This window comes from Mesorhizobium sp. CA5 (genome assembly GCF_020165105.1).
Lineage (GTDB): Bacteria > Pseudomonadota > Alphaproteobacteria > Rhizobiales > Rhizobiaceae > Mesorhizobium.
This window is the reverse complement of sequence record NZ_JAIUHJ010000012.1, coordinates 1-110,954: the sequence shown is the minus strand read 5'-3', so window position 1 is coordinate 110,954 and position 110,954 is coordinate 1. Positions and strand designations below refer to the sequence as shown.

Genomic DNA, 110,954 nt, shown 5'->3' with positions numbered 1-110,954 from the left:
AGGCCCTTCTTCATGCAGTCGTTCGCCGCGTTGAGGTCGACGTCGCCACGCACCGGCAGCGAGCCCTTCTTGAGGTTGAAGGCGACCTGGGTCTTCGGATCGAGCAAGGTCTCGGCGAGCACCGCCTGCGCCTTGGACTTGTCGGCATCTTTCAGCAGCGGGAAGTAGAAGGCGTCGCCGCCGGTGGCGATGACTTCGTTCAGGCCGAGGCCGGGCAGGCAGGTATAGTCCTTGCCGGCCGTCTTGCCGGCAACCTGGAACTCGCCCTGCGCCCAGTCGCCCATGATCTGGCCGGCGGCCTTGCCGGTGATGACCAGATTGGTGGCCTGGTTCCAGTCCTGCACATTGGTGTTCTTGGCCATCTTGCGGGCGTCGTCCGCCGCCTTGAACACCTTGGCGATCTCCGGGCCTGCCGCGAAGGTGGCGTCCTTGTCCTTGTAGACCTTGAGGAACGTGTCGGTGCCCCCGGTCGCGGCCATCAGCACGTCGAAGGCGCCCGAGGCTTGCCAGGCCTGTCCGCCGACCGCGAGCGGAATGATGCCCGCCTTTTCCAGCGCCGGCGCATCCGCCACGAATTCATTCCAGTCCTTCGGCACAGGCAGGCCGGCCTTCTGGAAGGCCTCGTTGGACAGCCACAGCCACTGCCAGGAATGGATATTGACCGGCACGCAATAGATCTTGCCGTCGATGGTGCAACTATCGAGCAGGCTCTTCGGCCGCACGATCTCCGTCCACTTGTCCTTGGTGGCGATATCGGTGAGGTCGCGCATCAGCCCGGCCTGCACCAGTTCCTCCGCCTGGCGGCCGTGGTTGAACTGGGTGGCGCCCATTGGATCGCCCCCGGTGATGCGGCTGATCATGATCGGCCGCGCCGTGCCGCCGGAGCCTGCAATGGCGCCGTCGACCCAGTGGTTGCCCGTCGCGTCGAAAGCCTTGGCAAGCTCGGCCACCGCCGCCGCCTCGCCGCCGGAAGTCCACCAATGGGTGACTTCCAGGTCGGTCGCGGCCGCCGGACCGGCGAAATTGAGCGCAACTGTCGCGGCAAAGGCGGCAGTCAGGAATTTGTATCGCATTTCGGCTCCTCCCAGAATCTGAAACGTTACAGATTTTCGATACGGCAAATGATCCGCCTAGGCAACCCCTCGCCTTGAGGCCGGCCAAGATTTTTTCGCGACGCGAACAAAATCTTTCTCCCGAGGCGGCAATGTCGGTGTCAGATCAGTCGATTGGTGCCAAAAGCAGGCCCGGACCGATATTTCTTTGTGATTCCAGCGACTTTCGGCTCCTCTCCGCATCCGCGATGCCGGCGGCGCGACCTTGCCGGTTGATCACGAAGATTGGCAATCTGTAACGTTTCAGTATATTGAGCCGAGCCGCAAACTGAAGGTCGCGCAAATGTCACCGCCGCACGATTGCCGGTCGGCCCCGCGACTGCTATGCGCCTGACGGGCGGGACGATGGATAGACGGATAACGAAGAAGGGCGACGACGACACGTCGGGCAAGGAACGGCCGACGTTGAAGACGCTTGCCTTCATGACCGGGCTGGGCGTCACGACAGTCTCGCGCGCGCTAAAGGATGCGCCCGAGATCGGCGCCGAGACCAGGCGCCGCGTCCAGCTCGTCGCCAAGCAGATCGGCTATCGCCCGAACCGCGCCGGCGTGCGCTTGAGAACCGGCAAGACCAACGTGATATCGCTTGTGCTGAACACCGAGCACGAGCTCATGAGCTTCGTCTCGGACATCATCTACGGCGTCACCGAGGTGATCGCCGACACGCCCTACCATCTGATCGTCACGCCCTATTCGCGCTCGCAGGATCCGCTGGACCCGGTGCGCTATCTGGTCGAGACGGGCTCGGCCGACGGCGTCATCATCTCGCGCACCCAGCCCAACGATCCACGGGCGCGCTATATGCTGGAGCGCGGCATTCCCTTCGCCACGCATGGTCGCACCGACATGGGGCTGGTGCATCCCTATCACGACTTCGACAATTATGCCTTTGCCGGCGAAGCCGTCCGCTACCTCGCCGGCAGGGGCCGCAACCGGCTTGCCCTGGTGACGCCTCCGGTCGGCCTCACCTATCACGGCCATACGGTCGCCGGCTTTGCCGATGCGCTGAGCGAAGTGGGTGCCAGCGAGGTGCCGTTCAACACCGTCTCCATCGATCAGTCGATCGAGCAGATCAGGATGCGGACCGCGCAATTGATGCGGCGCAAGGACCGTCCGGACGGCTTTGTCAGCAGCGCCGCCGCCGCGACGCTCGCCATCGTGGCCGGCATTGAGGATGCCGGGCTGAAGCTCGGCCGCGACGTCGACGTGGTGTCGAAACAATCGTCGGAATTGCTGCATCTGTTCCGGCGAGAGCTGCTCGTCGTCAACGAGAATTTCCGGCTCGCCGGCTCCGAGCTCGCCCGCGCCGTCCTCGGCTGGATCGGCGGCGCCGATCCAGGCACGCTGCAATCGCTCAGCACGCCGAGCGAGGTTTTGCCCTATCGCGGCTGACTGGCGCGACTTGAGGGGCAGGTCAGGCCGAGTCGAAAATGGTGGCTTCCGAGAACCGGAGCGGAGCGTACTTAAAGTACGTGAGCACCGGAAGCGCAGGAAGCCGCCATTTGCAGGCCGGCCTCACCTGGCCCTAGGCGGCCCCACTCCCCCATGGGCCATGAAACGCCCCCTCTTCCCCGATGCGCTCGAAGCCGTGCGCGCCGAAGAAGTCGCGCTGCGCCTGGATCAGGTTCGAGGTGCCGCGTCCTTGGCGGTAGCTGTCGAAATAGGCGAGCGCCGACGACAGCGCCGGCACCGGCGAGCCGGCCTCGGAGGCGCGCGCCACGATGCGCCTCAGCGACGGATGCGCCTCCTTCATCATGGCGATGAAGGCCGGCGCCATCAGCAGATTGGTGGAAGCGCTGCCTGAGCCGAAGGCCTCGGCCATCGTGTCCAGCATCTGCGAGCGGATGATGCAGCCGGCGCGCCAGATCTTGGCGATGGTCGGCATGGGCAGATTCCAGTTGAATTCCTTGGAGGCGCCGCTCATCACCGCGAAACCTTGCGCGTAAGCCGCGATCTTGCCGGCGAACAATGCCAACTCCAGGTCCTTGAGCAGCGCGCCGCTGTCGCCGGAAATCTTTTCGACGCCGATATTGCCATAGGCCTTTTCCGCCGCCTGCCGCTCATCCTTGATCGAGGACAGCACGCGCGCCGCGACCGCCGCCTCGATCGCCGTCGCCGGAATGCCGAGCTGCTGCGCTTCGATGACCGACCATTTGCCGGTGCCCTTCTGCCCGGCGCGGTCGAGGATGATGTCGGCAACCGGCTTGCCGGTCTTGGGATCGTCGGCGGCGAGAACTTTTGCGGTGATCTCGATCAGGTAGGAATTGAGCCGGCCCTTGTTCCATTCTTCGAAGACCTTGCCGATCTCCTTCGGCGCCATGCCGAGGCCGTCGCGCAAGATGCCGTAGATCTCGGCGATCATCTGCATGTCGGCATATTCGATGCCGTTGTGGATGGTCTTGACGAAATGGCCGGCGCCGTCGGTGCCGAGCCAGGCGGCGCAGGGCTCGCCCTTGAACTTGGCCGAGATCGCCGTCAGCACTTTCTCGACGCGCTTCCAGGACTCCTCAGTGCCGCCGACCATGATCGAGGGGCCGTGCCGCGCGCCCTCCTCGCCGCCCGACACGCCCATGCCGATAAAGGTCAGGCCCGAGCCGGACAGCTCCGAGAAGCGGCGCATCGTGTCGCGGAAATTGGCGTTGCCGGCATCGATCACGATGTCGTTGGCCGACAGCACGCCGCGCAGCGCCGCGATCTGCTCGTCGACCGGCTTGCCGGCCAGCACCATGATGATGATCGGCCGCGGAGGCCGGATCGCGGCGGCGAGCTCCTCCAGGCTGTAGCAGGGAACGACCATGTCCTTCAGCGAACCGGCACTCTCGACAAAGGCGTCGGTGCGCGACGGCGTGCGGTTGAAGACTGCGATGCGGTGCCCGTGCTCGGCGATGTTGAGCGCCAGGTTGGAACCCATCGTGCCAAGGCCGATCAGGCCGATTTCGGCTTTTTCCATCGTTTCTTCCCTGCGTTCGGATGCTTCTTGTAGGCTGCGTCCTGGAGAACGCCTTTCCCAGATGAATGACGGGCCTTGGCGGCGGCGTCAACCGTCTCGCAGAATTGTGTCGAGGTCGGTGAGACCAAGGGTGAAGACTGAGGGCGAAATGGTGAATGGTGAATAGTGAAATGGACAGGCGAACGTCGTCGCGACGCGGAAACGAAAATCGCCTGCTATTCACCATTCACTCTCAATTTCACTCTGCGCGAATATTAATTGGCGCCTCGACCTTCACCACCTCGAAGTCCGAAACGAGGATATCGAGCCGGGCGTTCCAGCGGCCGGGAAGCGGGATAGCGAGATTGTCGATACGCCAGGTGCCGTCGCCGGGTTTTCTCGCCGGCCACTTGATCGGCTCGATGCCGGAATCCGGCTTCGACAGCACCAGCGTCACCGCCTTGGCGTCGAGAGGCCCGAAATCGCCGGTCATGATCATCATCGAAGCGGCGACCTCGCCGGCATGGCCTGGCGTGATGCTGAGATCGGCCATCGCCTTCAGCGCATGGACGTGGATCGACACCGGCTGCGCGGCGGCGATCGCCAGCGCGCGTGGCGGCGGGGTGAAGCGCCAGCCGGCGGCGACGCCGAAAATGGCAAGCACGATGACCACCTCGATGCCGATCGAGCGCGCCATCCGCCGCTGCACCTCGGTGTCGCCGGCCTCGGCGGGCGCGGTCAACGTCCAGCGGTTGATGGCGGCCAACGTGAACAGGAAGAGCAGCAGCGTGAGCTTGAGCAGCAGCAGCCGGCCATAAGCGGTATGGATCAGCGCCGCCGGCTGCTGCACTTGGATGATCGCCAGCACGATGCCGCTGGCGGCAAGGACAGCCACGACCGGCAGGATCGCGCGCGAGAAGCGCCGCAGAAAGACCTTCGCTTCCGCCGGCTGCTGCCGCAGCGCGAGGCCGAGCGGCGCCAGCGCGCCGGCCCAGAAGGCGATCGCGGTGCCGTGCAGGAACACCAGCGGCCGCGTCAGCCATTGCGGTTCGGCGGCGCTGGCGTGACCGCTCGCAGCAAGGGCCGCGCCAACACCGAGCAGTGATACGGACGCCGCCAGCTTGCGCAAGCCCGACGGTCCGGCAAGAGAAAGCAAAGCCAAGCCGAGCGCGATCAGGCCGAGCAGCATCGTCCAGACGAAGCTCGTCTCGAGCGCGGTCTTCCAGACAGCCGGTGTCGCAAACCGGGCGAGCGGCGCGCCGAGCGCATCCAGCCCCTGCAGGCCGAGCGAAAGCGGCGCTCCGACGAGACCGATAAGAAGCGCCGCGATGACGAAGCGTCGGCCGCGGCGCCGGTCCTCGGCGAGCCAGGCAAGTGCGAACGCGCCGCCGATGCCGAGAAAAAGTCCGGCATAGAGAAACAGCTTGCCGAGCCAGATCGCTGCCCGCAGCGTCCAGTCGATGGCCTCACCCGCCACTGGTGCCGCGCTTGGCGCGCCCATAGAAAACAGCGCCGAGCCGCCGACCGGATGACCATCGACCGAAACGACTCGCCAACTCAGCACATGCGTGCCGGATTTGAGCGCTTCGGGATTGTCGATCTCGACGGTCTGGTCCTTGAGGCGGAAGGATGTCAGCGCAAGCTGTGAGCCGTCCGGCCGCACAAGCGTCAGCACCAGCGGCGAGACGGGCTCGCTGAAGGTCAGCGAGAATTTGCCGGGACTTTGCGTCAGCACGGCGCCGTCAGCCGGGTCGGTCGCGACCAGCGCGGCATGCGCCAAAGCGCGGCCGGGCACGACGAGCAGCGCCATCGCCACGAGCATTGCCGCCAGCCAGACAAGCGAGCCGGCAAGCATGCAGTTCATCGAGGAAGGCAGTGCTGCGTTCATGCCGTCATAACTGGAAATGTTGGCGCATCCCGAGGGAGCGCGCCAACAGAGATCATTTCTTCGGCAGCAATTTGATGCCGGGCGCGGGCGTTTCCAAGGCGTCCTCGTCCTGGCCGGCCGCCGGGATCTCGATCCAGCGCTCGGCGGCGTCGCCGCATTCCTGCACCACCGGGAAATAGAGCATCTGGCCGGCCGGCAGATCGGCCGCCAGCGAAGCGCGGAAGACGAATTCGTCATAGAATTCGTCCGGCAGATTGCCGCCGCTCCAGTCGATTTCCTTCACGCCGGTGGTCAAGGTCTCGCCATAGAGCTGGTAGGATTTCTCGTATTTGCCCTTCTTGACCTGCAGCGTCCAGCCGGGCTTGGGCATCGGCTTCACCGCGATGGCGCCTTCGGGTATCTGCACACGCACCGCGGTCGTTGCCTTGCCCTCGCAGCCATGCGGCACGCGCAAGACGGCCTTGTAGGTCGAGCCGACGGCCGCTTCCTGCGTTTCGAGCGTGATGTGGGCGAGCGCGGCATTGGTCCCGAGCGCGCAAAGCGCGCCCGCCGCCAAAACATACTTCTTCATGAATTGTGCCTCGATTTCGAATTGACGGGTTAGTCGGCGTGATCCATGTCCATATCGCCGGTGCCCGTCTCGCCCATGCCTTCGACGGCGAACTCGACGGTGACGCTGCCCGCCTTCTCGAAGGTCAGCGTCGCGGAGAATTTCTCGCCCTGCTTCGGCTGCCGCTTCAAGCCGGTGAACATCAGGTGATAGGCGCCCGGCTTCAGCGCGACCTTGCCGCCGGCCGGGATCTCCAGCCCGCCCTCGACCGGCCGCATGGTCATGACGCCGTCCTTGACGCCCATCTCATGCAGTTCGGCCTTTTCGGAGATGTCGGAGGAGATCGACAGCAGCCGGTCCGGCGCGCTGCCCTTGTTGATCACGGTGAAATAGCCGCCGCCCACCTTGGCGCCCGACGGCGTCGCCCGCGACCAGGGATGCTCGATCTCGAGATCGCCGACCTTGAACTCATGCGCTAGGGCGGCGGGAATGCAGGCCAAGAGAAAGAAAAGGCTGAGCACGGCAAGGCCAACGCGCAGCGGGAGGTGAAACGGCGGCGCGCCGCGAAGGGCGAAGGCTTGCGCTTTGGGAAGAAGATTGGACATCGTTGCTCCATGAGTACGGGATCGCGCCGGAATGCGGCCGCGAACAGTCTGATCTTTGGATGAATAGGCCTGCGGAAAGTTCCGCGGATCAGACCATCGCCGGCGGCGCGCGCGGATTGGCCGGAGAGCGGTCGCGGGCGAAATCCTGGTGCCGGAAGGCCGGAAGCTGGAAGGCGACGGCCTCGAAAAGCTGGGTCCTGGCCAGGGCGACGGCCTCTGGCGGCGGTATATGCGCCGCCGAAACCATGTTGCAGCCGAGCGAGCAGCAGGCCGGCAGATGTTGTTGATGGGGATCGCCGCCGGGGAGTTTTACAGCCCCTTCATGCGTGCAGATGACGTTGCCGAAGGCGTCGACCTGCGAAGGCGCGCCGAAGGCGAAAGCGCCGAGAGAGGACTGAAGCAATAGAAGCAGCGCCGCGACGAACGCGGCCGGCATGCTCCATCGTCTCAGCCGGATATCCAACGCAAAGCCTCTCCCGGAAACGCGTCGACGGTAGCACGGGGAATGCGCGCGGGAAATCGGCAAAACCGCGCTGCGGCAACGCGGCGCGACGCGCTGTTTTTATGCATGTCGTTGTCCCAAAACCGCTGCACGCTTCTGGACGACATGCGTGAGGGTCTGTCGAGATTCAGGTCAGGCCGAGCCGAGAATGGTGGCTTCCGAGAACCGGAGCGGAGCGTACTTAAGGTACGCGAGCACCGGAAGCGCAGGAAGCCGCCCTTCGCAGGCCGGCATCACCTGAATCTCGACAGACCCTAGGCGGGCTGCATCTGCCGCCCTTCGGGAATTGAGGTCAGCAGCGTCTGGCGCGCCGACTTCAGGTGCTTGCGACAGGCGGCGTCCACCTTGCCGGGATCGCGCGATTTCAGCGCCGCGATATAGGCGAGATGCTCCTGGATAGCGACCTCGTTGCGCTGGCGCTCCTCAGCCTTGTTCCACTGATAGTGGTAGTGGAAGATCATAGCGATGACATCGTAGAAGTCGACGATGAAGCGATTGTGCGAGGCGCGGTGGATCAGCCGGTGGAAGCGCTCGTCGAGCTCGGAGAATTCGTTGAAGCGCGTAGCGATCTCGCTGGCGAGCTGGCGATGCTCGAGTTCCAGCCGGTCAAGATCGGCCCATACCGCGCTATCTTCCGGCAGGGCGGCGAAAGCCGCCGCCGAACGCAGCTCGAAAATCTCGCGGATCTCGGTCAGCTCCAGCGCGAAGGCGCGCGTGAAACCCTTCAGCACCCAATGGCTGTTGCGCCGCTTCTCGATCAGGCCGAAGCGCGAGAAGCGGATCAGGAATTCGCGCACGCTGGTAGTGCCGACGCCGATCTCGCGCGCCAGCTCCAGCTCGTTGATCTGCATGCCGGCTTCGGCGCCTCCCGCAAGCAGACGCCGCATGAAAGAGCGCTCGATGATCTCGGCCAGCGAGTCGGTCTCCTCCTCGGGGAAGAAGTCCTCGGACCGCGGCGCCCTGAGCACGGTCTTATTACGCTTGTTCCAGTCGATAAGCCCGGTTTCTTCCATGCGCGCAAGGATGCTGCGCACCGTGGTGCGGCTGACGCCGAGCAGCGTGCCGAGCTCAGGCTCCGACGGCAGGCTCTTGGTCTCGTCGAGCAACCTGAGGCAGCGGTTGAAGGCATCCTTGTAGACATTGTTGCTTTTCGACATGCCCCGTATCCCCCAACGCTTGCGGCGGCCTGCCGGAAACGCGATATGATCGGTGTTCCTAGAGCAGTTCAGCGTTTCTCGGAATCGCCGAACTGCGCTAAATCTTTGTTTCTGCGCAATTCCGGACGGAAAGCCGCTACGCCCTTTTCCTGGAATTGCTCTGGCGCAAGCCTCCGAAAAGCGGAACGCTTTTCGCCGGCTTGCCAAACGGGCGGCGCGGGCGTCCAAAAGACGAGCGCCGACCGAGCGAAAAAACAATTGACGCAAAATTGTTTTTTCCCGATAAAAGACATTACCTTTAAACGGGCGCAAGTCAATCCGCCCGCATTCCCAGGATCACCCAGGACAGCCGCCCGTGAACGTTGCAAACACCATCCTTCTCTCACCCTCCGATAATGTCGCCGTTGCCAACGGGCGCATCGAGATTGGAACGCCATTGCCGGGCGCCGCAACCGCGACTGCCGTGATCGAGCCGGGCCACAAGGTGGCGATCAAGCCGATCCCGGCGGGCGAAGCGGTTGTGAAATACGCGCAGGCGATCGGCCGCGCCACGCAAGACATTGCGCCCGGCGAGCATGTTCATTCGCACAATCTGGTTTTCGAGAGCGGCCGCTTGCCGGTGGTGCCGCCGAGCGAGGCCGAGCACGCCACCGAGGCCGACCGCAAGCGCACCTTCATGGGCTACCGCCGCGCCGATGGGCGCTCCGGCACGCGCAACTTCATCGGCATCATCGCCAGCGTCAATTGCTCGTCGACCGTCTGCCACGCCATTGCGGACGAAGCCAACCGCACACTTCTGCCGAAATATCCCGGCATCGACGGCTTCGTGCCGATCGTGCACGGCCAGGGCTGCGGCATGAGTGCCACCGGCGACGGCATGATGGTTCTGCACCGCACTTTAGCCGGCTATGCGCGCCATCCGAATTTCGGCGGCGTGCTAATGGTGGGCCTGGGCTGCGAGGTCAACCAACTCACGCTTTACGGCCAGAAGGGCGTGGCCGCGGGAAAGCGGCATTTCAACATCCAGGAAGCCGGCGGCTCGCGCAAATCGGTCGAGCGCGCGATGGGCGTTCTGGCCGAGATCGCCGAGGAAGTGGGCCAGCTGCAGCGTGAGCCGATCCCGGTCTCGGAGATCGTTGTCGGGCTGCAATGCGGCGGCTCGGACGGCATGTCCGGCATCACGGCAAATCCGGCATTGGGCGCCGCCGTCGATATCCTGGCAGACTGCGGCGGCATCGGCATCTTGTCGGAGACGACCGAGATCTACGGCGCCGAGCATCTGCTGGCCTACCGCGCCGCCTCGCCCGAGATCGCCGCCAAGCTCGACGGCTTTGTGAAATGGTGGGAGGACCATACCGCCAAGCACGGCGCCTCGATCGACAACAATCCCTCGCCCGGCAACAAGCGCGGCGGCCTGACCACGATCCTCGAGAAATCGCTGGGCGCGGTCGCCAAGGGCGGCCAGACGCCGCTCAACGGCGTCTTCGGCTATGCCGAGAAAGTCTCGGGCAGCGGCCTGGTGTTCATGGACACGCCCGGCTACGATCCGGTTTCGGCCACCGGCCAGGTCGCCGGCGGCGCCAATGTCATCGTCTTCACCACCGGCCGCGGCTCCTGCTTTGGCTGCCGGCCGACGCCGTCGATCAAGGTCGCCACCAATTCGACCATGTATCACCAGATGGAAGAGGACATGGACGTCAATTGCGGGGTTATCGCCTCGGGCGAGAAGACCATCGCCGACATGGGCCGCGAGATCTTCGAGCTGATCATCGAGACGGCGTCCGGCCGCAAGACCAAGAGCGAGGCGTTCGGCTACGGCGACAACGAATTCGTGCCGTGGCACCTCGGCGCGACGCTTTAATCAAAGGCCGTTATCGCGTCGGAAGCGCCCCCCGACAACAGGAGGCGACCTTCACAATCGTGCAGGCTTTTCTATGGAATGAATATTCCACATTGACAGAATTATGAAATTATTGTTCCATGCCGATAAGGAGGAACGGGAGCATCCGAGCACTGCCCAAGGACGAGCCGAACGGACCCTAGCCCGCATCGCGCACGGCAGCAGACATCGCTTGCATCGGTCACAGCAATGCTCTATCAAAAAACGGTATCTGTTTTTTATTGATAAAGTTCTGTTTGGGCCGCGCCTATCCAGATGGAGCTTCCGCAACCTTCACCAGGCGACTTAGGGAGGAACCTAATGAAATTCGTGACCAGCCTTCTCAACCGCCGCGCCTTCGTGGCTTTGGCCGCCGCTTCGATGCTCGCCGGCGCGATGCATTCCGCGCCCGCCTCGGCGGCCGACGTGACCATTCCGATCATCGTCAAGGATACCACATCCTTCTACTGGCAGATCGTTCTGGCCGGCGCCCGCAAGGCCGGCAAGGATCTCGGCGTCAACGTGCCGGAACTCGGCGCCCAGGCCGAAACCGACGTCAACGGCCAGATCTCGATCCTGGAAAACGCCGTCGCCAGCAACCCGGCGGCCGTCGTCATCTCGCCGACCGAGTTCAAGGCACTCGGCAAGCCGATCGACGAGGCTGCCTCCAAGGTCAAGGTCATCGGCATCGACTCCGGCGCCGATTCCAAGGCCTTCACCTCCTTCCTGACCACCGACAACGTGCAGGGCGGCCGCGTCGCCGCTGACGGCCTCGCCGCCGCAATCGGCGCCGCTAACGGCGGCAAGGTGGAAGGCAAGGTCGCGCTGATCACGGCACTTCCCGGCGCCGGCTCGCTCGAGCAGCGCAAGCAAGGCTTCATCGAACAGATCAAGGCCAAGTATCCGGGCCTCGAGCTTGTCGCCGACAAATATGCCGACGGCCAGGCCACCACCGGCCTCAACATCGCGACCGATCTGATCACCGCCAATCCGGACCTCAAGGGCATCTTCGCCTCGAACCTGATCATGGCGCAGGGCGTCGGCCAGGCGATCGCCGAAAACAATCTCGGCGGCAAGGTGGCGCTGATCGGCTTCGACAGCGACGAAAAGCTGATCAAGTTCCTCAATGACGGCGTCATCTCGGGCCTGGTCGTCCAGGATCCGTACCGGATGGGCTATGACGGCATCAAGACCGCCTTGGCCGCCTCGAAGGGCGAGAAGGTCGAGGCCAATGTCGACACCGGCGCGAACCTCGTCACCAAAGACAACATGAAGGATCCCAAGATCGACGCGCTGCTCAACCCGAAGCTCAAGTGAGCAGCATCGCGACAGTTGTTTCCGGGGCCTCGCGCCCCGGAAACATCCATCGGGGCGATTTGGAAATTCGCCGGCCCGATTTAGGCTCCGCCTTCAAGATGCGCGCCAGACGCATCGCTGCGTACCCAATGGTTGAGGCCAATCTGGGAGGATTGTCATGACGTCGACGGCGCAGGAATTGCATCCGGCCCCCACGCTGGAACCGGGCAGGACGATCCTCGAGCTCAACGGCCTGGAAAAGCGCTACCCCGGCACGCATGCGCTGAAACCTGTGCATCTTGCCTTCAAGGCAGGCGAGATCCACGCGATCGTCGGCGAGAACGGCGCCGGCAAGTCGACCCTGATAAAACTCCTGACCGGCGTCATGCCGCGCACCTCCGGCGAGGTGATCTGGGAAGGCAAGCCGACCGCCTTGGCCACGCCGCATGAGGCGATGGCGCTGGGCATCAACGCCGTCCACCAGGAGGTGGTGCTCTGCCGCCATCTCACCGTCGCCGCCAACATGTTCCTCGGCGAGGAGGAGTCACGCTTCGGCCTCCTGCAGCAGCGCGCCATGGTCAAGGACGCGCAGAAGATCATCGACGGGCTGGGCTTCGACTTGCCGGCGCATGTCATGCTCGGCGATCTCACCATCGGGCAGCAGCAGCTGATCGCCGCCGCCCGCGCTACCGTGCGCGGGACAAAATTCCTGATCTTCGACGAGCCGACCGCTTACCTCACCCGCAAGGAGGCCGACCAGCTCTTCAAGCTGATCCGCCGGCTCAAAGGCGAAGGCGTCACCATCATTTATATCAGCCACCGCATGGAGGAAGTGTTCGAGCTCGCCGACCGCGTTTCCGTGCTGCGCGACGGCACTCTGGTCGGCACCCGCAACATCGCCGAGACCGACGAGCCCGAACTGGTCAAGCTGATGATCAACCGCTCGATCGAGCAGATCTACCACAAGGAACATTTCACCCCCGGCGCCACGATTGTCGAGACGAGGAACCTTTCGGGCAAAGGCTTCGAGAATGTCTCGGTGACCGTCTGCGCCGGCGAGATCGTCGGCCTCTACGGCCTGATCGGTGCCGGCCGCAGCGAGTTCGTCACCACGCTTTACGGCCGCCACAGGAAGTCGGCCGGCCAGATTCTCTGGCAAGGCAAGGAGGTCCAGGTCAACTCCGAGCACGATGCGATCCGGCTCGGCATGGCGCTGGCGCCGGAAAGCCGCCGCGACCAGGGTCTGTGCCTCAATTTGCCGGTCGGCATCAACCTCAACCTGCCTATCTACAAGCGCATCTCCAGCAATTTTCTGATCTCCGGCGCCAAGGAGAAGGCCGAGGCCGACCGCCAGATCGCCGACCTGCGCATCAAGACGCCGACGCGCCATGCGCTCGCCTCCAGCCTGTCGGGCGGCAACCAGCAGAAGATCGTCATCGGCAAATGGCTGGCGCATGGCGCCAAGCTGTTCATCTTCGACGAGCCGACGGTGGGCGTCGATGTCGGCACCAAGGCCGAGATCTACCGCCTGTTCTCGACGCTCTTGTCCAAGGGCGCCGGCATCATCCTGATCTCGTCCTATCTGCCGGAAGTCTATGAGCTTGCCGATACGCTGCACGTGTTCCGGCGCGGCAAGCTGGTCGCGACCCATGGTTTCCGGACCGCCAGCCACGAGGATATTTTGGGTCAGGCACTGGCCGAGAAACAAGAAAAGTCGGGAGGACAAAAATGAGCACCGAGGCGATCCCCGCCGAAAAACCCAAGCGCAATTTCAACGCCCTCTTCGGCCTGACGCTGCTTGGCCTTTTGCTCCTGATGTGGATCGTGCTGGCCGTCGCCACGCCGTCCTTCGCCACGACGCTCAACATCACCAACCTTCTGCGTCAGGGATCGCTGATCGCCATCCTCGCCGTCGGCCAGACCTTCGTCATCATCACCGGCGGCATCGATCTGTCGGTCGGCGCGGTGGTCGGCTTCACCACCGTCATTGTCGCGCTTTTGATCAACGCCGGCTGGCCGATCTGGGCCGCGGTGCTGATCACGCTGCTGGTGGGCGTCGCCATCGGCCTCTTCCACGGCTTCGGCATCGTCAAGATGGGCCTGCCGCCCTTCATCATCACCTTGGCCACCATGACCTCGCTGCGCGGCATCGGCCTCCTGATGACGAACGGCAACTCGATCTCGATCAACAGCGACTCGTTCCAGGCTTTCTCGCGCGGCTCGCTCGCGGGCATTCCCTACCTGTTCTGGATGGTGATCCTGGTCGCCATTCCGTCCTACGTCTTCCTGCACCACACGCGCTGGGGCCGCTACCTGTTCTCGGTCGGCTCCAACGCCGAGGCCGCGCGCCTGTCCGGCGTCAACGTGCCGCGAACCATCTTCATGGCCTACATCCTGTCCGGCCTGCTTGCCGCCATCGTCGGCGTGCTCCTGGCCTCGCGCATCGGCATCGGCAACCCGACGCAGGGCGACACTTATGAGCTGCAGGCCATCGCCTCGTCGGTGATCGGCGGCACCTCGCTGTTCGGCGCCATCGGCTCCGTGCACGGTCCGCTGATCGGCTCCTTCATCCTTTCGACGATCAACAACGGCGCCAACCTGCTCAACGTCAACACCTTCTGGCAGCGCGTCATCACCGGCCTGCTGATCATCGTCATCGTCTACTTCGACGGCCTGCGTCGTCGCGGCAAATGACTCCTACGTGAAACTAACGCGCCGGCCCCGCTCGAGCGGCGCCGGCGCTCTTTGCCTGGATTTGCGATATGAAAGCCGTTGTCTGCCGTTCGCCCGGCGAGCTTGTCCTCGAAGACCGCGCCGGGCCCGGCGCACCGCCGCCCGGCTGGGCGCGCGTTGCGGTCAGCCATGTCGGCATCTGCGGAACCGACTACCACATCTTCGAAGGCAAGCACCCGTTTCTGGCCTATCCGCGCATCATGGGCCATGAGGTTGCCGGCACGATCGTCGAGAAGGGCGAAGGCGTCGAGATCAGCGTCGGCGAGCCGGTCGTCATCAATCCCTATCTTTCATGCGGCAAATGCATTGCCTGCCGGCGCGGCAAGCCTAACTGCTGCGTGAAGATCGAGGTGCTGGGCGTCCATCGCGACGGCGCTATGTGCGACGAAATTTTGGTGCCGGCGCAGAACCTCTACCCGACGAACGGCCTGTCGCTGGCCGACGCCGCGGCGGTCGAATTCCTGGCCATCGGCGCGCATGCCGTGCGCCGATCGCTCGGGCTGCCCGGCCAGCGCACGCTGGTCATCGGCGCCGGCCCGATCGGCCTCGGCACGGCGATCTTCGCGCGCATCGCCGGGCTGGATGTCAGCCTGCTCGACATGAGCGCCGAACGTCTCGGATTCGCCGAAAAGCAGCTCGGCTTTGCCCCGCTGGACAGCTCGATGGCGCCGGCTGCCGAGCTGGTCCAACAGGCAACAGCCGGCGAAGGGTTCGACCTCGTGTTCGACGCGACTGGCAACACCCAGTCCGTGCAGTCGGCCTTCGCCCATGTCGCGCATGGCGGCACGCTGGTGCTGGTCAGCGTCGTCAAGGACGACATCACCTTCTCCGACCCCGAATTCCACAAGCGCGAGATGATGCTGATCGGCAGCCGCAACGCACTAAAGGCCGATTTCGACCATGTCGCAGATTCGATCCGCAACGGCGCTGTGCCGTTGAACAAGCTCGTCACCCATCGCACCACGCTCGCCGGAACGCCGCGCGACCTTGCCCGATGGACGCACGAGAAGTCGGGACTGATCAAGGCGGTCATCGAGGTCGGGTGATAACAGGACAGGCGGTGAACTCGGCCCGAATTGACGGAGCGCCGCACAAGTCGACCCCCACTCCGTCTCGGCTTCGCCGAGCCACCTCTCCCCCGATCGACGGGGGAGAGGAAGGGTGCGAGCCTTGCAGCCAACGCTCTTCAACCGGACACACTGCTTCTCCGGTCGCCAGCGTGCTCCTTTCCTCTCCCTCCGGAGGGGGGAGAGGTGGCGCCGCGAAGCGGCGACGGAGTGGGGGAAGGCGCTCCTCAAACGCGAAGCCGCTGACAATTAAGCGGCCGAGCTGAGCTGACATCAGCGTGGGTCGATAAATCACGGGTCTCGTATAAAACCGGCACTCCCTACAACACCGACAACTTCAGCTCCACCCGCTCCGCGGGAAAGCGCGATTCAGCGAATTGGATCGGCTCACCGTCGAGCGTGACGTTGACCGCGACGGTGACCAGCACGATGGCGCCGGGCTGCAGATCGAGTGCTGCAAGATCGTCTGCGTCGGCATGGCGCGCCGACAGCACGGTCGAATGCCTCAGATAATCGTTGATGCCGAAGCGCTTCAGTGAGGCGGTGATCGATCCCGTCTCCGCCATTGCCGCCTCGATGCCGGCGAAGCGCTTGGCATCGAACCAGGTCGTCGCGCGCGACACCGCATGACCGTCGGCCTCGCCGCGCGTCTCCAGGCGGATGACGGCAGCGCCTTTGGCGATGCCCAGCGCCTCGGCGATGCGCCGGCCGGCCGGCTCGGTCGACGACGACAGCAGCGCGATATGCCGCTCGCTCGTCTGCCCCTGCAGCCCGGTCGAGAAGCGCGTGCGCGCGCCGATCGGATAGGACAGCCGCTTGCGCGACAACACGAAGGTGCCGCGTCCCTGCTCGGCCCTCAGTACGCCTTCCTGCACCAGTGCTGCAATGGCGCTGCGCACCGTATGGCGGTTGACGCCGTAGCGCTCGGCCAGCGCGACTTCAGGCGGCAGCGCGGCATTCTCGGCGAAATCGCCATTGGCGATCGCCTGCAGGATCCTGTCGGCGATCTGCCGCCATAGTGATACGCCATTGCGCCTCTCGATGCTGCTTGCCAGCCCGGTCATTTCCCCGCCCCCAACGTCATCACCCTAAACTTTTGCACCCGTTGTCATCCACCCGTCATGGACTCCCGTTACCAAGTGAGTATAATTTGTATAGTTGTCTATATCAATAGACAAATTTCTTTATGCAAGGAGCGATGCCATGCGAGGACAGGAAGCGCGCGAGCAGGCCGGGCGGAAAGCCTTGATGGCGACGCTGGCGCATGCCGCGGCCGATGACATCGCTCGCCTGTGGAACGAGTCGGGCCTGCCCTCCGAGGCCGAGCTTTTGCGCGGTCCTGAAACCGGATTGGTGACGGTGCGCGGGCGGATCGGCGGCGGCGGCGCGCCGTTCAATGTCGGCGAGGCGACGGTCACCCGCGCCACGGTGCGGCTGCCCTCCGGCCAGGTCGGCCACTCCTATGCGCTTGGCCGCGACAAGGGAAAAGCCAAGCTAGCGGCGATCGCCGACGCGCTGTGGCAGGACCCAGCGCACCGCGAAGCGGTCGAGACAAAGCTCGCCGCGCCCTTGCGCGCCGCGCTTGCTGCGGCGCGCGAGACAAAGCGCGTCGAAACGGCGGCCACGAAAGTGGATTTCTTCACCATGGTGCGCGGAGAGGACTGATGGATATCGCCACGCAATCGATCGACGGCGGCTTCGCAGAGCCGGTCTTCAACGCCCAGGCGGTGTTCCGCGCCATCATGGACGCGATGGCCCGCCCCGGCACCGTCCAGCCGCTGCCGCAGCTCGCCCGCCCGCCGGCGCCGCTGTCGGCGACGGCCGGCGCCGTGGCGCTCTCGCTCTGCGACAACGACACGCCGGTCTGGCTCGACCAGCCGCTGCAGGCGGAAGCCGCGGTCAAGGCCTGGCTCGGCTTCCACACCGGCGCGCCCTCGGCAAACACGCCGGCCGACGCACATTTCGCCCTGATCGCCAATCCGAAGGAGATGGCGGCGCTCGATGGTTTTGCGCAAGGCACGCAAGAATATCCCGACCGCTCGACGACGCTGATCCTCTTGGTCGACGATCTTGCCTCGGGCCCATCGCTGCTGCTCGAAGGTCCGGGGATCGAAAAGACGTCGATGATCGCGCCTCCCGGCATGCCGCGCCATTTCGTCGAGCAGTGGAAGCAGAACAACCAGCGTTTCCCGCGCGGCGTCGACATCATCCTGGCGGCGCCCGGCCACCTTGCCTGCCTGCCGCGCACCACCCGCGTCAAATCGATGGAGGCATGACATGTATGTCGCGGTGAAAGGCGGCGAAGCCGCCATTGCCAATGCGCATCGCCTGCTTGCCGACCGCCGCCGCGGCGACCGTTCGGTGCCGGCGCTGCGCCTCGACCAGATTGTCGAGCAGCTGGCGCTCGGCGTCGACCGGGTGATGAGCGAAGGCTCGCTCTATGATCGCGAGCTCGCGGCTCTCGCCGTTGCCCAGGCGCGCGGCGATATGATCGAGGCGATCTTTTTGGTGCGCGCCTATCGCACCACGCTGCCGCGCTTCGGCTACACCAATCCGGTCGACACCGGCGCCATGCAGGTCGAGCGTCGTGTCTCGGCCACCTACAAGGATCTGCCCGGCGGGCAGGTGCTTGGCCCGACCTTCGACTACACCCACCGCCTGCTCGATCCCGGGCTTGCCGCCGGCGCCGAGGTCGAGATGCCGGCGCAGCGTCCGGTCGAGCCGGAGGCCATGCCGCGCGTTTCGGCGATCCTCGCCCATGAAGGCCTGATCGAGTCCGATGGCGAGATGCCGCTTGACCACGTGCCCGGCGACATCACGCGCGAGCCGCTGCAATTCCCGATGGCGCGCGACATCCGCCTGCAGGCGTTGTCGCGCGGCGACGAAGGTTTTCTGCTGGCGCTCGGCTATTCGACGCAGCGCGGCTACGCCCGCAACCATCCCTTTGTCGGCGAGATACGCATCGGCGAGGTCGAGCTGGAGCTGGATGTGCCGGAGCTGCCCTTCGCCGTGCCGCTCGGCTCCGTCCGCGTCACCGAATGCCAGATGGTCAACCAGTTCAAGGGCTCGGCCAAGGCGCCGCCGCAGTTCACGCGCGGCTACGGCCTGGTCTTCGGCCAGAGCGAGCGCAAGGCGATGGCGATGGCGCTGTGCGACAGGGCGCTACGCGCCGGCGAGCTCGGCGAGGATGTCGTCGCCGCCGCGCAGGACGAGGAGTTCGTCATTTCGCATTCCGACAATGTCCAGGCGACCGGCTTCGTCGAGCATCTGAAGCTGCCGCACTATGTCGACTTCCAGGCCGAGCTCGGCCTGGTTCGCGGCATGCGCGCCGAATACGAAGCGCGGGAAAACGAGGACAAGGCCGCCGAGGAGAAGCGCGAGGCGGCGGAATGACTTCAGTGTCCGCTACCGGAATGCCCGCCGCCGTCGAAGCCGCCAGTATAGTCGCCGCCACCGAAGGACTCGCCGTACGGAGGTTCCCTTGGCGCGGGGAGAACCATTTTCCGCAGCGCAAAGGTCGCGAAGCCGGCGAACACCAGCAGCAGCACGCCAAGATGCAACCAACCGGTAGAGTCCATTCGGGCGTCCTTCCGCGTCTTGGGCGCCAATTTCATAGCAGAGAGCGGACGTGATCGCCATGACCGACATCGCCACCTACAACTTCGCCTATCTCGATGAGCAGACCAAGCGGATGATCCGGCGCGCCATCCTGAAGGGCATCGCCATTCCCGGCTATCAGGTGCCCTTTGCCTCGCGCGAGATGCCGATGCCTTATGGCTGGGGCACCGGCGGCGTCCAGGTCACCGCCTCGATCATCGGCCCGGATGACGTGCTGAAAGTCATCGACCAGGGCGCCGACGACACCACCAACGCCGTTTCGATCCGCGCTTTCTTCAGGAAAGTCGCCAATGTCGCTGTCACCACCGACACGGCAACCGCCACCATCATCCAGACCCGGCACCGCATCCCCGAGCATCCGCTGACGGCAGGACAGGTGCTGGTCTTCCAGGTGCCGATCCCAGAGCCGCTGCGCTTCCTCGAGCCGCGCGAGACCGAGACGCGCAAGATGCACGCGCTGGAGGAATACGGCCTCATGCATGTGAAGCTCTATGAGGACATTGCCAGGCACGGCCGCATCGCCACCACCTACGCCTATCCGGTCAAGGTCGAGGGCCGCTACGTGATGGATCCTTCGCCGACGCCGAAATTCGACAATCCGAAGATGCACCGCTCGCCCGCCTTGCAATTGTTCGGCGCCGGCCGCGAGAAACGCATCTATGCGGTGCCGCCCTTCACCGACGTCGTCAGCCTCGACTTCGAGGACCATCCCTTCGAGGTGCAGACCTTCGACCAGCCCTGCGCGCTCTGCGGCGCCGGGAATGTCTATCTCGACGAGGTCATCCTCGACGACCATGGCGGCCACATGTTCGTCTGCTCCGATACCGACCATTGCGAGAAGCGCCGCGCCGACTCTACCTCCCCCTCGTGGGGAGGTCGCGCCGAAGGCGCCGGTGGGGAAAACGGCCAATCTTCTCTTTCTTCAATCCCCACCCCGGCGCTGCGCGCCGATCCTCCCCACAAGGGGGAGGGTAAGGAGGCCGAATGACCGACGAACCGCTGCTCCGCGTCTCGGCGCTGTCCAAATTCTACGGCTCGCGCATCGGCTGCGAGAACGTCACCTTCGACCTCTGGCCGGGCGAGGTTCTGGCGGTGGTCGGCGAATCCGGCTCCGGCAAGACCACGCTGCTCAACTGCCTGTCGACCCGCCTGCTGCCCTCCTCCGGCACGGCCAGCTATCGCATGCGCGACGGCCAATGGCGCGAGCTCTACCGCATGAGCGAGGCCGAGCGCCGCTTCCTGATGCGCACCGACTGGGGCTTCGTCCACCAGAACCCGGCGGACGGGCTGCGCATGACAGTGTCGGCCGGCGCCAATGTCGGCGAGCGGCTGATGGCGGTCGGCGACCGCCACTATGGCAGGATCCGCGCCACCGCCGTCGACTGGCTGTCGCGCGTCGAGATCGACGAGGACCGCATCGACGACGAGCCGCGCGCCTTTTCCGGCGGCATGCGCCAGCGCCTGCAGATCGCCCGCAACCTGGTGACTGGGCCGCGGCTGGTGTTCATGGACGAGCCGACCGGCGGCCTCGACGTCTCGGTGCAGGCGCGCCTGCTCGATCTATTGCGCGGGCTGGTCACCGATCTCGGGCTGGCGGCGATCGTCGTCACCCACGACCTCGCCGTGGCGCGATTGCTGTCGCAACGCATGATGGTGATGAAGGACGGGCGCGTCGTCGAAAGCGGCCTCACCGACCGCGTGCTCGACGATCCGCGCGCGCCTTATACCCAGCTTCTCGTTTCTTCCATCCTGCAGGTGTGATGATGGCCACTCCTCTCGTTGTCTCCGATGTCGCCAAAAGCTTCACCATGCATCTGCGCGACGGCGTCACGCTGCCGGTGGTGGCGGGTGTCTCCTTCTCGATCCGCGCCGGCGAATGCGCCGTGCTCGGCGGCCCGTCCGGCGCCGGAAAAAGCTCGATCCTGAAGATGCTTTACGGCAACTACGCCGTCGATGAAGGTCAGATCATCGTCCAGCATGGCGGCGGGCTGATCGACCTCGCCTCGGCCAGCCCGCGCACCGTGCTTTCCGTGCGCCGCCATACCATCGGCTATGTCAGCCAGTTCCTGCGCACCGTGCCGCGTGTCTCCGCGCTCGACGTCGTCGCCGAGCCGCTGGTCGAGCGCGGCGAGGACAGGGAAAGCGCGCGGACGAGAGCGCGTGCCCTGTTGGCGCAGCTCAACCTGCCGGAACGGCTCTGGGCCTTGCCGCCCGCGACCTTCTCCGGCGGCGAGCAGCAGCGCGTCAACATCGCGCGCGGCTTCATCACCGAGCATCCGATCCTGCTGCTCGACGAGCCGACGGCCTCGCTCGACGCGAAGAACCGCGATGTCGTGGTCGAGCTCATCGCCGCCAAGAAGGCGGCGGGGGTCGCCCTGCTCGGCATTTTCCATGACCTCGACGTGCGCGAGGCTGTCACCGACCGCGTCATCGACGTTACGGCCTTTGCCGCCGGAAAGATCGCCGCATGAAGAAGCTTTCGGAGGCGCCGCTGATCCATCCGACGGCGCAGGTCGAAAACTCGACGCTCGGCCGCTGGACCGAGATCGCCGAGCGCAGCCGCGTCGCCGAATGCGAGCTCGGCGACTATTCCTATATGATGCAGGACTGCGCCGTGTGGTGCGCGACCATCGGCAAGTTCTCCAACATCGCGGCAAGCGTGCGCATCAACGCCACCAACCATCCGACATGGCGTCCGACGCTGCACCACTTCACCTACCGCGCCTCCGATTATTGGGACGACGCCGAGCATGAAAGCGAGTTCTTCGCCGAGCGCCGCGCCAAACGCGTCACGATCGGCCACGACACCTGGCTCGGCCATGGCTCGACCATCCTGCCCGGCGTCACCGTCGGCGATGGCGCGGCCGTCGGCGCGGGCGCCGTGGTGTCGAAGGATGTCGCGCCCTACACAATCGTCGGCGGCGTGCCGGCGAAGCCGATCCGCGAGCGCTTCGACCGCCGCACCGCCGAGCGCTACCAGGCTTTAGCCTGGTGGGACTGGGACCATGCAAGGCTGCGCGCTGCACTCGACGATTTCCGCGAGCTGTCGGCGGAGGCGTTCCTGGAGAAGTATGGCGGCTAGGCGCGGTGAATGGTGAATGGTCAATAGTGAATGCAACGAAGCCCTTCTTTCTCACCACTCACCACTCACCACTCACCACTCACCACTCACCACTCACCACTCACCACTCACCACTCACCACTCACCATTCACACCGTTGACACATGACTCGGACAGGACGCCATCTCCCCAAGGAGATCGCGATGCTCGCCACAGTCAGACCCTCGCTCGCCGGATTTTTCGAAGGCACCAACCCGACGGCGCCGGTGCATCTCGGCACCCGTTACGACAGCTCGGGCAACTTCCTCCCCGAACCCGGCAACACGGTCGTCAGTCACCTCGTCGGCGGCTCGCCTTCGCAAGCCGCGATCATCGAGGTGCGCGAGCGCATCCGCGCCATGCCGGACGCGGACCGCCTCGCCTTCACGCCGGTCTCAAGCCTGCACATGACACTGTTCCAGGGCATCATCGAATACCGGCGCCGGCTCCCCTACTGGCCCTCCGACGTGCCGCTCGACACCAGCATCGACGACATGACCCGCCTCTATCTGCAGCGCCTGGAGGGCTTTGAGGCCTGCCCTCCGTTTCGTATCAAGACCCTCGGCGTTACGCCAAACGGCCTTACGGTTGCCGGTGCTTCCACTGAGGACGAGCGCATCCTGCGCCTGTGGCGCAACGCGCTGTCGGTGCCGTTCGGCTACCGCCATCCGGACCACGACGCTTATGTCTTCCACATCACCTTCGCCTATCAGATCCGCCGTCTAGCCGACGAGCGAGCCGCAGCCTGGCAGGATCTGTTCGATGACTGCCTGTCGTTCCTCGAAGGCGAGGCTCCTGTGATCGAGCTCGAGCCTCCGGCCTTCTGCAGCTTCAAGGACATGAAGCATTTCGAGGAATTGCTGGTGCTTGGTTGAATCTCCAAGCCTGTGGGACGTAACAAAACTGACATCAATCCGACACCCCAGCTTCATCGGCCTGCGCTAGCGAAGGTTAACAGACCTGCAAAAGCGCGACGGACTGGAGTTTTGGTATGTCAGCATCATCGGCCACGCTTGAGATCCGCGGCGTAACCCGACGATTTGGCAAGAACACCGCCGTCAGCGATATCAACATCTCGATCCCGCGCGGCCAGATGGTCGGCATCATCGGCCGTTCCGGCGCCGGTAAGTCGACGCTTTTGCGCATGATCAACCGTCTTATCGATCCGAGCCAAGGATCGATTTTTTTTGAGGGCGCGGAGGTTTCCAGCCTGCAGGGATCGCCGCTGCGGCGCTGGCAGCGCGACTGCGCCATGATCTTTCAGCAGTTCAACCTCGTGCCGCGCCTCGACGTGCTGACCAACGTGCTGCTCGGGCGCCTCAATCATCGCTCGACGGTTTCCAATCTGCTCGGCATGTTCACACGCACCGAATGCGCCGAGGCCGTGGCCGCGCTCGAGCGCCTCGACATCGCCCGCACCGCGCTGCAGCCGGCCGGCACGCTGTCGGGCGGCCAGCAGCAGCGCGTGGCGATCGCCCGCGCCATGATGCAGCAGCCGAAGGTGATTCTGGCAGATGAGCCGATCGCCTCGCTCGACCCGCTCAACGCCAAGGTGGTGATGGATTCGCTGCGCGACATCAATCTGCGCGAAGGCATCACCGTCGTCACCAACCTGCACACGCTGGACACGGCGCGCGCCTATTGCACCCGTATCATCGGCATGGCCGCCGGCAAGGTCGTCTTCGACGGCGCTCCGGAAGATCTCGACCGCGATGCCGTGCGCACGGTCTACGGCGCCGATGCCAGCGGCGCCGAGATCTCGGAAGCCATCACGTCGACCGCCGTGACCATCAAGCCGAAGATCACCGCATCCGCCGGACCGCTCGAACCAGCCTTTCCTGGCTACTGAATCCACCGTCCCGGCCCCAGCCGGTGCGGGCAAATCGTGGACTTCAGCAGAGCAACCCGGATCGCCCGCCAGCGTCAAAGGCAAGACTTGAAAAATCAGAACGCCGCCGGCGCGCAGCCGGAGCAACAGGAGAGAGACAAAATGTTCAGGAAGATGGTTTTTGGGGCGGTTTCGCTGCTCGCCATGGCGGCCAGCGCCGCGCACGCCGCTGACATCAAGGAATTCCGCGTCGGCATCCTCGGCGGTGAGAACGAGACCGACCGCCTGCGCAACTACCAGTGCCTCGCCGATCACCTGAAGTCGGAATTCGGCTTCGAAAAGGTGTCGCTGTTCCCGGCCGCCGACTATGACGGCGTTATCCAGGGCCTGCTCGGCGGCACGCTCGACTTCGCCGAGCTCGGCGCGTCCGGTTACGCCAGCGTCTATCTCAAGGACCCGAAGGCGGTCACGCCGATCCTCACCACCAAGCAGACCGACGGCTCGACCGGCTATTATTCGATCGGCCTGGCGCTGAAGTCTTCCGGCATCACCGACATCAAGTCGGCCAAGGGCAAGAAGCTCGGCTATGCCGATCCGGATTCGACCTCCGGCTATCTGATCCCGCTGACCCAGATTCCGAAGGACACCGGCGCTTCCAACGAAACCTACTTCGCCTCGACCCAGTTCAACGGCGGCCATGAGAACAACGTGCTGGCCGTGCGCGACGGCAAGGTCGACGTGGCGGTGGACGATTCCTCCGGCATCGGCGATTTCAAGAACGGCTACACCTCCGGCACCTTCCACAAGGAAGTCGCCAAGGGCGCCGTCGACCCGAACGACTTCGTCGAAGTGTGGCGCTCGGGCCTGATCCCGAACGGCCCGCTGGTTGTCCGCACCGCGCTCGGCGACGAGATGACCGCCAAGCTCACCGCTTTCTTCACCGCGCTGCCGGCCAAGGACAAGGCCTGCTTCGAAGGCGTCGAGGGTGGTGATTTCACCGGCTACGTCCCGGTGAAGCCTGACTTCTACAGCGTCATCGTCGAAGCCCGCAAAGCCGCCATCGGCGGTTAAAGGCATCAGGAAAAAGGGCGGCGTTCGAAACGCCGCCCTTTTTGCATGTCCCGATCATGACATCAGCGACACTCCATTCCGACGCCACCCGCCAGCAGGCCGATGCCTGGCGGCGCCAGACATCGCTGCGCCGTTTCTACACCGCGCTTGGCGTCGGCCTGCTGCTTGTCGCCATGTGCGCGACCATGTGGTTCGCCGACGAGGCCAATGCCGGCCATTTCTTCGACCGGCTGCCACACATCCTCGATTTCCTGAGCTGGCTGGTCCCGAAGGACTGGAACGATGTCTGGCGCGCCCTGTTCGACATCGCCTCGCCCAACGACAAGGGCACGCAGGAATTCAATTTCCCGCTTGGCCGCGTCTACATCTGGGGCGGCTTCTACATCCCTGAATATTTCGAGCTGATGCTGACCACGGTGAACGTGGCGCTGGTCTCGACCTTCATCGGCTTCGTCTTCGCCGTTCCCTTCTCCTTCATCGCCGCGCGCAACCTGACGCCGAGCCCGGTCCTGCGGCTCATCGTCAAGCGCTTCATGGAATTGCTGCGCGCCTTCCCCGAAATCGTCATTGCCGGCCTGTTCGCAGCCATCGTCTCGATCGGCCCGGTCGCCGCCATCATCGCTATCGGCCTGCATTCGATCGGCGCGTTGGGCAAGCTGTTCTACGAGATCAACGAGAACATCGACATGCGCGCGGAAGAGGGCCTGCGTGCTGTCGGCGCCAACTGGTTCGAACGCGTGCGCTTCGCCGACCTGCCGCAGGTGTTGCCCAATTTCATGTCCTATACGCTGCTCAGGATCGAGATCAACGTGCGCATCTCGACCATCATGGGCGCGGTCGGCGGCGGCGGCATCGGCGAGGAGCTGAAGCTTTCCATTTCACGCGGCTTCGGCGCCAAGACCCTGGCGCTGGTGCTCTTGCTCTTCGTCACCATCTTCCTGGTCGACCAGTTCTCCGCCTGGCTGCGCCGCAAGCTCGTCGGTGAGCAGGCCTTCCTGATGAGCGCTTGAAATGGCCGCCATGACCGCCTCCGAACTGAGCGCCATCGAAGGCCGCCATCCGCAGATATTCCAGCGGCCGGCCTATAAGCGTTTCTGGCCGCTGCTGCTGATCGCCGGCACCGTGCTCTATCTCGCCTATGCCTTGTGGTTCTTCAGCCTGCCGCAGGTGCTGCGCGAATCGCATTGGGAGCGCCTGCCGCTCTTCCTGTCGCAATGGATCAGCTACGACCTGCAGCCGGAATTCCGGCTCGGCCAGCCCGAGATCACGCCGAAATATCCGCGCTTCTCGGCGCTCGGCGAGCATCCTGATCCCGACTGGGTGATCAAGAATCCGGACGGCACCTTCACCGTTCTGATCGACGGCCGGGACAAGTCCGTCACCTTCGACAAGATCAGGGCAACGATCGTCGCCAACGGCCAGACGGTGCCGGTATCGCTCACCGGCGGCAAGCCGGTGGTGACAGGTCCGGTGCCCGACTGGGTGACCGTCCATGACGATGAGATCGTCGCCAAGATGGGCTTTGTCGGCGAGGTGCGCGTCACCGTCGATCGCGTCAAGGTGCGCAAGCGCTTCCTCGGCTGGGCAAATTTCGTCTTCGACACCCGCTCGCCCTTCTTCGGCAAATCGGCCGGCGAGGTCATCTCGCTCATCGCCTCCGGGCCAGAGCTCAAGCCAGGCACCTCGAACCTCGCTTTGGCCGCCGACAACATCTGGAACAACGCGCAGTGGCAGCATGGCGATGTCTGGACGAAGCTCCTGCAGACCATCGTCATGGCCTTCCTCGGCACGCTTCTTGGCGGCATCGTCGCCTTCCCGCTTGCCTTCTTCGCCGCCCGCAACATCACGCCGAGCGGGCTGCTCAGCCAGGTGCTGAAGCGCTTCTTCGATTTCATGCGCTCGGTCGACATGCTGATCTGGGCGCTGTTCTTCACCCGCGCTTTCGGCCCCGGGCCGCTGGCCGGCAGCGCCGCGATCTTCTTCACCGAAATCGGTACGCTCGGCAAAACCTATTCCGAGGCGCTGGAGAACATCGACGACAAGCCGCGCGAGGGCGTGCTTTCGACCGGCGCCAACGGCTTGCTGGTGCAGCGCTACGGCGTGCTGCCGGAAGTGGTGCCGGTCTTCATCAGCCAGACGCTCTACCAGTGGGAATCCAACACCCGCGGCGCCACCATCATCGGCGCCGTCGGCGCCGGCGGCATCGGCCTGAAGCTCTGGGAAGCGATGCGTACCAATTCCAACTGGGCCAACGTCTTCTACATGGTGCTGCTGACGCTGCTCGTCGTCTTCATCTTCGACAACATCTCGAACTTCCTGCGCCGCAGGCTGAGCCGCACGCTGCATGATTACAACCGGCTGCAGGCTGCTCAGGGGTAACCTTGTGGCGCAGAAGCGCAAGCATCGTCTCGCCTGCGCCAAAGGTCGACCCCCACTCCGTCGAGCTTCGCTCGACACCTCTCCCCCGATCGACGGGGTAGAGGAAAGGCGCCAAGCTGTCCGATCCGCGCCTGTCGTCGAAGGCCGAGGCTTTTTCCTCTCCCGGCGCCAACAGGCTTCCTTTCCTCTCCCTCCGGAGGGGGGAGAGGTGGCTCGGCGAAGCCGAGACGAAGTGGGGGAACCACCTGGCAACCGCTGCCACGGCAAATAGAAAATGGATCAGGCGCAGGGCCCCTAAGCCGCCTTCTTCCACCGGTCCCTGATATGCCTGTACCCCTCGCGATAAACCGCCTCCGGGCTTTCCGCGAAATCCCGCCACACCTTGGTCGCCGCAGCCAGATCCTTCAGTGAGCGCCCGAACGATTCGATCGTCAGCCAGTCGTCATAGCCGCTCTTGCGGATGGCGGAGAACGTCTCCTTCCACGGGATGTTGCCGCGCCCCGGCACGCCACGATCATTCTCCGAAATGTGGATATGGACAACGTTCCGGCGATGCTTTGTATAGGCGCCGATCGGGTCGGCCTCCTCTATATTGGCATGGAACGTGTCGTACATCGCCTTGATGTGCGGCCGGTCGATCGCGTCGATGTGTTCGCACAGGTCGGCCATGGTGTTGACGAGATAGCATTCGAAGCGGTTGAGCGCTTCGAGCCCGATGGTCACGCCCTTCTTGCCGGCATAGTCGCCGATCGCGCGTTGCGAGGCGACCGAGCGCTTCTTTTCGGCGATAGTCGGCCCGCTGCCGGAAAAGGCGCCGAGCGTCGAATGCAGCGGGCCGCTGAGCGTGTCCGCGCCGAGCGCGGCGCTGCAGTCGATCGCCCATTTCATGTAGTCGATGCCGGCCTTGCGCGTCGCAGCGTCCGGCGAGATCAGGTTCATCGCCGGATCGCCCATGGCCGAGACCGCGGTGCGCTCCAGGCCGATGCGGTCGAGCATCTCGCCCAACTTCTTGTAGTCGTCGGGCATCCCGACGAAGACGGGTATCTCGACGCCGTCGAAGCCGGTCGCCTTGATGTCTTTCAACAGCGCCTCGTGCTTCCTCGAGACGCTGGTGGTCCACAAGAACATGCACATGCCGATTTTCATCGACATCCCCTCATCATCTTCGGCCGAGGGGTGACGAGATTCAGGTCAGGCCGAGTCGAAAACGACAGATTCCGAGAACCGGAGCGGAGCGTACTTTTCGTACGTGAGCACCGGAAGCGCAGGAAGCCGCCGTTTGCAGGCCGGCCTCACCTGAATATCGTCACCCCTACAGCTTCGTCCACGCCCCGTTCTTCTTCGACGACCTCACGCAAGCCTCGATGAAGGCCATGCCTTCGACGCCGTCGGCGACAGTCGGGAAGACCACATCCTTAGCCGGCTTGCCGCCTTTCCGGCGCGCCGCTCGGATGGCGCGGGCCGCTTCCTGGTAGATGTTGGCAAAACCTTCGAGATAGCCCTCCGGATGGCCCGACGGCACGCGGCTGACGCGCGCGGCCACTGGCATCGCGCCCGCGCCGGCACGCGTCAAAAGCTGCTTCGGCTGGCCGAACGGCGTGTACCAGAGATAGTTCGGGTCTGCCTGCACCCATTCCAGCCCGCCCTTGGTGCCGTAGATGCGCAGCTTCAGCCCGTTCTCGTGGCCGGGCGCCACCTGGCTGGCCCAGATCATGCCCTTGGCCGGATGCTTGTTGCCGACCGGCTTGAAGCGCAGCATCACGTTGACATTGTCGTCGAGCTGGCGCCCCGGCACGAAGGCGTCGAGATCGGCTGAGAGCGTATCGAGCTCAAGTCCCGAGACGAAGCGAGCCAGGTTATAGGCATGCGTGCCGATGTCGCCGAGCGCGCCGCCGGCGCCGGCCTGCTTGGGGTCGGAGCGCCAGGAGGCCTGCTTCTGGCCGGTGGCGGCAAGGTCCTCGGTCAGCCAGTCCTGCGGATATTCCGACTGCACGATGCGGATATCGCCGAGCATGCCCTTGGCCACCATCTCGCGTGCCTGCCGGATCATCGGATAGGCGGTGTAATTATGGGTCAGCACGAACACCTTGCCGGTCTTTTCGACAAGGGCGGCAAGCTTCTTGGCCTCGGCCAGCGAGGTCGCCAGCGGCTTGTCGCAGATGACATGGATGCCCGCCTCTAGGAAGGCTTTCGCCGCCGGCACATGCACGTTGTTCGGCGTCACGATCGCCACCGCCTCGATGCCGTCTGGACGCTTGGCTTCGGCCTTGGCCATCTCGGCATAGGAGCTGTAGCTGCGCGCGGGATCGAGCCCGAGTTCGGCGGCCGACGCCTTGGCCCGCGCCGGATCCGATGACAGCGCGCCGGCCACCAGCACGAAATCATTGTCCATGCGCGCCGCGATGCGATGCACCGCGCCGATGAAGGCGCCCTGCCCGCCGCCGACCATGCCATAGCGGATCGGGCCGCCTCCCGCTTCCGACTTCGATGCGCCGACCATTCTTGTCCTCTCTCTTTAGTTCATCACCCTCCCCCTTGTAGGGAGGGTCGACGCGCAGCGTCGGGGTGGGGGTATAAGAGTCCGCCACGACTTGGGATTCAACCCCACCCGGACCTCCTCAAGGGAGCTGCAGTCAAATCCCCATCATCGCCCGCAGCAGCTTTTTATCGGTTGTGCCGGCGGCGAAATCGTCGAAGGCCTTCTCGGTCACCCGGATGATGTGGTGCTGGATGAAAGGCGCGCCTTCTGCGGCGCCGTCCTCGGGATGTTTCAGGCAGCATTCCCATTCCAGCACCGCCCAGGAATCGTAATTGTACTGGGTGAGCTTGGAGAAGATGCCGCTGAAATCCACCTGCCCGTCGCCCAGCGAGCGGAAGCGCCCTGCACGGTTCACCCAGCCCTGATAGCCGGAATAGACGCCTTGCCGCCCGGTCGGGTTGAACTCGGCGTCCTTGACGTGGAAGGCCTTGATCCGCTCGTGGTAGATGTCGATGAACTCGAGATAGTCGAGCTGCTGCAACAGGAAGTGCGACGGGTCGTAGTTGATGTTGCAGCGCTTGTGGCCGCCGACCGCGTCGAGGAACATCTCGAAGGTGGCGCCGTCGAACACGTCCTCGGAAGGATGGATCTCGTAGCCGACATCGACGCCATTGTCCTCATAGACATCGAGGATCGGCTTCCAGCGTTTGCCGAGTTCGCCGAAGGCTTCCTCGATGAGGCCGGCCGGGCGCTGCGGGAACGGATAAAGGTAAGGGAAAGCGAGCGAGCCGGTGAACGACACCGAGGCGTTCAGCCCGAGATTGCGCGATGCCTTGGCGCCGAACTTCATCTGCTCGACAGCCCATTTTTGCCGTGCCGGGGGATTGTTGTGCACCGATGGCGGCGCAAATCCATCCATCTGCGCGTCATAGGCGGGATGCACCGCGACCAGTTGCCCCTGCAGATGCGTCGACAATTCGGTAATCTCGACGCCTGCATCCGCGCAGACGCCTTTCACCTCGTCGCAATAGGCCTTCGACGACGCCGCCTTCTCGAGGTCGAACAGGCGCGCGTCCCAGGTCGGGATCTGCACGCCCTTGTAGCCCAGCCCCGCTGCCCATTTGGTGATGGAACCCAGCGAATTGAACGGCGCGGCGTCGCCCGCGAACTGCGCCAGAAACAGGCCGGGGCCCTTCATCGTCGTCGGCATCGGCATCCTCCCTCGTTTGTTTTCGCGACCAAGCATAGCGCCTATTGAAATGAGGGCCAGCCTGTTTGGTCAACCCTGTCGGCGTCTATGCATTGCGCCATTCTGGTATTACCAAATCCCGGAATTCGGTCAAGCGGCCGAAAACCGCGGAGGTGAGCCGAGCTTGCAAACAGATAAGTGGAATTACCACGTAAAATCAGACTATTGCTCGGCTGATAGAGCTTCAGCCGCCCACTTGTTGCCGTGCATGAAAATTTGCTGTAGAGGTCATGGAGGGCCCAATTGGTCGAACCAGTTTCGAGGAAAATGCTGGCAACGCCTTGGGGAGGAATCATACGCCCGCCTCTACTGGAGGCGTCGCGGGGTAGAATGTGACAGGCGAATTCTGGGAAGGATAGACCATGCATCTTTCGACTCACAATTGGATGCGGGCGGAACCGCTGGAGGTGACGCTCAAGCGCATCAAGAAATTCGGCTACGAATCGATCGAGATTTCCGGCGAACCCGAGCAGTACAAGACCAAGGAGACGCGCGCGCTCCTGAAGGAGCACGGCATCCGCTGCTGGGGCTCGGTGACTCTGATGCTCGGCGAGCGCAATCTCGCCGCCAGGGACCAGGGCCAGCGCGAGCGATCCGTCCAATACGTCAAGGACGTGCTCACCATGGTCAGCGAGCTCGACGGCGAGATCATCACGCTGGTGCCCGCGACCGTCGGCAAGGTCGTTCCAGACGGCACCGAGGCGGAGGAATGGGGCTGGGTGGTCGATGCCACGCGCGAATGTTTCAGCCATGCCCAGAAGGTCGGCGTCAGGATCGCCGTCGAGCCGCTCAACCGCTTCGAGACCTACCTCTTCAACCGCGGCGCCCAGGCGCTGGCGCTCGCCGATGCGGTGAGCCCCGAATGCGGCGTCTGCCTCGACGCCTACCATATCCACATGGAGGAATTTAACGTCTATGACGCGATCCGTCAGGTCGGAAAGCGCCTGTTCGATTTCCATGTCGCTGACAACAACCGCTTCGCAGCCGGCCTTGGCCAGATCGACTGGCCGAAGATCGTGCGCACGTTGAAGGAAGTCGGCTATGACGGCGCGCTGACCAACGAGTTCGTCGCGCCCGTCGACCGCACGCCGGCGGCGCCCTATCCGGAGATGGTCGAGCGCAATCCGGTCGACATCTCGCCCGAGCAACTCAAATTCATCCAGGACCACGGCTCCAGCGTGCTCACGGAAAAATTCTACACCGACCAGATGCGCATCACCGCCGAAACGCTGCTGCCGCTGATCAAGTAGAAACCTGTCCCTTCCGCCCGGCGGGCGGAGGGGCCGAAGGGAAAACATGCGCATCAAGAGCGTCCAGGCCTGGTGGGTTCGTATCCCGATCGAAGTCGCGAAGCAGCATCGCAGCGACTTCGGTCAGGTGACGACGTTCGACGCCGCCATTCTGCGCATCGAGACCGCTGACGGCCTGGTCGGCTGGGGCGAGGGCAAGAACGCCGCCGGCAGCGCTGGCAGCTATGGCGCGCTCGTCCATATGCTCAACCACGAGATCGGCCCGCAGTTGATCGGTTGCGATCCGGCCGACATCGGTATCATCTGGGAAATGCTCTACAACGGCGTGCGGCATGAGACGGCGGCGCATGCCGGCCATGCCATGCCGCAGCTGGCGCGGCGCGGCATGAGTGTGGCGGCGATCAGCGCCGTCGACATCGCGCTCTGGGACATCCTCGGCAAGTCGCTGGGGCAGCCGGTTTGGCGGCTGCTCGGCGGCCGCAAGGTCGAGCGCATGCAGGCCTATGCCTCGGGCGGCTGGGCCTCAGCCGACGCCATCGGCGAGCAGTTGACATCCTACATCGCCAAGGGCGGCTTCAAGGCGCTGAAGATGCGCATCGGTGCTATGGACGGCGCCCCGCATGTCTCGGCCGCGCGCGTGCGCGCCGCAAGGCAGGCGATCGGGCCGGATGTCGATCTGATGGTCGACGCGCACGGCACCTATACCGTCGCCGAGGCCAAGCGCTTCATCAACCTCACCGCCGATCTCGACCTTGCCTGGTTCGAGGAACCGGTGACCGCCGACGATAAGCCGGGCATGGCCGACGTGCGCGCCTCGGGATCGACGCCGATCGCCACCGGCGAAAGCGAGGCGACGCGCTATGCCTTCCGCGATCTGGCTGTGCTGAAGTCGGCCGACATCTTCCAGCCGGATCCCGCCTTCTGCGGCGGCATCAGCGAGGCGATGAAGATCGGCACCATCGCCAGCGCCTTCAACCTGCGATTCGCGCCGCATCTGTGGGCCGGCGCGCCCTGCTTCTTTGCCGGGCTGCATGTGTGTGCCGCCTCACCCGCCAGCTTCACCATTGAATATTCGCTCGGCGCCAACCCGATGATCCACGACCTCGTCGAGGAGACTGTCGAGGCGAAGGACGGTATGATAGCGATCCCTGAAAAGCCTGGATTGGGATTCACCATCTCCGAGCGATTCCTGGAGGCGCACGCGCAACGTATTTGACGATGAAAGAAAAGAACCTTCTCGCGGAACTCGCCGCCTATCTCTTTTCCAACTCGGACAAGGAGTCCGGCCGCACGCCCTCGGAGCGAGAGCTGGCGGAACATTTCGGCGTCAGCCGCGGCCAGATTCGCGAGGCGCTGGCCATCCTCGAGGCCATGCGCATCGTCGAGCGGCGCGCCAAATCCGGCATCTATATCGACACCAAGCAGGCGAGCGTGGAAGCGCTGGCGCTGTTCGCCCGCGCCGGCTTGCCGCTCGATCCGGTGCAGATCTACGAAACCGTCGAGCTGCGCAAGATCCACGAGATCAAGGCGGCCGAGCTTGCCTGCTCGCGCGCCACCGAGGAGAACTTCGAGCGCCTGCGCGAAATCCTGAAGGCTTCCGAAGAGCGCATCGCCGCCGGCGAAGGCCTCGCCAAGGAAGACCGCGAGTTTCACCTCGAGATCGTGCGCGCGACCAAGAACAGCGTCTTCCACAACATCTGCAGCGTCTATTACCTGATGGGCGAGCAGCGCCTGCCGATCTATTTCAACGATCCCGAACGCTCGGTGCGCTCGCATGCCGAGCATATCCAGATCTACGAAGCGCTGCTGCGCCGCGACGGCAACCTCGCCCAGGCCCTGATGAATGCCCATTTGCAGGGCGCCGAGAGCTACTGGAAGGGGATCATCGAAGGCCGCGGAATGGAGCCGAAAAGCGCGGCGCTCGAAAAGGCTTGAGCAATTCCAGGAAGGTGTGGACCGTCAGGTTCGGCACCTCTGCCGTAGCCTATCGTCCGAAACTGCGTGAACCTACAGAGACAGGGGCAGTTCTCCGTTTCCGTGAAGCCGCGAAATTCCCTTGAGCATTTTGCAGCCAGACGTTTAGCTTGGCATCGCACAAATGCGGAAATGGAACCCCATGCGCAAGATCCTGTCGACGCATCCGCTGCACCCACGCGCCACGGCGATGCTGGCCGGCGCCGGGCGGCTTGCGATCGCTTCCGCGCTCGATGCCAAGACACTGACCACCGAGGCCCACGACGCCGACATCATCATCGTGCGCGCGCCGCTGCCGCCGGAGCTGTTTGCGGGTGCTTCGAGCCTGCGCGCCGCGATCCGCCACGGCGCCGGACTGGACATGATCCCGGTCGAGGCCGCGACCGCCGCCGGCGTGCTGGTGGCGAACGTGCCCGCCGTCAACGCCCGCTCGGTCGCCGAACATGTGATGTTCACCGCCCTTGCGCTGCTGCGGCGCTTCCGCGTGATGGACCGCGACCTGCGCGCCAAGGGCTGGCTTGCCGGCCGCGAGCACGCCAACTCGACCAGCGAGCTGGCCGGCAAGACCATCGGCATCGTCGGCCTCGGCGCGGTCGGCCAGGCTGTCGGCCACATCGCCGCCCACGGCTTCGACCTCAATGTCGTGGCGACCACGCGCAGCCTGCGCCCCGCGCCCGAGCGTGTCGGCTTCCTGTCGATCGACGCGCTGGTCGAGCAGAGCGACATCATCGTGCTCTGCTGCCCGCTGACGCAGGAAACGCGCGGCCTCATCAGTCGAGAGCGCATTGCCCGCATGAAACCCAACACGCTGCTGATCAATGTCTCGCGCGGCCCGGTGGTGGATGATGAAGCGCTGATCGAGGCCCTGCGTGCCGGCCGCATCAGCGGCGCTGCGCTCGACGTTTTTGCGACCCAACCGCTGCCGCCGAACCATCCCTATTTCGGCTTCGACAACGTCATCGTCACCCCGCATATGGCCGGCATCACCGAGGAATCGATGATGCGCATGGGCGTCGGCGCCGCCGGCGAGGCGCTGCTGGTACTCGCCGGCAAGCTGCCCGTCAATCTGCGCAATCCGGACGTTATCGAGCACTATCGCCGGCGTTTTCCGGTCGGCGAATAGTTCCGCGGCGAGCATCGCGACGGTGTAGACCTGAGATGCGGGCCAGCCTTTCCGGACTTGCATCCTGATGGCCTGCGCAGTCACCGGCCAAGCAAAGCCTCGACCGCGGCGGCAATGCGCAGCAGATGACTGTCATGCCCATGCTTGCCCACCAGCATCAATCCGGCCGGCAGGTTCGTGCCGGGCATCGGCAGCGAGATCGCGCAAAGGTCGAACTGGTTGGCGACCTGCGTGTTGCGCAAGAGCAGTCCTTCCGTCTTGTCGCGCAGAGCTTCGTCGCCGGCCATGGCGGAGATGGACGGCGCGACCATCGGCACGGTCGGCAATGCCAGAACATCGACCGTCTCCAGCCGTTGCGCCATGGCCGCCACAAGCTCGGCGCGCCGGCGGATCGTCCGGATGTAGGCCGAGGCAGGGACAGCCAGCGCGCGCGCCAATGGCCCGGTGACATGCGGATCGACCGGCACAGAGGCGCCGCCCGCCAGCCAATCGGCATGCACCTCCGCGCCTTCCATGGACGCGATCGTCCCGCGCCTGGTTGCTGCGCGCATCTCGGCGATAAGATCGTCGATGGACAAATCGGCGGCGCGGGCGCCGGCTCGTCCGATCCTGTCGATGCAGGCCTCGAAAGCTTCGGCGACCTTCGCCTGCGTTTCGCCGAACAAGACGCCGCGTGGAATGCCGACGCGCAGGCCGGCGAGCGAGCCCGGCTGAGGACCGGCGGGCTCTTGTCCCGCCATGATCGCATCGGCGATCGCGCAATCGGCGACGCTGCGGGCAAGCGGACCGATCGAATCCAGCGTCATCGACAGCGGAAAGGCTCCCGTCAAAGGCACGCGCCGCGCCGTCGGCTTGAAGCCGACGGCGCCGTTGAGCGAGGCGGGGATGCGCACCGAACCGCCGGTGTCCGAACCGATCGAGATGTCGCTCGTGCCCTCGCCGATCGCAACGCCGGCTCCAGACGACGAGCCGCCCGGGATAAGGCCGGCATCGGCGGCGTTGCCCGGCGTGCCGTAATGCGGATTGTCGCCGATCGCTGTGAAGGCGAACTCGGTCATGTTGGTCTTGCCGAGGATGACGGCACCCGCTTGGCGGAGCCTTTGCACGATCGCCGCGTCCCGCGCCGCCGGCGCGGCGTCGGCGCGGATCAGCGACCCGGCCGTCGTCGGCTCGCCGGCGACGTCGAACAGGTCCTTGATCGAAACGATGCGCCCGTCGAGCGGCCCAAGGCTGACGCCGGCCTTGCGGCGGGCATCGGACGCATCGGCGGCTGCCCGCGCGGCCTCGGCATAGAGCTTGGTATAGACCTTCTCATCCCCCGCCCGATTGGCAAGACGTGACAGGATGATTTCGAGACGGTCGCGGATGGATTGCATTTTCGATGTCGGGCCTTGCAAATTGCAACGTCTTTTAAGCGTGCGGCCTAGTTGGCCGGCGAAGAAATAACCCGGCAAGTGTGCCTTTGCACCCTGCCAGCGATGGAAAGATGCTGATGCTGTACAAAGGCAGCTGCCACTGCGGCAAGGTGGCGTTCGAGGTCGAGGGGGAGATCGGCGGCGCGGTGCGCTGCAACTGCTCGATCTGCCGGCGCAAGGGCGCGCTTTTGTGGGCCGTGCCGCATGAGAAGCTCAATCTGGTCGCCTGGGGCGACGACCTCGGCCGCTACACCTTCGGCAAGGCTCAAATCGCGCACCGCTTCTGTCGCACATGCGGCATGCACCCCTTTGCCGAGGACGTCGGCCAGGGCAACGAACGGTCCGCCTATATCAACATCAACTGCCTCGACGATGTTGATATCACCGCAATCGAGGTATTCGAGTTCGACGGCCGCTCGGCTTGAAGCCAATTAACCGCCCGACGCTCCTGAGACCCGCCGGGCCGAAGCTCGCAAGGGCGAGCGGGCTGGCCTATTCGGCGGCCGGCTTGGGCCTTATCAGGAAGGCCACCAGTGCCGCCAGCAAGGTCGCCGGCTAAGTCCGACTTCTATCCGGCGTGCCGCAGGCTCACACCGCTGCCTTTATCGAACATCACCACCTTGTCGGGGTTCCAGGCAAAACGCACCGGCTCTTCGATAGCCACGTCGGTCCTGGCCGGCACGGTGGCCCGCAGCATCGTGTCGCCGACCCTGAGCGTCAGGATCTTTTCCACGCCGTGGTTCTCGACATCGTGCACGCGTGCCTCGACCGGAGCCCCGCTCTCCAGATAGACGTCCTCCGGACGGATGCCGAAGACGAGCGGGCGACCATCGGCCGCGCCGCTCGTCCTGCCCCCGCCAAAGCTCTTGGCGCCAATTGTGAGCGGCAGTTCGAAATTCACCGGCGCCATCACCGCGCGGTCGTTGACCAGCCTGCCGTCGATGAGGTTCATCGGCGGCGAGCCGACGAAGCTCGCGACATAGGTGTCGCGCGGATTGTTGTAGATTTCATGCGGCGTGCCCGTCTGCACGATGCGGCCATGGTTGAGCACGCCGACCTTGTCGCCCATCGACATGGCTTCGATCTGGTCGTGCGTGACGAACAGGAACGTGGCGCCGAGTTGCATCTGAAGGTTCTTCAGCTCCGTGCGCAGCGCCTCGCGCAGCTTGGCGTCGAGCGCCGAGAGCGGCTCGTCCATCAGGAACACGCGCGGCTTGCGCACGATCGCTCGGCCGATCGAGACGCGCTGCATCTCGCCGCCGGAAAGCCGGTCGGTCTTGCGGTCGAGCAGATGTTCGATCCTGAGCGTGCGGGCGGCGCGCGCGACACGGTCCTTGATCTCGGCATCCGGCAGCCGGCGGATCTTCGGCTTCAGCGGAAATTCGAGGTTCTGCCGCACAGTGTAGCGCGGATAAAGCGAATATTGCTGCAGCACCAGCGCGACGTCGCGCTCGGCCGCGCCCCAGTCGGCGACGTCGACGCCGTCGATGAGAACCTGCCCCTCGGTCGGCTTATCCAGTCCGGCGATCAGGCGTAGCGTCGTCGTCTTGCCGGCGCCGGTCTCGCCAAGCAGCACGAAGAACTCGCCGTCGGCTATGTCGAGGTTCAGACCCGTCAACGCGGTGTGGCTGCCGTATTTCTTGGTGATGTTCTTCAGTTCGATATGGGCCATTACAGCCTTACTCCCAGCGACTTGCCGCTTGCCGTGTCGAAAAAGTGCGCCTGCTCGGGATCGATGCGGACATGGACTTTCTCACCGGGGCCCGAGACGTAGCCCGCCTTGGTGCGGGCGCGCAGCATCGTGGAGCCGAGCCTGAGATCGACAATGTCGAAGGACCCGAGCGGCTCGATGATGCTCGCCTCGACTGGCATGTAGCCGGGCGCCGCATCGTGCCGCACGAGTACGCCCTCCGGGCGGATGCCGAGTGTCAGGCCGCCATTGGCTGCATGACCGTTGAGCTTGGACAGGAGCTGGCGCGGGAACTCGAAGCCAGCCGGCGCATCGCCGACGGTTACGGAGGCAGTGCCCGCCTGATCCGCGACATTGACCTCGGCAATGTTCATCACCGGGCTGCCGACGAACTGCGCCACAAACAGGTTTGCCGGATGCGAATAGACCTCATCCGGCGTTCCGACCTGCTGGATGAAGCCTTCATGCATGATGACTATGCGGTCGGCGAGGCTCATCGCCTCGATCTGGTCGTGCGTGACATAGATCGTGGTCGACCCTTGCTTGACGTGCAGGCGCTTGATCTCGGCGCGCATCTCCTCGCGCAGCTTGGCGTCGAGCGCGCCGATCGGCTCGTCCATCAGCATCGCCTTCGGGCGCCGCACCAGCGCACGACCGATGGCCACGCGCTGCATGTCGCCGCCCGAGAGCGCCGACGGCCTCTTGTCGAGCAGATCGGTGATGCGCAGGACCCGGGCGACCTCGCGCACGGACTTGTCGACTTCGCCGCTGCTCATGCGCATTGCACGCAGCGGAAAGGCGACGTTCTCGAACACCGTCATGTGCGGGTAGAGCGAGAAGGACTGGAACACCATGGCGATGTCGCGGTCCGCCGCCTTGAGGTGCTGCACCGGCTTGCCGTCGATCAGGATGTCGCCCTGGTCGATCGTCTCCAGCCCTGCCACGGCGCGCAGCGTCGTGGTCTTGCCGCAGCCCGACTGGCCGAGCAGCACGATGAACTCGTTGTCGGCGATGGCCAGGTTCAGATTATGGATGACCTGGACGGCACCGAAGAATTTCTCGATGCCGCGAAGTTCGATCTGCGTCACTGGCGGGCTCCCTCATGCGTCGCGGCGCCGGTTTCCTCGCTCTGCTCCGGTGCGATCTTGGACGTGATGTTGAAGCCGATCAGCCCGATCAGGATGATCGTCACACCGTATGAATGCAGGCCGAGGCTCCATGGTTGGCAGAGCGCTACGATGCCCAGCACCATGAGGATTTGCGAGGCCGGCAGCAGGTACTTCTCGTTGGTGGAGCGAAAACTCATTTGCGGATTGCTCCGAACGTCACGCCGCGAAGCAGATGGTTGCGCAGCAGGAAGGTGAAGATTGCGACCGGCAACAGGAACAGGAAGGTACCCGCCGCGATCGTCGTCCAGTCCGGCAGGCCGGAGCCGATCTGCGAGGGGATGAAGGGCGGCGCCGTCTGGGCGCGCCGGTTGGTCATGATCAGCGCAAAGGCGTATTCGTTCCAGGCAGTGATGAAGCAGAACACGGCAGTCGCCGCGATGCCCGTCGCCGCCTCGGGCAGCACGATCTTGAAGAAGGCCTGCATGCGCGTGTAGCCGTCGACGAGTGCTGCTTCCTCATACTCCTTCGGGATCTCGTCCATGAAGCCCTTCATCAGCCAGACCGAGAAGGACAGGTTAAAGGCAACGTAGAGGATGATCAGGCCGATATGCGAATCGTTGAGGCCGACCATCCGGTACATCAGGAACATTGGGATTGCGACCACCACCGGCGGCAGCATGCGGGTCGACAGGATGAAGAAGAGAAGGTCCGCCTCGCCCGCGATCTTGAAGCGTGAGAAGCCATAGGCGGTGAAGGTTCCCATGCCCACAGCCAGCACCGTGCTGATCACAGCCACGATCAGGCTGTTCATAAACCGGTCGGGATATTGCGAAAGCTGCACGTCCTTGCCGACCTTGAGAACCCGCTCGCCGCCGTCATAGATGCGTTTTTCCCACCAGGGCGCGGCATCGTAGACTTGCGGATCGACGGGCTTCTGCATCTGCACGCGCTTGGTGAAGAGCCGCACGAACGGCGTTACCTCCGGCTCGAACAGCACGGTGGGCGGGACGCTGACGGCGAGCTCCTTCGGCTTGAAGGCCGTCGAGGCGATCCAGTAGATCGGTGCCAGGAAGATCAGCGTCGCGATCAGCACCGCGGCGATGGCGATGCGGTTGAAGGCGACCTCGGAAGAAGTGCGGACGGCGGCCATGTCAGCGCTCCTTCACCTTGTTGAGATACTTCACGTAGAGGTTGGTGATCGCCAGCACCATGATCAGCACGATGTAGGCCAGCGCGCAGGACTTGCCCGTATCCCACTGCTGGAAGGCCTGCTTGTAGAGCCGGATCGCGATCAGCTCGGCGGTCGGCTGGGTGGTCATCGTGTAGGCGATGTCGAAGGTCTTGAAGGCTTCCATGGTGCGGAAGATCAGCGCGATCAGAAGGATCGGCGAGACCAGCGGCAAGGTGATGCGAGTGAAGGTGTACCACCATCCGGCGCGGTCGATCGCGGCCGCTTCATAGAGATGCTGCGGCACCGCCGAGAGACCTGCGAGCGACAGCAGCATGACGAAAGGCGACCACATCCAGATATCGGTGATCGCGACCGCGTAGAGCGCGCTGTCGGGATTGGAAAGCCAGGCGAAGTCGCCAAGGCCGAAGACGTAGTTGATCGGTCCCCAGGACGGGCTGTAGAGCAATTGCCAGAACAGGCCGACGACCGCCGCCGACATCATCATCGGCAAGAGCAGCAGCGTGGTGATCAGGCCCTTCATCGGAAAGCTGCGGTTGAGCAGAAGCGCAAGGCCGAAGCCGACGATCATCTGCCCAGCCACCGAAACGATCACGTATTTGGCGGTGATGACGAAGTTCGACCAGATATGATCGTCGCTCAGCAGCTCACGATAGTTCTGCAAGCCGACGAACTGCCAGGGTTCGCTGCGGTTCGCGGCGAAGTTCGTGAAGGAATAGCCGAGCGAATAGATCAGCGGGAAAATGTTGAAGACGATCAGAAAAACCAGCGTCGGGATGATGAACAGGTTGCGGATGGTCAGATCGGACCAGCCGCGAGCGGCGGCCCTGGACGCGGGATCAAGATTGGTAAGGGCTACCGAAGCCAACTTTGTCTCCTGAAAACAGGAATGCCGGAGGGGGAAACCTCCTCCGGCATTCTGACTGCGATACTTACTTGTAACGATTGTATTTGGTGAAGGTCGCCTTCCAGTCGGCGGCCGTCTTGTCGAGCGCCTCCTGGGCGGTGCCCTTGCCGCCGACCACGAACGGATAGATGTTCTGATTCAGCTGATCGAGCACTTCGGCGTATTCAGGCGTTGCCCAGAAGTCCTTGACCATGAACATCGTGTCGTAGAACGCCTTGTTGTAAGGCGTCGCGTTCTGGAAGGCTTCGGACTTCAGCACGGCCTGGCTGCAGGTGTAGCCGCCGAGCTCGGCCCACTTCTTCTGGGTCTCGTCCTTGATGAACCACTCGAGGAATTTCATCGCCTCGTCCTTGTTCTTCGAATACGAGACGACCGAGATGCCCTGGCCGCCGAGCGCGGCGAAGCGCTTGCCGTCCGGGCCGGCCGGATTGGCGAAGAAGCCGGTGACGTCGGCATAGGGGTTGGTGGCCTTGTTCACCAGCGGCGGGAAGAAGGCGAAGAAGTTCATGCTCATCGCTGCCAGGCCGCCGGTGATCGCCTGGTTGTCTTCCACGAAGAAGGTCTTGCCCCAGCCGGGAGGCGTGAACTTGTAGAGTTGCTTGTACATGTCGAGGCCGGCGGCGGCTTCCTTGGAGTTGGTGATGCCGTCGACCTTGTAGGTCGCGTAGTCGCCGAGATCGCCGCCATAGCTGAAGATGGCGCTTTCGACACCCATCGCCATCGCGTCATAGGAATTGTCGGTGTAGATGGCCACGCCGTAGCGCTTCTGGTCCGGACGGTGGAAGAACTCGGCGATGTCGCGCAGCTGCGCATAGGTCGTCGGCACGGCGAGGTCGTAACCGTATTTGGCCTTGAAGGCCTCCTTCTCCTTCGGGTCCTCGAACCAGTCCTTGCGATAGGACCAGCCGATGGCGTCGCCTTCCAGCGGGATTGCCCAGTACTTGCTGGAACCGCCCGGGTATTCGGCGTAATACTTGATGGTCGCGGGCGCCATCACGTCGCCAAGCTTATGCTGGTTGAAGAAGTCGGTCAGGTCGACATAGTGGCCTTGCGTCGAACCGGCGCCCAGCCATTGCGAGTCGCCGACGACCATGTCGTAGGCGTCGCCATGCGCGTTGAACTCGGTGAAGGCCTTGGTCTGGAAGTCGGGCCACGGCGTTGTCTGAACGGTGACCTTCACGCCGGTTTCGGCCGTGTAGTCGTTGACGAGTTCCTGCAGGTAGTTCGCCGGGTCCCATTCCGCCCAGAAGATGGTGAGTTCCTTATCCTGCGCGCGGACGGATGTCCCGCAGGCAAGCGCCAGCCCAATACCAGCAATCACGCTGGCCATAATCTTGCGCATAGTTTTCCTCCCTTGTGCGCATTCTACCGTCTCATGCGAGCCGGCGGCGAAGCCGGCCTTGGTAGTTCCTCCTGTGATGGCACCTCTCCGGTCCAGGCCTCCCACCCTGTCGGAAATGGATCGCAGCCTTCACTTTGATCCGCTTTATCGGTCCTAAATCTGGTATTACCAATTCCCGCTTGACGTCAAGCGCTTTCTTGGGAGGCTAGGAGCAGACGAACGAGCCCACCATTATGGCATCTGCCTGTTTTCCCTTGTTTTTCCTACTCCTTGATACGCCGACCCCTTGTGAGGGCCAGCTCACCCCATTTAACATTCAAAATCGTCCTCACAATCTGGTCGAACCAGATTTACTCGATCGTCGCCCCAGGCGCCGCAGCCATTCCTGCCGATTTCGCCTCCGATTCCGCCATTGCGGCGCGCACCAGCGCGCCTGCCGCCCACTGCGCGACCGACATCATCTCGGCGCTGTTCAGCCCCCAAATGTCCTTCAGCACCGTGACCACCTCGACGCCGAACATCAGCGACAGCGCCTGGGCAAGGCGCGTGAGCTGGCGCGGCTTCAGGCGCCCCTTGAGCGGCGCGATCGCATCCTTCAACAGGTCGACGCGATGACCGCGAATGAAGGCCGGCTCGGACCCGAGCGTGCCCGCCTGGCGCCGCGCCCATTGGTCGAGGGACAGTTTCAGCGCCGCTTTGAACGTTGCCTCGAAGGCTTCGATGCGCGGCATCGCGGTCGCGAACAGATCTGCCACGCGCCGCTCGGCATCGTCGGACGTCGACTTCCAGGTAAGGATAGGGCCGAGCCCTTCATCGACCACGGCCTGCACCAGCGCCGCCTGGCTCGGGAAATACCGGTAGGCGGTGGCGCGCGACACCTCTGCCGCCTCCGCGACCTCGCTGACCGAAGGGGTCATGCCGGATTGCATCAGCCTCGTCGCCGTTTCCAGCATCAGCCGCTTTGTGCGGGCGCGCGGCCCCTTCTCGGCGGCCGGCGCCTGTGCGGCGTCATCGATGGAGGCGGCTTGTTGACGTGAGACATCCATATCAATACGATACGCGCGTCTCAAAAATTTGCAATGGCGCAATGCCGGTCAATAACGGGTCCCCACCAGCGACGAGGCTTTTGCCGAGGAGCTTAAGGGTTGGGGCAAAAAAGGCCGGCGGCAAAGCCGGCCATGCCGGACGGGGAACCGCGGATGAAGCGCATCTATGTGATCGGCACCGCCGACACCAAAGGCGAGGAACTCGCCTTCCTGGCCGATGCCGTCGCCAAGGCCGGCGGCGCAGTCGTCCGTGTCGATATCGGCACGCGAGGCGCGACCGTCCCGGTGGATATCCCTGCCAGCGAGGTCGCCGCGCATCATCCCACGGGAGCCGGCGCTGTTCTCGGCATCGACGATCGCGGCACCGCCGTTGCCGGCATGGGCGCGGCCTTCGCCAATTTCCTCCAGTCACGTGACGACATCGCCGGGGTGATCGGCATCGGCGGCGGCGGCGGCACCTCGATCGTCACCGCCGGCATGCGGGCGCTGCCGCTCGGCCTGCCGAAGATCATGGTCTCGACATTGGCCTCCGGCGATACCGCGCCTTACGTCGACATCTCCGACATCATCATGATGCCGTCGGTCACCGACATGGCGGGACTGAACAGGCTCTCCCGCACTGTGCTGCACAACGCCGCCCAGGCGATCGCCGGCATGGCCGCGAAGCCCGCCTCGGCCGCCGCCGGCAAGCCGGCGCTGGGACTCACCATGTTCGGCGTCACCACGCCCTGTGTGACGGCGATCGTCGACCGATTGCGCCCCGACTATGACTGTATGGTCTTTCACGCCACCGGCACCGGCGGCCGCTCAATGGAGAAGCTCGCCGACAGCGGTCTGCTGGCCGGCGTCCTCGACATCACCACGACCGAGGTCTGCGATTTCCTGTTCGGCGGGGTGCTGCCGGCGACCGAGGATCGCTTCGGCGCGATTGCGCGCACGAAATTGCCCTATGTCGGCTCGGTCGGCGCGCTCGACATGGTGAACTTCTGGGCGCCGCCGACCATTCCGGAAAAATATCATGGGCGGCTCTTCTACGAGCACAATCCCAACGTGACGCTGATGCGCACCACGGCCGAGGAATGCCGCAGGATCGGCGAATGGATCGGCGCTCGCGTCGCCCGATGCGACGGTCCGGTCCGCTTCCTGATCCCGGAGAAGGGCGTATCGGCGCTCGATATCGAAGGCGGCGCCTTCTTCGATCCGGAAGCCGACGCCGTGCTGTTTGACGCCATTGAGCGCACGATCGAACCGACCAGGAACCGCACTGTGACGCGCCTACCGCTGCACATCAACGATCCCGCCTTCGCCAAGGCTGCGGCCGAGGCCTTCCTCGACATCGCCAAGAAGTGAGACAAGACAAGCATGGCTGCCATTCCGCGCAAGGAAATCCTGGAAAAATTCCGCAACATGATCGCCGACGGCGTGCCGATCGTCGGCGGCGGTGCCGGCACCGGCCTGTCGGCCAAGGCCGAGGAAGCCGGCGGCATCGACCTCATCATCATCTACAATTCCGGCCGCTACCGCATGGCCGGGCGCGGCTCGGCCGCCGGCCTGCTCGCCTATGGCAATGCCAACGAGATCGTCAAGGAGATGGCCTATGAGGTGCTGCCGGTGGTGAAGAAGACACCGGTGCTGGCCGGCGTGAACGGCACCGACCCCTTTGTCATCATGCCGCTGCTTCTGGCAGAGCTGAAGACGATGGGCTTTTCCGGCGTGCAGAATTTTCCGACCGTCGGCCTGTTCGACGGCACCATGCGCCAGAGTTTCGAGGAGACCGGCATGGGTTTTGGCCTCGAGGTCGACATGATCGCCGAGGCGCGCAAGCTCGACTTGCTCACCACGCCCTACGTCTTCAACCCGGACGAGGCGCGCGCCATGGCACGTGCCGGCGCCGATATCGTCGTCGCCCATATGGGCGTCACGACCGGCGGCTCGATCGGCGCCACTTCGGCGAAAACGCTCGACGCCTGCGTCAAGGAAATCGACGCCATTGCCGATGCCGCGCGCTCGATTCGCAAGGACGTCATCCTGCTTTGCCATGGCGGGCCGATCTCGATGCCCGACGACGCGCGCTACATTCTCGAACGCTGCGAGGGACTCCACGGCTTCTACGGCGCAAGCTCGATGGAACGGCTGCCGGCGGAAGCGGCGATCGCCAGGCAGACGGCGGATTTCAAGGCGGTCGCGCTTCGCGACCAGAAGACAGAAGCAAAGAAAAGGAAGGGATGAGGCAATGGGCGACAGGAGCAAGGTGTTCGTCTATCCGAAGGATGTCAGCGCCTTCGGCTTCGACTGGGGCAAGCTGTCGCTGACCGTCGCGCCGGAAGTGAATGGCGCGGAGCGCTTCTCCGGCGGTGTCGTCGACTTACCGCCGGGCAAAGGCCACACCCGCCACAACCATCCGGGCGCCGAAGAGATCATCTTCGTCATCTCCGGCAATGGCGAGCAGATGGTCGAGGACGAGAACGGCAATCCGGTAGTAGCGAAGGTCGGCCCCGGCTGCACCATCTATGTGCCGGAAAGCCGCTTCCATTCGACGCTCAACACTGGCGACCAGCCGATGCAGCTCTTCGTCGTCTATTCGCCCGCCGGACCGGAGCTGGCGCTGCGCGACCTGCCTGATTTCAAGCTGCTGCCGGCGGGTCAGTAACGGTCTTTCCTTCTCCCCATTCTACGGGGAGAAGGTGCCCGAAGGGCGGATGAGGGGCAGCGCCGACCTTCTCCTTAAGAAATCCCGCCCCGGTTCCACCCGCGCCCGCGATCCCCGAACATTACATAGCCGGTGTCCGTTACCGCCACCGTGTCCTCCAGCTTGATGAAGCCGCGCGACGGATGAAGCATGGTGGTCTCGACCGACAGCACCATGTTCTTCTCCAGCGGCTTTGCCGCATAAGTACCTTCATAGGCGACTGGGTGATTGGTCATCAGGAACGGCGCCTCATGCGTGATCAAGCCCATGCCGTGCGCGAAGAAATCCGTGTAGGCCGCAACCTTCGAAGCCTTCAGCGCGCTCTCCGCATGCGAAATCATGTCGCCGCCCAGCGTGCCTGCCTTAACCTTGGAAAAGGCCGCCTGCTGCACGGCCTCGACTTCGGCCAGCAGATCCTCCAGCTCGGCATCCGGCTCGCCAAGCACGCCCATGCGGCAGAGGTCGCCGATATAGCCGTGATAATTGCCGCCGGAATCGATCGACAGCACCTCGCCCTTCTTCCACGCCTGGCTGGACGCCGCACGGTTGTGGCTGGAGCCCAGCGTCAGCAGGCAATACTCGAAATGCGCGCCGCGATTGGTCTCCTCGCGCCTTAGCCGCTCGATAATATCGGTCTTTGTTGTTCCTTCGCGCGCCCAGGCGATCGTCGCCAGCATCGAGTCGGTGATCAACTCGGAGGCGATGCGCAGCTGTTCCAGCTCCGCCTCGGTCTTGATGGCGCGCATGCTCTCGAGCATGCCGGTCGCATCGATCAGCTTCGCGTCCGGCAGCGCCTTTCGGACCAGCGCATAGGCGTCGGATGGCAGGAAGCCCGGCTCGATGCCGATGCGCGCCGCCGACTTGCCGATCTGCTTGAGATGCTCCACCGCCAGATTGGCGGCATCGAGCGTGCCCCAGCAGGCGGCATGCAAGGTCGGCGTCCAGAACGGATGATTCTGATGTTCGCCGCCTTCCATCTTGTTGCCGATATAGGCCGCATGTTCCGGCTCGCCCTTCTCGTAAAGGACGATCGGCAAATAGCGGCTGTGACCTATCGCATCCATCGCCGCGAAGAAGATGAACTTGTAGCCGCCGAGCAGATATTGCGTGTTGTGCTTGGAGGTGGCGAAGAGCACGTCGATGCCGGCGTCTTCCATCAGCCGATCCACCCGCGCCTGATCGAACGGGACATTGCTGACCTCGGTTTTGCCCGGAGCGATGTTCATCTTCCTCTCCCTGTTTTCATCGGCCGCAGGAGCGCCGAAAGTCATGATGTATGGCTGTTGGCCAAATCTGCATCTTTTTGGCCACTCTGGTCCAGCCAGAATTGATCACTTTCCCGCCAAAGCCGGTTTCCGTCCAAATCCCGATCGCGCTTATCTGTAATCTGGTCCTACCAGATAAGAGCATGAGAGCCTCCGTCGGCTGGCTGGTCCAGCGGACGGAAATTTCAAAGCCAAGCCATGATGCGCCAAATCCGTCTCTGGCGAAACCTTTGCCAAGGGCCATAATCACCGGATTGCCGCGCCTGCCACGGCGCGAAGAGGGGAGTTTGAGCGATGTCCGAATTGACGATTTCACGCCGCGGCCTATTGGCCGGCTCGGCGCTGCTGCTGGCCTCCACCGCGCTTCCGACCATCGGCCTTGCGCAGACGCCCAAGAAGGGCGGCCGGCTGATCGTCGCCGCGGATTCCGAGCCGCGCAACCTCAACCCGGCGATCGTCGCCTCCAATGGCGTCTTCTTCATCTCCAGCAAGATCGTCGAGACGCTGGCCGAAGCCGCCTTCGACGGCAAGGACGGGCTGCAGTCGCGGCTGGCGCTTTCCTGGGAAGGCGCTGCCGACGGCCTGTCGGTGACCTTCAAATTGCGCGACGGCGTCAAATGGCATGACGGCAAGCCCTTCACCTCCGCCGACGTCGCCTTCTCGGCGCTGCAGATCTGGAAGCCGCTGCAAAATCTCGGCCGCACCGTGTTCAAGGACCTGGAGGCCGTCGACACGCCGGACGATCTGACCGCGATCTTCAAATTCGCCAAGCCGACGCCGTTCCAGCTGATCCGAAACGCGCTGCCGGCGCTGTCGAGCGTCGTTCCGAAGCACCTCTATGAGGCTGGCAAGATCGAGGAGAACCCGGCCAACAACGCGCCGGTCGGCACCGGTCCGTTCAAGTTCGCCGAATACAAGGCCGGGCAATATTACCGGCTGACCCGGAACGACGCCTATTGGGGCAAGGACGAGCCCTATCTCGACGAGATCGTCTACCGGGTGCTGCCGGACCGCACGTCGGCCGCGGCCGCGCTGGAAGCCGAGGAGATCCAGCTCGCCGCCTTCTCCGCCGTCCCGCTCGCCGACCTCGATCGCATTTCCAAGGTGCCAGGCCTGAAGGTCATCACCAAGGGCTATGAGGGGCTGACCTACCAGCTCGTCGTCGAGATCAACCACCGCCGCAAGGAGCTGGCCGACCTCAAGGTGCGGCAGGCGATCGCGCAGGCCATCGACAAGGATTTCGTCGTCAAGACGATCTTCCTTGGCTATGCCGCGACCGCCACCGGCCCGGTGCCGAAGAACGATCCGCAATTCTACACCGCCGACGTGCCGACCTATCCTTTCGATGTCGCCAAGGCCAATGCGCTGCTCGACCAAGCCGGCTACAAGCGCGCCGACGACGGCAAGCGCTTCGCGCTGAAGCTGCTGCCGGCGCCTTACTTCAACGAGACGAAGCAGTTCGGCGATTATCTGCGCCAGGCACTCGCAGCGATCGGCATCGACGCCGAGATCGTCAACAACGACTCCGCCGCGCACATCAAGGCCGTCTACACCGACCACGCCTTCGACCTCGCCGTCGGCCCGCCGGTGTTCCGCGGCGACCCGGCAATCTCGACCACAATCCTGGTGCAGAGCGGCATTCCCGACGGCGTGCCCTTCTCCAACCAGGGCGGCTACAAGAACGCCGACCTCGACGCGCTGATCGCGAAAGCATCGGAGACGCTGGATACAGCGGCCCGCACCGAACTCTACAAGGAGTTCCAGAAGAAGGTGGCGGCCGATTTGCCGCTGATCAACGTCGCCGAGTGGAGCTTCATCTCCGTCGCCCGCGAGACGGTCGGCAACATCGCCAACAACCCGCGCTGGGCAGTATCGAACTGGGCGGACACCTATTTGGCCGGCTGATCTCCTTGCGGATCGGCTGCCGGGGTGCTCAGCTTTGAGAATGAGAGTTCCTTCGCGCCCCCCTCTGTCTTGCCGGACATCTCCCCCTCTAGGGAGATTGGCAGTTCTCGCGCCTCGCTCATTTCTGCAGCGTCGAAAATTGGCGAAAGCCGATATGACGGCTAATCTCCCCCCTAGAGGGGGAGATGTCCGGCAGGACAGAGGGGGGCGCCGTAGAGCGCAACGTCCGTGGTTTGGCCTCAACCAGGCTTCGCCATGACCCGCGCCCTGCGCCTTCTGCGTCGCCGCCTCGTCGGCAGCATCTTCGTTCTCCTCATCGTCGTCATCGGCAGCTTCCTGCTGCTCGAAGCCGCTCCCGGCGACGCGGTCGACGCCTACATCGTATCGACCGGCGGCGATGCCGGCATGATCGAATTGCTGCGCCACCGCTGGGGCCTCGACCAGTCAGAGCTGACGCGCCTCGCCAACTATCTCTGGGCGCTGCTGCATCTCGACCTTGGCCATTCCGTCACCTTCTCGCGGCCGATCCGCGAAATCATCTTCGAGCGCCTGCCAACCACGCTGATCCTGATGGGCAGCGCCACCGCGCTCTCCTTCGGCCTCGGCTCGGCGCTCGGCATCTATGCCGGCGCCAGACCCGGCAGCGTCCGCGACCGCTTCCTCTCCATCGGCTCGCTGGCGCTTTATGCCGTGCCCGGCTTCTGGCTCGGCCTGGTGCTCATCGTCATCTTCGCCGTCGATTTGCACTGGCTGCCGATCGGCGGCATCGAGACCATCGCCGCCGGGAAAACCGGAGTGGCGCGCGTCGCCGACATTGCCATCCATCTCGTGCTGCCGGTCTCGGCGCTCGGCTTCATCTATCTGGCACTTTATTTGCGCATGATGCGCGCCGGCATGGCCGAGGCCTGGCGGCAAGACTTTATCCTCGCCGCCCGCGCCAGGGGCCTGCCCCGCCGCCGCATCGTGTTTGCCCATGTTGCCCGCAATGCGCTCCTGCCGCTGGTCACCATGCTTGGCCTGCAATCGGCGCAGATGCTGGGCGGCAGCGTCGTCATCGAAAGCGTCTTTGCCGTGCCTGGCCTCGGCCGCCTGGCGCAGGAAGCCGTCGCCGGGCGCGACACGCCGCTGCTGCTCGGCATCATCCTGGTGAGCGCCGTCCTGGTCGTCGTCATCAACCTTCTCGTCGATCTCGCCTACGCTGTCCTCGATCCGCGCGTCGGCGCCGGCGAGGCAAGCGCATGAACCGCCTGCATCGTTTCTTCCGCACGCCGGAAGCAATCGCCGGCGCAATCATCCTGGCCTTGCTCATTGTGATGGCGCTGGCGGCGCCGCTGCTGTTTCCCGGCGACCCGCAGGCCATCGCCGGACCGGCGCTGCTGCCGCCGTTCCAGGACTGGTCGCTGCCGCTCGGTACCGACCGGCTCGGCCGCGACGTGCTGACCGAGCTGTTCCATGGTGCCCGCACGTCGCTGGCGGTGGGGTTGGCGGCCGCCGCCGCGGCGCTCCTCATCGGCGCGGTGGTCGGCACTTTGGCCGGCTTCGCCGGCGGCCTGATCGACGAATTGCTCATGCGCGTCACCGATGCCTTCCAGACCGTACCGAGCTTCCTGCTCGCGCTCGCCTTCGTCAGCATCGTCGGACCTTCGCTTGGTGTGGTCGTCGCGGCGATCGCGCTCGGTGCCTGGACTGGACCCGCGCGCGTCGCTCGCGCGGAAGTGCTGTCGATCCGCGAGCGCGACTATGTCGCCGGCGCGCGTGTCATCGGCATGCATCCGTTGGAAATCGCGTTCCGAGAAGTGCTGCCCAACGCCTTGCCGCCTGTGCTGGCGCTATCCTCGGTGATCGTGGCGGCGGCGATCCTCACCGAGGCCGCGCTGTCCTTCCTTGGCCTGGGCGATCCCAACCGCGTCACCTGGGGCGGCATGATCGCCGAGGGGCGTACGGTGCTGCGTACCGCGCCGTTCCTGTCGGTCGTTCCCGGTATCGCGCTGGTGCTGACGGTGCTCGGTGTCTACCTCGCCGGCGAAGGCGTGGTCGAAAGCACCGCGGTGCGCAGGAGCCTGTCGTGACCGCGCTGCTTTCGATTCGCGATCTTTCGGTGGGCTATCGGCGCGACAGGGCCGAGGCGCCGGCGCTGAAAGGCATCAGCCTGGATGTGAAAACCGGAGAGCGCCTGGCGATCATCGGCGAGAGCGGCTCGGGCAAGAGCACGTTGGCGCTGGCGGTTGCGGGGTTGTTGGCGAGGGGTGCCGTTGTGGGTGGAACGATCGAATGGTCAGCAAACCAACTTCAATCGTCTCATTCCGTCACACCCCCCTCTGGCCTGCCGGCCATCTCCCCCGCAAGGGGGGAGATTGGCGGTTCCGCTGTCGGCTCTCTTCCTGCAACGCTGGCGATTGGCGAAAGTGGAGATGACGGCCTGATCTCCCCCCTTGCGGGGGAGATGTCCGGCAGGACAGAGGGGGGTGCGAAGGATCGCCAGCCTCTGCACTTTCGACCCCTCCTCGGCCGTGACATCGGCTTCGTCTTCCAGGACCCCTCCTCAAGCCTCGACCCCGTGATGCCCGTCGGCAAGCAGATCGCCGAAGTCGTCCGCACGCATCTCAAGCTCAGCTGGCGAGACTCATATACGAAAGCCAAAACCCTCCTCGAACGCATCCGCCTCCCTCACCCGGACTCGGCCTTCCACACCTACCCGCACCAGCTGTCCGGCGGCCAGAAGCAGCGCGTGGCCATCGCTGCGGCAATCGCTGCTGGGCCGAAGCTGCTCATCGCCGACGAAGCGACCAGCGCGCTCGACACCATCGTCCAGGCCGAGATCGTCGCGCTGATCCGCCGGCTGGTGGCCGAGGACGGCATGACGCTGCTTTTCATCAGCCACGATATCGCGCTCGCCGCCACGCTTGCCGATCGCATCGCGGTGCTGCGCCACGGCGAATTGGTCGAACTCGGCGAGACCGATCAAATCCTCAACGCGCCGCGCCATGCCTATACGCGCGCCCTGCTCGATGCGCATCTCGGCCTCGACGCCGAGCCGCTGCTTGACCGGCAAGGCGCCTCGGCATGACCGTGCTGGCCGTCTCCAGTCTCGCCAAGCGCTACCGTCGCGGCGGAAAACCCTTCGCGGCGGTCGATGATGTGTCCTTCGAGATCGAGCCTGCGGAGACGCTGGCGCTCGCCGGCCCATCCGGCAGCGGCAAGTCGACGATCGCGAGGCTGGTCTTGCGGCTGATCGAGCCCGATGCCGGCCGCGTCGACTTCGAAGGCGCGGACTTCCTCGCGCTATCCGGCGGCGCTTTGCGCGCGCGCCGCGCCCGCATCCAGATGGTGTTCCAGGATCCGCTCGCCGCCTTCAACCCACGCGCCACCGTGGCGCGCGTGCTGGACGATCCCCTTCGCATTCACAACCTCGCCTCGCGCGCTGAGCGCCCGCACCGGATTGCGGCGCTGCTGGAGCGCGTCGGCCTCGATGCCGGCCTCGCGGCTCGTGCCATCCATGAGATTTCCGGCGGCCAGCGCCAGCGCGTGGCGATCGCCCGCGCCATCGCGACGCGGCCGTCGCTGATCGTACTCGACGAGGCGGTGTCGGCGCTCGATGTTTCGGTGCGCGGCCAGATCCTGGAATTGCTGCTCGACCTGCAAAGGCAGGAACGGATCGCGTATTTGTTCATTTCGCATGATCTCGGCGTCATCCGCGCCGTGGCGCATCGAGTCGTCATCCTCGACGCCGGCCGGATCGCCGAGAGCGGCGATGCCCGCGCCGTCATCGCCAACCCGCGATCGGCGATCGGCAAGGCGCTGGTGGCGGCGACGCCAAGATTGACCAGGAACCGACCATGATCCCGCAAAGTGGGACCCGGTTTGCGGACAGATCATGGTCAAACGACAAAATCAGGACACAGCATGACCGATCCCGAAGCAGCCAGAGCCGAAAAACTGTCGCGCGAGCTCGACTCCGCCTTCCGCAACCGCGCCGATCTCTACCGCCTCTTCCTCGACGAGCTGACCGCCGAGCTTGGCGCCGAGAAAGCCGAGGCGTTAATGATCCGCAGCATCGAGAAGCGCGGCCGGGAAGTCGCGGCAGCGGCTTTCGCCGATTTCGGCCCCAATGATGCGCCGGCGATCGGCGACGCCTTTCTGGCGGTCAGTCCGGATGGCGGGCGCATGTATCCGACCGATGTCGAGCGCGGGCCTGGCCACATCGCCTTCAAGGTGAAGCGCTGCCCGCTGAAGGATGCCTGGATCGAGGCCGGCGTCGGCGAGGAGAAACTCGCCACGCTCTGCCGCATCGCCGGCGCCTTCGACCGCGGTCTGTTCGAGGCAACCGGCGTGCGCTTCTCCAATGTCACCTGGACGCCGGGTCATGGCTCCGGCTGCTGCCATATCGCGCTGACAAACCGCGACGCTTAACCTGTTCAGCTCTCGGCAAACACGTGCAGCTCGCCGCCTGCCTCGTCGATCGCCGCGCGCATCTCGGCCGCCGGCTCGCTGTCGGTGACGACATCGGAAATCTCGCTTAGCGCGCAGACGCGTTCGAGGCCGCTGCGGCCGAACTTGTCGTTGGTCACGACCAGCATGGTCGACAGCGACCGTGCCATCATCGCGCGCTTCACCGCCGCAGCGCCCGAGATCATGTCGCTCGGCCCTTCGGCATTCAGCGCCGAGGCGCCGATGATGGCGACGTCGGCATTGTAGCGGCGCACGAATTCCACTGTGTCCTCGCCAAGTACGGCCGCCTCGCGGCTGTCATAGGTGCCGGGGCAAAGGATGACGCGGAAGCCCGGATTGGCGCCGGCCACCGAGGCGACGCCGACGGAGTTGGTGATGATCGTCAGGTCCCGGCCGTGTTGCGAAAGGCTGCGCGCGACTTCATAGGTGGTCGATCCGCCGTCGATCATCACGATACTGCCTTTCTCGATCAGTCCGGCCGCACCTCGTCCGACACGGGCCCGCTCCTCGACCATTGTGAGGCCGCGTTCGGCGATCACTGGTTCCGACGTCACCAGTGAAATGGTGGCGCCGCCATAGGTGCGGTTGATGAGCCCCGCATCGCCAAGCTCGATCAAGTCGCGGCGGATGGTCTCGCCGGCGACGCCGATGCGGCGCGCAAGTTTCGAGATGCGGATCGATGCCGAGCGCCGCACCTCCGACAGGATCAGCTCGTGGCGCTCCTTCTTGGTCAGCCGGCCCGCCTCAATATTCATAGATCTGCCCCTTGCTGCGACCTGTGAGCTGCCTTCGATTAAGTGGCGAACGCCGGGGGACTCGTCCCCGGCGCCAAGACATTAGCCACGCCGGGTACAGGAAAGCCAGCCTAGGATCTGCTGCAGCCGGCCTCACCTGAATATCGATAGACCCTTAATGCCTTAAGCGATCGCGCATCGCATACCACAGCATGCCGAGCACATAGAGCGGGCCGCGCAGCGCCGTGCCGCCTGGGAACGGCAGCGGCGTCAGCGCCGAGAACAGGTCAAGCCGCGAGGCATCGCCCATGATCGCTTCCGCCAAGAGCTTTCCCGACAGCGTCGACAGGATGACGCCCTTGCCGGAATAGCCATGCGCGAAATAGACCTCGCCGTAATGCCCGACATGCGGCAGGCGCGATGTCGTCACCGATACCAGTCCGCCCCAAGCATGGTCGATCCGGCAGCCACGCAACTGCGGAAAGGTCTTTTCCATATGCGGCCGCACGAAGCCGCCGATGTCGGCCGGCGGCGACGGCGTGTAGCGCTCGCCGCCGCCGAACAGCAGGCGTCCATCCGCCGACATGCGGTAGTAGTTGACGACGAACAGCGTGTCCGAGACGGCGACATCGGCCGGGATGACATGGCGCTCGCCCAACGGCTCGGTGGCGACGATATAGTTGCCGACCGGCATGATGCGGCTGTTGACGCGCGGCTCCAATCCCTTAAGCAGCGCATCGCCGGCCAGCACCACATGCCTGGCGCGGACCGAGCCCTTGTCGGTGAACACCCGGATGGAAGGTTCGCGCTCCAGCCGCACCGCGACCGAATTCTCATGAATGACGACGCCGGCGGCGGTAGCGGCGCGGGCAAGCCCCAGCGTGTAGTTGAGCGGATGCATGTGGCCGCCGAGCCGCTCGAACACTGCGCCCTGATAGGGTGTGTCGACCATCTGCCGCGCCTCAGCCGCCGACAGGATCTCGACATCGGTGAAATTCATGACCTTGGCGAGGCATTCGGCCTCTTCTTCAAAATCGCGCACATCCGAAGCGCTCACCGCGCCGACCAGATGGCCGGTCTGGCGCAAGTCGCATTCGATGCCGTGGCGCTCGATGATGTCGAGCACCAGCCCGCGCGCCTCGAAGGCCAGATCGAACAGCGCCTTCGCCCGTTCCGGCCCAAAGCTTTTGACCAGGCCCCTTGCGCCCTTGCGCAGGCCTGGGATCATCTGGCCGCCATTGCGGCCAGAGGCGCCCCAGCCGATCTTGCCGCCTTCGAGCAGCACCACGTCAAGACCACGCTCGGCCGCATGCAGCGCCGCAGACAGACCCGTGCAGCCGCCGCCAACCACCACCAGATCGGCCTCGACATCGCCGGCAAGCGCCGGATGCTCGGGCGCCGGATTGGCGGTGGCGACATAATAGGACTTGTCGATGTCGAGACCGGAATTGAAACCTGTTGAACGCGAAGCCATTGTCACACCTTGAGCAGCAGATGGTCGCGTTCCCAGGACGTCACGACGCTCTGGAACAGGTCGAGCTCGACGCTCTTCACGCGCAGATAGGTCTGGCAGAAATCCTCGCCGAGCAGCGCCCGCACGGGCTCGCAGGCGGCGAAACGATCCAGCGCTTCCTCCATCGTCTTCGGCAGTGTGCTCTTGCTCTTATAGGCGTTGCCGAAGGCCTCCTCCGAGCGCGCAAGCTTTTCCTCTATGCCGAGATAGCCGGCGATCAGCGAGCCGGCCATGGCGAGATAGGGGTTGGCGTCCGCTCCCGGCAGCCGGTTCTCGATGCGGCGCGCGGCGCGGCCGCCCAGCGGCACGCGCAGGCCGCAGGAGCGGTTGTCGTGCGACCATTCGATATTGGCCGGCGCGCTGTGGCCGGGCCGGATGCGCCGGTAGGAATTCGCATGCGGCGCGAACAGCGGCATGATTTCAGGGATATATTTCTGCAGGCCGCCGATGAAGTGCACGAACATCTCGCTGTCCTCGCCGTCTCCGCCGGCAAACAAAGGCTCGCCCTTCCTGTCGACGATCGACATGTGCAGATGCATTGCGCTGCCCGCCTGCGCGGCGATCGGCTTGGCCATGAAGGTGGCGTGCATGCCGTTCGCCTGCGCGATCTGCCGCGCCAGGCGCTTGAATAACAGCACCTGGTCGGCAAGCGTCAGCGGATCGCCATGCAGCAGATTGATCTCGAGCTGCGCCGTGCCGGATTCGTGGATCAGCGTCTCCACCGGCAAGCCGGTGATGGCGGCATGCTCATAGAGCTGCCGCGTCACCGTTTCGAATTCCTCCATCGCCTGCATGTCGTAAGGATGCTGCACGCTTTCCGGCCGGCCGTTGCGCCCAACCGGTGCGGTCAAAGGCTGATCGGGGTTGGGGTTGAGCGCCGTCAGATAAAACTCGAGCTCCGGCGCCATCACCGCACGCCAGCCGCGCTGCTCATAAAGGTCAAGCACGGCTTTCAGCACATGGCGCGGCGAAGCCATCCACGGCCGGTCGTCCATGTGGAACGTGTCGGCGAAAACATAGGCTTTGCCGGCGCTGCCGGGCGCAAGGCACAGGCTCGAAACGTCCGGCACCATGCGCATGTCCGGATCCTGGTAGGCGAAGCCTTCGTCGATGGAGCCGGAATAGCGGCCGTCGATGGCGACCAGGAAGGCGCTGCTCGGCAGATAGAGCGCGCGGTCGTCGAGCGACTTCAGAAATTTGGCGACCGGCAAGGTCTTGCCGCGCAGCACGCCGTTGACGTCCGGCACGAAGCACTCGACTTCGTTGATCGCATGCGTTTTCAGCCAGCTTTGCGTGTCCGCGCCGGGAAATGAGGTGTTCAGATTGTCAGGCATTGGTCATGTCCATACGAAGGAGAGATCGCTTCGGCGGGCATGTCCGTTCCGGTAGGGGCGTTATCTAAGCTGCGTTATCCGAGGACGGGCGCCCGCCTGTTGACCGGCCGAAGGCCGGGTCAGCGCGCCCTGCACCCCTTCGGTCCAGCCGTCGCGAACGACATGCGAGCCGACCTTGGTCTCCTCCGCGCGCTGCAGGTTCTCGTGGCGGCAGCAGCGCATGATCAGCGGCGCTCCGCCAAAGCGCACACCATTGCGGCTGCAACTGGAAACGGCCGGGTGGGGGAAAGCCTTTCTACCGCTCGCATGACAAGCCTTGTCGAGAACCTGGCATGGTTTGGCCGATCGTTGCCCGCCGCGCAAGCCCGCCCGTCAAACCGCTGCCCGTTGTTGGGCCAAACGGGCGAGGGAACCGGTTAACTGCTTGTGCTGTTCCCATATGCGCCGCCGGGCGAACGATTCCGAAACAACCAGGAGCGATCAGATGGAAAGCAGGAGCGATACCGGCGCATGTTTTTGCGGAGCGATTGCCGCCGAGATGCAGGGCGATCCGTTCTGGATCTGCTTCGATCATGACGATGACTGCCGCCGCGCGATTGGCAGCCCTCTGACCATCTGGGTCGGTTACCGGCCGGACCAGTTCCGCTTCACGCGCGGGCAACCCCGGAGCTTCTCGAGAACGAAAGGTGTCGTTCGCACCTTCTGCGACAAATGCGGCACCTCGATCACGTATCGCGACGAAGGGCTGAGCGACGAACTCTATGTCACGATCGGCTTCTTCGATCATCCGGAGCGGTTCAAGCCGCATGCGCATGCCTATTGGCGCCTTCGGCTGCCCTGGCTGGAATTCGCCGACGATCTGCCGCGCATCGACACCTACTCGCGGCGCCGCGATCCGGCATTCGGAAATCCCAACGACCGGTAGGGGGTTTGCCAAGCGCTCCTCAGCCGATACTCTCGCCGCCATCGACCACCAGCGCCTGTCCGGTCATGAAGGACGAACGATCGGAGACGAGGAACAGAATGGCCTCCGCGATCTCCTCCGCGCTCGCCCAGCGCCCCATCGGGATCTTGGTGCGGACATAATTTTCGATCGCGTCGCGCCCGCCCATCTGCGCGATGAACGGCTCGTTGAACGGCGTGTCGACCCAGCCCGGGCAGAGTGCATTGATGCGCACATTGTGCTTGGCATAATCGAGCGACATCTGCCGGGTCATCGCCACGACGGCGTGTTTGGAGGTGGCATAGGCGATCATCTCGCGGTCGTAGAACACGCCGGAATTGGACGCCGTGTTGAGGATGACGCCGCCGCCTTGCGCGATCATCGCCGGCATGACGGTTTTGGCCGCCAGGAATTGCGCCCGCACATTGATGCGCCACGAAGCGTCCATGCCGTCGGTGCCCACTTCCGTCAGCGTGCCGCCCACCTGGATGCCGGCATGGCTGTGCAGAATATCGATCCGGCCATGCCGGCCGAGCGTTCCCTCGATGAGGCCCTCGACGGCTGCATCATTGCCGACATCGGTGGCGACGGCCTCGGCGCGGCCGCCGGTTTCGCGAATGTCCGAAGCGGTGGCTTCGCCGGCCGCCGGGTCGCGGTCCGCGATCACCACGACTGCCCCTTCCCGCGCCATGATCATCGCGCCGGCGCGCCCGATGCCAGATCCGGCTCCGGTGACAATGGCGATACGGTCTTTCAAGATCATGGATTGGTCTCTCGAGGCGATGGCTTTCGTCGGCCGAGCTGCCATTGCGCCAGCAGCACGAGCAGGACCGACGCGCAGAGCACGATCGTCGCGATGGCGTTGATCTCAGGCGTCACGCCGCGCCGGATCGAGGCGAAGACATAGATCGGCAGCGTCGTCTGAGCGCCGGCGACGAAGAAGGCGATGATGAAGTCGTCGAAGGAGAAGGTGAAGGCGAGCAGGAAACCCGCAATCACCGCCGGCATGATCTGCGGCAGCACGATTGAGCGGAACGTCGTCAATGGCGTGGCGTAGAGATCGCTCGAAGCCTCGACCAGATTGCGGTCTAGGCTGCTCAGCCGCGTTCCGACGATCATCGTCACCAGCGCCATCGAAAACAGGCCATGCGCGGCGATGATCGAGCCGTAGCCCAGCGAAAGCCGCGGCGGCTGGTCGGTCGGCCAGAGCGAAGCGAGGAACGGATTGACGATAGCGAAAAGCTGCACCAGCGCCACTAGCGTCGAGATGCCGATGACGACGCCCGGGACGACGATCGCCGCGCCCAGCAGCGCGTCGAACAGAGCCCTTGTCCGCGCGCCGACGCGCTGCAGCCCGAGCGCCGCGGCGGTGCCGCATAAGGCCGCGAGCAGCGCGCTTGTCGTGGCGATGAACAGGCTGTTCTTCAGCGCCTCGACCAGGAAGGGATTGGACAGCGCCTTGCCGTACCATTGCACGGAAATGCCGGTGAACTCGCTGGCATGGTGGCCGGCATTGAAGGAGAACAGCACGACCAGCGCGATCGGCAAATAGAGGAAGGCAAAGACAGCGACGACGAAGGCGCGCATCAGATCAGGTCCACCCGGCGTGCGCCCGAGAGCCGGCTCGAGATGCGGTTGGCGACGGTCAGCACCACCACCGAGACCAGCACAAGCGTGATGGCGATGGCCGATCCGAACGGCCAGTTGCGTGATTGCAGGAAGAGATCGACCAGCGCGTTGCCGATGAAGAACACCTTGCCGCCGCCGAGCAGCGTCGGAATCAGATATTCGCCTAGCAGCAGGATCATCACCAGCGAGAAGCCGGTCATCACGCCGGGCAGCGATAGCCGGAGCGTCACGCCGAGGAAAGTCGACAGCGGTGTCGCGCCAAGGTCAGCGGAGGCCTCCAGCAGGCGCCGGTCGAGCCGCTCCAGGCTGACATAGATGGGCAGGATCATCAGCGGCAGGTAGCCGTAGACGATGCCGAGCAGCACCGCGCCCGGCGTGTTGATCAGCCTCAGATCCTCGATGCCGACATAGGCGAGCAAAGCCGGGATGCCGCGCCCGCCAAGGATATACATCCAGGCATAGGTGCGCATCAGAAGGCTGGTCCAGAACGGGATGACGATCAGCGCAAGCAGGATCAGCCGCCAGCGCTGCGGCGCGCGCAGCGCCAGATAATAGGCGACCGGATAGGCGACGAGCAGGCAGGCAAGCGCGCCGGCCGGCGCCAGCACCATCGTGTTCCAGAAGGCCGTCGCCCGTGCCGGCAGGTTGGCGTATTGCGCCAAGGTCAGCGCGGCCTGGTAGCCGCCCTCCGGCGCCCGCTCGCCGACACTGAAGATGGCGATGGCGACGAAGGGCAACACCAGGAATACGACCAGCCACAGCGTCGCCGGGGCGAGCAGCAGCGCCGTCACGAGGTTTTTGCGAAAGAGACTGCGGCGCATCGGGAAAGCCGGTTGGGAGCCGGCGGACTTTCGTCCGCCGGTCGCATTGTCTGGTTCTGGTTTGTTGCCGGTCCCGCTCAAGCCGACTTGAAGCGCGCCATCAGCTCGGCGCGGCCCGGATCGGTGAGCGTCGCGGCGGCGCCGAATTCGAGCGGTTTCAACAGGTCGGCCGCCGGATAGAGGATCGGGTTGTCGAGCACTTCCTTTGGCAGCAGCGCGTTGACGCGCGCGTCGGTCGAGGGGGCGCCATTGGCCAGATGCTCCTTCACCGCCACCTTCGGGTTCATCAGGTAGTTGAGCAGCGCATAGCCGGCCGGCTTGTTCGGCGCGTCCTTCGGGATGGCGTAGAAGTCGGTCCAGATCTCGCCGCCCTCCTTGCCCAGCACATAGGCGATCTCGGGAATATCGCGATGGAGCTGCGCCCCGTCATTGGTCCAGCACATGGTCATCCAGGCATCGCCGGCGCGCATTCCCGGCTGGTAGTCGCTCGACACCGCGAACAGATGCGGCTTGACCTTCAGCAGCAGTTCCTCGGCCTTCGCCAGCTCGTCCTGTTTCAGCGAGTTGAACGAATAGCCGTAATATTTCAGCGCATTGCCGATCGTGGTGAGCTGATAGTCATGCACCATGGCGCGGCCATCGCCTTCCGCCATGGCCGTGTCCCAGAACTCCTTCCAACTCGACATCGGCTTGGCGAGCTTCTTGGTGTTGACCGCGAAGCCGGTCGTGCCCCAGTTCTTCGGCACGGCGTAGATCGTGCCGTCGATCGTGCCTTCCGCCGTAAAGCGCGCATCTTCCGACTTGCCGTCGAAATTGCCGAGCTTGGCCATGTCGAGGGCCTCGATGATGCCGAGCTTCTTGTAGGTCGAGATGGTGTAGTTGGTGGGCACAAACAGGCTCCAGCCCGAGCCGCCGGCCTGCAGCTTGGCCAGCATCTCCTCGTTCGAGCCGAAGACATTGACCTCGACGGCGACGCCGGTCTCCGCCTTGAAGTTCTCGAAGGTCTGCGGGTCGTGGTAGTTCGGCCAGGTGGCGATCGACATGCGGTCGCCGAGGTTCTCGGCGGCGAAGGCGGGTGTCGGCATGATACCGAGCTCACGCGCCATCACGGCGGTGGCGACACCTAGCCCGGTGAGGCCGAGGAAGTCGCGCCGGCTGATCGAGCCGCGCTTCAAACGCATCAACTGGTCGACGAATTTATCGGGGCTTATCGGCAGTCCGTCACGATAGGATTTCGGCATGTTGGTCTTCCCTCTGGTTTGTCCCGTTATTGTTGGCGTGCGGAAACGCCAGCGGCGCTCCGGCGGCAAAGCCGATGGCGACGGGTTCGCCCGGCTTGAACAGATTGCCTTGGCCGATCACGTGATCGGCCTTGGCGAGCAGCGATCCGATGCCCTGGACTTCGATGGCGTATTCGGCTGTCGAGCCCAGGAAGATCCGATTGCGCACGATGCCTTTCAAGGCACCGCCCCCAGGCGCCGAAAGGCTGAGCGATTCCGGCCGCAGGCTGACGGAGACGGCTTCGCCGCGGCTGAGCGGCACCCGCTTGCGCGCCGAAATCACCGTGCCATCGGCGAGCGCGACATCGACGAGGTCACCCGAGAGCCCGGCCACCTTGCCGCTGAGAAGATTGGTCTTGCCGACGAAGTCGGCCACGAACAGGTCGGCCGGCTCGTCATAGATCTCGCTTGGCTGCCCGAGCTGGACCACGCGGCCGCCATTCATGACGCAGACGAAGTCGCTCATCGACAGTGCTTCCTCCTGGTCGTGGGTGACCAGCACGAAGGTGATGCCGATCTCGCGCTGCAGGTTCTGCAGCTCGATCTGCATGTCGGTGCGCAGCTTCTTGTCGAGCGCCGCCAGCGGCTCGTCGAGCAGCAGCACCGCCGGCTTGTTGACCAGCGCGCGGGCGAGCGCCACGCGCTGCTGCTGGCCGCCGGAAAGCTCGTGGATCTTGCGGCGCCCGTAGCCGGCGAGCTGCACCATCGAAAGCGCTTCGCCTGCCCTTAAGGTGATCTCGCGCGACGACAGGCGCGGCCTTGCCTGACGCAACCCGTAGGAGATGTTCTCCTCGACATCGAGATGCGGAAATAGCGCATATTGCTGGAACACCATGTTGACCGGCCGCCGGTAGGGCGGCGTACCGGCCATGTCGCGGCCGCGGATCAGCACCTGGCCCTCGCTCGGCTGCTCGAAGCCGCCGATCATGCGCAGGCAGGTCGTCTTGCCGCAACCGGAAGGCCCGAGCAGCGCGACGAAGGCCGAAGGCGGGATGGCAAGATCGATACCGCTGACCGCGGTGACGGCGCCGTAGCGCTTGGTGACCGCGCGAAATTCGATATCGGGCACTGCAGTCAAGCCAAGGCTCCAGCGACAGCGTGAGGCAATGCCTTGACGCTAGCAGAGGCAATGCACCTGGTATATACCTCGCAGGTGGTATATTTAGCCGATTTTATCGTTTAGAGGGGTATGGATTGGCTGCTTCCCGCAGTGACGACTACAACGCCTTGGCCGCCGTGATCGCCGCGTCGCGCGAGACCAGCGGCGATCATTTCGGCAGGGCGATCATCGGCTGGCTCAGCGGACATGTCCGCTTCGATCACTGCGTGATCTTCGGCTATCGGGGTGCCGCGAGGCCGCCGCTCCTGTTCGAAACGTTCTCTCCGGCGGAGAGCCACATCTTCGTCGCGCTCTATCAGGACGGGCCCTATCTGCTCGACCCGTTCCACCACGCCGCGGTCGAGCGCAAGGAGGGTTTCTGGCGCATGCGCGAGCTCGCGCCGGACCGCTTCTATGCCAGCGAATATTACCGCTCCTATTACAGCCAGACCAAACTTGCCGAGGAGGTCGGCTTCTTCGTGCCGCTAGCCGGCAAGGACGCGCTGGTGCTGTCGCTGATGCGGCTGCGCGCCACCGGCCCGTTCGGAACGGCGGATGCCAGGCTGCTGCGCGACATGGCGCCGGCGGTGATCGGTTTCTGCAAGCAGCGCTGGCCGTCACTGCCTGCCGATGAGGTGGCGGCCCAACCCTCCGGCGAAACCTTCCCGATGACCAACGAACTCGACCGGGCGCATATCTGGAAGAGCCTGTCCTTGACCTCGCGCGAAAAGCAGGTCGTCGACCTGGTGCTTCAGGGCCACTCCACGGAATCAATCGCCAGGGCGCTGCGCATCGTGCCGGGGACCGTCAAGGTCCACCGCCGCAACATCTACCGCAAGCTGAAGATCAAATCGCAGGCCGGCCTGTTCGCGCGCTTCGTCGAGATCATCGACGCTCGGATTGGATAGCACGCCGGCCGCCCTTGCGGCGGTTCGCGTTGAGCGTCTATCGTGCGGCCGAACGACCGGCCAGGTATCCCGGCGGCGGCCAGCTATTCCCGCGTCGGATCGTGACGAAACAAGTTTCAGGACCGATCAAGCAGCGCATCGCCAATGGCCGACAAATCGCAATTCGGACTGACCGCTGTCGATACCGTTCCGCTGCATGAAAAAGTCTATCTGGAACTGGTGCGGGCGCTGATGTCGGGCCAGCTCCGGCCTGGCCAGAAGCTGACCTCGCGCAAGCTCGCCAAGGAGCTCGGCACCAGCGACATGCCGGTGCGCAGCGCCTTCATGCGGTTGCAGGCGCTGAGGGCGCTGAGTCCGATGCCGAACGGCAGCGTCGAGGTGCCGCTTATTTCCGCCGACCGCTTCCAGCAACTGACCGCCGTGCGCACGATCCTGGAAGGCACGGCCACCGAGCTCGCGACAAAACTCATCAACGGCAACAATCTGCGCGCGATCCGGCGCCACTGCGCCGAACTTACCGAAGCCGCCCGCAGCGGCGGGATCGAAAACTATCTGCGCAAGAACTACGACTTCAAATTCTCGATCTACCGCCATTGCGGCAACGAGCAGATGATCTTTCTGATCGAGACGGTCTGGATGCAGGTCGGCCCATTCCTGCGCAACCTGCACATCGGTTTCGAGGATGACCTGGCCGGCATTCTCGGCATCGACTACCACGAGGAGGTCGTGGCGGCGATCGAGGCCGGCGACGGCGAGAGGGCGCGGGCCGCGATCGTGCGCGATATCGCCGACGGCGCGGCCCACATCCTTGGCCAAGTTAAATTTCCGGAGCTGCGCCACTGACAAGCCGCAGCAAGCGGGCCTCCGAATCCGGCTTGGCTTTCGCCGATTGGGCCGCTATGTTGCGATCGCAGATCGCACAATGTGGACCTGAAATGCCTCCCGATATCCTGGCTAGTGACTTGAAAAAATGAAGGAAAATCGCTCGGCATCAGCCGCGTTGGCCTTCACGAACTCACAAGCCGAAAATTGGATATCGTAGCCGACAGGGCTACAGCACCCAGAAAAACAGGGGCTGAAAATTGAGCGATGCGATTGCAGACGTTTTGAAGTGGCTGGACAGCAGGAAGGACATCCAGAGCCTGCGGGCGGCGGTGTGCGACCTGAACGGAATCATGCGCGGCAAGCGCATTCCGGTCGAGCAGGCGCGCAAGGCGCTCGAAGGCAAGCTGCGCATGCCCTACTCGGCCATCGGGCTCGACATATGGGGCGAGGACATCGAAGGCAACGCCCAGGTGTTCTCGACCGGCGACGCCGACGGCCTTTGCCATTGGACGGGGCGCGGCATATTGCCGGTCAACTGGACGGCGCACCCGACGGCGCTGTTGCCGGTCTGGTTGGCGGACGACAGCGGCGCGCCCTACCTTGGCGATCCGCGCCGCGCGCTGGCCCGCATCCTCGACCGCTATGCCGCGCTAGGACTGACGCCCGTCACCGCGACCGAGCTCGAATTCTACCTTGTCGACCCGACGTCGCAGCGGCCTGTCGGACCGGTCTCGCCGGTAACCGGGCGACGCCTCGATTCCGACGCGGCGCTTTCGATCGACGAGGTCGACGATTTCGAAGCCTTCATCCACGATATCTACGAAGCCTGCCGTATGCAGGACATTCCGGTCGACACCGCGATCGCCGAGAACGGCGTCGGCCAGTTCGAGATCAATCTCAACCATGTGCCCGACGCCCTGCGCGCCGCGGACGACGCTGTGCTCTTCAAGCGCACCGTCAAGGGCATCGCCCGCAAGCATGGCTTCGCCGCCTGTTTCATGGCCAAGCCCTATGGCGAGCGCGCCGGCAACGGTTTCCATGTCCATTTCAGCGTCCTCGACAGGCAAGGCCGCAACATCTTCGACGACGGCTCGGATCAGGGTTCCGACGCCATGCGCCACGCAGTTGGCGGCCTGCTTGCCGCGATGGCCCAGAGCACGCTGGTGTTCGCGCCGCATTTCAATTCCTACCGCCGGCTGCGGCCGCGATCCTATGCGCCGACGGCCGTCGCCTGGGGTTATGAAAACCGCATGGTGGCGATTCGCATTCCGGGTGGCCCGTCGGCCGCACGCCGCATCGAGCACCGCGTCTCCGGCGCCGACGCCAATCCCTATCTGGTGCTGGCGGCGATTCTCGGCGCGGCCTTGATCGGTATCGAGCGCCAGCTCTCGCCCGGTGAGCCGACCGGCGGCGAAGGCCAGGGGCTGACGCTCGCCAAACTGCCGCCGGATTGGGCCTCGGCGATCGCCGCCTTCGAGGCGGGCCAGCGTGTCGCCGAAATCTTCCCGGACGTGCTGCGCGACGCCTTCGTCGCCTGCAAGCGCCAGGAGCTGAACACTTTCGCGCTCAACGTCAGCGACTTCGAGATCGAGACCTATCTCGAAAGTGTTTAGCCGACCTCCAGCCGGTCGCTCAGCGCGCCGCCCACGCCAGCCCTCGGCGCAGGATGGTGCGCATCTGCGGGACCTCGAACTCCGAGGCCACGTGACCGAGCGAGGAATAAAACACGCGCCCCTTGCCGTGCCGGCGCTTCCACACCACCGGCATGACGACGCCGTCGATCCACGGCGCGTGGTCGCCGGAAAAAGTGGTGGTCGCCAGCACCTCGTTGGATGGATCGACATGCATGTAATACTGTTCGGAGCGGTAGGCGAAATCCTCGATGCCTTGCATGATCGGGTCGTCGCGCCGCGCCACGTTCACGCGATAGTCGATGATGTTGCCGGGATGCGCGACCCACTGGCCGCCGCACATGAACTGGTAGTTCGTTGATTCGCGAAAAGCGTCGCCCATGCCGCCATGATAGCCGCCGAGGCCGACGCCGTTTTCGACCGCCTCGGTCAGGTTCGCCTCTTCGGCCTTGGTAAGCTTGGACATGGTATAGATCGGCACGATCAGGCTGAGATCGGCGATCGCCGGATCGGCAAAAGCTGCCGTCGTGTTTTCGACGCGCACGGCAAAGCCTTCTTCCTCGAGCATCGCCTTGACGGCGCGCGCGCCGGCTTCGGGTTCATGCCCTTCCCAGCCGCCCCACACGATCAGCGCTTGCCGCATCTTTGTCTCCGTCGTTTAGCCCCGCATTGGCTTTGGGGAAGGCAGCAAGCTGAAACACAAGCCGGCAGCAGCGCAAGCTGGAAATTGCATGGCATCGCCTGCGGCACTCGCCGATTGGATTGCGAAGAGAAGCGCACAAACGCAAACGGCCCGCGAGGAGCGGGCCGTTTTTGTTTGGTTGCGGGGACCCGCAACCTCTTTTGTCATAACATTGTCGGAGGATTGATTTTCTTCGGGTTTGGCGAGTTCGAGGATGCCGAACAGCTCGCCGCGTAACTCGGCATGGACCACGCCGCGCTTGTCGCCTGGCGTGAGCACGATCTTTCCGATTAGCGAGCGCACCGCATCGGCGGCTGGACGTCCGTCCTCGTGATCGGCGAGTGCTTGTGTGAGTTGCTCGACCCGCTTGCGGTAGAGAGTGGCGATATTGGGATGCAGGTCAGGCACGTCAGTGGGCGCCAACGCCAGACGCGCGGTGATCTCCGCCTTCTGTCTCTCCAGGTCTTCCATTCTCGCCTTCATCGAAGGTTGGTAAAGGCCATCCTCGATCGCGGCCATGATGCCCGCGATGGCGCGCTCGGTTCTGTCGAGCGCCTTACGGTCCTGTTCGCCTTGCGCGCGACGCTCTTGGTTGAGACGGTTAGTCTCCTGCGCATAGGCTCTGATCGCTTCGGCCACAGCATCTGCCGAGACAAGCCTTTCCTTCAGGCCTGCGAGAACGCGCTGCTCGATCTTCTCGCGCGTGATAGTGCGGCCATTGTTGCAGATGCCGCGGCGCTGGTGGTTGAGACAGGCATAGCGATCGCGTGTGAACAGGCCGTAGCGCCCTCCGCAACAGCCGCAGGTGAGCAAGCCGGAAAGGAGGGAGACCGGCCGCTTCATGGTGTGCAGCTTTCTCGCCCGGGCTTTGCGCGTGGCGATCGCCACCGCCTCGAACTGGCTGGCGATGGATTTCTGTCTCTCCTTCACGGCCTGCCACAATTCATCCTCGACGATCCTGAGATGCGGCACCTCGGTGCGAATCCACTTAATCGGCGGATTGGCCCGTGAGACTCGCTTGCCGGTGGCAGGGTCCTTGACGAAATGCAGGCGGTTCCAGACCAGCACGCCGGTATAGAGTTCGTTGTTGATGATGCCGGTTCCCCGGATCACATGCCCGCGCACGCTGGTGTCGCCCCAGTGCCGGCCGAGCGGACCAGGAACGCCTTCCTTGTTGAGGTCGACGGCGATCGCCTTCGGGCTCTTGCCGGCGGCGAACTCGCGGAAGATGCGGCGCACAATGGTCGCTTCCTGCGGCACGATCTCGCGATCGCCACGGACGGGTTCGCCTGCTCCATCCAGTTTCTTGACCACCCGGTAGCCGTAGCACAGCCCGCCTCCGGCTTTGCCCTTCTCCACCCTCCCCCGCAGGCCACGATGGGTCTTGAGAGCAAGGTCCTTGAGGAACAATGCATTCATCGTGCCTTTGAGGCCGACATGCAACTCGCTGATCTCGCCCTCGGCCAAGGTGACGATGGCGACGCCGGCGAATTTGAGATGCTTGAAGAGACTGGCGACATCGGCCTGGTCGCGGCTGATGCGATCGAGCGCCTCGGCCAGTACCACTTCGAAGCGGCCGCGCTGAGCATCGCGTACTAGCTGCTGGATGCCCGGGCGTAGCACTGTAGTGGCGCCGGAGATCGCCGCATCCTCATAAGTACCCGCCACGCTCCAACCTTCGCGCGCCGCCTGCTCGTGGCACAGCCTCAACTGATCCTCGATGGAGGCGTCCCGCTGGCTGTCGGAAGAATAGCGGGCATAGAGTGCGACACGGGTCATGGCGGCTGATCCTCTCTCCTGTTCCCAAGGGGTTTGCCATCCGGCCCCCTGCCCTCTCCCTTTCGACCGTCCGGCCGATTGTCGTTAGCCGCCAGCTTCACCTCGAAGGCCTCCCGCGCCAGCCGCCGGGCGATCAGCCGAGCGACATCCAGCACCACCCGGTCCAGCTTGGCCGCCGCAATGTTTTCGGGGCGATCCTCGCGGCTGGCGAGGGCGCCGTTGTCGTTCGCCGGAAGCAAAGCCTGCGGCCCGGTGCTGGTTTCCTCCGACATGCCGGTCGCTCTCCCAAGTGGATCGCCCACCATCAGAGTCCTCCGGACGGCGAAGAAAAGCACGAATTCATGTCGTGGGGTCACAGCGTGCAATGACTTGCGCCGTGCGGTTTCGTCTCAATCGTAAAGGTCCGGCTCCAGGCGACAAGTGGTAAGGGGGCGTGTCAGAAGACAGTTACATCGCCACGGTATTCGGCCTCGCCTTCCTCTTTCAGCGCTGCGACCAGCTCGACGGCGGACTCCCAATGCCTGGCAACGTCGCTCCGCGTCCGTCCGCGGCTCCGGCGACCAGCCGGCAAGTCTCCCGCGATCGCCTTTAAGTCACGCAGCACGGAAGCTATGTGCGGCCACGGGAAGTCGGTAGGGTCACCAATATCCCGATCGGCACCCACGATCATTTCCAACTTGGCGATGACGCCGACGAGCGATGTAGCCGCGACTTCGGGGATTGAATCCTGAAGCTTCAGAGCTTCGGTCATCGCAAAGACCTCGGCCTCCCGCGCAACTGCATAGTCCCGTGGACCGCCGAGAGTGCGCGCCGCTTTTCGTTGAACTCCCGTCAGTGAATCTGCGGCCAATACCTGAATTCCGGGATTGACCATGATTTGGCTCTCCAACCGCTGCTGCACGCGGCATAACAGCATGGAGGTGTACCGAGCCATTTGCCAATCGCTCGCCAGCAGAAGTGCGGGATCGCGCAGGGCTGCCGGTTGCAATTCTGGCTCGTTGCAGGTTGCGGCGAGAACAGCGGGCTGCTTCGCTGCCGACACGCCAGCACCGACTGATAGGTCGGACTCAGTCCGGATTTCCCTTTCTGCTGGCGATTCATCGATCGCATTCGCCGACTGAACCGTCCCCGTCTTGCGCGTGACGAAGGACAAAGTCGTGGTATTGTCGGAATCAGCCATGATCCGAGCTCCCAACAGCTTGGCTGTGGTTGGGCTGGGTGCGTGCAAGAGCATGTCGCCCGGCCATAGTCGCGCACGGCCGATAGCTGCGAGGACTTACGTCTTTGCAAGCGGCCGAAGCGGCAAGTTTATCCATACCTTTAACCTATCCGAGATCACTTTGCAATCACATGATCTAAAAGATATCACCGGCGCACAAATGCGGGCCGCGCGCGCGTTGGTCCGTTGGAGCGCGAAAGATCTCGCCGAAGCGGCGAGCGTGGGCGTGGCGACTGTAAGACGTGCCGAGTCCGACGACGGCATTCCGCCGACGACCTTAGCTAATCGAAGGGCAATCCGCAGCGCGCTGGAGGCAGCGGGCATCGAGTTTATTGCTGAAAACGGCGGTGGCCCTGGCGTAAGGCTCGCTCGCCGTTTTTGATTTGGGTGCTCCTAACGATATACGACCAAGAGGCACTGTGGGCGACTCCGTGTGCGTCTTGCCTAGCCCACCCTTCCCCGCAGCCTGTAGCATCACCGAAACGCGGCTTGGGCACCCACTTCATGAGGGCCGCCTTCCGAAGGCAGAGCTCACAAGTTCGAATGTTGTCGGGTTCGCCAGCAAAGTCGACGGGTTAGCAGATCAGTTCGTTCCGTTCCCGTCTTCCCGCATAACCATCCCACATAACGAGTGGAATCGCGGACCTACTTGGCTAACAGGGCCAGCATCCAAGTGGCTACCGCAGGCAGGCTGGCAAGACTGGCATCGAGCGCCTTCGTAGCTAGGGACCCGAGCGCGTCGCTAGGAAGCTCTTTAGCTTTGCTACGACCTTCGCCTTCACAGTTTCGTCTTCCCCGGATGACTGCACCCTGGAAATCAGGAGATCGCGCAAGGCGTCCCCATGTAGCCGGACAGTTACGTCACCCAATATCGCGCCTAAGCCGCCATCGTCGGCGATGAAGTCAAGGCCCTTTGCCGTGAGGTAGTGTCTCAGTCTGAAATTTTGGCCGGCGCTTGTCGCGCCCGGTGCCGGTTCCATATATGCTTAGCGCAATTCATGTGGAGCGCGACCCTCTCAAAATTCCGGATGCCGATGGCTGCAAAAGCGTGGGTTCGCGCATCCCAAGCCGAGATAGACGGCCTGCGCTATCTAATTAGAGAGACGGAGCGCACTATCGAGAGTTCTAAGGAACTGCTCGCGAGATTGAAGCAGAGGGAAACTGATGCCGACCGGACCTCAAGGCCAGAAGCGTCCTGCCGATGTGCAACGCCGTCCACGTCATGCGCATTGCGACGGGCGAGGAAATTGACCACGTGCCGGACGGCAAGAGCGCCGCCGCCGAGGAAGCTTGGTTCAAAGGGCGGGAAGAAGGGCGCCGCCAACATGACGCCGGAGCGGCGCGCGGAGATCGCTAAGAGGCGGCGGAAAGCCGCTGGAGCAAACGGTAGGCTCCAATGACGAGGACATTCGTTTTCTGAGTTAGCCCTGCAGAGGATCCCCCACGATCGGCAATGGCCTGTTCGCAGTGCTTCCGCTGCCCGTAATTGAATGTGCCAGTGAAGCAATAGAAACGGCCGGGGAACGTCAAAGTTGGTGCCGGATCGCAGAGTGGCAGGGTCATCGGCTTAAGCACCTCACCGAGTTCGAAATCACGATTTGAGAAACTATTCAGCGTGTCCAGGAGCTCAGTGTGTTCATCAGAATCGAGCACACCATCTGCAAGGATCTCATTGATGCGGCGGTAAAAGGTTCGGATGAGCGGCTGGTTGCTGATCTCGACGTTGGCCGCCAGCCATTTTTGGAGAAACTCTACTCCCGCCTTGTTGATGCTTCCATCTGCCGCCACGCCTCGCGCGAGACCGATCAGTTCGTCAACCTGGCGCGAGGAAATGCGTTCCCCGCCCACGCGATTGTAAAACTTGTCGTCCATTTTGCCCCTACCTCTTCTAGCACAGCGTTTCGCACGCCACGCCGTCCCCGTCCCGATCCAGCTTGCCACCCCACGAGCAGTTCTGCAGATACCATTGAGCTTCTTCGCACGAGCCGATCTGCTTGCACGTCCGCCGCGGTTCGCACGAGTAGCCGCTCTGCGCGACCAGCTTGCGGCTGATGATGCCGAGCGGCTGGCTGGCCGGCGCGGCGCCGTCCGCGTGCGACGCGCGCCAGTTCCACGGAGCTTTGAACTTGCCTCCCCATAGACCGACCTTCGCCGTTTCCGCTTTCGCCTGTTGCTGCGCGTAGACCCCGTGGCTGTAGCGGGGCCAGTCCAGCGCCTGGCCGTGCTCGACCATCCAAGCCGCCACGCTAGCGCCGTCGGCGCGCCGGCAGTCGCCGACGAAGCGGTGATAGCGATCCCAATTGATGAATGTGCATTGGACGGGCCTCGAGGCGGCCAGGAACGCGTCCAGCGCTTCGGCCGAGCGGCGGCCACACGGGTATTCGAAGCCATTGGCGTCGTCGCAGTATTGCCGGTTCTCGGGCGCATCGATGCCGTTGAAGCGGATCCGCTGCCCGTGAACTTCGATCGTGTCGCCATCGATGAGGGACGCAACGCCGGTGATCGACGCCGGCTTGGCGCCAACAAGGTTCTGCAGATTGACCTCTTGCAAGCTGTCGCTATGCCGCATCGCGGTGAGCACGGCCAAGGCGCCGGCTGCGGCCACGGTGACGAAGATGAGGCGCCGCGGGACGCTCGCCCAACGCAAGGTTCGGGAGCGCTTTGCGCCGGTGCGCTTGCGCCACTGCTCTGAGCGATTGTCGTAGCGCGACCTGTCCATTGCTTTAAGCCGACCATCCGGGCCAGGTGCTGTCGACCATCGGCATGCCGGCGCAATTGTAGTCGTAGACGAATTGACCGGTCGCCATGTCCCGGCACCTCCATATCAGGCTATAGTTCGGGCCGTAAAACTGATCCCATGCCACGCCGTAGGCTTGCGGTCGTGGGACGTAATAGCCTCCGCCGCCGTTCTTTGCTGCAGCACCGGCGGCCACGGCCAGTCCTCCGACTGCAATGCCAGTCGCCACGGCATTGTCCGTTTGTATGAGCCGGAGGCACTTCTCGGTCGTTGCACCACGCCGAACCAGAAGCGCCGTAACTCGACTTCGATATTGCTCGTCTCTGCTGCTTGCGAGCGCATGACAAAGCGCGTTGGTGTCCAAAGCAGCTAACTGGCCGTCAGAAATATTCGTGCTCGTCGAGCAGCCGGCCAGGAACAAAGCCGCGCTCGAAATAATTGCTGTCGCCTTCATTGATTATCCCCCCGTCCGATACTGAGGGAATTTCGTATCCCGTGTCTATAATTTTTGTTTCGGAGATCGCATCTTGAACTCATTTAGAGCGCGGGGCGGCAGCCGGCCGGTGCCTTGTTGCCAGAGATGAATTTGCCGTTGTCGATATGGGAGTGATAACTGCTCATGGCCGCTCTTCCCGTTGGAAAAGCCCCACCTGGCTCGGCTGTGCTTTGTTTCTTGAGAAGCTTCTGCTCTCTTGACATCTAGCAAGAGCACGATCAGCTTCATCGGGTTTTGAGGGATCATCGACCCAACGGGGAATTCCCATGAAGAAGACCTACGAGAAGCCTACGCTGATTCGCAAGGGCAAGCTTTCCGCAGTCGTTGCGGGGCCGTCTGTTGTCGTTGTCGTGCCGCCGACCTGACCCACGCCGCGGATAGTCTGAATCGCCCGTCGGCTCCGGTCGGCGGGCTTTTTTGTTGGAACAAGCAACGTTGGATGCTGGTTCGTTTGCCGCGATGCATGCGCCCCGACTCGGCGCCCGCTCCCGCTGCGGTTTAAGATCGCCGCGCAAAAAAGCCCCGGACAATCCTGCCGGGGCTTTCTGCTAGGTCCGCCGAAAAATTAGAACCTGTAGTTCAGACCGATGCGAACGGTGTGGAAGGGCACTTTGACTTCAGCACCGATGTCGTCGAACGTCGTTTTACCCAGGTCGGTGTAAAGATACTCGGACTTGAGGGACCATTTGTCGGTGAAAGCGTATTCAGCGCCCGCACCAACGGTCCAGCCGACCTTGGTCTTGGAAAAGTCGGCCCCAGGGACAGAGACCTTTTCGTGACCGTAGGCCAAGCCGCCAGTGCCGTAGACCAGGAAGCGGTCGACGGGCGCATAGCCAATGCGAGCACGCACCGTGCCGAACCAATCAACCTTTGTTTCCAGAGAGGGGCCGCCGAACGATAGCTCGCCCTTAACGTCGGAAGCCTGGATGTCGGCTTCCACGCCGTAGACGAATTGGCCAACCTGCCAGTTGTAACCGGCCTGAATGCCGCCCAGGAAGCCACTCGAGCTGAGATCGAAACCACCAGGGCCGCCGCCGGCAGGATCAAGACTGAACGTGCCGAAACCGCCGCCGGCGTTCACGCCAATATATGCGCCGGTCCAGTCATAGGAAGCAGCAACCGGCGCCTCCTGCAATACGTCAGCCGCATAGGCGGTGCTGGTAGCTAGGACGAGAGCGGTAGCGAGAAGAACCTGTTTCACGGGCATACCCCTTTGTTGCCTGGTCGGATGAATGGCCCAAGGTCACCACCCGAGTGAGATAGCGATGTCGCCGAAGCGCATCGATTGTCAACGCCGCCAAGTTCGAAGGCGTGGATATTGTTCGGGAGATGCGTGGAAGCCACACTTTCCGCACGATTTCGAAAGCGCAGCACAAAATCGCAAAGGCCTTCACCCTGCGCCGGAACGTAAGACGCGACTTCCGTGCAAGGAATGCACATAAGTCGCCACCCATCGGGGGCGCCGCAAACCGGCTGATCGAGCGGCGGAGGGGAATGGGCAGGGACAACGAGTAGCCAAGTCTCGCAACCCTGCCGCGCTCCGAATCCTTGCACCCGCTCAGACCAGGGGACCATCTTCGCAGCACCGCTTGGGCATCGCTCTTGCGAGAAGCGCGCGTCTTGAACCGAAGGCCTTGACCGCCTCGTGCAACCATTCAAGCAAACGCAAGTTCGGAAAGCGTGGCGCACTCCCGAGCGTCCGTCGCGTCGCATCAGACCTGGCAGCCTGCGGCGCAAGAAAGCCCGCAGTCCGTCCCTCGGCTGCGGGCTCTCTTTTGGGGCTGTTGACCGCTCCACGGCTTCCAAGGGAACGAACAAACATTCAGTTTAGCTAAAATGTTCCATTGCAGCCTGGAACCGTTTCGAACCCGGCAAGTTTCTACGGGTGAGCGGCCAATTTGTCCCTCCGATTCGCTCGCCGTTATAGTCCCCTAGCTACAGCCCGCCGCTTTGGTCAATTAGCGGCGGGCTTTTTGTTCCGATGTCTTGCGCTTCGGTGCCAAGTGGCTCGTGACGAGCCTTACGGCGCTACGCTTCACGGAGATCCCCAGATCCTTGCCGCCAACCGTCACAGTGTCCTCATCGACGCGTAGGACTTCGCCGGTAAGCTCGATCTTCTGCCCGCTGCTGATGTTCGGCGATGTGTTTACGATCGAATGCGGCTGGTGATAGGAAGGGATCAGCACGCTAATCCGGTCCTCTGTGACGCGCTTGCGGATCGTTGCTGTGATCGCAACCGTGTCGCCTACCTTGGTGTTCTCCTTAGCCATACCATGACTCTGGCGCGGCCTGCGGGTTCGTCAAGCGACTGCTAATGTTCGCCGATAGCCCGCCGCCCGGTGTGCCCCCACACCTAGCGACGGGCTAAGGGTGGCCGGCGCCTCTTTGGGGAGATTGCCTGAGCGCGCGCCGGCCTGGCGAACCGTGGTCCGCCGCATATGCAGCTTAGCTAAAACATCTTGGTTCAGACATGGTGTGATCGCGAAAGGCCTTGGCAAGCGCGACCGAGGTTCTTATTTCGGACTCGCATGGGGCGACCTCTTGGAGGCCGCTATGGGCAACGAATTCCCCTTCGTTGAAGACACGCTTGGCAAGAAGCTGGCGGCCGGCACCGGCCTGTCGGTCTATTGCCTCACGTGCAGGCGGAATGCGCTGCTGGACGTCGCTGAGCTGGTCAAACGGCTTGGGCCGGATCACTCCTGCATGCACTGGGGCTTGATCAAGGTGATCTACTCCACGAGGCCGTGCCGCCGGCCGGGAGGACCGGAACCTCCAGTTTACGAACCACGCATTGACACCGGAGCAGCGCAAGGGCTGAACACCCTGACCCTAGCGCAGCCGGCCCGTATCAGACTGGCACATCATCTAGGCATCAATGTTGCTTCGCCGGCACGTTAATTCATCCTACGCGCCTTATCAGCAATAGCGGCGCCAGATGGGCGGTTACCATCGTGCTGAAACAAAAGCTGCGTTCCGATCGTTTGCGATTTGCAAACCAGCGGGTGCGCCATGCCATCCACCTCGATCAGGAAAACCGAATACGATCCGGCAAGCAGGATCTTGTCCGTCTGGTTTGTGGCCAGCGGCCAGCGTTACGATTTTGAGGGGGTTCCTCCGGAGACTTACACCGCGTTCCGGTCGGCGTTTGTCAAAGGCCGCTTTTTCAACGACCACATTCGCAATCACTTCCGCTATCGACGCATTCCGGACTAGCTGTCTAGTTCAAGGGGCTCGTGGGCTGGCCTCTGGTGCCAAATCACCTGCCGCAAATCACGCAAGTCAATGGCTTGGCCGCAGGTGGGGCATACGAGGAAGTGATCGGACTCCCGGGCCGGCTCGCCGTCATGGCGCCGTCCGACAATAGGGCGGCCAAGCTCTGAAATCTTCATCCTCGAAGCTTCTCCGCCTCGCGTTCCAGCGTCCTCCGATCGTTGCCATGTTGCTTGATCAGATCTCGAACCTGTTGAACCGTCAGGCCCACCTTGTTGGCGAAGTGGCGAACCTCATAATCCTCATCCGCCGACACCCGGTCGCGGTCACGCGCACCGCGCTTGCTCTTGTCGTCCGCCATGGCTGTTCCTCCTCGTCGTGAGGGAGAACAGCAGCGGGCAACGAATGTTCCAAGCAGCGAACGTTCCCATTAGCTTCTGCTAACGGAACTGAAATGACCGTGCGATATTTGAATCAAATTCGAGTGGTTTGGTTCTCGGTCCGGCTGTCTTTCATTCGTCCGATGGAACCGGAGTTAGTCGATCAGCCGCCCAAAGGGCGGCGACTGGATGCCTCGCTTCGGATTTTCGCGAAGAGAATTGATCGCCGATCGCATCAGCGGACAATCGCAGAAGCTCCATTCTACCTGTAGCTGGTCAAATCCGGCGCGAGATGCTGCTAGAATTCTGTATGGCAGTCCGAATAGCGGTTGTCCTGGCGCTTCTCTTCGCCTTCGCCTACGGATTCGCAAAACTCGTGGAACGTTACGGCGGCGTGGGCGATAGGCCTTCCCCGTGTGAATCGTCAAACCCTGCTTGCTCAAACCCGAACGCGCCGCCGCCTGCAAAGGAGCTTGGTGGCAAGGTGCCAATCGATGAAATCACGCCGCAGCCGAAAAAGCACTGAGGGGGAAATGGCCGGGGGCTAGCCGATCGCGCCTATGTAGATCGGAACTGCCATTTCCATCAAAGTTGCCTGCCGGCCCGGATCATCGCCCGAGCAATGGCAAGCTCTGCCTCGACCTTGGCGTTTTCCTTCTGGATCAAATTGTCGGCCGCAATCAGCCGACGCAGCGAGCGCAGCACTTCGCCGCGCGCCCACCCTGCTTCAAGCATGCAGTCCACAATTGCCTGAAAACCGGGCTCCATTGCTTCCTGGCAGTCTACCTCTCGGTCGGGGTAGTCGCCTTCGCGCCTCGGTCCGCTGATCATCCGTTGCCGTCCACCGTGCTCTCTTCGTCCAACTGTCGCGGCACCGGCAGATAAGCGTTGGCGACGAGCCATTCGCCGACGATCGTTTCTACCAGATCCGGCTTGGCAGTGCCCATCTCGGCCGCCAGGCTGGTCAGCGCGTCGTCGGTGCGGGGATCAAGGCAGACCCCACCGGCGTTTCTGATCAGCAGCGCGGCCCGACGCAACAGCACCTGTAGATCGGCCCGAGAAGCGTCTGCGATGTGGTCGGCGGTGCTTTCCAGTTCGTGCACGAATTGATGACGGGACATCGGTCAAGTTCCTACAGGAAGTGCTCGCCTTCAGCCCTATGCTCAAAGCAAAACCAGTGCGGCGCCTGCTTCGGCTTGGCAAAGCCCCAACCGGCGTCTTTGCTGCAGCCGTCGTGCTCGCAAACGTGGTGCTGGACGCCAGCCGGCGTAGCGTATTCGGGGCGTGGAAGTCTGATTTCGTCGCTCATAGCGGATTGATGGGTCCCACGAGGCCGGAATGGTCGTTGGGCTGCTTGTTAATCGCTGCTGAATTCACCTCGCGTCCGACGCGGTTGAATTGAAGCTGCCCGTCAATGTCGTGGGACAGCACGTCCTTAAGGTCGCTTGCCGGCGTCTCCGCATTTAGCCAGGCGTCGTAGTAGGCTGGATCGAGGATCAGCGGCTGTCTGTCATGAAGCTGGCGCATCGGCTCGCCGGAGGGCTCGGTGATGATCGTGCAGCTCATGATATCCAGCGCCTTGTTGCAGGCCCAAAGCCCCGCGAAGGAGAACGGGGCATGGCCTGGCATGAAGATGTGCCAGGGGTCCTTGCCGCGATCGGCCGGGCTGATAGTCCATTCGTAGAAACCATCGGCAGGGATCAGGCAGCGTTTAGACTTGAACGCATCTCGAAAGGCCGGGGTGGTGTCGACAGTCTCGATGCGCGCATTGAACATCGGCGCCTTGGGCATTTCCTTCGCCCAGAACGGCACCAGCCACCAGCGGCCCGAGCGAACCTTATGGTTGCCATCATCTGCGGCGGTGATGAAAGGCACATCGTCGGTCGGCGCGATGTTGTAGCGAGGCACGTCGTTGCGGCCGATGTCAGCCGGCGCCGTCAGCCTATAGAGGCGGTGGATTTCGGACCACGGCAGATATCGGGTGTAGCGTCCGCACATTGGCGCTGCTCATCCCATGTCAGGCACGTCGCCGCTCACAAACAGCGTGTTCGGCGGCCCGTAGTCCCCGAGCGCCGGATCGGCATCCCGGCTCCAAGCGATGACACCAGCGTGTTTGCCAGCCAGTGCTTTGGCGGTTCGGATCGCCCGCTCTTCACTTTGCTGATCGGCCGGGCCGTACATCGGAAACAGCTCGCCGTCGTCGCCGCGGTCGAATGCGACCACGACAATCAACTTCGGCTTTTTCTGCTCTGGAAGGACGCGCGTGGACATCCAATTGGCCTTTCTCAATTGAGCGGCGCTGATCCCGCTTCAAGAGCGTCGATCGCGTCGAGCACTGCCTGGCGCTTTGGCTCGATAGGCTCATTTGGGTGGAACCCTGCGAGCGACAGAGACGTATAGGCAACCGTTACGGCGCTGACGAGTTGCTGCGCTTCCGAACTATCCGGAACCTCAGCAGTGGCGGCGAGAGCAAGCAAGAAGACCCTGTCGTCATGATATTCGTGCTTGCCGTCTTCGGCCTGGATGATGGCCCGCATCCGGCGGAGTGCAGTGGTGCGGTCGGCGAGTTGCACATCCGGATTATGCAGCAACTGCAGGCCACTGACCTGCATGCGCTTCTCGTCCGGCCACCCTTCGCAACACGCCTTGATAGCGGCATTGCTGGCCGCCCACCAAATCTCAGCGGCGGCATACTCGTCTTCCGATGGCTCTTGATCAGGCGGGAAACCCATGTCATCCCAGCCTTCGACTGCGAATGAGCCTTCCGCCGCTTCCTCGGCCGTCAAGCCAGATTGCTCGATAACGGCCCGAGCGGCGGCGAGACCGCGCTGTTTTTCTTCAGGGGTGGCTCCCCTGGCGTCCATCATAATGTCCATGACCGGCCCTCCTGTGGCTGTCAGCGCATCAGTGAACAAAATGAGAACGTTGGAGTCAAGAGCCTCTTGACCAGGCAGGAATATGTTCCTCATTTCACGGGCATGCCTGAACAACCGCAAAAATGGCCGAGAGGCGCCGCATGGACCCTGACGCATGCTCACGACGCCGGGCAGGTGGCGGGAATCCGCTGCGCCCGCTGCAATATCACGCGCTACTATAAGCCGCTCGAGTTACGGGAGGTGATCGGCAACGTCACGATCGATGAGGTGAGGGACAAGGCGCGCTGTCAGAAGTGCGGCAGCCGGGAGTGGATGAGCGCGCAGCTATTCCACGCGACCGGCGAGCAGGCCCATACGATCCGCTTTCGGCGCCTGGTAGAAATCCGATGGGAGAGGCGGGTGATTTGGCGGGATGAGTAGCGGACGGCCCACGAAACCATCTTCAAAAATACCGACCATACGCAAGCTTCTCGAACAACGTCGCACGTCGCGCCGGAGGGATCGCACAGCGTTGTGTGTATCCGAGATCGGCCAGTGTAGGCTCCATTATGGCGGCCAAAGAGTCGAGATCAGTCGACGATAATCGACGCCATTTTCCAATCGACTTCGCTGAGAGCCGCGGCTTCTTGGGCGGAGCCTCTGGCAAGTTCAAGCGGGAAAAGAGCCTGTCGAGAGTGACATCGCAATTAAGAACAAGGTCTTCGTATTTTACCTCGATATAATGGTCGCCAAGCCATCGAGAAAACCCTCTGGCGAGGTCGACGTGATACCTCCACCTGTGCGCATTGAAGAGCATGCCATGGGCTCGGTATGCTCGTTGCGTCATCGGAAATCCGTGCCACGACGAAAGTTCGGAACTGCCGAAATAGACTTTTCGCCACAATGGCGCCTTAGGCGCCACGAAAGGGCTCAACGCCACATCACGACCATCCCTGATCAGGTGAACGAATTTCGCTTGCGGAAAATAGGCCTTTATCAAAGGAACAATGAGAAGCGTCTCGCACAGCTTCCATCCCCACCGCTCCGCTTGGCCAATGTTCTGCAGGTGTTTGCCGATATGACATTTCGCCAGGCGCCGGCTTTCCGGGTCGCGAAGTTCGTTCCCTGTAGGCACGCCGCTTCTCGAAAATAGAATGGCGTGCTCAACCAATGGCACCATCTCCAGGCAGTCTAGTGAGCCACTGACGTTACTGCCCATGTAGACGCCAGCGTCCACCAAAATGCTAGTGAGAAGTCGACTGCCCGAGTGAGCAGTGTTGACGATCACGATAGGAGGCGTCGCTTCCGAAAATAGACTTGATGAGTGCATTGCAATTTACAGTGAGCGGACCTTGGCTTTTAGGCTTTTTGCATTCGCCTTCTGGTCTGTTTAGCAACGCGCGTTGCTCCCGTTTTTCGACCGAGTCCGCTCGCTTTGGCCAATTCTGACCGTTGGGCGGCATAATTTGGCGCCGTCATTGGATAGTCGCGCGCCAAGCCCCACTTGGCCCGGTACTCGTCAGGCGTCAGGCCGTAGTGCACGCTGAGATGACGCTTCAGAGATTTGAACTTATTCCCGTCCTCGAGGCAGATGATGTAGTCAGGGAAAACCGATCGCTTCGGATTGACCGCGGGCGCCTGGGCCGGCGTTTCTGGTTCGGCCGATCCTCCGATCTTCGAAAGCGAGAAGTTCACGTTCGCGATCAGATCCGAGAGAGACGCAACCGGCACCGCATTGTTGCTGACGTACGCGGACACTATATCGGCAGTGAGTTCGATCAACTGGCTTCGGCTGTTCTCAATCTCTTCCGGCATGCATATCTCCGATCCTCGCAACAAATGCCTAACTCTCTTAGCCGGTTTCTGGCCAAGCGCAACAGCCCGAGGATTACCTAACGAAGCCATTGCTACGACCTTGGTCGTGGCCGGCATTAACATGCAGTAGGCGGTAGGACGCGGTCACCTCGCGACGGAGGCTCGCGCCGCGATAGCGCACCCCTGTAGCTGCATCCCGAGGTAGTGGTCCGGGAGCGAGCGCGGAGTCGCGAGTAGCGTCTGGAGCACCTGGTCGGTGAACTTTTGGGCGCGAACCTGAAGCTCGAGCGTTGAAGTCATAACGATAATCCAGCTGCCTGAGAGTGGTCAGTCGTGCTAACTCTGGGGCGAAGAAAGGGAACGTCCGGCGCCCGAGCGGATCGAGTGGGCCCGCTCGCCAATCGCGTGAAATCCGGCGGGTCAGCCAACATTTTGGCTAATTGAGCGGCGAGCCATCGGACCCGGAGATCTCCGCGCGCGCGTACCAGATTTATGGGGACGCGCCTTTACATCGATTGTTTCTGATCACAAACACCTTGGGTCCCATGGCTCAAATGATGATATTCAGGATCGGCATCATTTCGGACACGCACGGCTTGTTGAGCCCTGAGGCAGAGCGTCGCCTGGCCGGTGTCGATCACATCATTCACGGCGGAGATATAGGCGGGCCGGAGATCATCGCCGCGCTTCGCAGGATTGCGCCGGTTACCGCCATCAGAGGAAACGTGGACACCGGAAGCTGGGCCGCGCAATACGCTGACACTGAGCACGTGCGGCTTGCGGGGCGAACCATCTATGTGCTTCACGACCTAAAGACGCTGCAGATCTCGCCCGCGGCGCTTGGCATCGACATGGTAATCTCGGGCCACTCTCACGTGCCGATGATCGAGACCGTTGATGGGGTGCTCTACTTAAATCCTGGCAGCGCCGGCCGGCGGCGCTTCAAGCTGCCGATCACGTTGGCGACAGTCGATGTCACGCCCAGCCACATGCAACCGGTCATTCACGAGTTGGGCGACGGTTGATACGTCGCACGCAGATAGAGGCGCCCGTGATCATGGCCGAGTGGGCGGCCATCAGAACTTTCTAAGCGGCCGGCAAACAGCGAAAGAACCCGTCGCAAGGGTTCTACGGCGGGCAGGCAACCGGCTGCAATCCTAATGGGGGAAATGGGACCGGGTCGTGTGCGTCAAGGCCTAAGAAGGGGCGGCCAAGGCGCGGCGATCGATCATGGCTTGGAAATGCTCCGGCGCCGCAAACAAGGCCAACGGCATCTCCTATTACCCCCTTGGGTGTTCCTAATCACGGACGGAGCGCCGACTGAAAGCGTGGCGGCGGCCGAACAGGCGATCAAGGCGGGTGAGGCGGCAAAGGCCTTTCCGTTCTTCGCGGTCGGCGTTGAAGGCGCCAACATGGATATCCTCGCCAAGCTATCGACCCGGCAGCCTTGAGCTAGATGGGCTAACTTCCGTGAGTTGTTTTCCTCTCGGCCTTCCTATCAAGCGTTTCCCAGTCGCAAGTCGGCCAGACGGTCGCGCACCAGTCTCCGGCGGGCTGGGCGGAGGTGCCGTCCATAGCCTTTTCGACGGCCCCGAAGGTCAGGTTCTGACGGCTGTCGTATGCGATGGCGCTGGCAGCGCGCCTATTCTGAAGTCGGGTCCTGGCTTGCCAGCCAGACACTGCTTGAACTCGTGGCAACACCCGTCATCCTGGCCATGCGACACCACCATCGCGCCGTACCCGATCTGACGTGTGACGGCTGACAGTCGGCACTTCGCCGCAACGCAGACTGATGACTTCGCTGCGCCGGCAGCCCGCCACGGCCATCACCCGGATCAGTGCCGCGGTGGTCTCGTCCTGCCGGTCCTCGGCCACACTGCATTAAGACGCGGGAATCACCGCGAAATCGCGCTTCTCGCAATGTGCGGTAAACCCCCGCACATTGCAAAAACCGCATCGTAACTCATTGCAAATACAACCAACCGAATGCGGCACAATGTGCGTCCTTTTATCTTGCCATCTTAATCGGTTGTGCTTTGCGATACTTTGCAGCCATCATCGTTCCTCCTTTCGCCTACGATAATACACGACTCTATCCTCTGCGCTACGTTCCGCTTTTGAACGTCGAGTTCCGATGCGCCGTGCAATCTTCCGCGCTCTGCGACGGTGTGGTTCGGCTGCATTGTTGCAGCGCTCGAACCGTCGTGGCGCACTTTTCCATCGGACTGACGGAGCATCGTCACAGGCAATCGAGCGCGGTCCGGCCGTCTCTTCGTCGGCGCGGCCGCAGGCAAGATAACGTGCGTTCCGTCGTTCCTGGTCTGCATCGGTTCTCATCCGCCGGGGCGGATCTCCTTGTGTCAGGTAGCGTCCGTCAACGTGCGGGCGCTATGCGTTTCAACCGCCGTCGCGCCGCTCATCGATGTGCTCTGAGCAGGCGTCGATCCTTGATGTGGGCGCGTTGCGCGGCGTCGGTGTCACTCATGGCCGCGTCGCCGACATAGAACGTGCCGTCGCTCCACATGGCGTGCATGATCACCGCCAGCTTGCGCGCCACAGCGACACGGGCCTTGCGGCGGCAGGAGCGTTTGGCGATCTCCCGGCCCCAACTCTTGACCTTGTCCCTTTCCTTGAAGCGCGTCATCAGTCCCGACGCCGCCTCGTAGAGCGCGCGCCGCACGTCCGCGTCGCCAGCCTTCGAGATGCGGCCCTGAACGTCGATCGAAGAGCCCGACTGCCAGCGCAGCGAGGTCAGCCCGAAGTAGGCCGCGACGTCGCGTGAGCGGCGGAAGCGTGTGGGATCGTCGATTGCCGTCATGAACGAGAGCGCCGTCACCGGGCCGACGCCGGGGATCGCCATCAAGCGTCGACACAGCTCGCTGCGCGTCACCATTTTCACGACGAGATCGTGCAGCCGGCAGTACTGCTTCCACAGCGCCGCGCGCGCCGACAGCATGGCGTCCATCAGTTCGGCCGACAGCGGATCGTCGGCCACAGCCTGGCGAACCGCCTGCTCGTAAGCGCCGCGTCCGACCTTGCCCAGGCGGATGCCGAATGACTTCAGCGAGTGCCGGATGGCGTTCTCCAGGTCGAGAAACTTGGCCTTCAGATTGCGCCGATGGGTCAGCAGAAGCCGCGCTCGGTAGCAGCTTTCCGACTTGATATAAGCCGTCGCGGCGGTGGCCTTGACTCTTGGGAAAACAAAACAGGAGCATACTCCTACCTCTTTTGCGAGACGACCATGTCAGCCCGACACAAAGGCATCAATTCAGACAGCAACCTTGACCACTCCTACCCGTACCACGCCGTCATTCCGTGGGAGATTTGCTGCGAGAAAAACTATGACCCGGCCTATAGCCGCGCTCATGAGATGAACTGCGCCGAGCGGCACGCCTTCATCTAGCGCGACGACAAAGAGTATTTGGCCTTCCGGTCAACGAGCCGTTCAGGCGGAGCGGATGGCGCAGGAGTTTGGCGGCGAGACATATTACGCGCTCGATCGCGGCAAAGGCAGTGACTGGGAGATGTGGCGGGAGAACGTGACTCCGAACAAGGTTGCCAAACTCGGATAACTCGCGCTTTCTGCTGTGCTCTAACTTTGGCAAAGCCGTTTGGGATCCTTGATGTCGCAGGAAATCGAAAAACCGGACACAGCGCAACCGCCCGTAGTCGAGCAAAGCCCTACCGCTGAAGAGGTCTCTGAAAGGTTCACTTCGCTCTATTCGGGATTTCAGCAGAATGATTCTTGGATGAAGGGCGAGAGGCCGCTACTTGCGCACTATACGTCTGTGGAGACCCTCGAAAAAATCCTGAAGAATGAGGAGCTATGGCTCTCCAATCCCCTATTCATGAACGACCTGGATGAGATGCGCTTCGGGCTGACGCGGGGCAAGGCATTCTTCGACCAAACCGACCTTGAGAAAGCATGCCGGCTTAATAGTGCAACTGCGGCACAGCTGCGTGCCGCCTTTAATACCTACTACAGCGAATACGAGAGCAAGCATGCGCTGAACGTCTACGTTCTGTGTCTGTCGATGCATGCCGCCGATGATACCGACGGCATTCTTTCAATGTGGCGGGCATATGCAAACAACGGGTCCGGCGCGGCGGTCGTATTCGATACTGGTGCCATTAAGATAATCATGGAAGACTCGCCGCTTGTCTTGACGCCCGTGCGCTACGCTTCGACGACCGACCGTCTGCAATGGCTGGAGCGCAAAGTCGCGGACTGGTGCGCAATCGTCGCACAGGCTGAGATACCCCAACCAATGCTCTACATCCCGGCCTATTGGCTGTTCAACGTAATCCTGGGATTTGCGCTATCGACAAAGCATATCGGGTTCCTCGAGGAGCATGAGTGGCGGCTTATTTACATGCCGGATCGAGATAAGGAGCAGGTGCTGGCTGATAAGTTTGACTACATCGTTGGGTCGCGCGGCGTTGAGCCTAAATTGAAGCTGAAGATTGCCCCACTCGACGGGGCGATCCCGCAATTCAGCTTCTCCGAAATCCTGCACAGCATCCTGCTTGGGCCTAGCATTTCCTCACCGCTGGCCAGCGCCAGCGTGGTTCGGATGCTGGAAAAGCTCAACAAAAAGGATCTCATTCCCAAGGTCCATTCGTCCACCATTCCACTAAGGCATGCGTGGCCCATTTGAGGCTACGAGCGCCCATACTCTGAGCTTCGGGCGTTGCACTCCGGCCGAAACAGAGGGCCGGTCATCAACCACTGGCAACACCTCATCGACCTGCCCTTCGCCAGGTTGGGCAGGGCGCCCTGCTCCACCGGCGCCGATTGTCCGTCAGAACACCCGCAAAACGAAGGCAATCTGGCTGCTAGTCAGGCAGAGCCATATCACGCAAATCGAGCTTGACAACACGGGCGACTGCTCGTCGGGAAAGACTATCCAACGGATGCGGCTTGATAGCGTTCTGTTCACCGACCCGTTTGACCAAGGGCTTCCGAGAAGAGCCGAACGCGAGCGGTCAAGGCAATCATAAGGTCTATCTGTGGACCGGCAAGCGAAGGAACAAAGAGAGGTGGCTCGACCTGATCCTTGTCAGAAATGGTTCTCGCCCCTATATCAACTCCATAACTAGCAGTATGTGCGCCGGAAGTCCTGCAATGCGGCGCGCGGCAACCCCTAACCCGTTCCCTGTCTCGACTGTACGCAGTTGCAAGTGCGCACCCCGTCGGGAACTTTCACCTTCACCCGGTGAGGTTCTCTGCGCGTGCGCCAAGAGCTCCTCACCTATAACAGGAGCTCCTTGTAGATGACCGCTGACACGGTGATTAGGGCGCCGAGATCAATGGCTCGCTCCCTTTCGAGTTCTTTCCCTCGGCGGATCGCGGTCGTCAGGAGGTCATGCAGGTCGGCTATCACCTTCGCGCTAAAATTAGTCCGGCGATGGACCAGGTGAAGGCCGTTTCCGTCTCTTTCTCGACGTAGATTACGCGCTCATCGTGCCAGAGATCTTTACCTGGTCCGAAGTGGGCAATGCACTTGTCACGAAGAGTTATGACCTCGGCATGTTTTGCTTTCAATGCCTGGTCATAGCCCCCCATAACCCCGACATTGAACCTGTTTATTGCCTTGGTGTGTGTGGCGCGGGAGTAGACGACGATCGCGTGGACGAGAAGCGCCCTGCCGAGCCCCAAGGTCTCGTCAGAGACCTCCAGGTCGATTGTTTGGAGGAAGGCGATGGATTCGGCAGCATCTTTTAGGTCGAGCCCCACAGACACCACGGCATGGAACGCCTTTATTGCGCGGACGAGATCCTTGTGCCGAGTCGGATGCAAATCGCCGACCACCGCCGTCAGGTCGAAGGCTCGGTTGCTGGATTGGGTCATCGCCGTCCGCTACCACAAGGCGGGGAAGAAAATGACGTTATTTGGGCAATTCCTTTTGCCAAGGCATGACCTCTTCCATGTTAAAGGGGAACGCCTTTCGTTCGGCGGACACCCCTACCTCCTCTAGAATCGAACTGAGGTCGTAGCCTTGGTACTTCTCGGTCGCCGCATGGCTGAGCGCGGTGGACCAGCCTTGCTCGTCGGTGAGTGCAAGAGTTTCAGCGAGTTGGTGGGCCGATGTGAAAACGACAGGGCGCCGGTCGGCGGGCTCTATCTCGGGATATTTGTCTGCGACCCGATGGGCTTCCTTCATGACCTCTGCCCGCACGTAGGTGTCAAGCCGCAACCAGTCATCCATGGTAACCACCATACCATGCAAGGTGTCGGCGACGGCATATTCGGTATAAATCCCCTGCCTCACAGCGGCATAAAATCGCCACACCTGAAAGACGCCCTTGGCAAGCTCATTGATACCACGGATGGCGCCCACGGCTAGGTCGGCCGCGAATTGCGCAGAGAACGTGTTTTTCGTGGCTTTGCATTCGATCACCACCGTTATCGTTTCGTCATTTAGCACCAGGACATCGGGGCTCAGAAACTTCCTCTTCTTGGTCCCGATCTCCCGCTCGTCAAGGCATTGCAGCCCGGGCAGGTATGCGGGAATCAGCTCCTGCACGTATAATTCAAACCGCCTTGCCGCTTGCTGACGTATGCCCTGCGCGTCCTCGCCGATGAAATCATAGTACAGGCCGCTGGTCGCCCGTTGGATGAGTAACTCGGGTATGGGGGCGATATAGGCGCCGTCGGCCTTCTGGATGACAGGATGCTGCCGCAAGATACTCGGCCGGTGTGCAGTCAGCAGGTTACCTTTCGTGGCAGCAATCATCTCGTTGCGGAGTGCCAAGGCTATCTTGCGTGCCGCTGGGATTGGCAGTGACACGGCACCCAATACCTTTGCGAGTGCTTCCTTGCGGCTGGAAAGAATGTCGTGCTTCGGCGCGACCAGCCACGGTTGAAGCATGAATTCGAAGGTCAGGCCGACGCTCATCAAAGTCAGGTCATCAATGGTGAAGCCGTTCCTTGCCTCGAAATACTTTCTGGCTCTTCATGTGCGTACACAAACAGGGTTCGTCTGATCGCCTCTGGATGAAAATAACCTCCTCCCTGCCAATGGAATTGGCGCTGGGCGATACGGCTTAGCTCCTGAAGGATATTCTCCTTGGAGATACGCCCCCTCGTGCTCGGCATTCTCAAGTCCCCTCAGAAGGTTGATAACAGAACCAACCGAGTCGAAGTTGTCGATGGTCAGAACCTGGTGGATGCCCTTCTTCAGCTCATGGTGCGCATATCGGTGCGCTGGAGCCTTAGGTGAAGTCAGGAGGAGATTGATGAGTGTTCGATTTCCCATTTCCGGATGATCTGTTTCGAACGTGGGTCATCCGTGATGGCGTCTTTGGGCGCCTTGATATAGGCCATAGCCGGTCCGGGGTTGCCCGACTGCATGATGACCGTGGCCCACATGAGTTGCAGGAATCCGGCGTCATCCGCACGGGCAAGCTTTCCCTCCAGCTTGTGCCGCAGCATTTTGGCTTTGAGCGAGCTCATACCTTAGCGCCTTCGAATTGACCGCGAATCAGCCCGGAACGAGCAGCCAACAGGCGTTAACCACTAAATGTTTTTCGGAATATTTGTTACTGCTCGGACGTAAGAGTGGCGCACTATCTGCCTCACAACCCGCTAAGTGTCTGTCAGAACTAGCCTTTACGTTGATTAATGAGTGATTAAAGGCATGTAAAAAAAGTTAACAGAAACGCCGGTGCGCGAAGGGAATGTTAAGCAATCGTGTTTAAATTGCTCAGCATGGTTTCGATAGGAGTCAACCATGTGGAGTGTGGAATCGTGGCGGATCGGTATGCAGGACGCCGCTAACATTGTGACTGTCTTGACCGCCTTGCTGGCGCTGGTGCTTTGGTGGTTGTCGAGGCCCAAGCTGCCCCTTACGCGGGAGAATCGGTTGAAGAAGTTCCTGCGGCGGCTGTTCTTCTAGGATTGGTTTTCCGGGATGGCCGGCCGCACCTTTCGTGATGCCATTAGCTCACGGATTTCGCGCATCATTTTGGGATCGCGCTTGGGCGCTTCCTCCTCAAGGTACATTCCGCACGCAACAAAATGCACGGCCGGGACCTCGGTGACCAACACGATGGCTTGCGCGGCCTCAGCGAGCAAGTACTTCGCATCTCTGCGGTAAATTATCTTCGTAGGCTGGAAGTGGGTTTGATCATCGACGTCAACATAGAACCCGTACTGCTTAAAAGCGTCGAAGGCGCCCAACTTCGCGAGAAAACTGCTCTCGCGGTTCGGGTCTAGCACTTCCGTCTCAATGCGCCGCGTGAGTTCGTCCGCATCCATCTTCTCAGTAAGCAAAGGGACAAAAGATAGCGCTTCCTTTAATCCTGCAAACACCCGGTGTTTTGCGTGATGATCCCTGACATCTCTCGCGATGTCGCGCTTGATAAGCCCCTTGTCCCGCCACAGAATCAGGCAGGCTTTCCCAGCCTCCTCGATACTGACGCATGCTAGCGCACAGGCCGTGGCGTAGGAGCCAGCGTCAAAAAGGATTCTGGCGTCGCCCAGCACCCTTTCGGCGTTCTCAAGCACAGTCATCGACATGGGGCTTAGGTCGAATTCGTCATGGAGCTTCATTTGCTTCCTATCTACGACAGCGGCTGCCTCTAATGTCCTGACTATCTCACTGTAGCTGCTAAAACCCGCCTCAAGGCAGGTTTGTGACAGGTCGGCATGAGGAGCAACGGTCAGAGGAGCATATCGCGCTCTGTCATCTGCCTCCGTTTCGGTGACGGTAGGCTGCACCATAAGCCAGCGGTGTGTGCCGATGACGTAGACCGTTCGACAGTTGGACTAGCCTTGGACGTTCCCCTTCTATTGAACAAGCTTGCTCGCTGCTGAGGCCTCGATCTTAAAGGTTAAATTACGCCGACGTTCGAAATGGAAAAGCTCAGGTGCCGGCAGACTGTGCGTTATAGGGGGCAGCCTGTTGCCGCTGTGATTTAACCCACTTCAACAACGCATCCGTATCATCGGCCGTCTCGCCGGCTTTGACGTACTCACCGATCTTGTGAGCAATCAGAACCAGTAGTGTGCCAGCCACCATCTCGACCGCGTTGCGACTGACCGGCTGTTGCTGCCTGTAACCAGGCAGATCGGTACTGATGGTTGGCCAAGTGCCGTGGGCAATACGCGACCGGGCGGTTGTGATGTTGAGAATGAACTGGTCGACTGTAAGAACGCTCCCGGGAAATATGTCCGATCCCGTCAATCCAAAAAGTGCATCGAAGCTATGCTTGATGCGACTCTTGCTGCCGCTCATATCTTCGGCCCTGAATAGGACCTCGATAGCCGTTTCGAGCTTCAGGACAGCGACCGTATCGAGCGCCTCTGCAATCGCCTCGTGGAACCAATAGACCGCATTACACCAAGCTTCATTGAGGAGCGGTACGAGGGTAGTGGCACCAAGGTACTCGCCGAGACGTTTTCCCATTACAGCCAATGATTGACCGATCTCGTTTGCGATAACGTGATGAAAAACCTCAGGGTGGATGGTCAAAGCCGGAGACAGATTGCTAAAGCCCTGTCGCGTTAGACCCTCACTCGCCCAGACATCGGTACGCCGCAGAATCGGGATGGGCGCTGTCGCTCTGGCGATATTGCGGATATTCAGCCCCGGAGCTGCTATTTGCAGGACGCCTAGAGCAATATCGACCGCAATATCGGCGGTCGCTATCGCTTCTTTCTCAGCGCGCCCCGACAGTTCGACCACAGCCACCCATGTGGCGCGTCGATCAATGGCCATTGCGACAAGGTCACGAAAGTGGGCGCCGCCGAAAACTGGATCAGAAACGCCTTCCCGAACCGTGGGCCAGAATTCCTCTTTCGTGACGCCGAACTGCTCAGTGGGAAATTCATGCCAACGGTAGAAGTGCACTGGACCGATCGAAAACGGCAACGCAGGAAAATCTGGCAATGTACAGGGAACGGCGTGCAAATTTGACTGGGAGAGTGCCGTGAACCAGCTGACGACAGCGCTGTCGAGAACGTCAAAGTCCGCCTCTCCTGGAATACCGCCATCTCGATCCTTCCACAACCGCACGATTGAGGCAGAGAGAAATTGAGCCAACGTTGCACTGCTTGCCTGCTGGCTGCGGCGACTGCCCTCGGGGCGGTAACTTTTGGCCAATGCTGCGAGAGCTGCTAGTCCCTCCCCTGAAAACCCGGTCGCACTCCCCCCGCCAAAGTCAATGAAGCCGCTTCTGATACCGCCAGCGTCCATAGCTTCACTGAGGCTGCTGCTGCCATGCGGCTCAGATGAGAGCAGGTTGATCGTTCGCAGGTTGCTAATGGCCTTTGTCGTAAACGCTTTCTGCTGGGGGGTCATCGCTCTCGCCTAGGATTGTTGTTGTCGATTGGACCGTATCACGAAGCATAGGGACCACCGTCCCGCTATCCCCAGAAGACGGTTCATATTACCCATCAATTTCGGGGATCTCCCTATTGAGCCATTTCAACAAACTCGCCTCTTTCGACTGCCGGTGCTAGCATCTTTTATGAGAGGTAGGGGACAATGAAGATTCAGGGATTTGACAAACTCGCCCGCCAGCTCAAAGAAGCTAGCGACGCGATGGGCGAAATTGACGGGCAGCTGGGAAACGTTCAGTTCGACCCGGCGGATCCGGCAAGCATTGAAGCGGCGATCGTCGAGATGGAGAGCATGATCGACCAGAAAATGGGAGCCTACACCGGCAACCCGATCGTGGCGCCGCTGATCGAGGCCTCCAAGGCGAGCTTCCGAGCTGCCATCATTGACAAAGCGCAGGCTCATCGGTTGGGCAAGAAAGACGATTGATGAGCGAAGCGGACCTTTTCAAGGAGATCGACAACGCCCTGCTTGATCTGCAGGCAGCGACATCCCAATCTTTCAGCCGGCCCATCAAGCGCCTTGGCCAACTAATCGACAGTGACGAGTTGAAGGATGCCGTTGAGCCTCTGGTTCAGGATCTTGACCTAGAAGCATTCCTGACCTCGCAGGAGAGCGATGGCGGCATGCTCGGCAGCGAGGAAATCGACTGGCCAGTCGATGACCGGAAAACTTTGGGCCTCACACTCCTGTTGATCCGCAAATTTGCAGCCAGCCCAGGCGAGCTGATCGATTTCGGTCACACCTATTACTACGCAGGCAACAAGCACACCGCCAACCTCCATGCGGTGGTTCGCCAATTGCTCATTCCCTTCGGGCGCGACTTCAAGACGTATGTCTTGACGCGAGGTAATCCGACGCCAAAGATCCCGCCGGTGATCAGCGAAAAGGTCTTCATCGTCCACGGGCACGACGGCGAGGCCCGGGAAACCGTGGCGCGGTTCCTGTCGTTGATTGGTCTTGAGCCAATCATCTTGCACGAGCAGGCCAGCCGCGGACGCACGGTCATCGAAAAGGTCGAGGCCAACAGCGATGTTGGATTCGCTGTCGTGCTCCTCACGCCGGATGACGTGGGCAGCGCCAAAGGCGGCGCGCTGGAGCCCCGCGCCCGTCAGAATGTCTTGCTTGAACTGGGCTATTTCATTGCGAAGCTTGGTCGAGAGAGGGTTTGCTCGCTCAAACGCGGGACGGTCGAGATCCCGAGCGATTTCGCCGGGGTGGTCTGGGAGGCCATGGACATCGGGAACGGCTGGAAGCAGTCGCTCGCGCGGGAACTTCAGGCTGCGGGTTATCGGATCGACTGGAATAAGGTCATGCGATGAACAAGATTGCAGTCTTGAGTTTTTCGCTGCCAACATTCGTAATCCCAATACCCGCCGTGGCTATCACCGCGCCATCGTCGACTTCCCGCAGGTATGCAGCGGGCGGAGTGTCACCGCCCTTCCCTAAATCCAGGCTTTGCATGTCTCAAAAACCGCTGGTCGCTGTAGAAAGCAGCTCACGTGGCTAACCACGCATCAACCGGAACGACCCGATTCCACGACCGGCGTAACTACGCTGTGAGCGTGGAAGAGGTCCAGAGATTCCTGATTTAGGCCATGGCCGTCGACCACTACGTGTCCCAAGTCCATCTCAAGCGGTTCTACTCGCCCGATCTTGATGGCCTAATGTATGCTCTTCGGAAGAGTGATCTCAACATTACACGCCTAACGCCAAAGCGGTGTGTCGCACCGATGAGGGCAATACCAACGCCTATTTGAGTGAACCTCGCGCAATCGAGAAGTTTCTCAAAACGGTCGAGGGCAAACTACAACACAGCTGTCAAACAGCTGGTTGCAAACGACTTTGACGAAGACACCCTCTACACGATCTCCGGGTTGGCGAGTTACGTTATGTGCTGCGCGCCAGCTGGAATGCGGTTATTCGGCGAACCTATTCGAGGGGCGACCGAACTTGGCGCCAAGCTGATTGATTCAATGATCGATCTTCCACCTCCTCCGCCGCAACTCGGATCTGGCAGCTTTAGCGACCTGCTCGACTCAGGGGCGATCCAGTTGAACATCGACGAGAAGTACCGCAGGCGATCGGCATCGCCAACATCACGATACAGGTGGCAGTTTTTGGCAATTTCCCTTGGCCGAATTTTGACCTGGACAGGCGCAGCGCTGACTAGGACTTCAAATCATTCCGGCTAAAGCGCAGAATCCCGACTAGGCAGGAGGTCTTGCATATCAACCGGCTGATCGTCCGCTCAGCCGAAGACTTGGTATTCTTCAGCAAGAATGCGCCGTGGGTCCAGCCTTTCGTCCAAAGCAACAGGCACTTTCGCGTCGGATGCCAACTGACACACGTGCCAACCGAACGCGGCACCATGCAGATTGCACGCCAAATGATCCTTTCGCACAATCAGTAACCTGTGATGTGACCGTCCGCCGTAAAGACGGCGGCAAATCCGCCAACTCAGCCGAACAATTGCGGAGGCCATTGTCGGCGTTCACCTAAGATGATCAGCGTCAGGTTCTGCGCCCTCAAAGACCACAAGTAGCAGACCATCGAGGCGTGAAAACGCTGCATCTGATCTGGAGGACAAGCATGAAAGTCGGAGAAGTTATGGTGGCGGCGATAGCACTGGTATCTGCCACGCACGCTTGCCCCCATTGGAATTCGGACGTGGGCCTTCCAGGGCGACGCCGACAAACGTTGGTTCCAAACCGCGATGTCTCGTCGAATCTTTCCTAAGCCGAATCCGATATACGAACTTCTCCCATCAGCTCATGTAATTCGGGCTGGGACGCAACCAAAAAGTTCGGAAAGCTTCCAAGAATCCCAGCCCAACAGGACGCCAGGGAGAACAATGAGGTTCGGGGATATCCCTGCGAACATCAGCATTTGAGCGGTCAATCGGGTTAGCAAACGAATTCAGTGGCCGCACTGTATTGACGGTATCCCTCTCCCGCCACCACCGCTCCCCCGAAAGGGGAAGGATTATCTCAGGTCCCGGTCAACCAAAAACCGACACGGTGGATACGATCGAGCAGATGCGTCCTCGCCTCTCCCGAAACATCGCCGTCTCGGCGGCGAGGGACTCTTGGTCACGGCAACAGGTTCGTGCGATCAAGAAACGCAGCGACGTAAGAGGCGGAGCGGGGACACAGGGTCAAGACCAGTGATCAGTACTCGAAGCCGCCGATGGTCATGCCTCCGTCGACAACCAGCATCTGGCCAAACACATAGCTCGACGCGGTTGAGCAGAGCCAAACAGCGGCTTCCGCGATTTCGCTCGGTTTACCGCCTCGTTTGGCGGGAATGGCGTTCGTCGTCTGTGCCGCAAAAGACGGATTCTGGGCGCTCGCCGTTAGGACCATTGGGGTCTCGGTCCACCCCGGCGCCAAGGCATTCACTCGAATCCCATGTGCAGCGTTCTCCATCGCCGCGACCCGTGTCAGCCCGTGGACGCCATGTTTTGACGCTGCGTAGGCAGACATTCCGCCGGGGCCGGTCAGTGCCGCAACGGAGGCGGTGTTGCAGATCACACCACCACCGCTGCGCTTTAGAAGCGGAAGCTCATGCTTCATGCACAGAAAGACGCTGCGCAGGTTGGTGCGCAAAACTCTGTCGAAATCATCCGTCGGATAGTCTTCGATCCGATGCGCGCCGCCTGTGATCCCGGCGTTGTTGAAGGCGGCGTCCAGCCGACCCGCCTCGGTGGCGATGCGCGACAGAAATACCGCGACATCCTCCTCCGACGAGACGTCGACTCGGGCGACCTGCACTTTACCGCCCGCCTTTTCGACGAGAGCCCGAGTCTCGGTGAGGCCCTTCTCATTGATATCCGCGCCAAAGACAAGGGCTCCGCGTGCGGCGAACGCCAAGGCGGCCTCCTGACCTATGCCCGATCCGACACCGGTCACCAACACCACCTTGCCATCGAAATCATTCAACATGATGCGTCTCCTGCCAAAAGCTTCATTCTCGCAGCAATGGCTTTCACCGTTTGCTGCCAGCGGCATTGTTCGGTGTATGGCCGGATCAGGCTAGCTTGATCAGGTCCTGAGCCACTAAGGTGCCGCCAAACTGCTGCAGATGGCTGGCCTGCCGCAGCGTGCCGAGGTCAAGCGCTGCATAGCCGAGCCGCTCGATGAGAGTTGCAACCTGGGACCTGGCGCTGCCGTCATCACCAGACAAGGCCACAACGCGTCGTCCACCCGCCTGTGCTGGCGGCGCTTCCAGTTTTGCGGCGGGGACCGTATTGAAGGCCTTCACGACACGGGCGCCAGGAAACGCCTTCGCGACGATCTCGGTTGAAAGCCGGCCGCCCAGGTCGGCAGGCTTGAACGACGGAAAGTCGACCGCGTTGCTCGCGTCGATCACCACACGATTGTTCCAGTTTGCGCCCGCGGCACTCGCGTTCACGACAAACGCCGGAATGGCTCCAAAGGGAATCGCCAGGATCACCACGTCCGCGTGCGCCGCGTCACCGATGGTGGCAGGCCTCATATTGGGACCAAGCGCACGTGCCATCTCGGCGAGCGAGGACGGTCCTCGGCTGTTGGCCACCATTACATCGATGCCTTGGCGCGCGAACTGCGTTGCGATGGCATGGCCGATGGCGCCAGATCCGATTATCGCGTAGGTCATTTTGCTCGGTCCCTCGAACGTTGGAGTGGTCTGTTGCGTATGTTAGCGCTGCTGACCTAGGGTACGAAACTTGTATAATTTCGAGTCGCCTATTCGAGGAAATCGGTATGTCTGATCCCGGCACGCCAACGTTCGATCAGTTGCGAGTTTTTCTAACAGTGATCGATGTTGGAAGTTTCGCGGGCGCGGCGCGCCAGCTCAACCGGGCCACTTCGGTTATCAGCTACACGATCACCAATCTGGAAGCGCAGCTTGGCGTCACGCTTTTCGAAAGGGATTCCACTCGCCGACCCCGGCTCACCGACGACGGCAGAGCGCTGCTTTCGGAAGCGCGCAATGTCGCCCTGGGCTTCAATCGATTGCGTGCGAAGGCCAAGGGTCTCCGTCAAGGCCTAGAACCGGAGGTTCACGTCGCCCTTGACGTGATGCTGCCGGCGTCGCGCATCGTTGCCGCGCTCAAGAGTTTTAGGGATGAATTTCCCACCGTCCCGCTCAAGTTGAGGGCTGAAGCATTGGGTGCCGTGACGCAGCTCGTCCTTGATCGCACATCGATGATTGGCGTTCGCGGGCCGCCCGACGTGGAAATCGACGGACTGGAGCGGATCGGCGTCGGAAGTGTCCATCTGGTTCCAGTCGCCGCGCCCGACCACCCCCTGGCGTCCCAGGTAAATGGCCTCGGAGCGGGGCGACACCATGTCCAATTGGTCCTTACCGATCGGACGTCGCGCACTGCCGGTGAGGACTTGGGCGTCATGGGCACTCACACCTGGCGCGTCGCCGACCTGACCACAAAGCATATGCTGCTTCGGGAGGGTATTGGCTGGGGGACGATGCCAGAACCCATGGTCCGCGAAGATCTCGCATGCGGAAAGCTTGTTCTGCTGGACATGCCGGACTTCAAGGGCGGTCACTATCGCTTCTTTGCGATCCACCGGACGGACATGCCTCCAGGCCCGGCCGCCTCTTTCCTGATCAACCAGTTCGAATGGCAATCCCACGGCATGAACGGTGGCACCTTTGCATCAACAGATGCAGCCGCGCCCATTGTTGTCGATGCCTCCGCCCCTCGCGGCGCAGTACAAATCGAAAGCCGCGACATTCACGGGCGAACCGACGTCAAATTGAGCAATGAACCCAAGAACAGCGAGCTAGGGCGCCGCCCACTCCAGCGGTCTTAGGGAAGCATCTCCCTGCCATGGCCAAAGGTCCCTTTCTTCATCGGACCGCCCAAGCCATCGGCCTTTCACCGTGGCAACGGCCTCGCCGCGAGACCGCTCCTCTCAAGCAGTGCAAGCCAACGGTAGGTCCGACGGTCGCACGCCTCGTGATCGCTTGTCGATCGCATCGAACGCTACGCGCGACCGTATCTGGCTGTTCGCCTCAGGCGATTACGGTCAAATCTGAGCCCGTACTAACCAGATATTCGATCACTTGATTTGAAGATCAAACCATCATGCAGATGGGCGCAGGCCGTCTGCGAAAACAACAAAAGGAAATTACATGGCCGCTGCAGTATTCCCCAAGGTTGGTCTTGAGGCGATGTTGACGCCCGAAAATTGCGTCCTTGTGCTCATCGATCATCAGGCGTTCCAGGTTGCGGGTGTTCGAAACATCGACCCGCAAATCATGATCAACAACACGGTTGCTCTCGCGAAGGTGGCCAAGGCGTTCAATGTCCCGACACTTCTGACAACGGTGATCAAGGATCGCGGTGGCGAGCTTCTCAAGGCGATCCAGGACGTGTTTCCCGATCAGGTGCCGATCGACCGGACCACTATCAACACCTGGGAAGACAAGGCCTGCGTCGACTGGGTGAAGAAGACCGGCAGGAAGAAAGTCGTCATCGCTGGCCTCTGGACCGAAATATGCCTCGCTTTCCCCGTTATCCAGGCGCTTGGCGAAGGCTGGGAGGTCTATTTTGTGACCGACGCTTCCGGCGGCGTCAGCACCGAAGCGCATGATCGCGGCGTTCAACGGATGATCCAGGCCGGCGGCGTGCCGCTAACCTGGATAGTGTTCGCATCGGAACTCCAGCGCGATTGGGCGCGGGAATCGACCGTTCCGGCGTTGGCGCAGGTGCTCCTGGATCACGGTGGAGCGACCGGCACCAGCTTGGCGTGGGAGTGGCAACTCCTCGGCTCGCACGGCGGAGCCTGACAGCACGGTGAAGCCCGCAGCTGGCTGCCGCTGGCTTCACCTTTCGGACCTCATGGTTACTGCCGCATAACCTCTGGCCTTCGATCGCTCTTCAATCCGCATCGGCGGGTAGCCCGGTGAAGGTTCTCATGTCTGGAGACTGGTGATGACGACGATGCGCGCCGTTCGTTTCTCCGCCTTTGGACCTCCCTCGGTCCTGAGCGTTCAGGAGATCGCAAAGCCCGTCCCGCGTGCCGGCGAAGCGTTGGTAAAGGTTGGCGCTTCCGCGATCAATCCCAGCGACGTGAAGTTTGTTTCGGGCGTGTTCAATCCGACGCTGCCGCGCACGCCTGGCCGGGACTTCGCCGGGACGGTCGTGACAGCTTCGAGCCCTTGGGCAGGCAAGTCGGTGTGGGGCAACGGCGCCGGTTTCGGCATCGACCGCGACGGCTCCCACGCCCAGTTCGTCGCCGTGCCGGAAGATTGGCTTTCGCAAATACCGGCGAACCTGTCGGTGGAACAGGCCGCCACCGTCGGCGTCCCCTTTGTCACGGCGTGGTCCGCGCTTGTCGTCGCAGGTGATATCCGGGCCGGCGAAACGGTGCTCATCACCGGCGCGTCCGGCGCCGTTGGCCGCGCCGCGACCCAGATAGCGCACTGGAAGAAGGCTCGCGTGATCGGTGCCGACATCAACATGAGCCAGGATTCTGAAGCGGATGTCTTCATCAACACGAAGACCAAGGATCTGCCCGCCATGGTGGCGGCGCTGACCGACAACAAAGGTGTGAATCTTGTGCTGGACGCCGTCGGCGGGCCGGTCTTCGAGCCAGCGATGAAGTCGATGGGTCTGGGCGGCCGCCAGGTGGCGATCACAAGCGTCGGTTCGCGCCGCGTCGAATTCGATCTGATGGATTTCTATCACAACCGGCAACGCTTGATCGGTGTTGACACCGCCAAGCTCACAGGCGTCGAAATCGCGGCCATCCTGAATGCGCTTCGGCTGGGTTTCGAGAGCGGCGCGTTGCGACCGTCGCCAGTCAAGACATGGCCGCTGAATGATGTGGTGAAGGCTTATGAGGCGGTCGCCGCAGGCGATGCCTCGGCGAAACATATCTTAAATCCACAAAGCGCTTAGCCGCCTCACCGTCCAGGAAGGATCCGCTGATGTCAGACACCGAAGCAAACAAAGCCGTCGTGCGTCGCTATTTCGAGATGTTCAATTCCGGCGACCTCGGTCAACTCGCCGACCTTGTGTCGGACGATTACGGCGACAAGCTCGAGGGGCAAGCGTCAGGGATCGAAGTCATCCGGAGCTACCTCCAGGGGCTGAAGGCCAGTTTCCCGGACTTCACATGGAGCATCGAGCAGATCATCGGCGAAGGCGATCGGGTGGCGGTGATGAACCGCGTCAGCGGCACGCAGGTGAATGATTTCGGGGAGGTCAAGGCAACAGGGAACCGCGTCGATTTCGCGGCCTTCCAGTTCTACCGGATCGCCGACGGCAAACTCGCGGAGCACTGGGAAGTCGCTGACTTCGCCAAGTTTCAGGAACAGCTCACCGCCAAGCCTGCGGCTACCGCCTTCAAGTCCTTCCAAAACACCCTGAAGGACTGACGCCGCATCGACCTGAGCCGAGCTTCTTTCCAAAGCCTTGAGCATCATCGCGGAGGAAGCAAAATCAGTTCTTGAGCTGACATTGAACCTGTTGACCTCGCTTGCGAAGTCCCTTCAACAGAGGAACTCGGTTACAGCGCTGTATTGGCGGTAGCCCTCTACCGGCTCGAACCCCCATAGATGCTTGAGCCAAGGGGCGGACTATGTCGGACCAGGCATGCCAGCTTCTTTCAGAAGAGCGCGCATTTCGAATTTGACTGGGACGGCGACACAGAAGGTCGAAGATCCCGATAACCCCCGTTCGACGGCCAATCGTAGAACTGTCTGACGTCCGCTTTGAGGCCGTTCAGGCCCCACTCACGTCGCAGCAGCTTCTGGGCCAAAGCGGACATACGCAAAGCGTGGCATTGACGGAGGAAAGTTTACCGTAGGCCCAGAGGTAGGCACTGTGATAGTAATAGAGGAACCTTAACATGGACGGTTAGAATATGGCAAAGTCCCCGAAAAGTTCACCTGAAACAGCGGCACCGACGGCCGGCCCCAAACACAAATTAACTCTGACTATCGTTGTCAATGGTGAGCCAGTGGCTGTGGAAGCCAATGTCAATTCGCCGTTGCATACAGTTATCGCTAAGGCGCTAGCTGAGTCCGGGAACGTCGGCCAGCCGCCGGAGAACTGGGAGCTGAAGGACGAGGCAGGAGTTGTCCTAGATGCAAGCAAGAAGATCGAGGACCTTGGGATCAGTGGGGGCCAGAAGTTGTTCCTGAGCCTCAAGGCCGGTGCAGCAGGTTGATCGAAGGCCAGTTCGTCGACGAGGCGGTTTCCAGACGTAAGTTTGATCGCGAGGTCGCGCAGTACAGAAAGCTTGAGGACACATACCGTCGGCGAGGCTGGTTTCTCGTCGAGGCGGATTTCCCAACGGTGCTGGTTCTGTTCGCCGCCCTTAAGGTGAGGCCTCAAACCTTGGTTTGCGCGGTGCAGTTGGACTTCACCAACTACGACCTCGTGCCCCCATCGGTCACGTTTGTTGATCCAGGCACTAGGGAGGCACTGCCCATGAAGAGCCTGACTTTTCAGATGTTGCGCTTAAGCGGCGTCGAAAATGCTACGCAGGAAACGATAACCGCTATGGCACAGCAACAGCGGTTGGCGGTTCAGCCGTTGCTGCAGGCGCACAACCCTGATGATGTCCCGTTCCTATGTTTGCCCGGGGTGCGCGAATATCACAACCACCCAGCCCACACAGGTGACTCATGGCTTTTGCATCGTCGCTCTGGAGAAGGCTCCTTGCATTTTATTCTGGAGCACGTCTGGGCCAGCGCGATCAATCCAATCCAGGCGTTGAACTATCAAATTCAGCAGATCGTCTTTACCGGGTACCAGGTCAACCTGGCAGCGTTTCCACGGTAAGCAGCAGCCTTGCTGCTGCCGAGAAATTTATTGTCCCGCGGGCTGCCGTCGACGATGTGCACGCGTATTTGGTGGAGGTAGGGAGATCCGGATATGAAGGTTTAGGCCTTTGGGTCGGTCGCGTGGGAGAGGGCGTCGCCACGGTGGAACGAGCACTCGTTCCCGAGCAGAGGCTTATTCGTGGACCTACCGGGGTCGGCGTGTTTGTCGACGGGCCCGAGTTGCACCGCATCAATGTTTGGCTGTTCGATAATGGTCTACGCATACTTGCGCAGATTCACAGCCACCCCACGGATGCATACCACTCGGACACCGACGACGATAATGCGTTAGCAACGACGGTCGGCTCACTTTCCCTGGTCGTTCCGGACTTCGCGAGAGGGCCGGCGGATTTGTCCCAGACTGTCGTCTATCGGCTTAACAGCGCCGGGAACTGGCTCCCCGTGCCTGCCGCGGTTGTTAGCCGTCTCATTGAAATAGTGGATTGACCTAGCATGGCGCTCGCAACCTATTTCGGCCGTGCCGCAACCGCGGCCTCGCAAGTGCTACAGGGGTTCCAGACAAAGAATTTCGAGCAGCTACTCAACGGGCTGGTGATCGGAATTGCCTTTGACGAAACCGCCTGCTCCAGCGAGGGCAGGGCATCGCTTGATCTTCTGGTCCGGCTGGTAGCCCGGCTTTACCCCAATATCTGCTTTCTGCCGGAGGGCGACGAGGCGACGAAGTTGGCGCGTAGCCTCAGCTCGCTGGCGCGCTCCATAAACGGACAGATCGATATAGTCCGGCCGCGCCTGGCGGCGCTTTCGCAGTGCCTCGTTGTCGGCTCGACGGCTCCGGATGTAGATTGCTCTCGGATGTTCTTGGGGTCTGACGGCTGGCTTGCGAAATTCTCCACCGTACAGCCGGTTGGCTCCGGCTGCAGTAGCAACAGTTTCGGCGCAGGTGCTGCGTCGTGCATCGCAGCATCAAATTTGTTCCGCTTGATATTTAACGAGCAGATCAGCGGGGCGACGGTGGACAGCGCAGTCTCGTTCTCGTTGTTTGACTACGCCCCCGGATCCGATGCTAACCCGCCGCTTGAGACGAACACGGTCCTCGATACCATCTTCCTGCTGGGATTAGGAGCAATCGGCAATGGCGCTGTTTGGGCCCTTGCGCGGGTATCCGGCCTCCAGGGGCAGTTGGGGCTTGTCGACGACGAGGAGGTCGACCAAGGCAATCTGCAGCGCTACGTGTTGGCATTGGAGAAGGACATCGGCGGCAGCAAGGTTAAGCTTGCCCGTCGTCATCTGACGTCTCAACGTGGCTTGTCGCTCCAGGATCACCCTTACAAATGGCAGTCCCTAGCGGGGTCACACTCGCTGCAGCACGTCGCGATCGCGCTGGATACGGCGGCTGACCGCATCGCGGTACAGGCTGCCCTGCCTCGATGGACCATCAACAGCTGGACGCAGCGGGGGGATCTTGGCGTGTCGCATCATCACCTAGATGGCGAACTAGCCTGCCTCGCGTGCCTCTATTTACCTACCGGATCCGTTCCGGATGAAGACCAGGTCATTGCTCAGGCACTTAGCCTCGAGGACCGGAAAATGGACGTCGTGCGGCCCATGCTACACAGTGGCGCCCCCGTCAGCGTGGAATTGATGCGGGAGATCGCAAGCCGCCTGATGGTCCCTCTTGAGCCTCTACTGCCGTTTGTTGGCCAGCCGCTGCGAGGCCTCTATCAGGCTGCAATTTGTGGAGGCGTGGTTTTCGAGCTAACCGGAGGCGGTAAGCCGGTACGTGTGGAGGTCCCGATGGCCTTCCAGTCGGCGATGGCAGGCATCATGCTCGCCGCAGAAATCGTCAAACGCTCCGCCCACAGGGATGCTCCCAGCTGGACAACCGCGAAGCTAAACTTGCTCCGCAAAATGCCCTCTGACGTGATTACGGAGCGCAGAGCAAAGGATCGTCAGGAGCGCTGTATATGCCAGGATGCGGATTACCTGGATGCATATCGGGCAAGATACAAATCAGTGTAGTCGCACTGGCGGCGATGAATTTCTCGCCGCCGTCGCGACGCTAGTGGCTGCAGCCCTCTGATGCCTACGCCACGACAGGTAATGCATCTCACGGCCGAAGCGCGGCGAAAGCTGCAACCGCCATAGAGGCCGGGCAGAGGGTTAGGTGGGCGCGAACGTGGCATACGAACTTGCCGCCCCAATGTCTGCTATCAGGCGCAGTGCCGACCGGCGGCCTTGGGCAACTTGACGATCCGTAGACAGGCACACAATGCGGACGATGTTTATGTGAAGCGGCTTAGGTGACGACATACCCCGTCCGAACCTGTTGCTCGCGACAGGCTCACCCAGCGTATCGACCCGCGATCACGCCCGAGGCCGGGGTGATCGAGCGGTACCTCAGCCATCCTGAACGTCGAATAGGCCTTAACGCAAAACCGTCCCGGTTAGACCGGGACGGTTATTGATTTATGATAAAATTGGTTGCGGGGACACGGACACCCGGCGCGAGCATCGCTCGGACTCAAAGCTTGCACGCCACCTGTGGCACGGCTCCGGCCTGAGGGTTTCCCTTCCAGAGACAATCTTGGCGCGACGCTCGAGTTACCCGAACGACCACGTCGCCGGCGTCGACCCTGTATCGGCCCTCATTATTGACCCGAACCGGGTCCCCGTTGATCTGGACAAGGTAGTCAACCGGTGGAACCGGGTCGACTACGATCGTTATGGAGGGCATTCTTTCGATCTGCAACGAGACGAGCTCTGGTTTGAGTGTGCTGGCGACAGTGGCGAATTGGTTGGAATCGTACTAGGCAAATCGCACTTCGCCTTCGCTATCATTCCCCGCGGCTTTACGGAAAAGTCGCCAGCGTCCTGGATTGCTTCCGCGACCTTCGAAGTGCTCTTCACATCCATACCGGCGTAGGTCGCTGTCGCACTGAAGTTCGTCGCGATAGCCCTCAGGACCGCCTTGCGTGCTGACGGCGCCACCACCTCGCCGGTTCGCATTTCCCATGCCGTGATCTGGGCCTCGTAGCTAAATTCTTCCATCAGATCCGCCGCCCCAAAGGCGGGCGCAAGGCATGTAAAAACCAAGCATACAGCTGTCGCGAATCTTGCTCTTGTCATCAGAGTGTCAGGTCGCCGTAGAGAACGCGGCGCACATGACCGACTTCGAAGCGGCGAAAGTCGCCGATTTGATTTGCGATTTCTATTACGAGATCACATAGCTTCGGTGCGTGCTTAGCCGCCCCGCAGCACGCGCCAGATATCGGACCAATAGGCCGTGATCAGGGAAGCCAGAGCCGCAGCCGGCAATCGGATCGCCAGCATCGCGAGCAGTTGCACCGGATCAGCAAGAGCCTGTCGATACCGGCGACAGCATGATGCAGAGCGCAGCAGCTTCCTCAGACGCGCGGCAGACGGGCCCGCCCGCGAGGAACCCGCCTCGTCCACACAGCCGGTCCGAATGTCGCCGCCGGTGAAAGAGGCGCTCTCGCCACCAACCCGAAATCGTGTGGCGGCCGGAACAAAGGGGTCTGGCGCTTGTTGAGTGACACCCATTCAGCAAGGAACTTATCGATGAAACACCGCCTTCTAATGACAGCGCTGTCCACCTGCGCGGTCCTGACATTTGCCGTGCCGTCCTATGCCGCCGATAAAGCTCAGGACTTCGTCGACAAGGCCGCCGCCGGAGGCATGTTCGAGGTCGAGTCGAGCAAGATCGCACAAGGCAAGGCTCAAGATGAGGCAGTCAAAGATTTCGCGCAGAAGATGATCGACGATCACGGCGCGGCAAACGCCAAGCTGGAGACGATCGCCGGCGAGCAGAAACTGAAGGTGCCTGCCCAGACGGACGCCGCGCACAAGAGCGAACTCGACACCCTGAACACCGGCAAGGACGCATTCGACAAGTCTTACGTGCAGATGCAGCGCGACGCACATGCTGACGCTGTGAAGCTGTTCGAAGGCTACGCCAAGGACGGCGACAATGCTCAGCTCAAGACATTCGCGCAGCAGACGTTGCCGACGCTCAAAATGCATCAGGAAATGATCGAAAAGATCGCATCCGGCACCAGCGACAAGTCTTCCACGACGAGCTCGACGACGCCCGCGGTGTCCACGAGCGACACCAATAATCGGGCCGCGCCCGTGCCTGGCGCCAACAGCTTCACCGAAGCGCAGGCGAAATCGCGGATTCAGGATGCCGGCTTCTCCAATGTCAGCGCGCTGACGAAGGACGACCAAGGCATCTGGCGCGGCACCGCCCAGAAAGACGGAAAGCAGGTGACCGTAGCGCTCGATTTCCAAGGCAACGTGGTTGCCGGCGCTCAATAACCGAACTCAGAAATGGAGTGAAACAATGACCACTGTCACCGGACTTTTCGATGACTATCAGGACGCCTCCGACGCCGTGAGCGAATTGGAAGCCATTGGCGTGCCGCGAGACGACATCAGCATCGTGGCCAACAATTCCGACAATTGGTATCGACAGGACGAGACTTCAGAAGCCGGCGAAGATGCCGCCGCTGGTGCCGGCCTGGGAGCGCTCGTCGGCGGCGCGGGCGGCCTGCTCACGGGGCTCGGGATCATGGCGATCCCCGGTGTCGGGCCCGTTGTGGCCGCAGGCTGGCTCGCTGCTACGGCTGTCGGCGCGGTTGGCGGCGCTGTGGTGGGCGGAGCCGCAGGCGGCATAGTAGGGGCGCTGACTGAATCTGGCGTTTCGGAACGTGATGCACATGTCTACGCCGAGGGCGTGCGCCGCGGAGGCAGTCTGGTGACTGCCAGAGTGGATGATCGGCTTGCCGGCGAGGCTGAACGGATCCTGCGAGGAGAGCGTTCCGTCAATCTCGACGAGAGGCGTAGCGCTTACGAGGCCGGCGGCTGGACAGGGTTCCACGCCAACGCAGAGCCCTATGATGACATCGAAGCGGAACGCGATCGCGTTCGCCGAACCACACCGCTCTAAAGATACGGCCCCGTCGAAGTCTCGACGGGGCCATTTCTTCGCGGCAGGAGCGGGCACCTAAGCATTTGTGATTATCGGACCGGCTAGAGCAATATTCAGGCGACGCCAGCAGGAATCGAGGGGATGACCCGGATCGCGACCTTCAACGTCAACGGGGTCAATGGCCGCCTGCCGGTGCTTTTGAAATGGCTTGGCGAGACCGACTATGACGTGGTCTGCCTTCAGGAACTGAAAACGTCGGACGACAAATTTCCCTTCGAGGCGATTCGGGACCTCGGCTACAGTGCGATCTGGCATGGCCAGAAATCCTATAATGGCGTGGCTATACTGGCGCGTGGCAGGGATCCGGTCGAGCGCCGTCGCGGCTTACCGGGCGATCCTGACGATACCCACAGCCGCTATCTCGAGGCGGAGATCGACGGTCTCATCGTCGGCTGCATATACCTCCCTAACGGCAATCCGGCGCCAGGGCCCAAATTCGATTACCAGCTTCGTTGGTTCGAGCGTCTCGTCGACTACAGCAAATCGCTCTTGGGCGAGCGCACGGTGCTTTGTGGTGACTTCAACGTCGTCCCGACTGAGATCGATGCCGTAGTACCTCGCCGCTGGTTGGGTGACGCCGTCTTCTTCCCCGAAAGCAGGAAAGCCTATGCCCGCATGCTGGGCCTGGGTTGGGTCGATGCGATCCGTCGGATCAATCCAGACAAGGGCATATACACCTACTGGAACTTTTTCTATCGCGGCGGCTACGACCGAAGCTCAGGCCTGCGGATGGACCATCTGCTCGTAAGCCCATGCCTTGCGGAGAGCATTCTGGCCGCGGGTGTCGATGTCGAGACCCGTGGATGGGAAAAGCCGAGCGATCACGCACCCGCCTGGATCGACGTCGGTTAAGACCGTTTGCCCAATCGTTCCCCAAGGCCTAACGCGAACCCGCCCCCAACCAGCGGATGAACTCTGCATCCTTCCCGGTGATTTCCTTCACCGCCTTCAAGAGGGCTTCGTGTAGATCACCCAGGCGCGGTAGTGGGCGCATTGCATCGATATCAGCGGACTAACGATACTCTTATCTGCATGAGTGTTGTTGCTCGTCAGTGCGCGGTTGTTGGTGGGGCGATCTTCAGCAGGCGACGCTTGGCCGCCTTCGCGCGCGCTTGCCCGTTTCGGATGCGGCAGCACAGCGCAATCCCCACAGCGATTCCATGGTTATCGTCGAGCATGGCCGTCGCTTGCTTCAGCGACTGGTCAGCTCGCTTTGCGTGCTGCCGGGCAGCCGCCATTTCGAGAACTACAAGTTCCACCGTCATCCCGTCCTCCGCGGGTTTGGTCCCTTCAAAAACCAATCGGCGCCAGGGCGTTTTGTTCCTGCGACGGTCGGGCGCAGCCGTGGTCACAGCAGCCCCACCGGGGAAGGTGTTTGGCTGCAGCCCTTGGGCGCCGACACCGCTCCGGGCAAAAACGGTCGCAAAACCACATTGATCGTTTGATCGCTCAATGTGGTCATGGCTCGCGGCAACTAATTCTGCGCTCGAGAGCCATGCGGGTTCCGCTCCATCGTTGGATAGGGGCAACCTGCCCCGTGTCGGAGCACGCCGGCTGATGGTGGCGATATTTGGTCCGATCATAGCGCGCCGACTGGGCGATCGCCTGGTCCAGTGCGCCCAAGCTGGGATATATCCGCACTGGCAGACCTGTGGGCTGCGACGCCACGCCACCTTCGGCGACGGTCGTACGATCGTATCGGGACAGGCGCATTCGCGAGCTCCGAATGGACCATAGCAGGTAGGATAATGGGACCTCAGTCCTCATTGCAGCACGAGCGATTATCGAACAACTTTTACTTACCGCCGAGTTTGAACCACGTCCCCCCGGAATAGGTGTCGGCGGCTAGGCCCGGCTCGCATAATCCTGTGTCACCCTCGATCTGCGAGCCGGGCTTTGCGCCGAAGCAGTTCATCATTTGGCAAAATCCTTTGGCGGCTCCTCCGCAATGCCGAATTCGTGGACGGTGCCTTCGCGTTCGTCGACAACCCGAAACCAGTGCTCTTGCAACGCCTTGGTGGAGATCGCCTTTCCCGTCAGGGTCTCTGCGGCGCTGAGCGCATCAGGTGCCTCTGCAGATGTCGTGGCAACGATGCGTTCGCCATAGATCTCTTCGATTTGAAAGCGCGCCATCGGAAACCTCCTGAATCCAATGGCAACGCTCTCCGAAAAAGAAGGTTCAAGGTCCAATTAAGATCAGCGGAACCTAATATGCGGCTCCCACTTATGGAAAAATGAGCACACGCGGCGCCAGGCGCGCCGCGGCAATTGCTTGCCCCTTCAAACGCAAAAAGCCGTCCCGGTTAGACCGGGACGGTTATAGATTTATGATAGAATTGGTTGCGGGGACAGGATTTGAACCTGTGACCTTCAGGTTATGAGCCTGACGAGCTACCGGGCTGCTCCACCCCGCGTCAACTACGAGCAAGCGTTTGCTTGCGACTACGAGCAAGCGTTTGCTTGCGACTACGAGCAAGCGTTTGCTTGCGACTACGAGCAAGCGTTTGCTTGCGAACACGAGCAAGCGTTTGCTTGCGAACACGAGCAAGCGTTTGCTTGCGTCCTTGGAGGTAAGTGCGACCTTACCGGATTCAAGAGCCGCCAAATGAAAGGGCCGCTTGCGCGGCCCATGATCCCGTTTGGCGGGCCTTAAGATCGTAGAGAGAAGATTGTCTTCATCCGGATCCTGTGGATCTGGAAGTGAGCTGAACATGCGCTTTGCAGACCTGGCAGCGACCTACTCTCCCGCGTCTTGAGACGAAGTACCATCAGCGCTGGAGCGTTTCACGGCCGAGTTCGGAATGGGATCGGGTGCAGCCGCTCCGCCATAACCACCAGGTCGGCAAAACGCATGTTCAAATCGAGAAGCTGTTCAAGCGCGATCCGAAGATCGTCGCGTTTGTGCCAAGGCGACGTTTGCGTTTTGCATACGGGCGAAGCCCGCAAGCGCGACTGCGCGTCGCCGGTCGTCCGGCGCCCTCGCGGAGCATAGGCCCCGAAGGGGCCGCTCATGCGTGAGCGCTGGTAGACCATCCGACTTATGGCGACAATCCTTCGGATTGCGCCTTGATGGATATAAGTAATGAGAACGATCAAGCCTATCGAACTATTAGTACC

At 62.3% G+C, this 110,954-nt stretch carries 111 protein-coding genes, 1 tRNA gene, 1 rRNA gene and 3 pseudogenes (1 of these 116 running past the window's edge); 57 read left to right on the top strand and 59 right to left on the bottom strand.

Features of this window, described 5'->3' with window-relative positions:
* Positions 1-1,073, bottom strand: the 5' portion of a protein-coding gene (locus LB529_RS17415) for an ABC transporter substrate-binding protein (protein ID WP_224633656.1). The gene continues 166 nt to the left of window position 1, outside the view; only the first 1,073 of its 1,239 coding nucleotides appear in the window; the start codon lies at positions 1,071-1,073; its stop codon lies beyond the left edge, outside the window.
* Between the two features lie 384 nt (positions 1,074-1,457).
* Between LB529_RS17415 and LB529_RS17410 the strand changes: the two genes are divergently transcribed.
* Positions 1,458-2,504, top strand: a complete 1,047-nt coding sequence (locus LB529_RS17410; protein ID WP_095769304.1) for a LacI family transcriptional regulator — start codon at positions 1,458-1,460, stop codon at positions 2,502-2,504.
* A gap of 133 nt (positions 2,505-2,637) precedes the next feature.
* Here LB529_RS17410 and gndA read toward each other — a convergent pair whose 3' ends face one another.
* From gndA to LB529_RS17380, 6 genes are all read right to left on the bottom strand, one after another.
* On the bottom strand, positions 2,638-4,125 hold the full coding sequence (gene gndA, locus LB529_RS17405; RefSeq protein ID WP_224639389.1) for an NADP-dependent phosphogluconate dehydrogenase: 1,488 nt from the start codon (positions 4,123-4,125) through the stop codon (positions 2,638-2,640).
* Positions 4,126-4,300: 175 nt separating this feature from the next.
* On the bottom strand, positions 4,301-5,929 hold the full coding sequence (locus LB529_RS17400) for a copper resistance CopC/CopD family protein (protein ID WP_224711785.1): 1,629 nt from the start codon (positions 5,927-5,929) through the stop codon (positions 4,301-4,303).
* Positions 5,930-5,981: 52 nt separating this feature from the next.
* Complete coding sequence (locus tag LB529_RS17395) at positions 5,982-6,500, bottom strand: YcnI family protein (RefSeq protein ID WP_224546244.1); 519 nt, start codon at positions 6,498-6,500, stop codon at positions 5,982-5,984.
* A 29-nt stretch (positions 6,501-6,529) separates the two neighbouring features.
* On the bottom strand, positions 6,530-7,084 hold the full coding sequence (locus LB529_RS17390; protein WP_224711784.1) for a copper chaperone PCu(A)C: 555 nt from the start codon (positions 7,082-7,084) through the stop codon (positions 6,530-6,532).
* Between the two features lie 88 nt (positions 7,085-7,172).
* A complete protein-coding gene (locus LB529_RS17385) occupies positions 7,173-7,520 on the bottom strand; it encodes a DUF2946 family protein (protein ID WP_224532062.1) in 348 nt (115 codons plus the stop codon).
* A 320-nt stretch (positions 7,521-7,840) separates the two neighbouring features.
* Positions 7,841-8,743: a GntR family transcriptional regulator gene (locus LB529_RS17380; protein WP_095769222.1), complete on the bottom strand. Its 903-nt coding sequence runs from the start codon at positions 8,741-8,743 to the stop codon at positions 7,841-7,843.
* A gap of 355 nt (positions 8,744-9,098) precedes the next feature.
* Here LB529_RS17380 and LB529_RS17375 point away from each other — a divergent pair, with 355 nt between their 5' ends.
* From LB529_RS17375 to LB529_RS17355, 5 genes are all read left to right on the top strand, one after another.
* Entirely contained in the window at positions 9,099-10,604 is a 1,506-nt protein-coding gene (locus LB529_RS17375; RefSeq protein ID WP_224711783.1) for a UxaA family hydrolase, read from the top strand.
* A 339-nt stretch (positions 10,605-10,943) separates the two neighbouring features.
* Positions 10,944-11,939, top strand: coding sequence for an ABC transporter substrate-binding protein (locus LB529_RS17370; protein ID WP_095769220.1), 996 nt, complete (start codon positions 10,944-10,946; stop codon positions 11,937-11,939).
* A 157-nt stretch (positions 11,940-12,096) separates the two neighbouring features.
* The gene (locus LB529_RS17365) at positions 12,097-13,650 is read left to right on the top strand and encodes a sugar ABC transporter ATP-binding protein (protein ID WP_224711782.1); all 1,554 of its coding nucleotides are present in this window, start codon (positions 12,097-12,099) and stop codon (positions 13,648-13,650) included.
* Positions 13,647-14,612 (top strand): ABC transporter permease, encoded by a 966-nt coding sequence (locus LB529_RS17360; protein WP_224532065.1) that lies wholly within the window; start codon positions 13,647-13,649, stop codon positions 14,610-14,612. Before LB529_RS17365 ends, LB529_RS17360 begins: the two co-directional genes overlap by 4 nt.
* Before the next feature lie 68 nt (positions 14,613-14,680).
* Positions 14,681-15,697 (top strand): zinc-binding alcohol dehydrogenase family protein, encoded by a 1,017-nt coding sequence (locus LB529_RS17355; RefSeq protein WP_224711781.1) that lies wholly within the window; start codon positions 14,681-14,683, stop codon positions 15,695-15,697.
* Between the two features lie 341 nt (positions 15,698-16,038).
* Here LB529_RS17355 and phnF read toward each other — a convergent pair whose 3' ends face one another.
* Positions 16,039-16,782, bottom strand: coding sequence for a phosphonate metabolism transcriptional regulator PhnF (gene phnF, locus LB529_RS17350; RefSeq protein WP_224532067.1), 744 nt, complete (start codon positions 16,780-16,782; stop codon positions 16,039-16,041).
* Positions 16,783-16,921: 139 nt separating this feature from the next.
* Here phnF and phnG point away from each other — a divergent pair, with 139 nt between their 5' ends.
* From phnG to LB529_RS17335, 3 genes are read left to right on the top strand one after another with little or no spacing between them, the layout of a single operon-like run.
* On the top strand, positions 16,922-17,383 hold the full coding sequence (gene phnG, locus LB529_RS17345) for a phosphonate C-P lyase system protein PhnG (protein WP_224606814.1): 462 nt from the start codon (positions 16,922-16,924) through the stop codon (positions 17,381-17,383).
* On the top strand, positions 17,383-17,994 hold the full coding sequence (gene phnH, locus LB529_RS17340; protein WP_224708993.1) for a phosphonate C-P lyase system protein PhnH: 612 nt from the start codon (positions 17,383-17,385) through the stop codon (positions 17,992-17,994). Before phnG ends, phnH begins: the two co-directional genes overlap by 1 nt.
* A 1-nt stretch (position 17,995) precedes the next feature.
* The gene (locus tag LB529_RS17335; protein ID WP_224711780.1) at positions 17,996-19,111 is read left to right on the top strand and encodes a carbon-phosphorus lyase complex subunit PhnI; all 1,116 of its coding nucleotides are present in this window, start codon (positions 17,996-17,998) and stop codon (positions 19,109-19,111) included.
* Between the two features lie 2 nt (positions 19,112-19,113).
* Here the strand turns inward: LB529_RS17335 and LB529_RS17330 are convergent, their stop codons facing one another.
* Positions 19,114-19,296: a hypothetical protein gene (locus tag LB529_RS17330; protein ID WP_224532070.1), complete on the bottom strand. Its 183-nt coding sequence runs from the start codon at positions 19,294-19,296 to the stop codon at positions 19,114-19,116.
* 59 nt (positions 19,297-19,355) lie between these two features.
* Between LB529_RS17330 and LB529_RS17325 the strand changes: the two are divergent.
* The 9 genes and pseudogenes from LB529_RS17325 to phnE (LB529_RS17285) all read left to right on the top strand — a co-directional run.
* Positions 19,356-20,189, top strand: a pseudogene (locus LB529_RS17325) (alpha-D-ribose 1-methylphosphonate 5-phosphate C-P-lyase PhnJ); the annotation flags it as partial.
* Between the two features lie 131 nt (positions 20,190-20,320).
* Positions 20,321-21,097, top strand: coding sequence for a phosphonate C-P lyase system protein PhnK (phnK, locus tag LB529_RS17320; protein WP_224610823.1), 777 nt, complete (start codon positions 20,321-20,323; stop codon positions 21,095-21,097).
* A 2-nt stretch (positions 21,098-21,099) separates the two neighbouring features.
* A complete protein-coding gene (gene phnL, locus LB529_RS17315) occupies positions 21,100-21,807 on the top strand; it encodes a phosphonate C-P lyase system protein PhnL (protein WP_224711779.1) in 708 nt (235 codons plus the stop codon).
* Entirely contained in the window at positions 21,804-22,418 is a 615-nt protein-coding gene (locus LB529_RS17310; RefSeq protein WP_224711778.1) for a DapH/DapD/GlmU-related protein, read from the top strand. The genes phnL and LB529_RS17310 overlap by 4 nt, the downstream gene beginning before the upstream one ends.
* A gap of 182 nt (positions 22,419-22,600) precedes the next feature.
* Positions 22,601-23,311: a DUF1868 domain-containing protein gene (locus LB529_RS17305; protein WP_224711777.1), complete on the top strand. Its 711-nt coding sequence runs from the start codon at positions 22,601-22,603 to the stop codon at positions 23,309-23,311.
* A 116-nt stretch (positions 23,312-23,427) separates the two neighbouring features.
* Positions 23,428-24,285, top strand: a complete 858-nt coding sequence (phnC, locus tag LB529_RS17300; protein ID WP_140544504.1) for a phosphonate ABC transporter ATP-binding protein — start codon at positions 23,428-23,430, stop codon at positions 24,283-24,285.
* A 141-nt stretch (positions 24,286-24,426) separates the two neighbouring features.
* Positions 24,427-25,335, top strand: coding sequence for a phosphonate ABC transporter substrate-binding protein (phnD, locus tag LB529_RS17295; protein WP_095769301.1), 909 nt, complete (start codon positions 24,427-24,429; stop codon positions 25,333-25,335).
* A gap of 56 nt (positions 25,336-25,391) precedes the next feature.
* Positions 25,392-26,345, top strand: a complete 954-nt coding sequence (gene phnE / locus LB529_RS17290) for a phosphonate ABC transporter, permease protein PhnE (protein WP_224630488.1) — start codon at positions 25,392-25,394, stop codon at positions 26,343-26,345.
* 1 nt (position 26,346) lies between these two features.
* Positions 26,347-27,714, top strand: a complete 1,368-nt coding sequence (phnE, locus tag LB529_RS17285) for a phosphonate ABC transporter, permease protein PhnE (protein ID WP_224711776.1) — start codon at positions 26,347-26,349, stop codon at positions 27,712-27,714.
* Positions 27,715-28,008: 294 nt separating this feature from the next.
* Here phnE (LB529_RS17285) and LB529_RS17280 read toward each other — a convergent pair whose 3' ends face one another.
* From LB529_RS17280 to LB529_RS17270, 3 genes are all read right to left on the bottom strand, one after another.
* Complete coding sequence (locus tag LB529_RS17280; protein ID WP_224711775.1) at positions 28,009-28,860, bottom strand: sugar phosphate isomerase/epimerase family protein; 852 nt, start codon at positions 28,858-28,860, stop codon at positions 28,009-28,011.
* Positions 28,861-29,026: 166 nt separating this feature from the next.
* Complete coding sequence (locus LB529_RS17275) at positions 29,027-30,214, bottom strand: Gfo/Idh/MocA family protein (RefSeq protein ID WP_224711774.1); 1,188 nt, start codon at positions 30,212-30,214, stop codon at positions 29,027-29,029.
* 133 nt (positions 30,215-30,347) lie between these two features.
* Positions 30,348-31,403, bottom strand: a complete 1,056-nt coding sequence (locus tag LB529_RS17270) for a sugar phosphate isomerase/epimerase family protein (RefSeq protein WP_224633675.1) — start codon at positions 31,401-31,403, stop codon at positions 30,348-30,350.
* Between the two features lie 401 nt (positions 31,404-31,804).
* Here LB529_RS17270 and LB529_RS17265 point away from each other — a divergent pair, with 401 nt between their 5' ends.
* From LB529_RS17265 to LB529_RS17250, 4 genes are all read left to right on the top strand, one after another.
* On the top strand, positions 31,805-32,692 hold the full coding sequence (locus tag LB529_RS17265) for a sugar phosphate isomerase/epimerase family protein (protein WP_095769204.1): 888 nt from the start codon (positions 31,805-31,807) through the stop codon (positions 32,690-32,692).
* Positions 32,693-32,738: 46 nt separating this feature from the next.
* The gene (locus LB529_RS17260; RefSeq protein WP_224610806.1) at positions 32,739-33,908 is read left to right on the top strand and encodes a mandelate racemase/muconate lactonizing enzyme family protein; all 1,170 of its coding nucleotides are present in this window, start codon (positions 32,739-32,741) and stop codon (positions 33,906-33,908) included.
* Between the two features lie 2 nt (positions 33,909-33,910).
* A complete protein-coding gene (locus LB529_RS17255) occupies positions 33,911-34,627 on the top strand; it encodes a FadR/GntR family transcriptional regulator (protein WP_140545878.1) in 717 nt (238 codons plus the stop codon).
* Positions 34,628-34,808: 181 nt separating this feature from the next.
* On the top strand, positions 34,809-35,789 hold the full coding sequence (locus tag LB529_RS17250; RefSeq protein WP_224711773.1) for a hydroxyacid dehydrogenase: 981 nt from the start codon (positions 34,809-34,811) through the stop codon (positions 35,787-35,789).
* Between the two features lie 80 nt (positions 35,790-35,869).
* Here LB529_RS17250 and LB529_RS17245 read toward each other — a convergent pair whose 3' ends face one another.
* Complete coding sequence (locus LB529_RS17245) at positions 35,870-37,165, bottom strand: amidase (protein WP_224711772.1); 1,296 nt, start codon at positions 37,163-37,165, stop codon at positions 35,870-35,872.
* A gap of 116 nt (positions 37,166-37,281) precedes the next feature.
* Between LB529_RS17245 and LB529_RS17240 the strand changes: the two genes are divergently transcribed.
* Complete coding sequence (locus tag LB529_RS17240) at positions 37,282-37,629, top strand: GFA family protein (protein ID WP_224546189.1); 348 nt, start codon at positions 37,282-37,284, stop codon at positions 37,627-37,629.
* Between the two features lie 143 nt (positions 37,630-37,772).
* Here LB529_RS17240 and LB529_RS17235 read toward each other — a convergent pair whose 3' ends face one another.
* The 7 genes from LB529_RS17235 to LB529_RS17205 all read right to left on the bottom strand — a co-directional run bounded on the left by LB529_RS17235 (position 37,773) and on the right by LB529_RS17205 (position 44,487).
* Complete coding sequence (locus LB529_RS17235) at positions 37,773-38,876, bottom strand: ABC transporter ATP-binding protein (protein ID WP_095769199.1); 1,104 nt, start codon at positions 38,874-38,876, stop codon at positions 37,773-37,775.
* Positions 38,876-39,982 carry an ABC transporter ATP-binding protein gene (locus LB529_RS17230; RefSeq protein ID WP_095769198.1) on the bottom strand — a complete coding sequence of 369 codons (1,107 nt, stop codon included), beginning with the start codon at positions 39,980-39,982 and terminating at the stop codon, positions 38,876-38,878. Before LB529_RS17230 ends, LB529_RS17235 begins: the two co-directional genes overlap by 1 nt.
* Positions 39,979-40,200 (bottom strand): hypothetical protein, encoded by a 222-nt coding sequence (locus LB529_RS17225; RefSeq protein WP_095769197.1) that lies wholly within the window; start codon positions 40,198-40,200, stop codon positions 39,979-39,981. Before LB529_RS17225 ends, LB529_RS17230 begins: the two co-directional genes overlap by 4 nt.
* Positions 40,197-41,153, bottom strand: coding sequence for a carbohydrate ABC transporter permease (locus LB529_RS17220; protein ID WP_095769196.1), 957 nt, complete (start codon positions 41,151-41,153; stop codon positions 40,197-40,199). The genes LB529_RS17225 and LB529_RS17220 overlap by 4 nt, the downstream gene beginning before the upstream one ends.
* A gap of 1 nt (position 41,154) precedes the next feature.
* On the bottom strand, positions 41,155-42,060 hold the full coding sequence (locus LB529_RS17215) for a carbohydrate ABC transporter permease (protein ID WP_095769195.1): 906 nt from the start codon (positions 42,058-42,060) through the stop codon (positions 41,155-41,157).
* 64 nt (positions 42,061-42,124) lie between these two features.
* Complete coding sequence (locus LB529_RS17210) at positions 42,125-43,441, bottom strand: ABC transporter substrate-binding protein (RefSeq protein ID WP_224711771.1); 1,317 nt, start codon at positions 43,439-43,441, stop codon at positions 42,125-42,127.
* Between the two features lie 350 nt (positions 43,442-43,791).
* Positions 43,792-44,487 (bottom strand): TetR/AcrR family transcriptional regulator, encoded by a 696-nt coding sequence (locus LB529_RS17205; RefSeq protein ID WP_224711770.1) that lies wholly within the window; start codon positions 44,485-44,487, stop codon positions 43,792-43,794.
* Positions 44,488-44,640: 153 nt separating this feature from the next.
* Between LB529_RS17205 and LB529_RS17200 the strand changes: the two genes are divergently transcribed.
* From LB529_RS17200 to LB529_RS17190, 3 genes are read left to right on the top strand one after another with little or no spacing between them, the layout of a single operon-like run.
* Positions 44,641-45,837, top strand: coding sequence for a Tm-1-like ATP-binding domain-containing protein (locus tag LB529_RS17200; protein ID WP_224711769.1), 1,197 nt, complete (start codon positions 44,641-44,643; stop codon positions 45,835-45,837).
* A 12-nt stretch (positions 45,838-45,849) separates the two neighbouring features.
* A complete protein-coding gene (locus LB529_RS17195) occupies positions 45,850-46,716 on the top strand; it encodes a phosphoenolpyruvate hydrolase family protein (RefSeq protein WP_224711768.1) in 867 nt (288 codons plus the stop codon).
* Positions 46,717-46,720: 4 nt separating this feature from the next.
* Positions 46,721-47,137: a cupin domain-containing protein gene (locus LB529_RS17190; protein WP_224711767.1), complete on the top strand. Its 417-nt coding sequence runs from the start codon at positions 46,721-46,723 to the stop codon at positions 47,135-47,137.
* A gap of 74 nt (positions 47,138-47,211) precedes the next feature.
* Here LB529_RS17190 and LB529_RS17185 read toward each other — a convergent pair whose 3' ends face one another.
* The gene (locus LB529_RS17185; protein WP_224711766.1) at positions 47,212-48,402 is read right to left on the bottom strand and encodes a M24 family metallopeptidase; all 1,191 of its coding nucleotides are present in this window, start codon (positions 48,400-48,402) and stop codon (positions 47,212-47,214) included.
* A gap of 333 nt (positions 48,403-48,735) precedes the next feature.
* Between LB529_RS17185 and LB529_RS17180 the strand changes: the two genes are divergently transcribed.
* The 6 genes from LB529_RS17180 (at position 48,736) to LB529_RS17155 (ending at position 54,756) form a co-directional block, all read left to right on the top strand.
* On the top strand, positions 48,736-50,346 hold the full coding sequence (locus tag LB529_RS17180; protein ID WP_224711765.1) for an ABC transporter substrate-binding protein: 1,611 nt from the start codon (positions 48,736-48,738) through the stop codon (positions 50,344-50,346).
* Positions 50,347-50,601: 255 nt separating this feature from the next.
* A complete protein-coding gene (locus tag LB529_RS17175; RefSeq protein WP_224711764.1) occupies positions 50,602-51,588 on the top strand; it encodes an ABC transporter permease in 987 nt (328 codons plus the stop codon).
* Positions 51,585-52,415, top strand: coding sequence for an ABC transporter permease (locus tag LB529_RS17170; protein ID WP_224711763.1), 831 nt, complete (start codon positions 51,585-51,587; stop codon positions 52,413-52,415). Before LB529_RS17175 ends, LB529_RS17170 begins: the two co-directional genes overlap by 4 nt.
* Positions 52,412-53,413, top strand: coding sequence for an ABC transporter ATP-binding protein (locus tag LB529_RS17165; RefSeq protein ID WP_318012569.1), 1,002 nt, complete (start codon positions 52,412-52,414; stop codon positions 53,411-53,413). The genes LB529_RS17170 and LB529_RS17165 overlap by 4 nt, the downstream gene beginning before the upstream one ends.
* Positions 53,410-54,186: an ATP-binding cassette domain-containing protein gene (locus LB529_RS17160; protein ID WP_224711762.1), complete on the top strand. Its 777-nt coding sequence runs from the start codon at positions 53,410-53,412 to the stop codon at positions 54,184-54,186. Before LB529_RS17165 ends, LB529_RS17160 begins: the two co-directional genes overlap by 4 nt.
* 63 nt (positions 54,187-54,249) lie before the next feature.
* Positions 54,250-54,756, top strand: a complete 507-nt coding sequence (locus tag LB529_RS17155) for an L-2-amino-thiazoline-4-carboxylic acid hydrolase (protein WP_224711760.1) — start codon at positions 54,250-54,252, stop codon at positions 54,754-54,756.
* 5 nt (positions 54,757-54,761) lie between these two features.
* On the opposite strand, the gene LB529_RS17150 is transcribed toward LB529_RS17155, so the two are convergent.
* The 4 genes from LB529_RS17150 to LB529_RS17135 all read right to left on the bottom strand — a co-directional run bounded on the left by LB529_RS17150 (position 54,762) and on the right by LB529_RS17135 (position 58,598).
* Positions 54,762-55,550: a DeoR/GlpR family DNA-binding transcription regulator gene (locus tag LB529_RS17150; RefSeq protein WP_224711758.1), complete on the bottom strand. Its 789-nt coding sequence runs from the start codon at positions 55,548-55,550 to the stop codon at positions 54,762-54,764.
* Positions 55,551-55,704: 154 nt separating this feature from the next.
* Positions 55,705-57,003 carry an NAD(P)/FAD-dependent oxidoreductase gene (locus LB529_RS17145; protein ID WP_224711757.1) on the bottom strand — a complete coding sequence of 433 codons (1,299 nt, stop codon included), beginning with the start codon at positions 57,001-57,003 and terminating at the stop codon, positions 55,705-55,707.
* A gap of 2 nt (positions 57,004-57,005) precedes the next feature.
* Positions 57,006-58,376: a glutamine synthetase family protein gene (locus LB529_RS17140; protein ID WP_224711756.1), complete on the bottom strand. Its 1,371-nt coding sequence runs from the start codon at positions 58,374-58,376 to the stop codon at positions 57,006-57,008.
* Between the two features lie 60 nt (positions 58,377-58,436).
* Positions 58,437-58,598 (bottom strand): hypothetical protein, encoded by a 162-nt coding sequence (locus LB529_RS17135; protein ID WP_176477134.1) that lies wholly within the window; start codon positions 58,596-58,598, stop codon positions 58,437-58,439.
* A gap of 262 nt (positions 58,599-58,860) precedes the next feature.
* Here LB529_RS17135 and LB529_RS17130 point away from each other — a divergent pair, with 262 nt between their 5' ends.
* On the top strand, positions 58,861-59,301 hold the full coding sequence (locus LB529_RS17130; RefSeq protein WP_224711755.1) for a GFA family protein: 441 nt from the start codon (positions 58,861-58,863) through the stop codon (positions 59,299-59,301).
* A 19-nt stretch (positions 59,302-59,320) separates the two neighbouring features.
* On the opposite strand, the gene LB529_RS17125 is transcribed toward LB529_RS17130, so the two are convergent.
* The 5 genes from LB529_RS17125 to LB529_RS17105 form a co-directional block, all read right to left on the bottom strand.
* Positions 59,321-60,082, bottom strand: coding sequence for an SDR family NAD(P)-dependent oxidoreductase (locus LB529_RS17125; RefSeq protein ID WP_224546146.1), 762 nt, complete (start codon positions 60,080-60,082; stop codon positions 59,321-59,323).
* Positions 60,079-60,906 (bottom strand): ABC transporter permease, encoded by an 828-nt coding sequence (locus tag LB529_RS17120; RefSeq protein WP_224711754.1) that lies wholly within the window; start codon positions 60,904-60,906, stop codon positions 60,079-60,081. Before LB529_RS17120 ends, LB529_RS17125 begins: the two co-directional genes overlap by 4 nt.
* Complete coding sequence (locus LB529_RS17115) at positions 60,906-61,769, bottom strand: ABC transporter permease (protein WP_224711753.1); 864 nt, start codon at positions 61,767-61,769, stop codon at positions 60,906-60,908. The genes LB529_RS17120 and LB529_RS17115 overlap by 1 nt, the downstream gene beginning before the upstream one ends.
* Positions 61,770-61,846: 77 nt before the next feature.
* Positions 61,847-63,010, bottom strand: coding sequence for a PotD/PotF family extracellular solute-binding protein (locus tag LB529_RS17110; RefSeq protein WP_224711752.1), 1,164 nt, complete (start codon positions 63,008-63,010; stop codon positions 61,847-61,849).
* On the bottom strand, positions 62,991-64,127 hold the full coding sequence (locus LB529_RS17105; protein ID WP_224711751.1) for an ABC transporter ATP-binding protein: 1,137 nt from the start codon (positions 64,125-64,127) through the stop codon (positions 62,991-62,993). The genes LB529_RS17110 and LB529_RS17105 overlap by 20 nt, the downstream gene beginning before the upstream one ends.
* Before the next feature lie 116 nt (positions 64,128-64,243).
* Between LB529_RS17105 and LB529_RS17100 the strand changes: the two genes are divergently transcribed.
* The 3 genes from LB529_RS17100 (at position 64,244) to LB529_RS17090 (ending at position 67,494) form a co-directional block, all read left to right on the top strand.
* Positions 64,244-65,056, top strand: a complete 813-nt coding sequence (locus LB529_RS17100) for a helix-turn-helix transcriptional regulator (RefSeq protein ID WP_224711750.1) — start codon at positions 64,244-64,246, stop codon at positions 65,054-65,056.
* Positions 65,057-65,200: 144 nt separating this feature from the next.
* On the top strand, positions 65,201-65,899 hold the full coding sequence (locus LB529_RS17095) for a GntR family transcriptional regulator (RefSeq protein ID WP_224711749.1): 699 nt from the start codon (positions 65,201-65,203) through the stop codon (positions 65,897-65,899).
* A 239-nt stretch (positions 65,900-66,138) separates the two neighbouring features.
* Entirely contained in the window at positions 66,139-67,494 is a 1,356-nt protein-coding gene (locus tag LB529_RS17090) for a glutamine synthetase family protein (RefSeq protein WP_140635494.1), read from the top strand.
* A 19-nt stretch (positions 67,495-67,513) separates the two neighbouring features.
* On the opposite strand, the gene LB529_RS17085 is transcribed toward LB529_RS17090, so the two are convergent.
* From LB529_RS17085 to LB529_RS17070, 4 genes are all read right to left on the bottom strand, one after another.
* Positions 67,514-68,155, bottom strand: a complete 642-nt coding sequence (locus LB529_RS17085) for a ThuA domain-containing protein (RefSeq protein WP_224711748.1) — start codon at positions 68,153-68,155, stop codon at positions 67,514-67,516.
* Between the two features lie 15 nt (positions 68,156-68,170).
* Positions 68,171-69,973 (bottom strand): recombinase family protein, encoded by a 1,803-nt coding sequence (locus LB529_RS17080; RefSeq protein ID WP_224711747.1) that lies wholly within the window; start codon positions 69,971-69,973, stop codon positions 68,171-68,173.
* On the bottom strand, positions 69,970-70,245 hold the full coding sequence (locus LB529_RS17075) for a hypothetical protein (RefSeq protein WP_224609168.1): 276 nt from the start codon (positions 70,243-70,245) through the stop codon (positions 69,970-69,972). Before LB529_RS17075 ends, LB529_RS17080 begins: the two co-directional genes overlap by 4 nt.
* 164 nt (positions 70,246-70,409) lie before the next feature.
* Positions 70,410-71,153, bottom strand: coding sequence for a hypothetical protein (locus tag LB529_RS17070; protein ID WP_224609171.1), 744 nt, complete (start codon positions 71,151-71,153; stop codon positions 70,410-70,412).
* A 199-nt stretch (positions 71,154-71,352) separates the two neighbouring features.
* On the opposite strand from LB529_RS17070, the gene LB529_RS17065 reads away from it, so the two are divergent.
* Positions 71,353-71,574, top strand: a complete 222-nt coding sequence (locus LB529_RS17065) for a transcriptional regulator (RefSeq protein ID WP_224609266.1) — start codon at positions 71,353-71,355, stop codon at positions 71,572-71,574.
* Positions 71,575-72,393: 819 nt separating this feature from the next.
* Complete coding sequence (locus LB529_RS17060) at positions 72,394-72,549, top strand: hypothetical protein (RefSeq protein ID WP_224711746.1); 156 nt, start codon at positions 72,394-72,396, stop codon at positions 72,547-72,549.
* On the opposite strand, the gene LB529_RS17055 is transcribed toward LB529_RS17060, so the two are convergent.
* Genes LB529_RS17055 through LB529_RS17045 form a run of 3 tightly spaced genes read right to left on the bottom strand, consistent with a single transcriptional unit; the run spans position 72,546 to position 74,383 of the window.
* Positions 72,546-73,064 (bottom strand): NAD-dependent DNA ligase, encoded by a 519-nt coding sequence (locus LB529_RS17055; RefSeq protein WP_224609173.1) that lies wholly within the window; start codon positions 73,062-73,064, stop codon positions 72,546-72,548. The genes LB529_RS17060 and LB529_RS17055 overlap by 4 nt on opposite strands.
* 16 nt (positions 73,065-73,080) lie before the next feature.
* Positions 73,081-73,911 carry an excalibur calcium-binding domain-containing protein gene (locus tag LB529_RS17050; protein ID WP_224711745.1) on the bottom strand — a complete coding sequence of 277 codons (831 nt, stop codon included), beginning with the start codon at positions 73,909-73,911 and terminating at the stop codon, positions 73,081-73,083.
* A 4-nt stretch (positions 73,912-73,915) separates the two neighbouring features.
* A complete protein-coding gene (locus tag LB529_RS17045; protein ID WP_224609179.1) occupies positions 73,916-74,383 on the bottom strand; it encodes a hypothetical protein in 468 nt (155 codons plus the stop codon).
* 308 nt (positions 74,384-74,691) lie between these two features.
* Here LB529_RS17045 and LB529_RS17040 point away from each other — a divergent pair, with 308 nt between their 5' ends.
* Positions 74,692-74,790, top strand: coding sequence for a putative RiPP precursor (locus LB529_RS17040; protein WP_224609182.1), 99 nt, complete (start codon positions 74,692-74,694; stop codon positions 74,788-74,790).
* Between the two features lie 200 nt (positions 74,791-74,990).
* Here LB529_RS17040 and LB529_RS17035 read toward each other — a convergent pair whose 3' ends face one another.
* Both LB529_RS17035 and LB529_RS17030 read right to left on the bottom strand, forming a co-directional pair.
* Positions 74,991-75,626 carry an outer membrane protein gene (locus LB529_RS17035; protein ID WP_224711744.1) on the bottom strand — a complete coding sequence of 212 codons (636 nt, stop codon included), beginning with the start codon at positions 75,624-75,626 and terminating at the stop codon, positions 74,991-74,993.
* Positions 75,627-76,383: 757 nt separating this feature from the next.
* Positions 76,384-76,695 carry a hypothetical protein gene (locus tag LB529_RS17030; RefSeq protein ID WP_224711743.1) on the bottom strand — a complete coding sequence of 104 codons (312 nt, stop codon included), beginning with the start codon at positions 76,693-76,695 and terminating at the stop codon, positions 76,384-76,386.
* Positions 76,696-76,978: 283 nt separating this feature from the next.
* Between LB529_RS17030 and LB529_RS17025 the strand changes: the two genes are divergently transcribed.
* Together LB529_RS17025 and LB529_RS17020 are read left to right on the top strand one after the other, a co-directional pair.
* Positions 76,979-77,323, top strand: coding sequence for a hypothetical protein (locus LB529_RS17025; RefSeq protein WP_224711742.1), 345 nt, complete (start codon positions 76,979-76,981; stop codon positions 77,321-77,323).
* Between the two features lie 111 nt (positions 77,324-77,434).
* Entirely contained in the window at positions 77,435-77,638 is a 204-nt protein-coding gene (locus tag LB529_RS17020) for a KTSC domain-containing protein (RefSeq protein WP_224609194.1), read from the top strand.
* A 172-nt stretch (positions 77,639-77,810) separates the two neighbouring features.
* Here the strand turns inward: LB529_RS17020 and LB529_RS17015 are convergent, their stop codons facing one another.
* The 6 genes from LB529_RS17015 to LB529_RS16990 form a co-directional block, all read right to left on the bottom strand.
* Entirely contained in the window at positions 77,811-77,996 is a 186-nt protein-coding gene (locus LB529_RS17015) for a DUF3606 domain-containing protein (RefSeq protein ID WP_224589517.1), read from the bottom strand.
* A gap of 604 nt (positions 77,997-78,600) precedes the next feature.
* Positions 78,601-78,846, bottom strand: a complete 246-nt coding sequence (locus tag LB529_RS17010; protein ID WP_224711741.1) for a hypothetical protein — start codon at positions 78,844-78,846, stop codon at positions 78,601-78,603.
* The gene (locus LB529_RS17005; RefSeq protein ID WP_224711740.1) at positions 78,843-79,136 is read right to left on the bottom strand and encodes a hypothetical protein; all 294 of its coding nucleotides are present in this window, start codon (positions 79,134-79,136) and stop codon (positions 78,843-78,845) included. Before LB529_RS17005 ends, LB529_RS17010 begins: the two co-directional genes overlap by 4 nt.
* A gap of 184 nt (positions 79,137-79,320) precedes the next feature.
* Positions 79,321-80,013, bottom strand: a complete 693-nt coding sequence (locus tag LB529_RS17000; RefSeq protein WP_224711739.1) for an SOS response-associated peptidase — start codon at positions 80,011-80,013, stop codon at positions 79,321-79,323.
* Between the two features lie 9 nt (positions 80,014-80,022).
* Positions 80,023-80,286: a hypothetical protein gene (locus tag LB529_RS16995; RefSeq protein ID WP_224711738.1), complete on the bottom strand. Its 264-nt coding sequence runs from the start codon at positions 80,284-80,286 to the stop codon at positions 80,023-80,025.
* Between the two features lie 14 nt (positions 80,287-80,300).
* Positions 80,301-80,891 carry a hypothetical protein gene (locus tag LB529_RS16990; protein WP_224711737.1) on the bottom strand — a complete coding sequence of 197 codons (591 nt, stop codon included), beginning with the start codon at positions 80,889-80,891 and terminating at the stop codon, positions 80,301-80,303.
* A gap of 66 nt (positions 80,892-80,957) precedes the next feature.
* On the opposite strand from LB529_RS16990, the gene LB529_RS16985 reads away from it, so the two are divergent.
* The gene (locus LB529_RS16985) at positions 80,958-81,311 is read left to right on the top strand and encodes a hypothetical protein (protein WP_224711736.1); all 354 of its coding nucleotides are present in this window, start codon (positions 80,958-80,960) and stop codon (positions 81,309-81,311) included.
* Between the two features lie 22 nt (positions 81,312-81,333).
* Here the strand turns inward: LB529_RS16985 and LB529_RS16980 are convergent, their stop codons facing one another.
* Both LB529_RS16980 and LB529_RS16975 read right to left on the bottom strand, forming a co-directional pair.
* Positions 81,334-82,200, bottom strand: coding sequence for a sulfotransferase family protein (locus LB529_RS16980; RefSeq protein WP_411962522.1), 867 nt, complete (start codon positions 82,198-82,200; stop codon positions 81,334-81,336).
* 29 nt (positions 82,201-82,229) lie between these two features.
* Complete coding sequence (locus LB529_RS16975; protein ID WP_224516822.1) at positions 82,230-82,685, bottom strand: MucR family transcriptional regulator; 456 nt, start codon at positions 82,683-82,685, stop codon at positions 82,230-82,232.
* Positions 82,686-83,242: 557 nt separating this feature from the next.
* Between LB529_RS16975 and LB529_RS16970 the strand changes: the two genes are divergently transcribed.
* Positions 83,243-83,710, top strand: a complete 468-nt coding sequence (locus tag LB529_RS16970) for a metallophosphoesterase family protein (protein WP_224711734.1) — start codon at positions 83,243-83,245, stop codon at positions 83,708-83,710.
* 303 nt (positions 83,711-84,013) lie between these two features.
* Complete coding sequence (locus LB529_RS29015; protein ID WP_263481824.1) at positions 84,014-84,136, top strand: hypothetical protein; 123 nt, start codon at positions 84,014-84,016, stop codon at positions 84,134-84,136.
* 965 nt (positions 84,137-85,101) lie between these two features.
* Here the strand turns inward: LB529_RS29015 and LB529_RS16965 are convergent.
* Positions 85,102-85,857 (bottom strand): annotated as a pseudogene (locus LB529_RS16965) (IS110 family transposase); the annotation flags it as partial.
* A 451-nt stretch (positions 85,858-86,308) separates the two neighbouring features.
* Here LB529_RS16965 and LB529_RS16960 point away from each other — a divergent pair.
* Entirely contained in the window at positions 86,309-87,343 is a 1,035-nt protein-coding gene (locus LB529_RS16960) for a DUF2971 domain-containing protein (RefSeq protein WP_224711733.1), read from the top strand.
* A gap of 722 nt (positions 87,344-88,065) precedes the next feature.
* Here the strand turns inward: LB529_RS16960 and LB529_RS16955 are convergent.
* From LB529_RS16955 to LB529_RS16935, 5 genes are all read right to left on the bottom strand, one after another.
* Entirely contained in the window at positions 88,066-88,536 is a 471-nt protein-coding gene (locus tag LB529_RS16955) for a hypothetical protein (protein ID WP_224711732.1), read from the bottom strand.
* Positions 88,537-88,573: 37 nt separating this feature from the next.
* Entirely contained in the window at positions 88,574-89,584 is a 1,011-nt protein-coding gene (locus LB529_RS16950; protein ID WP_224711731.1) for a hypothetical protein, read from the bottom strand.
* Positions 89,585-89,910: 326 nt separating this feature from the next.
* A complete protein-coding gene (locus LB529_RS16945) occupies positions 89,911-90,141 on the bottom strand; it encodes a hypothetical protein (RefSeq protein WP_224711730.1) in 231 nt (76 codons plus the stop codon).
* Between the two features lie 438 nt (positions 90,142-90,579).
* Complete coding sequence (locus LB529_RS16940; protein WP_224711729.1) at positions 90,580-91,239, bottom strand: AbiV family abortive infection protein; 660 nt, start codon at positions 91,237-91,239, stop codon at positions 90,580-90,582.
* A gap of 313 nt (positions 91,240-91,552) precedes the next feature.
* Positions 91,553-92,989, bottom strand: coding sequence for a hypothetical protein (locus LB529_RS16935; RefSeq protein ID WP_224711728.1), 1,437 nt, complete (start codon positions 92,987-92,989; stop codon positions 91,553-91,555).
* 186 nt (positions 92,990-93,175) lie between these two features.
* Between LB529_RS16935 and LB529_RS16930 the strand changes: the two genes are divergently transcribed.
* Together LB529_RS16930 and LB529_RS16925 are read left to right on the top strand one after the other, a co-directional pair.
* On the top strand, positions 93,176-93,457 hold the full coding sequence (locus LB529_RS16930; protein ID WP_224711727.1) for a hypothetical protein: 282 nt from the start codon (positions 93,176-93,178) through the stop codon (positions 93,455-93,457).
* Positions 93,457-94,350, top strand: a complete 894-nt coding sequence (locus tag LB529_RS16925) for a TIR domain-containing protein (RefSeq protein ID WP_224711726.1) — start codon at positions 93,457-93,459, stop codon at positions 94,348-94,350. Before LB529_RS16930 ends, LB529_RS16925 begins: the two co-directional genes overlap by 1 nt.
* 1,848 nt (positions 94,351-96,198) lie before the next feature.
* Here LB529_RS16925 and LB529_RS16920 read toward each other — a convergent pair.
* Together LB529_RS16920 and LB529_RS16915 are read right to left on the bottom strand one after the other, a co-directional pair.
* Complete coding sequence (locus tag LB529_RS16920; RefSeq protein WP_224711725.1) at positions 96,199-96,972, bottom strand: SDR family NAD(P)-dependent oxidoreductase; 774 nt, start codon at positions 96,970-96,972, stop codon at positions 96,199-96,201.
* Between the two features lie 85 nt (positions 96,973-97,057).
* Positions 97,058-97,666 carry an NADPH-dependent F420 reductase gene (locus tag LB529_RS16915; RefSeq protein WP_224711724.1) on the bottom strand — a complete coding sequence of 203 codons (609 nt, stop codon included), beginning with the start codon at positions 97,664-97,666 and terminating at the stop codon, positions 97,058-97,060.
* 107 nt (positions 97,667-97,773) lie between these two features.
* On the opposite strand from LB529_RS16915, the pseudogene LB529_RS16910 reads away from it, so the two are divergent.
* The 10 genes and pseudogenes from LB529_RS16910 to xth form a co-directional block, all read left to right on the top strand.
* Positions 97,774-98,658 (top strand): annotated as a pseudogene (locus tag LB529_RS16910) (LysR family transcriptional regulator); the annotation flags it as partial.
* 508 nt (positions 98,659-99,166) lie between these two features.
* Entirely contained in the window at positions 99,167-99,823 is a 657-nt protein-coding gene (locus LB529_RS16905; RefSeq protein WP_140607946.1) for a hydrolase, read from the top strand.
* Between the two features lie 145 nt (positions 99,824-99,968).
* The gene (locus LB529_RS16900) at positions 99,969-100,937 is read left to right on the top strand and encodes a zinc-binding alcohol dehydrogenase family protein (RefSeq protein WP_224711723.1); all 969 of its coding nucleotides are present in this window, start codon (positions 99,969-99,971) and stop codon (positions 100,935-100,937) included.
* 29 nt (positions 100,938-100,966) lie between these two features.
* Positions 100,967-101,416, top strand: a complete 450-nt coding sequence (locus LB529_RS16895) for an ester cyclase (RefSeq protein ID WP_224711722.1) — start codon at positions 100,967-100,969, stop codon at positions 101,414-101,416.
* Between the two features lie 488 nt (positions 101,417-101,904).
* On the top strand, positions 101,905-102,210 hold the full coding sequence (locus LB529_RS16890; protein WP_224711721.1) for a DUF2604 domain-containing protein: 306 nt from the start codon (positions 101,905-101,907) through the stop codon (positions 102,208-102,210).
* On the top strand, positions 102,207-102,827 hold the full coding sequence (locus LB529_RS16885) for a putative metal-binding protein (RefSeq protein ID WP_224711720.1): 621 nt from the start codon (positions 102,207-102,209) through the stop codon (positions 102,825-102,827). Before LB529_RS16890 ends, LB529_RS16885 begins: the two co-directional genes overlap by 4 nt.
* A 494-nt stretch (positions 102,828-103,321) precedes the next feature.
* Positions 103,322-104,848, top strand: coding sequence for an E2 ligase fold family C protein (locus LB529_RS16875; RefSeq protein WP_224711719.1), 1,527 nt, complete (start codon positions 103,322-103,324; stop codon positions 104,846-104,848).
* 1,560 nt (positions 104,849-106,408) lie between these two features.
* Positions 106,409-107,164, top strand: coding sequence for a DUF4142 domain-containing protein (locus LB529_RS16870; RefSeq protein ID WP_224711829.1), 756 nt, complete (start codon positions 106,409-106,411; stop codon positions 107,162-107,164).
* Positions 107,165-107,189: 25 nt separating this feature from the next.
* Positions 107,190-107,795, top strand: coding sequence for a general stress protein (locus LB529_RS16865; protein ID WP_224711718.1), 606 nt, complete (start codon positions 107,190-107,192; stop codon positions 107,793-107,795).
* A gap of 123 nt (positions 107,796-107,918) precedes the next feature.
* Positions 107,919-108,689, top strand: a complete 771-nt coding sequence (xth, locus tag LB529_RS16860; RefSeq protein WP_224711717.1) for an exodeoxyribonuclease III — start codon at positions 107,919-107,921, stop codon at positions 108,687-108,689.
* A 197-nt stretch (positions 108,690-108,886) separates the two neighbouring features.
* Here xth and LB529_RS16855 read toward each other — a convergent pair whose 3' ends face one another.
* The 4 genes from LB529_RS16855 to rrf form a co-directional block, all read right to left on the bottom strand.
* Positions 108,887-109,102 carry a hypothetical protein gene (locus tag LB529_RS16855; protein ID WP_140859725.1) on the bottom strand — a complete coding sequence of 72 codons (216 nt, stop codon included), beginning with the start codon at positions 109,100-109,102 and terminating at the stop codon, positions 108,887-108,889.
* Positions 109,103-109,751: 649 nt separating this feature from the next.
* Positions 109,752-109,970, bottom strand: coding sequence for a hypothetical protein (locus LB529_RS16845; RefSeq protein ID WP_224611434.1), 219 nt, complete (start codon positions 109,968-109,970; stop codon positions 109,752-109,754).
* A gap of 204 nt (positions 109,971-110,174) precedes the next feature.
* A tRNA-Met gene (locus tag LB529_RS16840) sits at positions 110,175-110,251 on the bottom strand.
* A 310-nt stretch (positions 110,252-110,561) separates the two neighbouring features.
* A 5S ribosomal RNA gene (rrf, locus tag LB529_RS16835) occupies positions 110,562-110,676 on the bottom strand.
* Positions 110,677-110,954 lie beyond the last annotated feature (278 nt).

Excerpts from the sequence above, each read along its gene's own strand:
- LB529_RS17410 (WP_095769304.1), top strand. The coding sequence starts at position 1,458 with ATGGATAGACGGATAACGAAGAAGGGCGACGACGACACGTCGGGCAAG.
- LB529_RS17400 (WP_224711785.1), bottom strand. The coding sequence starts at position 5,929 with ATGAACGCAGCACTGCCTTCCTCGATGAACTGCATGCTTGCCGGCTCG.
- LB529_RS17395 (WP_224546244.1), bottom strand. The coding sequence starts at position 6,500 with ATGAAGAAGTATGTTTTGGCGGCGGGCGCGCTTTGCGCGCTCGGGACC.
- LB529_RS17390 (WP_224711784.1), bottom strand. The coding sequence starts at position 7,084 with ATGTCCAATCTTCTTCCCAAAGCGCAAGCCTTCGCCCTTCGCGGCGCG.
- LB529_RS17385 (WP_224532062.1), bottom strand. The coding sequence starts at position 7,520 with ATGCCGGCCGCGTTCGTCGCGGCGCTGCTTCTATTGCTTCAGTCCTCT.
- LB529_RS17380 (WP_095769222.1), bottom strand. The coding sequence starts at position 8,743 with ATGTCGAAAAGCAACAATGTCTACAAGGATGCCTTCAACCGCTGCCTC.
- LB529_RS17370 (WP_095769220.1), top strand. The coding sequence starts at position 10,944 with ATGAAATTCGTGACCAGCCTTCTCAACCGCCGCGCCTTCGTGGCTTTG.
- LB529_RS17365 (WP_224711782.1), top strand. The coding sequence starts at position 12,097 with ATGACGTCGACGGCGCAGGAATTGCATCCGGCCCCCACGCTGGAACCG.
- LB529_RS17360 (WP_224532065.1), top strand. The coding sequence starts at position 13,647 with ATGAGCACCGAGGCGATCCCCGCCGAAAAACCCAAGCGCAATTTCAAC.
- LB529_RS17355 (WP_224711781.1), top strand. The coding sequence starts at position 14,681 with ATGAAAGCCGTTGTCTGCCGTTCGCCCGGCGAGCTTGTCCTCGAAGAC.
- phnF (WP_224532067.1), bottom strand. The coding sequence starts at position 16,782 with ATGACCGGGCTGGCAAGCAGCATCGAGAGGCGCAATGGCGTATCACTA.
- phnG (WP_224606814.1), top strand. The coding sequence starts at position 16,922 with ATGCGAGGACAGGAAGCGCGCGAGCAGGCCGGGCGGAAAGCCTTGATG.
- phnH (WP_224708993.1), top strand. The coding sequence starts at position 17,383 with ATGGATATCGCCACGCAATCGATCGACGGCGGCTTCGCAGAGCCGGTC.
- LB529_RS17335 (WP_224711780.1), top strand. The coding sequence starts at position 17,996 with ATGTATGTCGCGGTGAAAGGCGGCGAAGCCGCCATTGCCAATGCGCAT.
- LB529_RS17330 (WP_224532070.1), bottom strand. The coding sequence starts at position 19,296 with ATGGACTCTACCGGTTGGTTGCATCTTGGCGTGCTGCTGCTGGTGTTC.
- phnK (WP_224610823.1), top strand. The coding sequence starts at position 20,321 with ATGACCGACGAACCGCTGCTCCGCGTCTCGGCGCTGTCCAAATTCTAC.
- phnL (WP_224711779.1), top strand. The coding sequence starts at position 21,100 with ATGGCCACTCCTCTCGTTGTCTCCGATGTCGCCAAAAGCTTCACCATG.
- LB529_RS17310 (WP_224711778.1), top strand. The coding sequence starts at position 21,804 with ATGAAGAAGCTTTCGGAGGCGCCGCTGATCCATCCGACGGCGCAGGTC.
- LB529_RS17305 (WP_224711777.1), top strand. The coding sequence starts at position 22,601 with ATGCTCGCCACAGTCAGACCCTCGCTCGCCGGATTTTTCGAAGGCACC.
- phnC (WP_140544504.1), top strand. The coding sequence starts at position 23,428 with ATGTCAGCATCATCGGCCACGCTTGAGATCCGCGGCGTAACCCGACGA.
- phnD (WP_095769301.1), top strand. The coding sequence starts at position 24,427 with ATGTTCAGGAAGATGGTTTTTGGGGCGGTTTCGCTGCTCGCCATGGCG.
- phnE (WP_224630488.1), top strand. The coding sequence starts at position 25,392 with ATGACATCAGCGACACTCCATTCCGACGCCACCCGCCAGCAGGCCGAT.
- phnE (WP_224711776.1), top strand. The coding sequence starts at position 26,347 with ATGGCCGCCATGACCGCCTCCGAACTGAGCGCCATCGAAGGCCGCCAT.
- LB529_RS17280 (WP_224711775.1), bottom strand. The coding sequence starts at position 28,860 with ATGAAAATCGGCATGTGCATGTTCTTGTGGACCACCAGCGTCTCGAGG.
- LB529_RS17275 (WP_224711774.1), bottom strand. The coding sequence starts at position 30,214 with ATGGTCGGCGCATCGAAGTCGGAAGCGGGAGGCGGCCCGATCCGCTAT.
- LB529_RS17270 (WP_224633675.1), bottom strand. The coding sequence starts at position 31,403 with ATGCCGACGACGATGAAGGGCCCCGGCCTGTTTCTGGCGCAGTTCGCG.
- LB529_RS17265 (WP_095769204.1), top strand. The coding sequence starts at position 31,805 with ATGCATCTTTCGACTCACAATTGGATGCGGGCGGAACCGCTGGAGGTG.
- LB529_RS17260 (WP_224610806.1), top strand. The coding sequence starts at position 32,739 with ATGCGCATCAAGAGCGTCCAGGCCTGGTGGGTTCGTATCCCGATCGAA.
- LB529_RS17255 (WP_140545878.1), top strand. The coding sequence starts at position 33,911 with ATGAAAGAAAAGAACCTTCTCGCGGAACTCGCCGCCTATCTCTTTTCC.
- LB529_RS17250 (WP_224711773.1), top strand. The coding sequence starts at position 34,809 with ATGCGCAAGATCCTGTCGACGCATCCGCTGCACCCACGCGCCACGGCG.
- LB529_RS17245 (WP_224711772.1), bottom strand. The coding sequence starts at position 37,165 with ATGCAATCCATCCGCGACCGTCTCGAAATCATCCTGTCACGTCTTGCC.
- LB529_RS17240 (WP_224546189.1), top strand. The coding sequence starts at position 37,282 with ATGCTGTACAAAGGCAGCTGCCACTGCGGCAAGGTGGCGTTCGAGGTC.
- LB529_RS17235 (WP_095769199.1), bottom strand. The coding sequence starts at position 38,876 with ATGGCCCATATCGAACTGAAGAACATCACCAAGAAATACGGCAGCCAC.
- LB529_RS17225 (WP_095769197.1), bottom strand. The coding sequence starts at position 40,200 with ATGAGTTTTCGCTCCACCAACGAGAAGTACCTGCTGCCGGCCTCGCAA.
- LB529_RS17220 (WP_095769196.1), bottom strand. The coding sequence starts at position 41,153 with ATGGCCGCCGTCCGCACTTCTTCCGAGGTCGCCTTCAACCGCATCGCC.
- LB529_RS17210 (WP_224711771.1), bottom strand. The coding sequence starts at position 43,441 with ATGCGCAAGATTATGGCCAGCGTGATTGCTGGTATTGGGCTGGCGCTT.
- LB529_RS17205 (WP_224711770.1), bottom strand. The coding sequence starts at position 44,487 with ATGGATGTCTCACGTCAACAAGCCGCCTCCATCGATGACGCCGCACAG.
- LB529_RS17200 (WP_224711769.1), top strand. The coding sequence starts at position 44,641 with ATGAAGCGCATCTATGTGATCGGCACCGCCGACACCAAAGGCGAGGAA.
- LB529_RS17195 (WP_224711768.1), top strand. The coding sequence starts at position 45,850 with ATGGCTGCCATTCCGCGCAAGGAAATCCTGGAAAAATTCCGCAACATG.
- LB529_RS17190 (WP_224711767.1), top strand. The coding sequence starts at position 46,721 with ATGGGCGACAGGAGCAAGGTGTTCGTCTATCCGAAGGATGTCAGCGCC.
- LB529_RS17185 (WP_224711766.1), bottom strand. The coding sequence starts at position 48,402 with ATGAACATCGCTCCGGGCAAAACCGAGGTCAGCAATGTCCCGTTCGAT.
- LB529_RS17180 (WP_224711765.1), top strand. The coding sequence starts at position 48,736 with ATGTCCGAATTGACGATTTCACGCCGCGGCCTATTGGCCGGCTCGGCG.
- LB529_RS17175 (WP_224711764.1), top strand. The coding sequence starts at position 50,602 with ATGACCCGCGCCCTGCGCCTTCTGCGTCGCCGCCTCGTCGGCAGCATC.
- LB529_RS17170 (WP_224711763.1), top strand. The coding sequence starts at position 51,585 with ATGAACCGCCTGCATCGTTTCTTCCGCACGCCGGAAGCAATCGCCGGC.
- LB529_RS17160 (WP_224711762.1), top strand. The coding sequence starts at position 53,410 with ATGACCGTGCTGGCCGTCTCCAGTCTCGCCAAGCGCTACCGTCGCGGC.
- LB529_RS17155 (WP_224711760.1), top strand. The coding sequence starts at position 54,250 with ATGACCGATCCCGAAGCAGCCAGAGCCGAAAAACTGTCGCGCGAGCTC.
- LB529_RS17150 (WP_224711758.1), bottom strand. The coding sequence starts at position 55,550 with ATGAATATTGAGGCGGGCCGGCTGACCAAGAAGGAGCGCCACGAGCTG.
- LB529_RS17145 (WP_224711757.1), bottom strand. The coding sequence starts at position 57,003 with ATGGCTTCGCGTTCAACAGGTTTCAATTCCGGTCTCGACATCGACAAG.
- LB529_RS17140 (WP_224711756.1), bottom strand. The coding sequence starts at position 58,376 with ATGCCTGACAATCTGAACACCTCATTTCCCGGCGCGGACACGCAAAGC.
- LB529_RS17135 (WP_176477134.1), bottom strand. The coding sequence starts at position 58,598 with ATGCGCTGCTGCCGCCACGAGAACCTGCAGCGCGCGGAGGAGACCAAG.
- LB529_RS17130 (WP_224711755.1), top strand. The coding sequence starts at position 58,861 with ATGGAAAGCAGGAGCGATACCGGCGCATGTTTTTGCGGAGCGATTGCC.
- LB529_RS17125 (WP_224546146.1), bottom strand. The coding sequence starts at position 60,082 with ATGATCTTGAAAGACCGTATCGCCATTGTCACCGGAGCCGGATCTGGC.
- LB529_RS17120 (WP_224711754.1), bottom strand. The coding sequence starts at position 60,906 with ATGCGCGCCTTCGTCGTCGCTGTCTTTGCCTTCCTCTATTTGCCGATC.
- LB529_RS17115 (WP_224711753.1), bottom strand. The coding sequence starts at position 61,769 with ATGCGCCGCAGTCTCTTTCGCAAAAACCTCGTGACGGCGCTGCTGCTC.
- LB529_RS17110 (WP_224711752.1), bottom strand. The coding sequence starts at position 63,010 with ATGCCGAAATCCTATCGTGACGGACTGCCGATAAGCCCCGATAAATTC.
- LB529_RS17095 (WP_224711749.1), top strand. The coding sequence starts at position 65,201 with ATGGCCGACAAATCGCAATTCGGACTGACCGCTGTCGATACCGTTCCG.
- LB529_RS17085 (WP_224711748.1), bottom strand. The coding sequence starts at position 68,155 with ATGCGGCAAGCGCTGATCGTGTGGGGCGGCTGGGAAGGGCATGAACCC.
- LB529_RS17080 (WP_224711747.1), bottom strand. The coding sequence starts at position 69,973 with ATGACCCGTGTCGCACTCTATGCCCGCTATTCTTCCGACAGCCAGCGG.
- LB529_RS17075 (WP_224609168.1), bottom strand. The coding sequence starts at position 70,245 with ATGTCGGAGGAAACCAGCACCGGGCCGCAGGCTTTGCTTCCGGCGAAC.
- LB529_RS17070 (WP_224609171.1), bottom strand. The coding sequence starts at position 71,153 with ATGGCTGATTCCGACAATACCACGACTTTGTCCTTCGTCACGCGCAAG.
- LB529_RS17065 (WP_224609266.1), top strand. The coding sequence starts at position 71,353 with ATGCGGGCCGCGCGCGCGTTGGTCCGTTGGAGCGCGAAAGATCTCGCC.
- LB529_RS17060 (WP_224711746.1), top strand. The coding sequence starts at position 72,394 with ATGTGCAACGCCGTCCACGTCATGCGCATTGCGACGGGCGAGGAAATT.
- LB529_RS17055 (WP_224609173.1), bottom strand. The coding sequence starts at position 73,064 with ATGGACGACAAGTTTTACAATCGCGTGGGCGGGGAACGCATTTCCTCG.
- LB529_RS17050 (WP_224711745.1), bottom strand. The coding sequence starts at position 73,911 with ATGGACAGGTCGCGCTACGACAATCGCTCAGAGCAGTGGCGCAAGCGC.
- LB529_RS17045 (WP_224609179.1), bottom strand. The coding sequence starts at position 74,383 with ATGAAGGCGACAGCAATTATTTCGAGCGCGGCTTTGTTCCTGGCCGGC.
- LB529_RS17040 (WP_224609182.1), top strand. The coding sequence starts at position 74,692 with ATGAAGAAGACCTACGAGAAGCCTACGCTGATTCGCAAGGGCAAGCTT.
- LB529_RS17030 (WP_224711743.1), bottom strand. The coding sequence starts at position 76,695 with ATGGCTAAGGAGAACACCAAGGTAGGCGACACGGTTGCGATCACAGCA.
- LB529_RS17025 (WP_224711742.1), top strand. The coding sequence starts at position 76,979 with ATGGGCAACGAATTCCCCTTCGTTGAAGACACGCTTGGCAAGAAGCTG.
- LB529_RS17020 (WP_224609194.1), top strand. The coding sequence starts at position 77,435 with ATGCCATCCACCTCGATCAGGAAAACCGAATACGATCCGGCAAGCAGG.
- LB529_RS17015 (WP_224589517.1), bottom strand. The coding sequence starts at position 77,996 with ATGGCGGACGACAAGAGCAAGCGCGGTGCGCGTGACCGCGACCGGGTG.
- LB529_RS17010 (WP_224711741.1), bottom strand. The coding sequence starts at position 78,846 with ATGATCAGCGGACCGAGGCGCGAAGGCGACTACCCCGACCGAGAGGTA.
- LB529_RS17005 (WP_224711740.1), bottom strand. The coding sequence starts at position 79,136 with ATGTCCCGTCATCAATTCGTGCACGAACTGGAAAGCACCGCCGACCAC.
- LB529_RS17000 (WP_224711739.1), bottom strand. The coding sequence starts at position 80,013 with ATGTGCGGACGCTACACCCGATATCTGCCGTGGTCCGAAATCCACCGC.
- LB529_RS16995 (WP_224711738.1), bottom strand. The coding sequence starts at position 80,286 with ATGTCCACGCGCGTCCTTCCAGAGCAGAAAAAGCCGAAGTTGATTGTC.
- LB529_RS16990 (WP_224711737.1), bottom strand. The coding sequence starts at position 80,891 with ATGGACATTATGATGGACGCCAGGGGAGCCACCCCTGAAGAAAAACAG.
- LB529_RS16980 (WP_411962522.1), bottom strand. The coding sequence starts at position 82,200 with ATGCACTCATCAAGTCTATTTTCGGAAGCGACGCCTCCTATCGTGATC.
- LB529_RS16975 (WP_224516822.1), bottom strand. The coding sequence starts at position 82,685 with ATGCCGGAAGAGATTGAGAACAGCCGAAGCCAGTTGATCGAACTCACT.
- LB529_RS16970 (WP_224711734.1), top strand. The coding sequence starts at position 83,243 with ATGATATTCAGGATCGGCATCATTTCGGACACGCACGGCTTGTTGAGC.
- LB529_RS16960 (WP_224711733.1), top strand. The coding sequence starts at position 86,309 with ATGTCGCAGGAAATCGAAAAACCGGACACAGCGCAACCGCCCGTAGTC.
- LB529_RS16955 (WP_224711732.1), bottom strand. The coding sequence starts at position 88,536 with ATGACCCAATCCAGCAACCGAGCCTTCGACCTGACGGCGGTGGTCGGC.
- LB529_RS16950 (WP_224711731.1), bottom strand. The coding sequence starts at position 89,584 with ATGAGCGTCGGCCTGACCTTCGAATTCATGCTTCAACCGTGGCTGGTC.
- LB529_RS16945 (WP_224711730.1), bottom strand. The coding sequence starts at position 90,141 with ATGAGCTCGCTCAAAGCCAAAATGCTGCGGCACAAGCTGGAGGGAAAG.
- LB529_RS16940 (WP_224711729.1), bottom strand. The coding sequence starts at position 91,239 with ATGAAGCTCCATGACGAATTCGACCTAAGCCCCATGTCGATGACTGTG.
- LB529_RS16935 (WP_224711728.1), bottom strand. The coding sequence starts at position 92,989 with ATGACCCCCCAGCAGAAAGCGTTTACGACAAAGGCCATTAGCAACCTG.
- LB529_RS16930 (WP_224711727.1), top strand. The coding sequence starts at position 93,176 with ATGAAGATTCAGGGATTTGACAAACTCGCCCGCCAGCTCAAAGAAGCT.
- LB529_RS16925 (WP_224711726.1), top strand. The coding sequence starts at position 93,457 with ATGAGCGAAGCGGACCTTTTCAAGGAGATCGACAACGCCCTGCTTGAT.
- LB529_RS16920 (WP_224711725.1), bottom strand. The coding sequence starts at position 96,972 with ATGTTGAATGATTTCGATGGCAAGGTGGTGTTGGTGACCGGTGTCGGA.
- LB529_RS16915 (WP_224711724.1), bottom strand. The coding sequence starts at position 97,666 with ATGACCTACGCGATAATCGGATCTGGCGCCATCGGCCATGCCATCGCA.
- LB529_RS16905 (WP_140607946.1), top strand. The coding sequence starts at position 99,167 with ATGGCCGCTGCAGTATTCCCCAAGGTTGGTCTTGAGGCGATGTTGACG.
- LB529_RS16900 (WP_224711723.1), top strand. The coding sequence starts at position 99,969 with ATGACGACGATGCGCGCCGTTCGTTTCTCCGCCTTTGGACCTCCCTCG.
- LB529_RS16895 (WP_224711722.1), top strand. The coding sequence starts at position 100,967 with ATGTCAGACACCGAAGCAAACAAAGCCGTCGTGCGTCGCTATTTCGAG.
- LB529_RS16890 (WP_224711721.1), top strand. The coding sequence starts at position 101,905 with ATGGCAAAGTCCCCGAAAAGTTCACCTGAAACAGCGGCACCGACGGCC.
- LB529_RS16875 (WP_224711719.1), top strand. The coding sequence starts at position 103,322 with ATGGCGCTCGCAACCTATTTCGGCCGTGCCGCAACCGCGGCCTCGCAA.
- LB529_RS16870 (WP_224711829.1), top strand. The coding sequence starts at position 106,409 with ATGAAACACCGCCTTCTAATGACAGCGCTGTCCACCTGCGCGGTCCTG.
- LB529_RS16865 (WP_224711718.1), top strand. The coding sequence starts at position 107,190 with ATGACCACTGTCACCGGACTTTTCGATGACTATCAGGACGCCTCCGAC.
- xth (WP_224711717.1), top strand. The coding sequence starts at position 107,919 with ATGACCCGGATCGCGACCTTCAACGTCAACGGGGTCAATGGCCGCCTG.
- LB529_RS16855 (WP_140859725.1), bottom strand. The coding sequence starts at position 109,102 with ATGACGGTGGAACTTGTAGTTCTCGAAATGGCGGCTGCCCGGCAGCAC.
- LB529_RS16845 (WP_224611434.1), bottom strand. The coding sequence starts at position 109,970 with ATGGCGCGCTTTCAAATCGAAGAGATCTATGGCGAACGCATCGTTGCC.